Origin of the sequence: Shewanella phaeophyticola (genome assembly GCF_025398315.1) — a bacterium.
Lineage (GTDB): Bacteria > Pseudomonadota > Gammaproteobacteria > Enterobacterales > Shewanellaceae > Shewanella > Shewanella phaeophyticola.
On the sequence record NZ_JAODOQ010000001.1, the window covers coordinates 4,613,711 to 4,729,053 of the forward strand.

At 42.9% G+C, this 115,343-nt stretch carries 90 protein-coding genes, 1 other RNA gene and 20 pseudogenes (2 of these 111 running past the window's edge); 49 read left to right on the forward strand and 62 right to left on the reverse strand.

The features are described 5' to 3' along the window. From N4T56_RS21495 to N4T56_RS21505, 3 genes and pseudogenes are all read right to left on the reverse strand, one after another. Positions 1–274, reverse strand: a pseudogene (locus N4T56_RS21495) (ATP-binding protein) (it extends 1,092 nt beyond the left edge of the window). Further along, on the reverse strand, positions 274–960 hold the full coding sequence (locus tag N4T56_RS21500; RefSeq protein ID WP_261734630.1) for a response regulator: 687 nt from the start codon (positions 958–960) through the stop codon (positions 274–276). Before N4T56_RS21500 ends, N4T56_RS21495 begins: the two are co-directional and overlap by 1 nt. Positions 961–1,070: 110 nt before the next feature. Continuing rightward, positions 1,071–2,507: a thioredoxin family protein gene (locus tag N4T56_RS21505; RefSeq protein ID WP_261734631.1), complete on the reverse strand. Its 1,437-nt coding sequence runs from the start codon at positions 2,505–2,507 to the stop codon at positions 1,071–1,073. Positions 2,508–2,788: 281 nt separating this feature from the next. Here N4T56_RS21505 and N4T56_RS21510 point away from each other — a divergent pair, with 281 nt between their 5' ends. Together N4T56_RS21510 and fieF are read left to right on the forward strand one after the other, a co-directional pair. Then, a complete protein-coding gene (locus N4T56_RS21510; protein WP_261734632.1) occupies positions 2,789–3,295 on the forward strand; it encodes a Spy/CpxP family protein refolding chaperone in 507 nt (168 codons plus the stop codon). Between the two features lie 472 nt (positions 3,296–3,767). Continuing rightward, positions 3,768–4,637 (forward strand): cation efflux pump FieF, encoded by an 870-nt coding sequence (fieF, locus tag N4T56_RS21515; protein ID WP_261734633.1) that lies wholly within the window; start codon positions 3,768–3,770, stop codon positions 4,635–4,637. A 35-nt stretch (positions 4,638–4,672) separates the two neighbouring features. On the opposite strand, the gene N4T56_RS21520 is transcribed toward fieF, so the two are convergent. The 7 genes and pseudogenes from N4T56_RS21520 to typA all read right to left on the reverse strand — a co-directional run bounded on the left by N4T56_RS21520 (position 4,673) and on the right by typA (position 11,710). Beyond that, complete coding sequence (locus N4T56_RS21520) at positions 4,673–4,951, reverse strand: diguanylate cyclase domain-containing protein (RefSeq protein WP_261734634.1); 279 nt, start codon at positions 4,949–4,951, stop codon at positions 4,673–4,675. After that, positions 4,917–5,903 (reverse strand): sensor domain-containing diguanylate cyclase, encoded by a 987-nt coding sequence (locus tag N4T56_RS21525; RefSeq protein WP_261734635.1) that lies wholly within the window; start codon positions 5,901–5,903, stop codon positions 4,917–4,919. Before N4T56_RS21525 ends, N4T56_RS21520 begins: the two co-directional genes overlap by 35 nt. Positions 5,904–6,089: 186 nt before the next feature. Beyond that, positions 6,090–7,502: a nitrogen regulation protein NR(I) gene (gene glnG / locus N4T56_RS21530; RefSeq protein WP_261734636.1), complete on the reverse strand. Its 1,413-nt coding sequence runs from the start codon at positions 7,500–7,502 to the stop codon at positions 6,090–6,092. Positions 7,503–7,537: 35 nt separating this feature from the next. Then, positions 7,538–8,575 (reverse strand): nitrogen regulation protein NR(II), encoded by a 1,038-nt coding sequence (glnL, locus tag N4T56_RS21535; protein WP_261734637.1) that lies wholly within the window; start codon positions 8,573–8,575, stop codon positions 7,538–7,540. Positions 8,576–8,715: 140 nt separating this feature from the next. Next, a complete protein-coding gene (locus N4T56_RS21540) occupies positions 8,716–9,240 on the reverse strand; it encodes a DUF4124 domain-containing protein (RefSeq protein ID WP_261734638.1) in 525 nt (174 codons plus the stop codon). 141 nt (positions 9,241–9,381) lie between these two features. After that, positions 9,382–9,693: a pyrimidine/purine nucleoside phosphorylase gene (gene ppnP, locus N4T56_RS21545; RefSeq protein ID WP_261734639.1), complete on the reverse strand. Its 312-nt coding sequence runs from the start codon at positions 9,691–9,693 to the stop codon at positions 9,382–9,384. 204 nt (positions 9,694–9,897) lie between these two features. After that, a pseudogene (gene typA / locus N4T56_RS21550) lies at positions 9,898–11,710 on the reverse strand (translational GTPase TypA). 576 nt (positions 11,711–12,286) lie between these two features. On the opposite strand from typA, the gene glnA reads away from it, so the two are divergent. The 5 genes from glnA to N4T56_RS21575 all read left to right on the forward strand — a co-directional run bounded on the left by glnA (position 12,287) and on the right by N4T56_RS21575 (position 16,744). After that, on the forward strand, positions 12,287–13,696 hold the full coding sequence (gene glnA / locus N4T56_RS21555) for a glutamate--ammonia ligase (RefSeq protein ID WP_261734640.1): 1,410 nt from the start codon (positions 12,287–12,289) through the stop codon (positions 13,694–13,696). A 208-nt stretch (positions 13,697–13,904) separates the two neighbouring features. Continuing rightward, the gene (locus tag N4T56_RS21560) at positions 13,905–14,858 is read left to right on the forward strand and encodes a PDC sensor domain-containing protein (RefSeq protein WP_261734641.1); all 954 of its coding nucleotides are present in this window, start codon (positions 13,905–13,907) and stop codon (positions 14,856–14,858) included. Between the two features lie 25 nt (positions 14,859–14,883). Further along, positions 14,884–15,489, forward strand: coding sequence for a GGDEF domain-containing protein (locus tag N4T56_RS21565; protein ID WP_261734642.1), 606 nt, complete (start codon positions 14,884–14,886; stop codon positions 15,487–15,489). Positions 15,490–15,518: 29 nt separating this feature from the next. Continuing rightward, complete coding sequence (locus tag N4T56_RS22600; RefSeq protein WP_315903079.1) at positions 15,519–16,055, forward strand: type II secretion system protein; 537 nt, start codon at positions 15,519–15,521, stop codon at positions 16,053–16,055. Positions 16,056–16,228: 173 nt separating this feature from the next. Then, positions 16,229–16,744 carry an Lrp/AsnC family transcriptional regulator gene (locus N4T56_RS21575; RefSeq protein ID WP_261734643.1) on the forward strand — a complete coding sequence of 172 codons (516 nt, stop codon included), beginning with the start codon at positions 16,229–16,231 and terminating at the stop codon, positions 16,742–16,744. Between the two features lie 76 nt (positions 16,745–16,820). On the opposite strand, the gene N4T56_RS21580 is transcribed toward N4T56_RS21575, so the two are convergent. Both N4T56_RS21580 and N4T56_RS21585 read right to left on the reverse strand, forming a co-directional pair. After that, positions 16,821–17,468 (reverse strand): DUF2959 domain-containing protein, encoded by a 648-nt coding sequence (locus tag N4T56_RS21580; RefSeq protein WP_261734644.1) that lies wholly within the window; start codon positions 17,466–17,468, stop codon positions 16,821–16,823. Positions 17,469–17,531: 63 nt separating this feature from the next. Continuing rightward, on the reverse strand, positions 17,532–17,756 hold the full coding sequence (locus N4T56_RS21585) for a hypothetical protein (protein ID WP_261734645.1): 225 nt from the start codon (positions 17,754–17,756) through the stop codon (positions 17,532–17,534). Between the two features lie 105 nt (positions 17,757–17,861). On the opposite strand from N4T56_RS21585, the gene N4T56_RS21590 reads away from it, so the two are divergent. From N4T56_RS21590 to N4T56_RS21605, 4 genes and pseudogenes are all read left to right on the forward strand, one after another. Next, positions 17,862–18,866, forward strand: a complete 1,005-nt coding sequence (locus tag N4T56_RS21590; RefSeq protein ID WP_261734646.1) for a virulence factor BrkB family protein — start codon at positions 17,862–17,864, stop codon at positions 18,864–18,866. 32 nt (positions 18,867–18,898) lie between these two features. Beyond that, entirely contained in the window at positions 18,899–19,336 is a 438-nt protein-coding gene (gene dtd, locus N4T56_RS21595) for a D-aminoacyl-tRNA deacylase (protein WP_261734647.1), read from the forward strand. Between the two features lie 22 nt (positions 19,337–19,358). Next, positions 19,359–19,841 (forward strand): thioesterase domain-containing protein, encoded by a 483-nt coding sequence (locus tag N4T56_RS21600; protein ID WP_261734648.1) that lies wholly within the window; start codon positions 19,359–19,361, stop codon positions 19,839–19,841. Positions 19,842–19,976: 135 nt separating this feature from the next. Continuing rightward, positions 19,977–20,569, forward strand: a pseudogene (locus N4T56_RS21605) (FMN-dependent NADH-azoreductase). 280 nt (positions 20,570–20,849) lie between these two features. On the opposite strand, the gene N4T56_RS21610 reads toward N4T56_RS21605, so the two are convergent. The 31 genes and pseudogenes from N4T56_RS21610 to gmk form a co-directional block, all read right to left on the reverse strand. Continuing rightward, positions 20,850–21,620 (reverse strand): hypothetical protein, encoded by a 771-nt coding sequence (locus tag N4T56_RS21610; RefSeq protein WP_261734649.1) that lies wholly within the window; start codon positions 21,618–21,620, stop codon positions 20,850–20,852. Between the two features lie 24 nt (positions 21,621–21,644). After that, complete coding sequence (locus tag N4T56_RS21615; RefSeq protein ID WP_261734650.1) at positions 21,645–22,871, reverse strand: beta-ketoacyl-ACP synthase; 1,227 nt, start codon at positions 22,869–22,871, stop codon at positions 21,645–21,647. Further along, positions 22,868–23,593 carry a 3-ketoacyl-ACP reductase FabG2 gene (locus tag N4T56_RS21620; RefSeq protein ID WP_261734651.1) on the reverse strand — a complete coding sequence of 242 codons (726 nt, stop codon included), beginning with the start codon at positions 23,591–23,593 and terminating at the stop codon, positions 22,868–22,870. Before N4T56_RS21620 ends, N4T56_RS21615 begins: the two co-directional genes overlap by 4 nt. 38 nt (positions 23,594–23,631) lie before the next feature. Next, complete coding sequence (locus N4T56_RS21625; protein WP_261734652.1) at positions 23,632–24,135, reverse strand: hotdog family protein; 504 nt, start codon at positions 24,133–24,135, stop codon at positions 23,632–23,634. A gap of 4 nt (positions 24,136–24,139) precedes the next feature. Further along, a pseudogene (locus N4T56_RS21630) lies at positions 24,140–25,342 on the reverse strand (beta-ketoacyl-[acyl-carrier-protein] synthase family protein). 20 nt (positions 25,343–25,362) lie between these two features. Then, the gene (locus N4T56_RS21635; protein ID WP_261734653.1) at positions 25,363–25,956 is read right to left on the reverse strand and encodes a DUF3261 domain-containing protein; all 594 of its coding nucleotides are present in this window, start codon (positions 25,954–25,956) and stop codon (positions 25,363–25,365) included. Continuing rightward, positions 25,949–27,213: pseudogene (locus N4T56_RS21640) on the reverse strand (NAD(P)/FAD-dependent oxidoreductase). The gene N4T56_RS21635 and the pseudogene N4T56_RS21640 overlap by 8 nt, the downstream one beginning before the upstream one ends. Continuing rightward, complete coding sequence (locus tag N4T56_RS21645; protein ID WP_261734654.1) at positions 27,214–29,613, reverse strand: MMPL family transporter; 2,400 nt, start codon at positions 29,611–29,613, stop codon at positions 27,214–27,216. It lies immediately after the preceding pseudogene. Continuing rightward, the gene (locus N4T56_RS21650) at positions 29,613–30,347 is read right to left on the reverse strand and encodes an outer membrane lipoprotein carrier protein LolA (RefSeq protein ID WP_261734655.1); all 735 of its coding nucleotides are present in this window, start codon (positions 30,345–30,347) and stop codon (positions 29,613–29,615) included. The genes N4T56_RS21645 and N4T56_RS21650 overlap by 1 nt, the downstream gene beginning before the upstream one ends. Continuing rightward, entirely contained in the window at positions 30,347–30,778 is a 432-nt protein-coding gene (locus tag N4T56_RS21655; RefSeq protein ID WP_261734656.1) for an acyl-CoA thioesterase, read from the reverse strand. The genes N4T56_RS21650 and N4T56_RS21655 overlap by 1 nt, the downstream gene beginning before the upstream one ends. Next, positions 30,779–32,338: pseudogene (locus N4T56_RS21660) on the reverse strand (HAL/PAL/TAL family ammonia-lyase). Positions 32,339–32,342: 4 nt separating this feature from the next. Further along, positions 32,343–34,087, reverse strand: a pseudogene (locus N4T56_RS21665) (glycosyltransferase family 2 protein). Beyond that, positions 34,084–34,458: an ApeI family dehydratase gene (locus tag N4T56_RS21670; protein WP_261734657.1), complete on the reverse strand. Its 375-nt coding sequence runs from the start codon at positions 34,456–34,458 to the stop codon at positions 34,084–34,086. Before N4T56_RS21670 ends, N4T56_RS21665 begins: the two are co-directional and overlap by 4 nt. Then, positions 34,451–35,820: pseudogene (locus N4T56_RS21675) on the reverse strand (AMP-binding protein). Before N4T56_RS21675 ends, N4T56_RS21670 begins: the two are co-directional and overlap by 8 nt. Beyond that, positions 35,813–36,364, reverse strand: coding sequence for a COG4648 family protein (locus N4T56_RS21680; RefSeq protein WP_261734658.1), 552 nt, complete (start codon positions 36,362–36,364; stop codon positions 35,813–35,815). Before N4T56_RS21680 ends, N4T56_RS21675 begins: the two are co-directional and overlap by 8 nt. Further along, a complete protein-coding gene (locus tag N4T56_RS21685; protein WP_261734659.1) occupies positions 36,364–36,612 on the reverse strand; it encodes an acyl carrier protein in 249 nt (82 codons plus the stop codon). The genes N4T56_RS21680 and N4T56_RS21685 overlap by 1 nt, the downstream gene beginning before the upstream one ends. 8 nt (positions 36,613–36,620) lie before the next feature. Then, a complete protein-coding gene (locus tag N4T56_RS21690) occupies positions 36,621–36,875 on the reverse strand; it encodes a phosphopantetheine-binding protein (RefSeq protein ID WP_261734660.1) in 255 nt (84 codons plus the stop codon). Further along, positions 36,875–37,735 (reverse strand): lysophospholipid acyltransferase family protein, encoded by an 861-nt coding sequence (locus tag N4T56_RS21695; RefSeq protein ID WP_261734661.1) that lies wholly within the window; start codon positions 37,733–37,735, stop codon positions 36,875–36,877. The genes N4T56_RS21690 and N4T56_RS21695 overlap by 1 nt, the downstream gene beginning before the upstream one ends. Beyond that, positions 37,728–38,459, reverse strand: a complete 732-nt coding sequence (locus N4T56_RS21700) for a beta-ketoacyl synthase chain length factor (RefSeq protein WP_261734662.1) — start codon at positions 38,457–38,459, stop codon at positions 37,728–37,730. Before N4T56_RS21700 ends, N4T56_RS21695 begins: the two co-directional genes overlap by 8 nt. 235 nt (positions 38,460–38,694) lie before the next feature. Continuing rightward, positions 38,695–39,586 (reverse strand): annotated as a pseudogene (locus N4T56_RS21705) (DUF3014 domain-containing protein). Positions 39,587–39,728: 142 nt separating this feature from the next. Beyond that, complete coding sequence (recG, locus tag N4T56_RS21710; protein WP_261734663.1) at positions 39,729–41,804, reverse strand: ATP-dependent DNA helicase RecG; 2,076 nt, start codon at positions 41,802–41,804, stop codon at positions 39,729–39,731. Between the two features lie 132 nt (positions 41,805–41,936). Then, positions 41,937–42,536, reverse strand: coding sequence for a response regulator transcription factor (locus tag N4T56_RS21715; RefSeq protein WP_261734664.1), 600 nt, complete (start codon positions 42,534–42,536; stop codon positions 41,937–41,939). Next, positions 42,533–42,823 carry a hypothetical protein gene (locus tag N4T56_RS21720; protein WP_261734665.1) on the reverse strand — a complete coding sequence of 97 codons (291 nt, stop codon included), beginning with the start codon at positions 42,821–42,823 and terminating at the stop codon, positions 42,533–42,535. Before N4T56_RS21720 ends, N4T56_RS21715 begins: the two co-directional genes overlap by 4 nt. Beyond that, positions 42,811–43,623, reverse strand: a complete 813-nt coding sequence (locus N4T56_RS21725; protein ID WP_261734666.1) for a histidine kinase — start codon at positions 43,621–43,623, stop codon at positions 42,811–42,813. The genes N4T56_RS21720 and N4T56_RS21725 overlap by 13 nt, the downstream gene beginning before the upstream one ends. Before the next feature lie 65 nt (positions 43,624–43,688). Next, the gene (locus N4T56_RS21730; protein WP_261734667.1) at positions 43,689–44,369 is read right to left on the reverse strand and encodes a tetratricopeptide repeat protein; all 681 of its coding nucleotides are present in this window, start codon (positions 44,367–44,369) and stop codon (positions 43,689–43,691) included. Between the two features lie 169 nt (positions 44,370–44,538). After that, positions 44,539–45,468: a calcium/sodium antiporter gene (locus N4T56_RS21735; RefSeq protein ID WP_261734668.1), complete on the reverse strand. Its 930-nt coding sequence runs from the start codon at positions 45,466–45,468 to the stop codon at positions 44,539–44,541. Positions 45,469–45,608: 140 nt separating this feature from the next. Further along, on the reverse strand, positions 45,609–47,264 hold the full coding sequence (locus tag N4T56_RS21740; RefSeq protein ID WP_261734669.1) for an AMP-binding protein: 1,656 nt from the start codon (positions 47,262–47,264) through the stop codon (positions 45,609–45,611). 245 nt (positions 47,265–47,509) lie between these two features. Beyond that, the gene (locus N4T56_RS21745; protein ID WP_261734670.1) at positions 47,510–47,893 is read right to left on the reverse strand and encodes a RidA family protein; all 384 of its coding nucleotides are present in this window, start codon (positions 47,891–47,893) and stop codon (positions 47,510–47,512) included. A gap of 28 nt (positions 47,894–47,921) precedes the next feature. Next, positions 47,922–50,030, reverse strand: a complete 2,109-nt coding sequence (gene spoT / locus N4T56_RS21750; protein WP_261734671.1) for a bifunctional GTP diphosphokinase/guanosine-3',5'-bis pyrophosphate 3'-pyrophosphohydrolase — start codon at positions 50,028–50,030, stop codon at positions 47,922–47,924. A gap of 13 nt (positions 50,031–50,043) precedes the next feature. Continuing rightward, positions 50,044–50,322, reverse strand: a complete 279-nt coding sequence (rpoZ, locus tag N4T56_RS21755; protein WP_160051914.1) for a DNA-directed RNA polymerase subunit omega — start codon at positions 50,320–50,322, stop codon at positions 50,044–50,046. A gap of 61 nt (positions 50,323–50,383) precedes the next feature. Next, positions 50,384–51,007 (reverse strand): guanylate kinase, encoded by a 624-nt coding sequence (gene gmk, locus N4T56_RS21760; RefSeq protein ID WP_261734672.1) that lies wholly within the window; start codon positions 51,005–51,007, stop codon positions 50,384–50,386. A 390-nt stretch (positions 51,008–51,397) separates the two neighbouring features. On the opposite strand from gmk, the gene N4T56_RS21765 reads away from it, so the two are divergent. The 4 genes and pseudogenes from N4T56_RS21765 to yjjG all read left to right on the forward strand — a co-directional run bounded on the left by N4T56_RS21765 (position 51,398) and on the right by yjjG (position 54,509). After that, positions 51,398–51,787 carry a DUF805 domain-containing protein gene (locus N4T56_RS21765; protein ID WP_261734673.1) on the forward strand — a complete coding sequence of 130 codons (390 nt, stop codon included), beginning with the start codon at positions 51,398–51,400 and terminating at the stop codon, positions 51,785–51,787. Continuing rightward, entirely contained in the window at positions 51,787–52,683 is an 897-nt protein-coding gene (locus N4T56_RS21770) for a hypothetical protein (protein WP_261734674.1), read from the forward strand. Before N4T56_RS21765 ends, N4T56_RS21770 begins: the two co-directional genes overlap by 1 nt. A 24-nt stretch (positions 52,684–52,707) precedes the next feature. Then, entirely contained in the window at positions 52,708–53,775 is a 1,068-nt protein-coding gene (locus N4T56_RS21775) for a phosphotransferase enzyme family protein (RefSeq protein WP_261734675.1), read from the forward strand. A 40-nt stretch (positions 53,776–53,815) separates the two neighbouring features. Further along, positions 53,816–54,509: pseudogene (gene yjjG / locus N4T56_RS21780) on the forward strand (pyrimidine 5'-nucleotidase). Between the two features lie 70 nt (positions 54,510–54,579). On the opposite strand, the pseudogene N4T56_RS21785 reads toward yjjG, so the two are convergent. Further along, positions 54,580–57,175: pseudogene (locus N4T56_RS21785) on the reverse strand (penicillin-binding protein 1A). Positions 57,176–57,360: 185 nt separating this feature from the next. Between N4T56_RS21785 and N4T56_RS21790 the strand changes: the two are divergent. The 9 genes and pseudogenes from N4T56_RS21790 to N4T56_RS21830 all read left to right on the forward strand — a co-directional run bounded on the left by N4T56_RS21790 (position 57,361) and on the right by N4T56_RS21830 (position 66,472). After that, positions 57,361–58,440 carry a pilus assembly protein PilM gene (locus tag N4T56_RS21790; RefSeq protein WP_261734676.1) on the forward strand — a complete coding sequence of 360 codons (1,080 nt, stop codon included), beginning with the start codon at positions 57,361–57,363 and terminating at the stop codon, positions 58,438–58,440. After that, entirely contained in the window at positions 58,428–59,012 is a 585-nt protein-coding gene (locus tag N4T56_RS21795; RefSeq protein ID WP_261734677.1) for a PilN domain-containing protein, read from the forward strand. The genes N4T56_RS21790 and N4T56_RS21795 overlap by 13 nt, the downstream gene beginning before the upstream one ends. After that, complete coding sequence (pilO, locus tag N4T56_RS21800; protein ID WP_261734678.1) at positions 59,009–59,626, forward strand: type IV pilus inner membrane component PilO; 618 nt, start codon at positions 59,009–59,011, stop codon at positions 59,624–59,626. Before N4T56_RS21795 ends, pilO begins: the two co-directional genes overlap by 4 nt. Further along, positions 59,626–60,144: a pilus assembly protein PilP gene (locus N4T56_RS21805; RefSeq protein WP_188925534.1), complete on the forward strand. Its 519-nt coding sequence runs from the start codon at positions 59,626–59,628 to the stop codon at positions 60,142–60,144. The genes pilO and N4T56_RS21805 overlap by 1 nt, the downstream gene beginning before the upstream one ends. A gap of 21 nt (positions 60,145–60,165) precedes the next feature. Then, a pseudogene (locus N4T56_RS21810) lies at positions 60,166–62,215 on the forward strand (type IV pilus secretin PilQ). 275 nt (positions 62,216–62,490) lie between these two features. Continuing rightward, positions 62,491–63,006 carry a shikimate kinase AroK gene (gene aroK / locus N4T56_RS21815; RefSeq protein ID WP_261734679.1) on the forward strand — a complete coding sequence of 172 codons (516 nt, stop codon included), beginning with the start codon at positions 62,491–62,493 and terminating at the stop codon, positions 63,004–63,006. A gap of 9 nt (positions 63,007–63,015) precedes the next feature. Next, positions 63,016–64,092 carry a 3-dehydroquinate synthase gene (gene aroB / locus N4T56_RS21820; RefSeq protein ID WP_261734680.1) on the forward strand — a complete coding sequence of 359 codons (1,077 nt, stop codon included), beginning with the start codon at positions 63,016–63,018 and terminating at the stop codon, positions 64,090–64,092. Positions 64,093–64,110: 18 nt separating this feature from the next. Next, entirely contained in the window at positions 64,111–65,505 is a 1,395-nt protein-coding gene (locus N4T56_RS21825; RefSeq protein ID WP_261734681.1) for an AAA family ATPase, read from the forward strand. Positions 65,506–65,635: 130 nt separating this feature from the next. After that, the gene (locus tag N4T56_RS21830) at positions 65,636–66,472 is read left to right on the forward strand and encodes a Dam family site-specific DNA-(adenine-N6)-methyltransferase (protein ID WP_261734682.1); all 837 of its coding nucleotides are present in this window, start codon (positions 65,636–65,638) and stop codon (positions 66,470–66,472) included. Between the two features lie 551 nt (positions 66,473–67,023). On the opposite strand, the gene N4T56_RS21835 is transcribed toward N4T56_RS21830, so the two are convergent. Together N4T56_RS21835 and N4T56_RS22605 are read right to left on the reverse strand one after the other, a co-directional pair. Further along, complete coding sequence (locus N4T56_RS21835) at positions 67,024–67,203, reverse strand: DUF2970 domain-containing protein (protein WP_261734683.1); 180 nt, start codon at positions 67,201–67,203, stop codon at positions 67,024–67,026. Between the two features lie 70 nt (positions 67,204–67,273). Then, positions 67,274–67,579, reverse strand: a complete 306-nt coding sequence (locus N4T56_RS22605; RefSeq protein WP_315903080.1) for a hypothetical protein — start codon at positions 67,577–67,579, stop codon at positions 67,274–67,276. A gap of 352 nt (positions 67,580–67,931) precedes the next feature. On the opposite strand from N4T56_RS22605, the gene rpe reads away from it, so the two are divergent. From rpe to trpS, 3 genes are read left to right on the forward strand one after another with little or no spacing between them, the layout of a single operon-like run. After that, positions 67,932–68,600: a ribulose-phosphate 3-epimerase gene (gene rpe / locus N4T56_RS21845; protein WP_261734684.1), complete on the forward strand. Its 669-nt coding sequence runs from the start codon at positions 67,932–67,934 to the stop codon at positions 68,598–68,600. Between the two features lie 31 nt (positions 68,601–68,631). Beyond that, entirely contained in the window at positions 68,632–69,321 is a 690-nt protein-coding gene (locus N4T56_RS21850; RefSeq protein WP_261734685.1) for a phosphoglycolate phosphatase, read from the forward strand. Positions 69,322–69,361: 40 nt separating this feature from the next. Continuing rightward, a complete protein-coding gene (gene trpS, locus N4T56_RS21855; protein WP_261734686.1) occupies positions 69,362–70,360 on the forward strand; it encodes a tryptophan--tRNA ligase in 999 nt (332 codons plus the stop codon). A gap of 400 nt (positions 70,361–70,760) precedes the next feature. Here the strand turns inward: trpS and N4T56_RS21860 are convergent, their stop codons facing one another. From N4T56_RS21860 to N4T56_RS21875, 4 genes and pseudogenes are all read right to left on the reverse strand, one after another. Beyond that, the gene (locus N4T56_RS21860) at positions 70,761–71,336 is read right to left on the reverse strand and encodes a BON domain-containing protein (protein WP_261734687.1); all 576 of its coding nucleotides are present in this window, start codon (positions 71,334–71,336) and stop codon (positions 70,761–70,763) included. After that, on the reverse strand, positions 71,333–71,926 hold the full coding sequence (locus N4T56_RS21865) for a phosphoheptose isomerase (protein WP_261734688.1): 594 nt from the start codon (positions 71,924–71,926) through the stop codon (positions 71,333–71,335). The genes N4T56_RS21860 and N4T56_RS21865 overlap by 4 nt, the downstream gene beginning before the upstream one ends. Before the next feature lie 127 nt (positions 71,927–72,053). Then, entirely contained in the window at positions 72,054–72,380 is a 327-nt protein-coding gene (locus N4T56_RS21870; protein WP_261734689.1) for a YraN family protein, read from the reverse strand. After that, a pseudogene (locus N4T56_RS21875) lies at positions 72,377–74,208 on the reverse strand (penicillin-binding protein activator). Before N4T56_RS21875 ends, N4T56_RS21870 begins: the two are co-directional and overlap by 4 nt. Positions 74,209–74,297: 89 nt before the next feature. Here N4T56_RS21875 and rsmI point away from each other — a divergent pair. Together rsmI and rnpB are read left to right on the forward strand one after the other, a co-directional pair. Next, positions 74,298–75,140, forward strand: a complete 843-nt coding sequence (gene rsmI / locus N4T56_RS21880; protein ID WP_261734690.1) for a 16S rRNA (cytidine(1402)-2'-O)-methyltransferase — start codon at positions 74,298–74,300, stop codon at positions 75,138–75,140. A gap of 54 nt (positions 75,141–75,194) precedes the next feature. Beyond that, positions 75,195–75,562, forward strand: an RNA gene (gene rnpB / locus N4T56_RS21885) — RNase P RNA component class A. A 168-nt stretch (positions 75,563–75,730) separates the two neighbouring features. On the opposite strand, the gene N4T56_RS21890 is transcribed toward rnpB, so the two are convergent. Continuing rightward, on the reverse strand, positions 75,731–76,558 hold the full coding sequence (locus N4T56_RS21890; protein WP_261734691.1) for a mechanosensitive ion channel family protein: 828 nt from the start codon (positions 76,556–76,558) through the stop codon (positions 75,731–75,733). Between the two features lie 252 nt (positions 76,559–76,810). Further along, the gene (locus N4T56_RS22895) at positions 76,811–76,915 is read right to left on the reverse strand and encodes a hypothetical protein (RefSeq protein WP_390904139.1); all 105 of its coding nucleotides are present in this window, start codon (positions 76,913–76,915) and stop codon (positions 76,811–76,813) included. Between the two features lie 355 nt (positions 76,916–77,270). On the opposite strand from N4T56_RS22895, the gene N4T56_RS21895 reads away from it, so the two are divergent. Continuing rightward, positions 77,271–79,391 carry a TonB-dependent siderophore receptor gene (locus tag N4T56_RS21895; RefSeq protein ID WP_390904140.1) on the forward strand — a complete coding sequence of 707 codons (2,121 nt, stop codon included), beginning with the start codon at positions 77,271–77,273 and terminating at the stop codon, positions 79,389–79,391. Positions 79,392–79,752: 361 nt separating this feature from the next. Here N4T56_RS21895 and N4T56_RS21905 read toward each other — a convergent pair whose 3' ends face one another. Beyond that, a complete protein-coding gene (locus tag N4T56_RS21905) occupies positions 79,753–81,321 on the reverse strand; it encodes a ShlB/FhaC/HecB family hemolysin secretion/activation protein (protein WP_261734692.1) in 1,569 nt (522 codons plus the stop codon). A gap of 286 nt (positions 81,322–81,607) precedes the next feature. Then, complete coding sequence (locus N4T56_RS21910) at positions 81,608–82,828, reverse strand: threonine/serine exporter family protein (protein ID WP_261734693.1); 1,221 nt, start codon at positions 82,826–82,828, stop codon at positions 81,608–81,610. 174 nt (positions 82,829–83,002) lie between these two features. Between N4T56_RS21910 and N4T56_RS21915 the strand changes: the two genes are divergently transcribed. The 7 genes and pseudogenes from N4T56_RS21915 (at position 83,003) to N4T56_RS21945 (ending at position 91,612) form a co-directional block, all read left to right on the forward strand. Further along, a complete protein-coding gene (locus N4T56_RS21915; protein WP_261734694.1) occupies positions 83,003–83,398 on the forward strand; it encodes an MAPEG family protein in 396 nt (131 codons plus the stop codon). Positions 83,399–83,597: 199 nt separating this feature from the next. Further along, positions 83,598–85,901: pseudogene (locus N4T56_RS21920) on the forward strand (YgiQ family radical SAM protein). Between the two features lie 291 nt (positions 85,902–86,192). Further along, complete coding sequence (locus N4T56_RS21925) at positions 86,193–86,795, forward strand: hypothetical protein (RefSeq protein ID WP_261734695.1); 603 nt, start codon at positions 86,193–86,195, stop codon at positions 86,793–86,795. A gap of 584 nt (positions 86,796–87,379) precedes the next feature. Beyond that, positions 87,380–88,738 carry a biosynthetic peptidoglycan transglycosylase gene (locus N4T56_RS21930; protein ID WP_261734696.1) on the forward strand — a complete coding sequence of 453 codons (1,359 nt, stop codon included), beginning with the start codon at positions 87,380–87,382 and terminating at the stop codon, positions 88,736–88,738. Between the two features lie 110 nt (positions 88,739–88,848). Continuing rightward, positions 88,849–89,097 carry a hypothetical protein gene (locus N4T56_RS21935; protein WP_261734697.1) on the forward strand — a complete coding sequence of 83 codons (249 nt, stop codon included), beginning with the start codon at positions 88,849–88,851 and terminating at the stop codon, positions 89,095–89,097. A 527-nt stretch (positions 89,098–89,624) separates the two neighbouring features. Continuing rightward, positions 89,625–90,602 carry a transposase gene (locus tag N4T56_RS21940; protein ID WP_261734698.1) on the forward strand — a complete coding sequence of 326 codons (978 nt, stop codon included), beginning with the start codon at positions 89,625–89,627 and terminating at the stop codon, positions 90,600–90,602. 410 nt (positions 90,603–91,012) lie between these two features. Continuing rightward, positions 91,013–91,612 (forward strand): pentapeptide repeat-containing protein, encoded by a 600-nt coding sequence (locus N4T56_RS21945; RefSeq protein WP_261734699.1) that lies wholly within the window; start codon positions 91,013–91,015, stop codon positions 91,610–91,612. A 566-nt stretch (positions 91,613–92,178) separates the two neighbouring features. Here the strand turns inward: N4T56_RS21945 and N4T56_RS21950 are convergent. Beyond that, on the reverse strand, positions 92,179–92,721 hold the full coding sequence (locus N4T56_RS21950) for a YSC84-related protein (RefSeq protein ID WP_229780101.1): 543 nt from the start codon (positions 92,719–92,721) through the stop codon (positions 92,179–92,181). Positions 92,722–92,971: 250 nt separating this feature from the next. Further along, positions 92,972–93,365, reverse strand: a pseudogene (locus N4T56_RS21955) (nitrous oxide-stimulated promoter family protein). 345 nt (positions 93,366–93,710) lie between these two features. Here N4T56_RS21955 and N4T56_RS21960 point away from each other — a divergent pair. The 7 genes and pseudogenes from N4T56_RS21960 (at position 93,711) to N4T56_RS21990 (ending at position 99,398) form a co-directional block, all read left to right on the forward strand. After that, positions 93,711–94,475 (forward strand): hypothetical protein, encoded by a 765-nt coding sequence (locus N4T56_RS21960; protein ID WP_261734700.1) that lies wholly within the window; start codon positions 93,711–93,713, stop codon positions 94,473–94,475. Between the two features lie 141 nt (positions 94,476–94,616). Then, positions 94,617–94,958: a hypothetical protein gene (locus N4T56_RS21965; protein ID WP_261734701.1), complete on the forward strand. Its 342-nt coding sequence runs from the start codon at positions 94,617–94,619 to the stop codon at positions 94,956–94,958. Further along, positions 94,948–96,387, forward strand: a pseudogene (locus N4T56_RS21970) (protein adenylyltransferase SelO). Before N4T56_RS21965 ends, N4T56_RS21970 begins: the two are co-directional and overlap by 11 nt. Before the next feature lie 68 nt (positions 96,388–96,455). After that, positions 96,456–96,758, forward strand: coding sequence for a DUF3630 family protein (locus N4T56_RS21975; protein ID WP_261734702.1), 303 nt, complete (start codon positions 96,456–96,458; stop codon positions 96,756–96,758). 59 nt (positions 96,759–96,817) lie between these two features. After that, positions 96,818–97,777: a serine/threonine protein kinase gene (locus N4T56_RS21980; RefSeq protein WP_390904098.1), complete on the forward strand. Its 960-nt coding sequence runs from the start codon at positions 96,818–96,820 to the stop codon at positions 97,775–97,777. A gap of 221 nt (positions 97,778–97,998) precedes the next feature. After that, positions 97,999–98,616 carry a thiol:disulfide interchange protein DsbA/DsbL gene (locus tag N4T56_RS21985; protein ID WP_261734703.1) on the forward strand — a complete coding sequence of 206 codons (618 nt, stop codon included), beginning with the start codon at positions 97,999–98,001 and terminating at the stop codon, positions 98,614–98,616. 569 nt (positions 98,617–99,185) lie between these two features. Continuing rightward, entirely contained in the window at positions 99,186–99,398 is a 213-nt protein-coding gene (locus N4T56_RS21990; protein ID WP_261734704.1) for a DUF1107 domain-containing protein, read from the forward strand. A gap of 7 nt (positions 99,399–99,405) precedes the next feature. On the opposite strand, the gene N4T56_RS21995 is transcribed toward N4T56_RS21990, so the two are convergent. After that, positions 99,406–99,627 (reverse strand): cell division protein ZapB, encoded by a 222-nt coding sequence (locus tag N4T56_RS21995; protein WP_238104488.1) that lies wholly within the window; start codon positions 99,625–99,627, stop codon positions 99,406–99,408. 172 nt (positions 99,628–99,799) lie between these two features. On the opposite strand from N4T56_RS21995, the gene N4T56_RS22000 reads away from it, so the two are divergent. Beyond that, positions 99,800–100,153 (forward strand): RidA family protein, encoded by a 354-nt coding sequence (locus tag N4T56_RS22000; protein WP_261734705.1) that lies wholly within the window; start codon positions 99,800–99,802, stop codon positions 100,151–100,153. Between the two features lie 178 nt (positions 100,154–100,331). Next, positions 100,332–101,422: pseudogene (locus N4T56_RS22005) on the forward strand (branched-chain amino acid aminotransferase). 437 nt (positions 101,423–101,859) lie between these two features. Here the strand turns inward: N4T56_RS22005 and N4T56_RS22610 are convergent. The 4 genes and pseudogenes from N4T56_RS22610 to N4T56_RS22040 form a co-directional block, all read right to left on the reverse strand. Then, positions 101,860–106,318 (reverse strand): annotated as a pseudogene (locus tag N4T56_RS22610) (EAL domain-containing protein). Between the two features lie 265 nt (positions 106,319–106,583). Further along, positions 106,584–107,492, reverse strand: a complete 909-nt coding sequence (locus N4T56_RS22030; protein WP_261734707.1) for an acyltransferase — start codon at positions 107,490–107,492, stop codon at positions 106,584–106,586. Between the two features lie 6 nt (positions 107,493–107,498). Beyond that, positions 107,499–108,395 (reverse strand): acyltransferase, encoded by an 897-nt coding sequence (locus tag N4T56_RS22035; protein ID WP_261734708.1) that lies wholly within the window; start codon positions 108,393–108,395, stop codon positions 107,499–107,501. A 79-nt stretch (positions 108,396–108,474) separates the two neighbouring features. Further along, positions 108,475–109,998 (reverse strand): annotated as a pseudogene (locus N4T56_RS22040) (YifB family Mg chelatase-like AAA ATPase). Between the two features lie 507 nt (positions 109,999–110,505). On the opposite strand from N4T56_RS22040, the gene N4T56_RS22045 reads away from it, so the two are divergent. Then, positions 110,506–111,813, forward strand: coding sequence for a hemolysin family protein (locus tag N4T56_RS22045; protein ID WP_261734709.1), 1,308 nt, complete (start codon positions 110,506–110,508; stop codon positions 111,811–111,813). A 71-nt stretch (positions 111,814–111,884) separates the two neighbouring features. Here N4T56_RS22045 and ilvY read toward each other — a convergent pair whose 3' ends face one another. After that, positions 111,885–112,757, reverse strand: a complete 873-nt coding sequence (ilvY, locus tag N4T56_RS22050) for an HTH-type transcriptional activator IlvY (protein WP_261734710.1) — start codon at positions 112,755–112,757, stop codon at positions 111,885–111,887. Between the two features lie 187 nt (positions 112,758–112,944). Between ilvY and ilvC the strand changes: the two genes are divergently transcribed. Both ilvC and ilvG read left to right on the forward strand, forming a co-directional pair. Then, a complete protein-coding gene (gene ilvC, locus N4T56_RS22055) occupies positions 112,945–114,426 on the forward strand; it encodes a ketol-acid reductoisomerase (RefSeq protein WP_261734711.1) in 1,482 nt (493 codons plus the stop codon). Between the two features lie 841 nt (positions 114,427–115,267). Next, a pseudogene (ilvG, locus tag N4T56_RS22060) lies at positions 115,268–115,343 on the forward strand (acetolactate synthase 2 catalytic subunit); it runs 1,612 nt beyond the window's last position.

A 115,343-nucleotide genomic window follows, 5' to 3' on the forward strand; every position in this document is an offset into this window, starting at 1 on the left:
TCGTCGGTAATATAAATGCGCAATGGACCTAGGCTTGGGTCAGGCCACGGTTTTGACGTTGAAGCGTTTTGTCGGTCAGTAAATCTGGGTGCTGCTGAATGTGTTCAGCCATTTTTTGCAAGATCCGTTCTTGGCTTGGCGGCAAAGGGGAACGATCTTGGTTAAGTTGCAATAAAGGTAACATTGCCACTAAGGCAATAATTAATGAGCTACATAGCCAGAAGCCCAGTAACAATTTAATAAATAGCCGATTGAACGGATTAACCTTCAGCATTATGGGATCCAGATATAACCTTTTCCACGCAGGGTTTTCACCCTAGGGCGACCATCTTGGCGTTCAGGAAGTTTTTTACGTAAGTTAGATAAGTGCATGTCTAAACTGCGGTCAAACGGCATTAATTTTTTGCCTAATACATTTTCACTTAATGATTCTTTGGTGACCAGTTCGCCGCTTTTTTCAATTAAATGAAACAGCAATAAGAACTCGGTACCAGTCAGGATAATCAATTGTTCATTGCAATAGGTTTCTTGGCGAGTTGGATCAAGGCGTAGGTCGCCAAATTGCAGCATGTCGCTAGACTGAGTATCTTGCTGTGTGGTTTGCGCTCGGCGTAAAATAGCGCGAATACGCGCCACTAACTCACGGTCGTTAAATGGCTTTGGCAAGTAGTCATCAGCACCAATTTCTAACCCGACAACACGATCAATTTCATCGCCGCGAGCGGTTAACATTAATACCGGTGTTTGCTTGCGTTGGCGCAGTGCACGCAATACTTCAAACCCATTTAATTTGGGTAGCATGACGTCGAGTAGAATTAAATCGAAATCTTGTTGCTGTGCGAGTGATAACCCTTGTTCACCATCATAGGCTTGGGTTAATGCAAAACCTTCGAGCTCAAGCAATTGGCTGAGCAGGTCGGATAAACCAATATCATCGTCTATCAATAAAATGCGATTCATAACTTTCCTCTAGCACAAAATAAAATCGGTAGGTTAACTTAACATACCGATTTTCAATCAATTAAAGATTATCTCATACTCGAAGCAAATTATATTAACATTGCATAGTTTTACATTTTAGCGTCAGGTTGCTTTTTAATGTAACGAGTGACTTTGACTACGATAAATGTCAATACAATTGCCCCTAATATCAAGCCTACTGAGAACACGGCATTTTGTAATGCTGCAGGGTTAAGAACTAACATGCCTCCTAAGCCAAGCATCATAATGCCAGACATAAGCTTAAGTACTTCGCCTTCTTTTTCAGTGAGTTTGCGTTTACCTAATGTCATCGAGAACACAATAACAATGGCCGCTAAAGGAATGACATACACGATATTGTAGGCTATCAAATACATATAGCGTTGCATGGTATCAACGTCTGACAATGACAACACTGAGGTGTAAATCATTGGAAATCCAGCGGTACACAGTAGCTCGTAGGCATTGGCTAAAATGGCCAAAATTGTTGAGCCTAAAATCATGGTCGGCAATGAGCTGGCTTTAGATAATTTGCCCATGCGTTTAATCAACGAGCCGCGATTTTCAACCGACATCGATAAACTCACATCACCTCGTCCATAGAAGTAGTCTTTAATATTGACCACCGCAGCGACCAATGCCAGCACCCCAGCGCAGGTAATAATGATGCCGCCATCGCCACCACCTAACAGCTGGAATAAGTTGAGCCATGCACTCATAAAGATGAAATAGATAAACCCCGAGAAGAACACAAAAATGCCACCCACTAACAGCATGCGTTTACGGCTACCCGCATTAACCATAATGCTGAGTAAAAACAGCAACACAAAAAAGGCGCAGGGATTAAAGGCATCAACACCGGCCAAAACTAAGGTAAGTACAGGTAATGACATTTGCTCAGGATGAACCGCACCAATTAATGGAATATCAACAGGCTGTACTTGTGGTTTTTGTTCGATTTGGCTAGCGCTGTCAAATGACATGCCGCAGCTGCCTTCTGCTGATGGGTCGTCACTAGTGTCGGCACAGGTTTCAAATAAAGGGGCATCGTTGCTTGGTGCCGTCACAAGGAAGTCATCGAGTGTATTACCAATATCGGCTTGACCACCCTGGCGCTGGTAGCAATCAATGAGTCGCTCTAAAATATAACGTCCGGTGACATCATGGCTATTATAGCCAACCACTGCCTCGCCACAAATGGCAAAGTAAGGCACAGACTTGGGTTCTACCCCAGTGTGTTGCACCATTTGCATCAGTTTATCAACATTGCCGGGTTCACTTATTGCATAATCGTGCAAATCAATCCATTCAAAGCGCTCGCCTAATGCATCGATAAAGGGATGGGCTTCGCGGCAATGAGGGCAGGTTTTAGACCAAAAAAAATGTAGCTTTACTGCTGGCTGTGCACCTTGCTGTTGGCTATACCATAATGAGTTGTCTGCCGACGGGGAGGTGTTAGCTATCGCACTTGGGGTGAGTATTAATACACTTAGAAGTAACAGCAATTGGCCAATCAATCGGTTCATAATCAATTCCATTAAAACGCTAGTAATCTGATTTTATGCCTATTTATGGTTAGTGTAAGGAGTAAGTCCCGATTACGTTAACCAGCTCGCATTACCATCATTTTTATCTGTGAAAATGCTAACTTTGTCATGCATTTTTTTATGCTTCATGGTATGGCGTGTGGATTTACATAGTTTTACTCATAAGTCACCCTACTTGACATTGCATTGGTTAAACTGAGTATCAAATCTGCAAAGGCAGAAGCCAAACACAAGACTCATTTATACCGAGGAACTTAACAATGAAAACATCTTCAATCTTTAAAACAAGTTTAGTTGCCTTAGTGGCGAGCTCAGCATTATTAGCCGGTCAGTTATACGCAGTTGACGACACCGACACCACAGCAAAAACTGAACAAATGGACAGAAATGGCGACAGACAGCAAGGCTCTAGAGGCGGCATGCATAACATGCATAAAATGTTGCGCAAATTAGACCTAACTGACGCCCAAAAAGAGCAAGTGAAAGTGATTGCTGAAAAGTACAAAGCCGATCGCCCTGAGCGCCCAACGAAAGAGCAACGTGAAGCTCACCGTGCTGAGATGTTGGCTCTAGTGACCAGTGCCTCATTTGACGAAGCCAAAGCAACTGAAATGGCTGAAGCGCAACACCAAAAGAGATTGCAAGGTATGTTGTCGCAGCTAAAAATGCAAAACGAAATTTACCAAGTTCTAACGCCTGAACAGCAGCAAGTTTTCCAAGAAGAGTTTGCTAAAGGTAAAGGCAAGGGTCATAAATCTCGTCGTTAATCTCTAGGGTCTGTTGATCTTTGCTGTTTGAATTTTGTTCGAGTTAAAAACGTTTTAATCGAGGCGAATGGATTGATGCCTAGCAATCTAAGCAACTCTTTATTTGCGAAGAATCATTCAACAAAGAGTAAAACGTTTTTAGCCGAACCCTTCGGGCAGCGTTTGTTGGCCATTTTTACTGCGTTATCGACTTTTTATGTAGAATAACTACACCTCAAAGTCTCTGCCTTGTAAAAATGTCCAACAATTCGCTGCAAAAATAACCTTGAAAGATCAACAGACCCTAGCCATGTTAAAGCTATTTAATCAAAGCCGTTACCTTGTGTAGCGGCTTTTTTGTTTATTCAAGTTTGCTAATGGTCACATTTTGATTAAAGGTAGAGTTGAAGTAAGTAAACTTTGTCCTAATGTGCTAGCTAACTTGCTATAGTAATGGTCGGTAAATTCAGCTAATAGAGTCGATAACGTTCTTATGTCCACATCTTCTGATTATGACTTTTGGGTCAAGCTCGCGAGTCGCGCATCGGTAGCAACCGCATTATGCCTTATTGTGATCAAATTATTAGCTTGGCTGTATTCCGGCTCAGCCAGTATGTTGGGGTCGTTAACCGACTCATTTGCTGATGCTTTAGCTTCCATTGTTAACTTTATTGCCATTCGTTATGCCATTGTCCCAGCAGATAAAGATCATCGTTATGGTCATGGCAAAGCTGAACCGTTAGCCTCGTTGGCGCAAGCTGCATTTATTTTAGGTTCAGCCTCACTGTTGCTACTTTATGGTGGTGAAAAGCTGATCAACCCTGTACCTATTGTGAATACTGGCGTGGGTATTGTGGTGTCTATTATTGCCATAGTGATGACATTGGCACTCGTGCTTGTGCAACAACGTGCATTAGAAAACACCAACAGCACCGTGGTTGAGGCAGACTCATTACATTATAAATCTGACTTGCTACTTAATGGTGCAGTATTATTAGCCCTGGTGTTAGCCATGTATGGTTGGTGGTGGGCAGATGGGTTGTTTGCGGTGTTAATTGCACTGTTTATTGGTCATCAAGCGGTTGATTTAGCTTATCGGTCAGTACAAAGTTTACTTGACCGAGAGTTAGATGATGACACTCGCGAGCAAATCAAGACATTGGCTAAACAAGATCATAGAGTTAAAGGTATCCATGATTTACGCACGCGTCAGGCGGGTAAAACCACATTTATTCAATTGCATATGGAACTGCCTGGTGAGTTGTCTCTTGAAGAGGCACACGACATTGCTGACAAGGCTGGCTTAGTCATTAAAGCGGCTTTTGATGATGCTGAAGTGATTATTCACCAGGACCCAGTGTAGTCGTCTCACTATGTTGAAGCCCAGTGAGTTGAGGGTTAAACCATCACCAGTTGATTGGTAGTTTGTGCTCTGGCTAATTCGAGGGCAGAGTCTGCCCGTAAAATTAGGTTTTCAATGGTGTCGTCATTTTGCCATTTTGATATACCAACACTGGCACTAAAGCGAATATGTTTACCGCTTTGTGGGTCAACCAGTTCGCTGTCTTCAATGCTATGGCGGATGCTTTCGGCAATGCTACGTGCAATGTTGCTACTGCCCGCTTTTATTAGGGCAATAAATTCATCGCCACTCCAACGGCTCCAGTAAATCATCATCGGTGAGTTTACTTTGACAATGCTGTGCAAAATTGATCAATGCCTTATCACCCATAACATGACCGTATAAGTGGTTAATTTGTTTGAGTTCATCTAATCCCATCAACACACAATATAGCTGCTGTGTTTGCACTGCTTTCTCGTTGTATTTTGCTTGAGCATAATACAACATTCCTCGTCGATGGAAGATTTGAGTTAAATAATCAAGATGAATTTGCTGTTCAAAATTTTGCTTAAGCAGGTATGACTCTGTAATATCAATGACTGTAACTTGAACTGCGGGCTGTCCTTCCCAATCGATAATGCTTTCTAATAATTTTACCCATACGGTTTTACCACTCAAATGAACGCATTTTATCTCAACCGGATGGGGTTTGATTTTTTGGTCAAATAAAGCAGTGTATGCCTCTTGTCGATGGGTGCGGTAATCAGGAGCAATCACATCGAGTATAGAAGGAAGTGCCAGTATGCTTTGGCTATTGGGATAACCGAGTAAGCTTGCAAAAGCTTGGTTACAAAAGAGTGGACTAAATTTGCGATGTATCAACACACCTTGCAATGAGCTATTCACTAGCTGACGGTAGCGAAACTCGCTTTGTTGAAGGTTTTTGTTGAGGGTAATATTCTCAGTTAAATCAACAATGGTAATTTGTAATGCCGGTCGGCCTTGCCACTCAACAATGTGCTCAATAGAAAGCACATTCATTAACTGACCAAGACGATTGCGATTGATATAACTACGAACTTGCGGTTTTTCGATTCCGCTCATTAGCGCATAATAAGTATGCGCGGCAATATCTTGAGCTTCTGGGTCAATTAACTCTAAGATACTTTTTAAACCGAGAATGTCTTGTGCGCTAGTGTAACCGAAAATTTTAGCGTAGTTATCATCTGCATAGAGAGGAATAAAGTCTTGGTGAATGACCACACCATAATGAGTATCAAATTCCAAAATCAGTCCTTCGCTAAGCGTTAATGCAATTTTTTATCGATTTTTTATTCTAGCATTGATAATCAATTTTGCATGTACTCATATTGGAAATGTTTTATTGCATTATTCAAATGTGTACATGCTCACAAAATATTGACTTAAATTTGCAATGCATTGATTTAAAAGAGTTACATGCTGGAATTATTGTTAATCCATCGCCAATTCTTTGAGTTTACGGGTTAAGGTATTACGGCCCCATCCCAAACGTTTTGCTGCTTCTTGTTTATGTCCTTGAGTATGACGCAGTGCAGTTTCCAGTAAAATTCGTTCAAATTCTGGTTGTACTTCGGTTAATAAATCACTTTCGCCCGCGGCTAGTTTTTCATCTATCCAGTCGGTCAGTGCGGTTTGCCAATCACTTGCGCCAGCTTGTTTTTGCTGACTTGCCACTGGATCTTTTAATAACTCGGGAGGTAAATCTTGCGGCAAAATTTCTTGACCAGATGCCATCACGGTTAACCAGCGACAGGTGTTTTCTAATTGACGTACGTTACCTGGCCAAGGCAGGTTTGCTAGCTTCACGGCCGTTTCTTTGGTGAGGACTTTTGGTTCTACTCCAATTTCTTTGGCCGCTGTGGTTAAGAAGTGGCTAGCTAATTGAGCGATGTCTTCACGGCGTTGTGATAAAGGCGGTAAGTGCACTCGAATCACGTTTAGGCGATGGAATAAATCTTCACGGAAAGTGCCTTTTTGCACTAACACTTCTAGGTTTTGGTGGGTTGCAGCAATAATCCGCACATCCACTTGCACCGCTTGATGACCACCGACGCGGTAAAATTGGCCATCTGCTAATACTCGTAACAATCGAGTTTGTACGTCCAGCGGCATGTCGCCAATTTCATCTAAAAATAAGGTACCACCATTGGCTTGCTCAAAACGACCCTGGCGCACATTAGCTGCACCAGTAAAGGCGCCTTTTTCATGTCCAAATAGTTCTGATTCAATTAAGTCTTTCGGAATGGCCGCCATGTTTAATGCGATAAATGATTTGTCTTTGCGTGGGCTGTGTTTATGCAGCGCACCCGCAACCAGTTCTTTACCGGTACCTGATTGACCGTTAATCAATACACTGATTGATGAACGAGACAGGCGGCCGATGGCTCTAAAGACTTCTTGCATTGCAGGTGCTTCACCGATGATTTCAGGTGTTTTTACTTCTGCATCGCTGACCGGTGGCGGTGTTTGTTCGGTTGCGTGAGTCAAGGCTCGCTCAACAAGACTAATTGCTTCATCGATATCAAAAGGCTTAGGTAAGTATTCAAATGCGCCAGCTTGATAGGCGCTTACTGCGCTGTCTAAATCTGAATGCGCTGTCATGATAATCACTGGGATATGCGGGTAATGCAGTTGTAAGCGATCCAGTAAGGTTAAACCATCAGTACCAGGCATACGAATATCTGACACAATTACCTGTGGCTGTGACGATTCTAGTGCTTGCCACAATGATTCGGCGGCGGCAAAACTAGCAGTAGATAATGAGGCACCTTGAAGTGCTTTTTCTAATACCCATCGGATCGAGCTGTCATCATCGAGGATCCAAACTTGTTCACTTATGTTCATGTTAAAACCTCTTTCTGCCGACAAAGGCATGCTAATTATTGTAATGGCAGGGTGATAATAAATTCGGTGTGTCCAGGTGCAGATACGCAATCAATTCTGCCACCGTGGAGGCGGGCAATGTTATGTGCAATCGATAACCCTAGACCTGAGCCTTCGTCGCGGCCTGTCACCATAGGGTAAAACAAAGTATCAACCAGCTCAGAAGGGATCCCTGGACCGTTATCGATAATCGACAACGCGAGTACCAATTTATAGCGTTGGGTGCCAATGGTGACTTGATGTTGTGTGCGGGTTCTAATCAAAATATCCCCGCCAGCAGGCTCTAATGCTTGGATAGCATTTTGGACAATATTGAGTACAGCTTGCTGCATTTGATCGGGATCCATTTGGGTATCAGGTATTGATGGATCGTAATCACGCTTTAACTCGATATTACTCGGCAATGCCATTTCAACCAGCTTTAATACTTTTTGCACCACTTGATGGATATTGTGCTCAGTATGTTGGGTTGGACGCTGTGACTCTAGAAGTCTATCAACCAAATTACGCAGCCTATCAGCTTGTTCAATGATCAAGCTGGTAAACTCTTTTAAATCTGGAGAGGTTAATTCTCGTGACAGTAATTGCGCCGCGCCTCGTAATCCACCTAATGGATTTTTAATTTCGTGGGCTAAATTACGCACCAAAAACTGTGCAGCCTGTTGCTGAGCATCCATGTTAAGTTGCTGATGAATACGCCGTTGCTGGTCAACTTGGCGTAATTCTAAAATACTTGAGTTGGTTTCGCTCTCAAGGGGCATTAAGGTTATGTCGATTGTATGATGTTGGCCATCAAGGGTAATTAATGCAGCTGTGTTAACCGTTAACCCTTGGCCTGCACGAATAGCATCTCTGAGTAATTGTGGCTCTACTCCCATTAATTGGTATAGGTCTGGCAGGGGCTGCTCTAGCAATTTGCTATTACCAATGCCAAGTAATTGTGCAGCCGCGGCATTGGCATAGCTTGGCTTGAGCTCGGTATCGATTACCAGCACCGCTGTGACTAAATGATTGAGAAGGTTATTTGTGTCCATTAGCCGTCCTAGTAAGGGTTGCACTAACATGGTGCACCAAGTTGGTGCGCGCTGCAACCCGTTTCACACAAACAGCAATAACGACGAAAAATGAGAAATTTATTTTTAAATCATTGAATATATGGGTTTTAAATTTCTAATTAGACTTTCTCGCTTGATCCTAGTACTGATGCTTGGTGAAGAAAAATCTTTCTTGGAGAGCTAGATGCAAGGACTTTGCCGTTTTGTGCCACAGCGTTAACGACAATAGTGTGCTCGCCCCTAAAAATACCTGACAAGGTAAAGATTGCTGAGGTTTGTGGACCTTCGGTAAGTACTCCGTCTACTAATAACGTGAGCATGGAGCCGCGAGGTAATTGCGGGGAAACACTGACATTAACGGTTAAATCACCGTTATTATCGCGGATGGTGGCTTCTTCTTTGGGAGAGGTTATTATAATGGTATATCTGACTGGCGCTTTATCTTCTTTAATCGTTACATGGGCTTTGGGTGGTGTTTTTATACTGATTTCATTCTGTGTATTTTCATTTAATTCAATGGCTTCAGCATTGGCTTTTGGCTCATCTGAATAATGTACTTTGCCATTTTCATCGACCCAACGGTACACAGTTGCGAGGCTATTACAGCTTATTATTAACAAGCTTATGAGTAATATAAGACGCATGACACACTCCTTAAAAACCAATATTTTCATAGAGTAGACGGTTTTAGTTAAAAAATCAGCTTAATCTGTTGTGATGAAGCTGATTAGCGTCAATTATCATGATGAAGCCGCTTGCGCCTTGTGGACGCTGTTATTTTACACTTAGATGTAGTGACAGCAGTATTCTGAGATAATGGTGTTACGAAGGCTAAAGCTCACATTTGGTGCAAGCTCAAATTGACTGCCAGCGCTAAATGTTTTCCATTCAGTTTCACCAGGCAAAAGCACTTCAAATTCGCCAGAGGTCACTTGCATTATCTCGCCTTCAGCGGTGGAAAATTCATATTCTCCAGGTAACACTACACCGAGTGTTTGTCTTGTGCCATCGGCAAAGAAGACGCTCCTGCTGGTGACTTTACCATTAAAATAGACGTTGGCTTGTTTGGCCACGCTTACCTGTTGCAATATGCTCATATCTGCTCCTAAATTAATGTAATACCAATTAACTATTGTGGATGAGTATTACAGACCTTTAATCGAACCACCTAGTAAAATGTTTTCATGTTGTTACAAGCAGGCTTATTAACGCGCCCAGTTTTAGCGAAAAAAGCACAAAAAAACCCAGACATTGTCTGGGCTTAATTTGATCCAACTGCTTGTGCAGTTTAACTGAAAGAATTAACCGCGGCTTGCGCGCTTACGGTCGTTTTCAGTTAAGAATCTCTTACGAACACGAATGTTCTTTGGCGTTACTTCTACTAATTCGTCATCATCGATGAACTCAAGCGCTTGCTCAAGAGACATGTTGATTGGCGGAGTCAGTACTTGCGCTTCATCTGTACCAGATGCACGCATGTTGGTTAGCTGCTTGCCTTTAAGACAGTTAACTGTCAAATCGTTTGAGCGAGCGTGAATACCAACGACTTGACCTTCATAGACTTCGGCCGCATGGCCAATAAACAGGCGACCACGGTCCTGCAAACCAAATAATGCGAATGTTAATGCTTTACCTGTCGCGTTTGAAATCAATACGCCGTTAGCACGTTGACCGATGTCACCGCCTTTATGTGGACCGTAGTGATCAAATGAGTGGTAAATCAAACCAGTACCTGAAGTTGCTGTTAAGAACTCAGTTTGGAAACCGATTAAACCACGGCTTGGGATGATAAAGTCGATACGTACACGGCCTTTACCATCAAGCTGCATGTCTTTCATTTCTGCTTTACGAGTGCCTAATCTTTCGATCACAGTACCTTGATGTTCTTCTTCAACGTCAACCGTTACTGTTTCAAATGGTTCACATAGCTCATCATCGATAGTCTTAAGAATAACTTCTGGACGTGATACCGCTAACTCGTAGCCTTCACGACGCATGTTTTCAATTAAGATTGATAAGTGTAATTCACCACGACCAGATACGCGGAAACGGTCAGGGCTGTCAGTTTCTTCAACACGTAATGCAACGTTATGAACTAATTCAGTTTGTAAACGCTCAAGGATGTTACGTGAAGTAACGTATTTACCTTCTTTACCAGCAAATGGCGACGTGTTTACTTGGAAAGTCATGGTCAATGTTGGTTCATCAACAGACAATGGTGGTAAAGCTTCAACTTCATTAACAGCACAAACGGTGTCAGAAATCTTAAGTTCACCAAGACCAGTAATCGCAACGATGTCACCTGCATTAGCGACTTCAACTTCAGTACGTTCTAGACCCATGTAACCTAATACTTGACCCATTTTACCGTTACGCTTTTTACCGTCAGCACTGATTATAGTCACTTGTTGGCCAGTTTTAACGCTACCACGCTTAATACGGCCTACACCGATTACACCCACATAAGAGTTATAATCTAACTGTGAAATTTGCATTTGGAATGCACCGTCCGCGTCAGCGTCAGGGAAAGAAACTTTCTCTACGATGGTTTGGAATAGTGGTGTCATGTCTTCGCTAGTTTCTTCTGGGTCTAAAGTGGCGAAACCATTTAATGCAGACGCGTAAACGATAGGGAAATCTAACTGTTCGTCAGTTGCACCTAAGTTATCGAATAGGTCGAATACTTGGTCAATAACCCAATCAGGACGTGCGCCTGGACGGTCAATTTTGTTGATTACAACAATAGGCTTTAGGCCTTGAGCAAATGCTTTTTTGGTTACGAAGCGAGTTTGTGGCATTGTAGCCATCAACTGCGTCAACCAATAGTAAAACTGAATCTACCATAGATAGAACACGCTCTACTTCACCACCGAAATCGGCGTGACCAGGGGTGTCTACGATGTTAATACGGTAGTCATTCCACTTGATGGCAGTGTTCTTTGCCAGAATGGTGATCCCACGCTCTTTTTCAAGATCGTTAGAATCCATAACCCGCTCAGTAGCTTCTCCACGAGATGCAAGGGTTCCTGACTGCGCCAACAATTTGTCTACCAAGGTTGTTTTACCATGGTCAACGTGGGCAATAATGGCGATGTTACGTAAATTCTCTAGCACGGATAAACCTCTAAACCATCAATAAAAAAAGGGGGCTTTATAACGACTGTGTAATTATAGACGTCATAAAAAAGCGTGCCATTCTACTTCAGAGCGGCTTTTGTAGATAGGATTATTTTTGAACAAATAGCATTTTTCGTGCTCTTGTGGCCAAAAAACACCTGAAAACGTTTATTTAAATAGAATGTATTGTGCTTTTTTTCACTTTTTGCAGCTGATAAATGCTTTCTATATTAAGTGGTAATATTCATTTTTATTGCCCTACCGCTTTTTAGCGTAACAAGCTTGTCATGCAGAAATGTGACACTAACAAAAACTTTCTTAATTTGCTGGCGCACCATAATGGACTTTTGCACCGCATTGAAACATAGTGGTGCACTGCACTGGTGCAAAATGAGATTTTGTGCAGACTACATTATTTTCAAAACTAGCAAAATCAAAAGGTTAGCTAATTGGCATGATTATCGCTATATTGCAGACAATCGGATAAATGCTAATTCGTTCTCCAGATAAATTGTCTGGCGAATAACCCAATTATTTTAAGGGATAACCCTTTACCCTACCGGAGGCTTGAGAATGTCAGTTGAATCAGTTTTAAAGCAACTTGAAGAGTTAGAAGTTAAGTTTGTTGACTTACGCTTTACCGATACTAAAGGTAAAGAGCAGCACGTTTCTATCCCATCTCACCAAGTAGATGAAGATTTTTTTGAAGACGGCAAAATGTTTGATGGTTCTTCAATTACAGGCTGGAAAGGCATTAATGAATCAGACATGGTGCTAATGCCTGATCCTACAACTTTCATATTAGACCCTTTCACCGAAGAAACCACAGCACTTATTCGTTGTGATATTTTAGAACCTGGCACAATGACAGGTTATGACCGTGACCCACGTTCAATCGCTAAAAAAGCAGAAGAATACTTAAAGTCTACAGGCATTGCTGACACAGTATTAATTGATCCAGAACCAGAATTCTTCATCTTTGATGACGTCCGTTTTGGTACTGACATGTCAGGCACTTTCGTTAAAATTGATGCGAAAGAAGCTGCGTGGAACTCTAGCAAGAGCTACGAAGATGGCAACACTGGTCACCGTCCAATGGTTAAAGGTGGTTACTTCCCAGTAGCACCTGTTGACTCATCACAAGACTTGCGTTCAGCAATGTGCTTAGTGTTAGAAGAAATGGGCAAGGTTGTTGAAGCGCATCACCACGAAGTGGCAACAGCGGGTCAGAACGAAATCGCAACACGTTTTAATACGCTTACTAAGAAAGCGGATGAAATCCAAATTCTTAAGTATGTTGTGCACAACATGGCACATGCATACGGTAAAACAGCGACATTTATGCCAAAACCAATCGTTGGCGACAACGGTAGCGGTATGCACGTTCACCAGTCTTTAGCAAAAGACGGTGTTAACTTGTTTGCAGGTGATAAGTACGCGGGTTTAAGTGAAACTGCACTTTACTACATTGGTGGTATTATCAAGCACGCTCGTGCATTGAACGCATTCACTAACCCAAGCACTAACTCTTACAAGCGTTTAGTGCCTCACTTTGAAGCACCTGTTATGCTAGCTTACTCAGCGCGTAACCGTAGTGCGTCAATTCGTATCCCTGTGGTACCAAGCCCTAAAGGTCGTCGTATTGAAACGCGTTTCCCTGATCCACATGCAAACCCATACTTAGGTTTTGCTGCCTTGTTAATGGCTGGTCTTGACGGTATTCAAAACAAGATCCACCCAGGCGAAGCAATGGACAAAGACTTGTATGACTTGCCTGCTGAAGAAGCGGCTGAGATCCCACAAGTTGCAACTTCTCTAGAAAACGCACTTGAAAACTTACAAGCTGACCATGAGTTCCTATTAAAAGGTGATGTATTCAGCAAAGATTTCATCGAATCTTATATCGCACTTAAATCGGCTGAAGCTGAGCGTGTATCTCGCACAACTCACCCAGTAGAGTTCGAAATGTACTACAGCTTATAATAAGCCGGTCTATACAGACCGCTTAGTAAGACATAAGTATCAACCCCGATAAGCCATTATCGGGGTTTTTTGTTGTACGAAGGTTGTGTAATTGTTGCAAATGTAACTAAATATGTCTAATGTGTTGCCTTTGTCTGTTATGCACGACATTGCCCTATTTCAACCCGCACCAAGGTGTTTGTTTCAAAGTGCGACATATGAGAGTTAAATGAAATTATCATTTCGGTATCTATTGTTAATTGCCATGAGTTTGGTTTCATTAATCCCCATTTGTATTTTAGCGTTATGGAGCAGCCATAACGCACTTGACAATGAATACCGCACGGTTCAAGACAAGCATCTACTTTTAGCTAAAAATCTATCTCAGGCATTAGACCGATATAGTGTTGATGCTTTATCCATTTTTACTCATGCAACTGACTCTGTGGCACAACAAGATATTTCCCCTCATTTAGTTTCACTGCTTCAGGATATTGATGTTGAGTCTATCGGTGAGTATGACGCTCAAGGTCAGTTGGTTAATGTGTTATTTGGTCCTGAAAGTCTTCAGCCCGTTTCACTCACAAAAGGTGTGAACGTATTTGACCTTGCACAAATATCTCAAGCGACATTTACCGATGTGCAAAATCTGGGTGGCGAAACGCCTACTTTGTATATGGTCCGCAAAGACCAACAACAACGTGTTTGGCTAGCAGTAATGAACCCAGAATTTATTGATTTATTACAGTCTGCGGTTCAATTTGGCAAAGAAGGTCACGCCGCAATTGTTGACCGCAAAGGCAATGTGTTGGCTCACCCAAACAAACAGTGGCAAGCCGACAGTAAAAACCTAGCTAAAGTCAATATTGTGCAACAGATGATGGCAGGCAATACCGGTGTGATGGAGTTTTATTCACCAGCAGTACAACAAGATATGATAGCGGCATACACTGTGGTGCCAACAACAGGGTGGGGAGTGATGATCCCGCAACCATTAGTTGAGTTGTATGTGCGAGCCGGATCTGAAATTAACACGATTTTGTGGATAGCCGTGTGGTCATTTGTTGCCTGCCTTTTACTCAGTTGGTGGATGACGGGGTTAATTACTCGACTCCATTGCCGCGCTCACCACGCAAGTGTGCGACCTAGCAGAACAGCAAACACAGTTAAGCCTTTTACCTAAGCAGCGCATTGAGACAAATGAGTTTGTGACCTTGTTTGACAGTTTTCATCAGATGTCTTTGCAAGTGATTAATAGTCAAAAAGATCTGACTAAAAGAGTAAAAGATAAAACGGCGGATTTAGCCAAAGCACAAGCGGCAGCTTTACATTTAGCTAATCATGATCACGTGACAGGATTGGCTAACCGTATGTCGATAAGAAATACCATTCAGCAACGCATTGATGCCAAACAACCATTTTCCCTGTTATTTATCGACTTAGATGGATTTAAACAGATTAATGATACTTATGGTCATGGTGTGGGTGATAGCTTATTAACCCGTATTGGTCAAAACGTATCGTCCAGTCTTGAAATTGGTGATATTTTTGCCCGTTATGGTGGCGATGAATTTGTACTACTTTTACAGCACGATAACCAGTGTGATATTGTTAATCGTAAGGCTAAGCGTGTATTAGAATTAATTAAGCAGTCATATCAAATTAACGGTCACCAGTTAAACGTGAGTGCCTGTATTGGGGTTGCCCAATATGATGGTACAGATAACGATACTGACAGCCTTATCCATCTTGCTGATGTTGCCATGTACCAAGCTAAGAATGCGGGTAAAGATCAGGTGATGCATGCGTGTTAACCAAACGTATTAAGGATGAAGATTTAATAATGACTCGATTAGCTCAAATAACTCACCACACACAGGCTAGACCTAACGGCTTTACCTTAATTGAGTTAGTGGTTGTGATTATTATTTTGGGCGTATTAGCCGTAGTTGCAGCACCTAAATTTATTAGTTTAAAAAGTGATGCGTATGCCAGCTCAATGCAGGGTGTTGCCGCAGCCATTAGTAGTGGTAAAACCATGGTGTATTCCGCCTGTGTGATAAGCACCAGTTGCGATGAAACAGCGCCAGCAGGAGGTGGTAATGGCTCTGGAAACAGTATTACTGTTGAGGGTGAGATTGTTATTTTAGCTTATGGGTACCCGCGCCAAACTGCAACGGGTATTGCTAGAATGATAAACATTGCTGATACCTCTGATGGTGGCGAATTCGAATTAACCACTTACACCTCTTCAGGTCGTACTGGCTTACGTATTCGCCCAGACGCCGACTACGACGCAAACAAGTGTGAAATACGCTACTCACAGCCCTTAGCCGCTGGCGAGGAGCCACTAATCGAAGTGTATATAGATGAATGCTAGTTAATACCTTAAGCTAATACGAATGCCATGAAGATTGTTTCATGGCATTTTTGTTTATAGCAATCATATTTATTGAGAGTTTAGGGGACAGATGACTTTCCCATGTCATTTTTGATGGTTTTCTTGAAATATTTGATTCTAAGTTAAACTAGTAGAGGATTTCACTCAAAAATATGATATTTTCATTGAAAATCACTCAGCAAAAAACGGCCAATGTCATGGATAAGAAAGACCTAAAGCTATTAGAAATATTACAGCGTAATGGCCGCATGGCAGTGTCTGAATTAGCCGACAAGGTTAATATGTCTGACACACCTTGTTTACGCCGTGTAAAAAAGCTGGAACTTGATAAAGTGATTGTAGGCTATGGTGCCCAAGTTGATCCCGCTAAAGTGGGGTTAAGTGTGGTGGTCTATGCGTCGGTGCGTTTGAGTGAGCACTCTGATGCGTCTACCGCATTATTTGAAAGCACTGTGGCACAATTGCCTGAGGTAATGGAGTGTTCAGTGGTGACGGGGGCGCACGATTATTTATTAAAAATCGTCGCTAAAGATCTTGTGACTTACGAACATTTTATTAAACAGTTTTTGGGTAACTTAAAATACGTATCTAATATTGAAACCACAGTGGTATTAAAACAAATATTTAGCCATAACGTATTACCTGTGGATTCGTCACCAATAGAGTAGTTCGCTTAAGTAGTATTGGCTATGCTCAGATAGCCAATACTTAAATCACTTAATCATGATGCCGCAGTTAAAGCGACTAACCTTGCTCCATTGACTCAATAAACTTGTTCGACTCTTCAATCGATTTATTCATTTCATTAATCAAGCTTGAAATGTCAGTTTGTAAGCTGGCAAACTCACCTTTAATGGCGCCAATCGCTTGCGCATTTAGATTATGCTTTAGATAGAGCATGTTATCTTTCATAGCGGTTAAAATCGGCGGCATTTTAGCTTCTGCACGACGCATACTTTTTACGAGCGATGAGTAAGCTCGTTTGGTTTCGTTCAGTTTATTTGTGCTATTGCGACGTAAACTGGCTTTGCTGATTTCAGTGATCTCATCTTGCCATTCGTTAAATAATGCGTCGGCAACATCCTCTACTTTATCAATGCGGCTGGTGACTTCGTCGGCTGCACTTTGCGCAGACTCGTATTCGTCTTTTGCTTTGTTGTAGGCATCTTCTAAGTCGCCGCCATCAAATGCGAGCAGTGCTTGCATTTCTTCTAGGGCTGAACTGAATTGCTCTTGAGCTTCTTCTTGTGACTCTTTGGCGTTTTGAACCCGATTCACCATAATGTCGCGCTTGTGATAGCCGACTTTTTCCATGGCACCGTAATAGGCGCTTTGACAACCGCTCAACAGTAAACTGCTACTTAATAGTGCCAGTGATATCCATTTTTTCATCAATGTGTCTCTTTTTATTGTTTGAGGCGACAGCAATCTATGTGAGATTAGCTATCTGATTATTTAACTGCCTGATTTAAATCTTGCAGCGTCGATAATGCTCCATAAATGGAACAAACCACCAATAATGGCGGGGATCACTAAGACGAAAAAGAAGTAGCACGTGGCAGTGATACAGAAAAACAACAATGCCGCTAAAATACGCCCTTGTAAAAGCTGACCTAGGCCAGGGAAAAATAAACTTGCTACTGCTGCGAGGACATTACCCGCCGAACCTTGTTGAGACATTAATTTGCTCCATTCTTTTAGCGCTAATATGTTATAACATTGTACGAAGTTAGTGGCTTAATACAAATGTTATCTCCACTAACGGACTATGAAATAAGGATTATTATGCCCAAGAAGTTTGATTTCAAACCATTTGTCGAGTTTTTTACTGGTATTGGCCAGTTCTTACTGCACCTTAAGCAACGCCTCGCCGAAGACCAAATTAATATTCGCGCAGGCCATTTAGCCTATGTGACTTTGTTGTCGTTAGTGCCCATGGTTGCTGTGACCATGTCGATGTTATCGGCGTTTCCGGTGTTTAAAGGCATTAGAGGTAAGATTGAAGGGTTTATTTATAACAACTTTATTCCTGCAGCTGGTGATACGGTGCAAGTATATATCAACGAGTTTGTCGCTAACGCTTCTAAAGGCACGTTTGTCGGTATTATCGCGTTAGTATTTGTCGCCATTATGTTGATATCGGCCATCGACAAAGCGTTAAATAATATTTGGCGGATTACAGATAAACGTTCGTATGTAGTGTCTTTCTCAATGTATTGGATGGTGCTCACCCTTGGCTCTGTATTGATTGGTGCAAGCTTAGTGGCGACGTCTTATGTGGTGTCGCTCGAGGTGGTTACAGGCAGCGAATTATCGGGCATTGTGCCGTGGATTGTTGAACGTATTCCACTGTTGTTTTCTGTGGCCTCTATATTGCTGTTATACATGGTGGTGCCAAACAAAAAAGTCCATTTTTTACATGCGCTACTAGGGGCGGTTGTTGCGGCGGTATTGTTTGAAGCGGGTAAAAAAGGTTTTGCTTTTTATGTGACGCAATTTCCTAGTTATGAAGCAATATATGGCGCGTTAGCGGTTATCCCGATTTTATTTGTGTGGGTGTATTTATCGTGGATGATTGTGTTGTTAGGGGCAGAAATTACTGCCGCATTGCCAGAATATTTAGAAGAACTGGCGGTGATAGCAGAAGAGATGAAAGCCGAAATTTTTACTGAAGGTGAAGCATCAAGCGCAACAGATAAAACGCAGAAGATGAATGTGCATGATCCTGTAGTTGCGTCATCACAGTCACATGACAAAGTAGTAAGCAACTCATCAATAGAAAAGTCTTAATGGTTTTTTATATTCAATAATATTAGGTTGTTATGATTGCATTAATTCAACGCGTCAAGCGTGCGTCTGTTACGGTAGATGACGAAGTAGTCGGTAAAATTGATCATGGTTTACTGGTGCTATTAGGTGTTGAGCGTGAAGACAATGCCGAGAAATTAGCTAAACTTGCTACTAAGGTAATGAGCTACCGGGTGTTTAGTGATGACAACGGCAAAATGAACCTCAATTTGTCACAAGTTGGCGGTAAGTTATTAGTCGTGTCGCAATTTACTTTGGCAGCAGATACCGCAAAAGGCTTAAGACCGAGTTTTTCGTGTGCAGCAACACCTGAACAAGCTAAGCAATTGTATCTTGATTTTGTTGCATTTTGTCGCCAGCAAGGGGTTGAAACTGAAACCGGCCTGTTTGGTGCTGATATGCAGGTCGAGCTCATTAATGATGGCTCTGTGACCTTTAATTTACAGGTTTAAGTGCAGGTGATAAGGAGTCGTAATGTCACAAGACAATGTAATGCCAATGGGTAGTGGTTTTAGCGAACTGTTATCTCAATTACAAAATACATGGCATAGCACGATCCCTTTGAGCCAGTTTATGCAGGTTGAGCCGCTCAGCTTTAGTGGTACCGAACTGCAGGTCACCGCGCCATTAACCCCTAATATTAACCTGCATAACACCATGTTTGCCGGCAGTATTTATACCTTAATGACCCTAACCGGCTGGGGGATGCTGTGGTTACAGCAACAAAGATTAAAATTACGAGGTGACATTGTCATCGCTGATGCAAGCGTAAAATACCTCAAACCTATTACCGCAGAGCCCGTTGCTAAAGTCATTTGGCCTAACACAGATATCTCTGGCTTAGCCGAGGGAGTTCGCGCGCAAGTGATGTTAGATGTTGGGCTGTATTGTAACGACTTACTGTGTGCTGCGTTTACTGGCCACTATGTCTCTATTCCTAAAACACCATCAAATTAAACCTTTCTATAAAATCGAACATAATTGCTAAAATATTCCGCTATTTTTCTTTTTTGTCGTTAAATATACTGATTCCATTGGTCGATCATGTAGAGACCTCACTGAATAAACATTACCAAACAGGTGGAATTACCGATGAAAAAAGTACTAATGTTAAAATCGAGCATTTTAGGCGAATACTCACAATCTTCATCACTGGTTGATTATGCAAATCATCAGTGGAGCGAACAAGGCGTTGAAGTGACTGTGCGGGATATTGGCAACAAGCCAGTGCCTATGTTAGATGGCGAGATTGCTGCAGGTTTACGTGGTGGCGACAATTTGTCAGAGCGCCAACAAGCTGCAGTGGCACTGTCGGACGAGTTAGTTGCTGAAATTAAAGCCAATGACATCATTGTGATAGCTGCGCCTATGTACAACTTTAGTATTCCGACCACCTTAAAAAGTTGGATTGATTTTATCGCTCGTGCAGGTGTGACGTTTACTTATACTGACACAGGCCAGTGGGATTAATTGAAGGTAAGCGCGCGATTATTGTCACCACGCGTGGCGGCGCACATAAAGGCGGTACAACCGACCATGTCGTGCCTTATTTAACCACGGTACTGGGGTTTATTGGTATTACTCAGGTTGAAACAGTATACGCTGAAGCGCTGAACATGGTACCTGATGCAGCCGAGGCGGGTATTAGCCAAGCTAAACTGGCTATCGATGCGATTACTCTGTAAATGCTGAATGTTGGCTGATGTAAAATGCCCAAACCTAAACGGTTTGGGCATTTTATTATTAGTAGGTAACCTCAGCTCTGGATAACAAACGCCTTTCAAGCAGTCCTTTGCCTTCCTCACTGCGTTGAATTAACTTGCAATAGGCTAGCTATTGACGCGTTAATTCGCCTTGTTAGCAAAACAAATCACAAGCTTGACAGTGGATTTTAGTCAATCTATTGATTTATATCGTTATCAATACATCTCTTATCCAGAGTTGAGGTTACGTAATAACAAGTCTTTAAAAATAGGTTTTTAAGTACTTTTTGGCATAACGGCGTAGTTTTTTATTGGCTGCATTGATAGCTAAATCTTCAATGACCGGTTTAAACTTATCGTTACCTGAGCTGGCCAGAGCTTTGGCTAGCCAGGCATAGGTATCAATGGCTAAACGGCTGTCGTCAAGCAGACGAGGTTGAGTTAGTTGTTCACTCAGCAGAGTTAACATTACTTCGTTATATTCTCGTTCATACATGACTCGCTTAGCGGCGATGCGGATTAATATTAGGTCATCACTGGCTAAAGCGTTGCTATATGCATTTAACCGTGGTGATAAATCGGCATGTGTCTGCGCGTGTAAAATAGGATTCCAGATAGCGTATTGACTAATATTACTAATACCCTCGTTAGCATATTTACGTAATTTTTTATGATATTCACCCTCGACTATTTGCGTTAACGTAACACGATATTTCTCATTGCCAGAATAGCCTAAACCTTTAGCCAGCCAAGATGAATGATCGATAGCGTGCTTGTCAGTCGCGCTGGCTAAACTCTGTTTAAGCGATGCTTCTATCGCATCATATACTGCTATATCTTGCGGCTCTGAAATAATTAAGGTCTCAATGGCCTGTATTTGTTGAGCATGGCTGTCACTTTGAAAAATCGCCAAGTATTGCTGCTCTTGGACAAGGGGTTCTTGCGCACTGACTAATGAAGTGAATAGTGAACTCAATAATCCTACGGCTATCAGAAATCCATTGATTGCCATGCTTGTTACATTTTTGGTCATGCTACGTCCTTTTAGAATAGTTTCTTAGTTCCAGCGTTTAAAAATCAGTGAGGTATTGATGCCACCAAAGGCAAAGTTATTACTCATAATATATTGCGTTTCAAGCTGGCGAATATCGCCTTTAATGTAATCTAGCTCGCCACATTCTGGGTCGACTTCATCAAGGTTTAAAGTAGGTGCAAACCAGCCTTCATTCATCATTTGGATACTGGTCCATGCTTCAAGTGAGCCGCAGGCACCAAGCGTGTGTCCAGTATAACTTTTGAGAGATGAAATCGGTGTATTTGCACCAAATACACCGTGAGTTGCTGTGGTTTCTGCTATGTCGCCACGGTCTGTCGCTGTACCGTGCGCACTAATGAAACCAATGTCTTGCGGCGACAGCTTAGCGTCTTTTAACGCTAAACGAATGGCGACTTCCATTGTGTGTGCGTTTGGCTGGGTAACGTGCTGGCCATCTGAGTTGGTGCCAAAGCCGACAAGCTCCGCATAGATTGTTGCTCCGCGTGCTTGAGCGTGTTCTAGCTCTTCGAGTATTAACGTACAGGCACCTTCACCAATAACCAAACCATCGCGCTGCTTGTCAAATGGGCGTGGGGTTTGCTCGGGAGTATCATTTTGAGTGCTGGTGGCAAATAAGGTATCAAATACCACGGCTTCTGTGGGACATAACTCTTCACCGCCGCCGGCTAACATTATGGTTTGCATGCCATATTTTATGGCTTCGTAGGCATAACCTATGCCTTGGCTGGCAGAGGTGCAGGCGCTACTTGTTGTATGGATACGGCCTTGTAAGCCAAAAAACACGCCAATATTTACCGCTGTAGTGTAGGTCATCATTCTGATATAGCTGGTGGCAGTAAGCCCTGACATTTCACCAGTTTTGAGCATGTCACCAAAGCCCATAATTGGGTCGGTACTGCCGGTTGATGAACCATAAGCTACTCCAACTTGGCCTGAGCTCAATACAGGGTCGTTTAACAGCCCTGCGTCTTCTAATGCTAGCTCACTGGCGCGGGTTGCCATGAGCGACACCCGGCCCATTGAGCGAATTTTTTTACGCGAGTAATACGAGGGGACTTCAAAATCTTGCACGGGTGCGGCCAGGCGAGTATTTAAGTCTGGGTAGCGATCCCATTCGTCGATGCGGATTACACAATTATGCTTGGCTAATAAACTGGCTTTAATCTGTGGCCAGTCTTGACCCAGAGCAGAAATCCCGCCCATGCCCGTGACAACAACGCGCTTCATATCATGCCTCCATTGACCGAAATAACTTGGCGAGTGATGTAAGCGGCATCATCAGACAGTAAAAAGTTAGCTAGGCCGGCAATTTCATTGGGTTTGCCCATGCGTTTCATCGGCACCATTTGGTTAACTAAATCGGTTGGGAAGTCGCTCACCATGTCGGTTTCGATTAAACCTGGCGCAATGCAATTGACGGTGATTTTGCGTTTAGCGAGCTCAAGCGACAATGCTTTCGTTGCACCAATAATGCCTGCTTTGGAGGCACTGTAATTGACTTGGCCACGATTACCTGCAATGCCCGAAACCGATGCCAGAGTAATAATGCGCCCACCTTTACGTGCTTGCACCATAGGCATGATGGTGGGGTGAATCACATTATAAAAACCGTCTAAATTGGTGTGGATAACACTGTCCCATTCGTTTTCTGTCATCGCGGGGAAGGCCGTGTCGCGGTTGATGCCCGCATTTAAAATTACTCCGTAGTAAGCACCATGCTCAGCAATATCAGCTTCAATGGTCTGTTTTACTGCAGCGCGATCGCCAATATCAAACTGCAATAAACTCACATTAACGCCAAGGTGGGTAAGTGTTTGCTTTACCTCTTCAGCTGCGCTGTGATTGCTGTGAAAATGCAGCGCAATGTCAAAGCCGTTTTCGGCCAATTTAATCGCAATGGCCTTGCCAATCCCTCGGCTTGAGCCGGTAATTAATACTCTTTTAGTCACAAGTCTCTCCATGATGTTGTTGAGCTAGGCGGTTTTAGTTATTTTGAGGCGCTATGCTCGAGTTGATTATCGTTGATATAAGCTTGGGTATCTTGAGGTTGAAACACATTGACGTTTGCCGATGCAACAACCTGGTCTTGATGATAAATATGGCAGTCGAACACGGCTAAGCCAGAGGGTTCTTGATAAAGCCTACTTACCTTTATGTGATAGGTTTGCCCGAGTTCAAAATGGTCAATATGCATTTGTAATTTGCGACTGCCCAGTAAAAAGCCAACGCGCACTTTGTCACCCACTAACTTAGCTTCAACCCCCGCTAGCGCGGCAATGCTTTGTGCCATGTATTCAATGCCCACGTAATTAGGCACGCCACTGATAACACTGTCAAAGTAAGCGCTTGATTGACTAATGTGGATAGCCGTAAGTAGGGTGTCGGGTTGGTGCTCTAGAAGATTATCGATCAAAATCATTGGCGCACGATGCGGTACAAACTCACTGATATCGAGAGCTAATAAGCTGGGTTCTGCAATTAGGCTCGTCATGGTGTTAGGCATCCTTCTTACAAAAAATAATGCTGGCATTGCTGCCACCAAAAGCAAATGAGTTACTCATAATGTAGCTGAGTGTATTGGCTGGCTTTGAAGCGTTGGCGCTTACCAAGGGAATACTTGGATCGTTTTGGTCTGCGTGACCATCCCATATATGCGGCGGTAACAGTGCAAGCTGATTGTGTTGGCTAAGTAACAAGTAACAAAATGCCGCTTCAATGGCGCCTGCTGCACCTAAGGTGTGACCTGTTAATGGTTTAGTTGAGCTACACGCTGGCAGTGTTTGGCCAAATACGGCCGTGATGGCGCGCGATTCCATTGCATCGTTTTTGGGGGTGGCGGTGCCGTGCAAATTTACATAGTCAATTTGTGCAGGCTGGATGTTGGCCGCAGTTAATGCCGCGTGCATGGCAGCTATCGCACCTAAGCCTTCAGGGTGTGGCGCTGAAATATGATGTGCGTCAGCAGACTCACCTACACCAGCCAGCATCACCTCACTTTGGCCACGCTCCAGGGTAAATAAGGCGGCTCCTTCACCAATATTAATGCCGTCGCGATGTAGACTAAATGGATTGCAATGCCCTTTAGCTACAGATTCGAGTGAGTTAAAGCCATTTACGGTTAATTGGCACAAACTGTCTACTCCCCCACGATAACCATGTCACACAGGTTTGCTTGTAATAATCGTTGTGCGCTGGCAAACACTTTGGCACTTGATGAACATGCGGTCGATACTGTGTAGCAAGGACCACTGATCTCAAATAACTGCTTGAGGTAGTCACTCGTGCTGCCCAACTCTTGTTGTGAGTAATGGTAACTCGGTGGAAAGTGGCCGTGTTCGAGTTGGTATGCTAATGCGGCTTCACCTTTGGAAATCCCCGATGTGCTGGTGCCTAAAACTACGCCAATCCTGTCTGCGCCATAACACGCTTTAGCCTCGCTCACTGCCTGTGCGATTTGCATTGCTGCAGTATGGAGTAAGCGGTTATTTCGACAAGCAAACAGCTGCAAGTGCTCTGGAATATCAATCAGGCTGTCATCGTTTACACTACCGACAATGGTTGGTGCCGCTAAACAACAGGTCATCACGGTATTGCATGGCGCTGGTGTCGCCATTTACTAAGCGCTGCAGCACGGTTTCAGGCGTGTTGCCTAGTGGCGTACAAAGTCCGATATGGGAAATGGCGATTCGGTTATTCATATTCTGTACTCAGTCTTTGTCTAGAGTGGCGTAATGTGCAACAAAATGTCGGCTGACTTTATGGTAACGCTAATTTTTGCTTGCCACGGGTTGAGCTCACTATAGTTAATAGTGATTTGCTCGCCATCGGCATCGATTAACTGTTTACATAAGGCATTTTCGCAAGGCGTAACCCTTAGCTGAGCGTCAGTGAGGTGCTGATTTATTTGCTCCGTTGGCCAGTAGATAAGCTGCATGATGGCCATGAGATATTCGGCATTAAATGTCTCGCCTAACAAGCGACTTTGCTCACTTTGTAAGGTGTCGCCATCGTACACCAGGGTAAACAGTGCCTGGCCTAATGGCGCTAGCCCCACTAAGGTCATGCGTTGTGAGCTGAGTTCTAATTGAGTCATTAACTCATGGTTATCCTGCCCATGGCTCATGCTGATCATTTGACTAAGGCTGATGTCACTTTGGGCACTCAATGCATTCACTGTAGGTGCAAGACAATATTGAGCCTGACTGGTTATCGCCATACAGCTTTTTCGGGCAAATTGTTGGCTACAACTTACCAGCGTGCACAGCAACAACAGTGCGCCAATCACTTTGATAACATTAGCACCCTTAAGCAACGTCTAACTCCCGACATAACTCAACAATGGTATTAAGACGACGCTCTGACTCTTTCACAAACGGGTTTTTAGAGTCCCATGCGTAGCCTGCTAAAATTGAGCAAATCATTTGTTTTACATTATTACTCGCTTGCTGATAAAAAATCACATCTTGAAAGCGGCCGTCATACCAGGCTTGAACATAGGTTCTAAAGGTATTAACCCCAAGCATTAACGGATCGGCGTAATCGGTTTGCCAATCGACGGTTTCGCCTTTGAGTTGCTTATTCAAACTTGCGCACGCCATGGCGGCCGACTGCATAGCAATAGTGACCCCAGATGAAAATACCGGGTCAAGAAATTCACCCGCGTTACCCAATAAGGCAAACTTGTTGGTGGCAAGTGTGGTCACATTGGCCGAATAACCCTGGAGCGTTGCACAGGGTTGCACTACCTTGGCATTGTCGAGTAAACGCTTTAAATCAGGCTCCTGCGCAATAATCTCCAGCAGTTGTTGCTCTAGGCTCCCCGTTAAATGGGCTAATAAATGCGGCTCGCCGACCACCCCAATAGAGCAGCGGTTATTGCTAAACGGGATAAGCCAATACCAAATGTCTTTATGTTCGGGATGAACGCTGATGAGGATTTTATTGCGATCAAATTCGCTATCACTAATGTTGTCTTCAATATGGGTGAAAATCGCGCTGCGTGACGGTAAACTTGATTGTAGCTCAAGGTTTAATAGCCTTGGTAAGACTCGGCCAAAACCACTGGCATCGACAATAAACTTGGCATTGATTTGATAGGGCTGGCCTTGCTCGTTTGTCACTTGTAGGGTCGGTTCGCCACTAATATCGACCGAATCAACCTGATGTCCAAAGCGAATGTCGACGCCCTGACTGATGGCTGTGTCAGCCAGTAATTTATCAAATTGGCCACGCTGAACTTGAAACGTGGTGCCAGAGCCTGGCGTGAACTTGTCGGTAAAATCGAATGTGGTATAACGGCCTTGATGACGAAATGCCGCGCCATTTTTAAACTGAAATCCAGCCTGATTCACCGCATCTAGCATGCCGGCTTGCTCAATAAATTGCATACAACACGGCAGCAAACTCTCGCCGATAGAAAATCGCGGGAATTGCTGTTTTTCAACGACCACAACCTTATGACCTTGCTGACGCAATAGGCTTGCTGCAATCGCGCCTGACGGTAGCCGGCACCAATAATGGCGACATCAACGTCCATCTGGCTAACTATGCTTGTTTGACTGCTTAACATTTACAGTGACTTCCTTGTAAAAAATGAGATAAATGGCGCTAATACAAAAGCAAAGCTAATGCCAAATAAAAGCGTCAGGCCGAAAAAGTGAATCGCATGGGTTTGGCTCAGTGCCAATAAACCAAAGGCTAATAGGGTTGAGCAGGCCGACATAAAGATGGCCATCATTACGCCATGACTGGTGTGTTTGGCTTCGGCAAAAAATAAGCTGTAATCAATACCAATACCCAGCACTAAAATAAAGGCTAGTGCATGAAATAAGCTAATGCTTGAGCCAACTAAACCTAAACAAGCCAGAGTCAGCAACACGGCAAACGCTGGCAAGGCAACAATGGCAAGCGCCAGTTTAATGCCATATTTAACGCTAAAGGCAACACTGGCAAGGGCAAATACCCACAGTAACAGTTGAAAGGTTAGCTGGCGATACTGACCCATTAGTGTGGATATGTCGCCTACTTTATCAATCACTTTTACTTGTCCCAAAGCCCCGTTATGGCTGTCGAGTCGCTGGATTAACGACGGCAGAGAATGAATGCCGCCCAGTAATACAATGGCACCAAATTGTTGAGCGTTGTTATTGCTTGCAACATCGCCAAGCCACAAGGTTTTTAAGTCATCATTGGCGTGCTTAAGCACAGTTTGAGGTGTCAGCCATACAGAATTGGCTTGGTTAAGCTCGCTCATTAAACGTGGTTGGATATCGTTATTTAGGCTCATTTGGTCGATTATGTCTGGCAGGTGCTGTTGGTAGAGCTGCTGTTGTAATTGGTAATGATGTTGCTGGCGCGCAATACTTGGCATAAAGCGACTGAGGCTAACCGCTTGAGTGATTTCATTGTTTGCGATGGCGGCATCTAATACTGGGGTGAGTTGCTCAAGTGTTTGCAGTAAGTCTTGTTCATTAGCGCTACTGACTAAAATAAATTGGTTATCTGTGCCGCCGCTGAGTAATTGCCTCAGCTGGTTTTCTTCGCTTGTTATTGCCTTGGGGCTTTGCTGCAATTGCCGAATATCATCGTTGGCGGTGAGTTGCGATAACCCGAAAAACAGTATGACTAACACAGCAACAGGCAGCAACATGAGTACTGCTTTTTGTACCGTTTTTGTTGGGGTAAATACGCGCTGTAACCCGTTTAAATATGCCTGAGCAAACCAAAGCCCTTGAGTGTGCTTTAGTGAATGATTTCCCAAAAGTGGGAACACTAACAACAAGGTGAGATACGCGCCTATTAAGCCCGCAGCGCAAAATACCGCGACTTGTTGCATCCCCGGAAAAGGCGTAAAACCAATGGCGATAAATGCACTGGCGCTGGTGGCTAATGCGAGCGTTAGCGCAGGGAAGATACGTTTGATGGTGTCGCTAGCATTGTCATTGGGATGGGTTTGTTTTTCACAATAAAAATGAAAACTGTAATCAATGGCCACACCAATTAAGCTGGTGCCAAACACCAATGTCAGTAAATGCAATTCACCAAATAGGCTTAGGGTGGCAACAAAAGCAAACACGACTCCAGTGGTTAAGGTCAGTGTTGCAGCCACTAATGGCATTACCGAGCGAAATGCCAACCACACCAGTAATACTATGCCCAGCAATGATATTAGGCCGATTTTGCTGATCTCTTGTTTGGCTGACTCGGTTGCGGCGATAGCGTGAAACAGTGCACCCGCTTTGAGAAAACTGATTTGCGGATACTGTTGGTTTACCTGGCTAAATGCACTTTCTAGCGCCAGTATTTGCTGTTGCTGTGCAGTGGGGCTAAACGCGCTGTCGCGGCCTTTGGCCATGACGATAGCGGCCACGCCATTGTCTGTGTCGGTAAGTAAAACACCCTGCTGGCGACGAAGTTTGCTATTGGGTGATAGCGCCAACAAGTTTGCTGGAAATAATAACAGCGGGTCGCTCGCTAATAGTTGGCTGTTAGCAAAACCAAAAGCACTGTAAAGTTGGTTTTGCGCTGTCGCTAATAACGCTTGCCAGTTATCTGTGTCTAGCGCGTGTGCTTGCTCCTGGGTCAGTAAGCTAAAGCGATGCTCAAAATACACTTTGGCTAACTGTTCTAATTGGTTGTCGGCGCCGCTTCTAATGGCGCGAAACGGCTGTTGTGGCTGGCTTTGTAATGAAGCCATTAACTGCTGAGCAGCATGAATGGCCTGATTGTCATTTTCTGCCATCACGGCAATATACACCTGGTTAGCCAGCTTGTGTTCGACGGTATCTAATGCTGTTTCAGTGAGTTTGTCTTGTTGTAAATGAGGCAGCATGGCCAAAATATCAGTTTGGATCCGCGCGCCTTGCTGCCATTGCCAGGCGCCTCCAATCAACATGACAAGCAGCAATACTAGCCATAGCGCAAAACCGCCTTTGGCTGAAACTATTGTATTTTGCTGGCCGCGGGGCATTACTGGGCTAACTCGCTGTTAAGGTTAAATAATGCAAGCTCGCTGTCGTTAAGCGCGCCTTGTTCTGTGTCGGTAAATTGTATGTAGGTGTAGTCGCTAATATTGGCTTGCTGGCTGCTCATGATGAGTGAGCGAATGTGTGTATCACCACTGAGAGTGATGTTACCCATAGCGGCATGCACTTGTGGGTCTTTTGCCTGTAAGCCGAGTTGCCACACTGAGCCTGTGTTTTCTGTTGGCATAAATAAGGCAAAGTCAGTGCTGAGCGCGTTAATGTCGCCCGCCATGATGGCCTGTAATAACCTCGGCAGTTGCTGCGCAATTGGGTTGCTGCTAGTTGCTGCACTGAGTTGTTGCACTTTCCCCTGACTGTTTTGCTGAATTAACTGCTGATCTTTAAGCACCATTAAGCTATTAAATGGCTTCAGTTGTTGCCAAACTAAACCTTGTATAGGGCTGAAAATAAACCGACCATGACTTTGTAATGGTTTTTTGAGCACAGCTAAATGACGCTGTTGCAGAAACTGTCCGCGGGTATCGGCATGTAAATTCAGTTGCTGAGCTAATGCCTCAAGTGCGGGAGTGCTAGCCGGTTGTTGGTACAAGCTGTTAATTTGTGTCAATTGAGCATCGGTGAGCAAAGCCTGATTAAGTTGAGTATTGGCTTGCGTCGGTGCGCTTAAGCACAGTAAAAGACTAATAAATGTTAGCGGTAGCAACTTAACTGCAAGCATTAGCGTTGGCTCTCATCTAATAGCGGCCTAATTTTTTGCTGAAACACCTCTGGCGTGACAAAGCATAATTCCTGGGTGGCAATCTCTACCGCAGCTTGAATGGTATAGCCTTTGGTAATACGTGCATTGGTTCGAGCATCGATGATTTGATAGTTAATTCGTAACCGGTTTTCCCATTCAACAATGGCGGCAATCACTTTGACTTTTTGATCAAAGGTGCTGCTTTTAACATATTTAATTTGCACGTCGACAATTGGCCAGGCATAACCAGACTCGAGCATGGTGCGATAGTTATAGCCGAGTTTATCGAGCAGTTGACAGCGAACGACTTCAAAGTAACGCAGGTAGTTACCGTGCCAGGTAATGCCCATTGAATCGACATCGTGAAACGGGATCACCATTTCCATTTCAGTAAGCAGTAAACCCTTCATTTAGCACACCTCCCATTGACCGAATTGAATTTTTTCAACCGTTTGGCGCAGTACAGATTCTAAAGGACGATCTTCTGTGAGCAACTCAAAATCGGTGCTCACTTGTTCAAGGGTTTTAGCCAGCGAAGAGGTCAATGACTGCGGATCTAACTCTTGTTGTAGTACCCGTAGTTGGATCCCTTGGCTCATGGTTAACAAGGCCGCTGCTGCAACTTGCTCAGTCAGTTGCAGTACGCGCATGCAATCACGCGCGGCAATGGTACCCATGCTGACTTTGTCTTGGTTATGGCATTCAGTTGAGCGAGAAAACACACTGGCAGGCATGGTGTTTTTTAAGGCTTCTGCGATTCAGGCTGACACGCCAATTTGTACTGCTTTAAAGCCGTGGTTAATGGCACGGCGCTCGCCAGTTGCAGCAGATAGGTTAGCCGGTAAACCGTTATTAAATTTCGGATTCATCACTAATGCCATTTGGCGGTCGATTAAGTCGGCAATATTGGCCACCGCGTTTTTCAGTGCATCCATGGCAAAGGCAATATGCCCACCATAAAAATGACCACCGTGAAGTATGTGTTCGCCCTCAGCATCCACAATCGGGTTATCGTTAGCGCTGTTAAGTTCGGTTTCAATAAACTGGCGCATAAACGGCAGCGCATCTTGTAATACCCCTATAATATGCGGTGCACAGCGTATTGAGTATCGGTCTTGTAAGCGGTCTGAGTTACGCGGATGCGTGTGGTGGTTTAAGTCCTCACGGATCCAGCTGGCGATTTGGTTTTGCCCTGGGTGAGGTTTGGCGGCAAATAAAATATCGTCAAAATGATTGGAGTTACCTTTAAGGGTTAACGAGGCCATTGCCGTGATACGACTCGATAAACGGCTTAAGTATTGCGATCTGTCGTAAGCCAAACATGCCAGTGCTGTCATCACGGCTGTGCCGTTCATTAATGCAAGGCCTTCTTTTGGGCGTAATCTCAGTGGCACTATGCCAAGTTGTAAATACACATCTTTAGTGGCTTGGCGTTTACCTTGATACATCACTTCGCGCTCGCCAACTAACACTGCAGCAAGATAAGACAGTGGCGTTAAATCGCCACTGGCACCCACCGAGCCTTCTTGAGGAATGATAGGCGTGATGTTGTTGTTTAATAGCCATTCAATGCGTTGCAGCAGTTGATAGCTTACGCCAGATTTGCCCACGGCGAGTGAGTTGAGTCGGCACGCCATAATGGCGCGTGATTCCATTGGGCTAAAAATATCGCCTAAGCCACAACCATGAAAACGGGTTAAATGCAGTGGCAATTCGTGGACTAAGTCTAGGCTGACATTGACGGTGCAAGAGTCGCCATAGCCGGTGGTGACACCATACACTACGCCTTCTTCATGTAATAAACTGTCGATGAAGCGTGCGCCTTTTTGAATATATTCAACGTAGTCAGCGGTGTCAGTCAGTTTAACCTTGGCGCCTTTAGCTACCGCAACAACTTGCTCTAGGTTGAGGTACTGTTGACCAAAATACACTGTGTTATCGGTCGTGTCTGCTGAAGATGTGTGACTCATGAGATTATCTGTCCTGACTGGGTAATGGGGCTGCACTTGATTGTGAAGGCTGGTTGTTACGGGTAACCAGCTCGTCCTTGCGCCAAAAATCGAAAAAGTTAAACCATTGCATTGGCGCGAGTTGCGCAAAATGGGCTAAACGCTGGCTATATAGACTCATTGCATCGGCTAGGCGTGCTGTTCTGCCGGTTCGAGTGCCTTTTAGCGTGTCGCTTAAGTGTTCAACATGGACTTGATAACGGCTACCTGTTGGCGAATGCAAAATAGGGAATACACCGGGCAATCTAATAAACTGGCCAAAATAAATGGCTCTTGCGGAAATGCAGCCTCTTGGCCTAAAAAAGGCAAATAGGTCACACGACCTTGGCTGCTTGATGAGGTACGATCTGCTGCAATCACCACAATTTCACCTTGTTCAATCTTTTGTTGCAACAGCATCGCAGTGCTAGGGTTGAGTTCATTGACATGGATTAAATTCAGGCTACTTTGCGGGTTAAGTTGTTGCAGCACTTTATTAAAGTTCTCAGCGTGCTGGGTCAGCACCATCACATTCACCTTGACTTTTTGCTGGTGAATGGAGATAGCGCGACACAATTCCATATTACCTAAATGCGACACAATCAATACTGCGCCGCGTCCACTAGCCACTTGATTGGCTAAAATATGCCGGTCGTTAAAGTCGACTTGAGATAGGTTAATTCTGTCACACCAGGCGTCGATTCTGTCGAGGGCGGCATTACCAAACGCAAAAAAGTGCTTAAGGCTATCACGCCAATTAACTGGGTTATTGAGTTCTGGGTGGTTAGGCTGTTGCTGTTGTACCCGCTGCAAAAAACCGAGCGAGGCATCGCGGGCGGTTTTACCAGTAAGGAAAAAATAACAAATCACCGGATACATGACTGCGCGGCACAACCAATGCCCGCCAAAGCGATAGCATTGAGCTAAAAACTTAATTCCCCAAAAGCTGCCACGTTCACTTATGGCTGACCAATGCTGGGTTGTTTGTAATGATTGAGCGGTTTGATTTTGCTTAGTAATAATGCGTGGCAAACGAGCTAACATGCCAAAAAATAACTTGGTATGCATCCAACTAATACGCACATTGTCTCTTACGCCTTGAAAATGACTGATGCCATCTTCTGGGTAAATTACTTTGGTTGGCACATGCACCACGGCTGTACCTTGCCAGTGCAGTTTAACCATGACTTCAATGTCAAAGTCCATTCGCTCACCCAGCGCCTGTTGGCTAAATAGTTGTTCAGTTGCGGCAAGTGGATACACCCTAAAACCGCACATAGAATCTTGAATATCAAAGCTTAAGGTTTCTATCCACACCCAAAAATGGGTAATATAACGGCCATATAATCGTCCTTTGGGCACCGACTCATCATATTGTGGTTGGCCAGATATCAAGGCAGCAGGGTGCTGCTCGCTGGTGGAGATCATTAAGGGTATGTCGGTTAAATTATGCTGGCCGTCGGCATCAACTTGCAGGGCATGGCTAAAACCATCACGGTAAGCTTGGCGTAAGCCGCTCATAACCGCCGCACCTTTACCGCGATTATAAGGATGCTGAATTAACGTCACCCAGTTAAACTTATCGGCTAGCCCTTGCAGCACGTAACGGGTTTGATCGTCACTGCCGTCGTCGACCAAATAACAATGCAATTGATACTGGGCCAAATCGGTTAAGGTTTTTTCTATCGCGATATGGTGGTTGTAATTAGGGATCACTAACGCCAATGTCATGAGGCACGCTCGTCATTCTTTGCGCCATTGAGCACTATGCGTCCTGACGCAAAGCGTTTGTCACCATCGCTGTAGCTAAATATTAATTTTGACTTTTGTGGCTGATGTTCAATGACTAAATCGACATAGGTATTGGGCAAAATGAGCTGCTGAAATTTAAGTACTTCAAGCGTGGCGACATTGGCACGATAACCAAAAGCATCGCATCCTAGCTTTACCGCCCAATCTAATTGCGTTACACCCGGCAGCACCGCTTGCTCAGGAAAGTGGCCGTCAAAAAAATTTAAATCGCCACTAATAAACAAGCGCCAATGGCACTGTTCGCCTTCGGCGTGTTGATGAATAATTTGCGGTAATACTGATTTAATCATGAATAAATAAAGCTGCTATATCGGCTGAAGTGCGTTTGCCCTGACTGTTAAGTGGCAAGGTTTTAGGGTAGCGCCAACGTTTAGGTAACGTGATGCGTTCAAATTGGCTCAGTAAGTGGTTTTTTAAGGCCGTGTTAATCGCTAACTTACCTTCATCTTTTAGGGTTTGCCTGCCAAGTTCATTTAAACATACGGCCGCGCCGAGCATGGTGCGTGGTTGCTCTAATACCGTGACTGCGGCGTCACTGACAAACGGATGGGTTTGTAGCAAATGCTCTAACTGCGCCAGTGATAAGCGCTTTTCTTCTATTTTGACAATGCGATCTAAGCGGTGCAGTAAACGAAATTGACCATTTTCAAGCAACTCGATTTTGTCATCGCATTTTACCCAGGTGTCAGGGTTGTCTAAGTAAACCGACTGCAACATTAATGCACCATCATGCGGATCGGTATTCACGTTTACCCGTTCAAACGGTTGCCAGGTTTGTTGTTGCTGGTACTGACGGCGATAAGCGATACCGCCGGTTTCGGTACTGCCAAACACCTCTATAGGTAATTGTTTAAAGCACTGTTTAACCGCTTGTGCTGACTCAAAATTTAACGAGTGCACCTGAGCTGAAAATTAAACTTGGAGTACGCTGTTGTGGTTGGTTATCAAGGGCATCGGGTAAACGGGTTAGCTGCGCCGGACTGCTGATTAAACACAGATTTGGCATAATGGCGAGGTAATAGCTTAGGGTTTCTGGAAAGTCGATTTGTTCGCTTAAAAAAGCTCGACTTGCCGCTAACGGCCATAAAATTTTAAACAATAAACCATAAATGTGCTGATGCGATACCGTTGATACCACAGAGCAATGTGGCAAGTGCTGGGCAAAGGTATGTTCTAAAATACTGACTTCAGCATCAAGTTGTGCAAGGGTTTTGGTGATGGCTTTAGGGTGCCCACTACTGCCAGAGGTAAATAAAACCAGTTCACCTAAGGTGTTGGCTTTCGGCCATTTTGCCGCAGGTAGGCTGAGTTCTTTTTTAAGGCTAACAAACTCGCCAGCTTCGCATAACGGTTTGTCGGCAATAATGGCGTCAAACTCATGGTTAAGTTGGCTTAATGTGCCGCGCTGAGTGTTGGCTGGCAGTATCACTTGCTTACCCGCAAGTAATGCAGCGCAAAGACCTGCGGCAAATAAATCACTGTTTTGGGCGGCCAGTAACCAGCGCATGGCATCGCTTTGACTGAGCTGGTTGTGCAAGTGAGTGACATGGGCGCAAAATAACGAACCCGTCATGATGTCATGATGATCAAAGCTAATAAGCTGCTGAGCAGCAGAGCCATGTGGTTAACCAGTTAAGCAAAAGTTTAGTCATGTTTTTTCAGCCAAAACTTGCGATAAATCCATTCACCACTGAGTAGCATGCCTATTAGCACATAAGCTATCAGTCCGTTGTAAAGCGTCCACATTTCAATTGTTGTGGCTATTGCTGTGTAGGCTGCTATGGCGCCATTGACAACAAATAGCCCACACCATAATTTTGTAATGGTGTGCAAATACTCAATTGCTGAGTCTGGTAAATCAGGCTCTTTTATCCGTGCTAAGCGCTCAATCATACTTAGCTCATGCACCAGCGAATAACTGAATAAACTCAATAAGCTGAGGTTGATGACCACCGGATAATACAGTAGCCAGTCATTACGCTTAGCAATAAAACTTGCCCCAGTTAACCCTACCCCAACAATGAGCGGCAATACCATTGCACGCACTTGTTGCTTGGTGACTATCATACGAGTAAGCAGTAACACACATAGCAATAAGGCGATGTAACCGGGCGGTAAATACTGTAATCCAAAATACACTGCTAACGGGTACGCAACAATCACTAACGTGGTAATGATCTGCAAGAATAACCGCATTAGCTTTGCATTAATCCTTCTACAGCGTTAACCACATCATTAACGGTACGCACGGTTTTAAACTCTTCTGGTTGAATCTTTTTACCGGTGATTTGTTGCAACTTAATCACTAAATCCACGGCATCGATGCTGTCTAAATCCAACTCTTCATACAATGATGCATCTAAGCTAATATCTGCTGGTTCTATTTCAAACTCATCGACTAAAATGGTGCTGAGCATGGCAAGAATTTGATCACGATTTTGCATGCTGGCTCCTAAACACGTTGTGATTCAATAAAGCTAGCCAGGCTAGCCACACTGAAAAAGTGTGCTTTGGTTGCGTCTGAATTGGCTTCAATTTTGACGTCGAATTCTTTTTTGATGGCAAGACCCAGTTCTAGCGCATCAATAGAATCTAAACCTAGGCCTTCACCAAATAGTGCGGCATCTGTATCGATATCATCAATGTTGACATCTTCTAGGTCTAAGCTGTCAATGATCAGCTGTTTAATTTGATTGTGTAAGTTCATTATTTTCGTTTCTTATCAGTATGGCTATCAATAGGGATCGATAGGCTGTTTAAATAAAACTGTTGTAAATCTCGGGTGAGTTGCCGAGCCATTTTTGCTTCGTTTCCTTGGGTAATCTCATCGTCATGGTGCAGTACGCTATCGGCAATTTCAACCGACATGTTGATGGTTTGTCGTGGTATTTGGTACCAAGACTCTTGTTTGGTTAAGCCTGTTACATCGGTGCGAAGTATCACAGGTAAAATATCACTTTGGGTACGGATGGCAATATTAGCCGCCCCGCGCGCAAATGGGTTGATGACATTACCAACCAGTGTGCGGGTGCCCTCAGGAAAAATCACTAAGTTTGTGGCGTTATTTAACACTTGCTTACAATCTTGCAGCAATAGGTTGGCGCTGCGATTGGGGATATAGCCCACACTAGATAACACCCCACGAATAAACGGATTACGCCATAAGCTTTGTTTTACAATGCAGCCCGCATTTGGCATTAGGCTTATGAGTACCACGACATCCACCAAGGTTGGGTGGTTAGCAATAACAATATGGCTTCGAGCTTGTTGTAATAAATACAGATTTTTGGTGCTGACATTAATGACTCCCACTGCGGTTAGCATGGCAACAAAACCTTTAAACATTAAACTCACGGTACGTTGGACTCGCGCGGTTCGTGCTTGTTTAGTGCCCGGCCAGTAACGTAATACTGGCAGTATGGTTAATGAACTGAGCAAACCGCCAAGACCAAACACCATGTAACACATTGCGCCACCTATCCACCGCGGAATATACCTAACCCCAGTCAGTTTTGGGGCTAAGCTTTGTTGAGATGTAAAGGGGGCTGACGGCTGCGAATTAATCATGATGCTCAACAGACCAATACCAATGGCATAAACACCCTTGGATGTTTTTACCTGTGGCGATGTGGTGAATTAATTGGCTAAAGCTGATGTTATCAATATTTTGGCCTGAGATTGGGCGGTCGGATACGCTTAAGGTGACTATTGTATTCACATCGCTATTGGCAGGTGCTAGGTACAAACCTAAGGCGATGGGCAGCTCAACTTCGTGGGTAAACTCACTGTAAACAGGCGGAACAGGGTCATCGCCAAACACCATTAATAATGGGCTAGGGTCTTGTGCCAGTTGAGCGTAAGTTTCAATTAATGCTTGGGGGAGGGTTTGCTCTCCTGCAGCGATGGATGTAGACGCGGTTGTGTTATGAGTGACGATGCCGAAAATGCCACTGGCTGTGTTGTGCACTGATTGACTAAAGGCCATCGGCGAAAGCGGCTGTTGTTTGGTGATATCTTTTAGTAACCCAAGAGTACGGGTCAATTCGCCATGTCGTGATGAAAAAATGCTGCGAGTGTGCGGCGCGACCTGGCATTCGTGCGCTGCCGTTAACATCATTTTGGTTAAGCGACTAAAGCGGCGGCGTTGCATTGCTGGGATATGCGCTAGGGCTGGCGTTGCTTGGCTAGCAGACACACTGGTGTTTGGCTGTTGCCAATGTTGCCAGCTTTCAATGGTTTGAAAGTCTGGAGACCATGCGCCCCATGAGAGAAGTTGAAATGTTAAGTGCACTACTTTGCCTCTAGCTATCCTTATTTAAGTGTTAATAAATAATCATGCATTTGCTGAGTATTCGTTAACGGCGCTAATTGTACACCTATCAAGGGTTGTTTAAGAAGTCACGTAAAAGAAAAAAAGTTTTTTAGATTATTTGTTCAACAATACTTATTCAAAACGCCTAGCAAAAAAATAGCACGGACTTTTAGCCGTGCTATTTAGGGTATTTAAGGCAATGTTTGTTAAGTGATTATTGCGCAGGAAAGCTGGCCTGTAATTTTTTGACTGCCGCTTTAATTTTACGAGTGTTTTCAGGTCCCATACGAATTAGCAATTTTTGCGCATTAGGTAAGGCTTCTAAATTAGGATCCGCAAATTGGTAATTGACACTGAAGTAAGACAGTTCAATAGGGTCTTCGATAATCGGTGCATTTGCCACCATAGTAAAGACGGATTGCATGCGTTTATCAAAATCGACATCACTGTAACCTAACTCAGCAAAAGCCTCTGCAAATAGAGGTTTAAGCTCTGTGTAGGTTGTGACTAAATCTTTCTCGTTTAAGCCCGCAACAAAGTCTGCATACAAATCGTAACGATGGTAGCTGTCAGGATTTAAAAAGGTTTTATTGGTTATTTCGCTCACTGAAAATGCAGTTTCAGAGTCCTTTTAACGGACTCGCTTTACGCACTAATTCGCCTTGCGCTAGGTTGTCGACAAACACCACAAATTGACGGGCAATGTCTTTTTTCAAAATCATTGGCGCAATGTTCATTCCGTTAGCGATGGCTAAGGTTTTGGTTTCAACAAAGTCGTCTGATTCTGTTAGCGCGGGTAATGGTTCAACGACAACGGTTTCGTTGTTTGTTTCAAGTTCGCCAGTCGGCACCACATCATCAATGTTCGATTCGATTTGTTGTGGTTCTTCAATTGGAGTTTGTTCAATGGGTGTAGCCGGCAGTGCTTCTGGTAGCTCTACAGGAGTTATGACAACGGGGTCAAATTCTTCGCTGTCATCACTGGTAAAATAGAAATAACTACTTGCAGCTAATAGAGCGATCACCGCGATTGCGATAAAGGCAATGTTAGAACCTGATTTTTCATCAGATTGAGGGCTGATTCTGTCTTCTTCATTAACTTGCATTTCAATTCCTTGGCGTGTTTGCTAGATATCTAGATGGAGTCGAAAAATACTGCATGGTCGTTATACCATTTTGCAATATTCAACAGCGTTGTCTAGTGATAACTGATGATCATCTACAAAAATTCATTTTATGCTCAAGCTTTTAGGCTTGGACATACTGTTGACGGTCTCCTAGCCATCGTTCAATGATAGCGTCGATATTTTGCGGCACCTGCTGGTTGATGTGCACCGCTAATTTTTGAGTCGGTGCAATGAGGTGTTGATCGCGAATTAAGTCGGCAATTTTAAGGTCAGCTAAACCGGTTTGTTTTGTGCCAAGCACTTCACCAGTGCCTCTGATTTCAAGATCTTTTTGCGCAATCACAAAGCCGTCGTTGCTGTCTCTTAATACTCCCAAGCGTTTGGTTGCCGTTTGCGATAGTGGCGCCTTGTAAAGCAACACGCAATGGCTGGCTACGGCGCCACGACCAACTCGACCTCTTAGTTGGTGTAATTGAGCAAGCCCAAGTCGCTCTGGATTCTCAATAATCATTAAACTGGCATTAGGCACATCTACGCCGACTTCTATGACGGTAGTGGCCACCAATAAGTTCAATTCACCTGATTTAAACTGTGCCATGATGGCTTGCTTTTCAGCACTTTTCATCCGGCCATGCACCAAACCGACTTTTAACTCGGGTAGTGCTGCGCTCAGCTCTGCTGCGGTATCTTCTGCCGCTTGGCATTCTAAGACTTCAGATTCTTCGATTAAGGTGCATACCCAATAAGCTTGGCGGTTATCGTTAATGGCGGCATGTCTGACGCGTTCAATGATCTGTTGCCGGCGAGTATCGGCAATCGCAACCGTGGTGACAGGTGTACGCCCTGGTGGCAGCTCATCAATGATGGAGGTGTCAAGATCGGCATAGGCTGTCATGGCGAGTGTGCGCGGTATTGGCGTTGCGGTCATAATCAGCTGATGAGGGTGAAAGCCTTGGCTAATGCCTTTTTCACGCAAGCCTAAGCGTTGATGCACCCCAAAACGATGTTGCTCATCAATAATGATTAATGCCAGTTTATTAAACACAACGGCTTGTTGAAAAATAGCATGGGTGCCAATCACCATTTGTGCTGCACTGCTGGCGATGTCTTCAAGTGATTGCGCTCTGGCTTTGCCTTTCAGCTTGCCGGCTAACCAGCCGACTTTGATGCCTAAAGGTTCAAACCATGTGGCAAAATTAGCCGCGTGTTGTTCTGCTAGTAATTCTGTTGGCGCCATCATCGCGACTTGATAACCATTTTCTATAGCCTGCAAAGCGGCGAGTGCTGCCACTAAGGTTTTACCTGAACCTACATCGCCCTGTACAAGACGCATCATGGGGGTTGGTTGTTGCAAATCCTGGTTGATTTCTGCGACCACGCGTTGTTGTGCCCCAGTTGGCGAAAAGGGCAATTGAGCCAAAAATGGCTGTAATAACTGCCCTGTAGCGGCCATAGCGACTGCCGCGTCTTGATTACTTCGCTGGCGTAGTTGCAACATGCTAAGGTTATGGGTCAGTAGTTCTTCTTGTATTAAGCGTTGCTGAGCAGGATGTTGTCCTTGCTCTAACTCATAAGGCGATACTGAGCTAGATGGGCGGTGCAGGGTATGCAGCGCATCACGCAGGCTAATGTTATTGGGCTGCAAATTGGCTGGGAGTAATTCAGGTAATCCGCCTTGGTCTAGCATAGCCAATGCTTGCTCAGTTAGACGTATCCAACTGGCTTGTTTTAAGCCTTCTGTTGTTGGGTAAATGGGCGTTAGTGTGTCACTTAAGTTGACGGTTTCACCTGGGTGGATGATTTGGTATTCAGGGTGAACGATTTCTTTATGATGGTTGCCGCGCCTTATCTCTCCATATGCTCTGATAATCGCACCGTTTTCCATGGCATTTCGTTGTGCCATCGAAAAGTTAAAAAAGCGCAGGCTCATCATGCCGCTATGGTCGCGGACATGACACACTAACATGCGACGCTTACCCTGCATGATTTGAGTCGATTGAATTTCAGCTTCGATGGTGCCATAACTCGCTGGAGGTAAAGCGGCAATAGGGTAAATTTGTGTGCGGTCTTCGTAGCGCAGCGGCAAATGAAACAACACATCTTGTACTGTTTTGATCCCGAGCTTAGCCAGCTTTTCTGCGACCTTTTTGGCAACGCCTTTAAGGTCTGTGATTGGAACTTGATCCAGTCGTAGCAAATTGCGTGCACCTAAAATTGATAATTAAAAAGTAAAAACAACAGTGATTTCAATTAGCCCCAATAAATCACTGTAATTATATACAGATGTTTAGGTTATCTTAGCAGAGTTTACTCACAAGGCAATATGCTATTACAGCCAGCCCTTCTGCTTGGCTATTCTCGCTGCATCAATACGATTACTGGCACTGAGTTTATTGATGGCTTCTGATAAATAATTACGCACTGTACCTTCGGCGATAAACAATTTGCTGGCAATATCTGCGGTAGACAATCCTTCACTGGCTAGGCGTAATGCTCGGCGTTCTTTATCGTTAAGCGGGTCGATTTCACCGATGGCACTAAATGCTAACTCCGGGTCGATAACCCGTTTGCCTGCCATCACTTGTTTAATGGTGCTGATAAGCTCATCTGATGGAGCATCTTTCAATAAAAAACCACTGACACCGTATTCTAATGCTCGTTTTATGTAACCCGCACGGCCAAACGTGGTGAGGACAATAACCTTGGTTGAACTGGCTTGTTGTTGTAACCATTGGCAGAGCTCTAAACCGGACTTACCGGGCATTTCGATGTCGGTTAATAATAAGTCATAGTGCTGTGATTTGAGCATTTTCAAAGCGCTGTCACCGTCTTCTACTTCGGTAATCTGCATATCATCGTCGGTGAGGCTCAAAAGTGCGGCGAGCGCACCGCGGACCATTGCTTGATCTTCTGCTAATAAAATATTCATGTCGGCTCTGTCAGTGGCAAGGTGATAGTGACAATAAACTGTGGGCTAATCTGGTACTGCACTTCTGCGTGCAATAACGCCGCACGCTCTCTAATACCTTTTAGACCGTTACCCTCAGCTAAGGCTTTTATTGAAGTATTTTCAATATATTGCAGCTGTAATTGGTTATCTATGGTTTGGATTGCCACCTTACAGTGGTTAGTTTTGCTGTGTTTAAGGGTGTTATTCACCAGCTCGGTTAACATAAGACACAATTGTGATTCAGCAAGATTATTCAATTTGGCCATTGACCTTCAATGGTGACTGCAATGGATTTATCTCGCAACATTTGGCTTAGCGTGTGAGTAGTTTGACTTATGCCCTGGTGTTTGTAATCGGTCACGGTATGACGTATTTGACTCAAACAGTCACGTGTTATTTGGCTTACTTGGTTAATTTGCAGTTGTGCTTGTTCGGTTTTACCTGCGCTAATGAGCTTATCTGCAAGTTCTGCTTTTAATGCAATTGAAGCTAAGTGATGGCCCATAACATCATGTAAGTCACGAGCAATACGTTCGCGTTCAAGCGATGTGGCAAGTTGAGTGATTTCGTCATTAGATTGCTGTTGCTGGCGTTTTATTTGTTGGCGCTTTCGTTCAATAACGCCAAATACCCCAACACCTAAACAGATCCCCATGCCATAAAAAGTAAAATAATAGCCAGAGTAACCAACCCAAAGGTTTATGGTTAACAAGAGAATACTGATACCAATAAAGCTCAATATAGCGGTTCTAAGTGAGTAGAAAAAACCGATAAAAAAGCAGCAAAAGCTAAAAAGTGAAATTGCGCCACTGGTTAAGCATCCCGCTGCAATCGCGATTATTAACATGAACAAAATGGGTTTGTAGGCGTGTTCTGTTGAGTTGTTATATGCCCAAAAGTAGCCAACAATAAAAGGGATTAACAACGCCACGGCTAAGGTTATTTTTAACCATTGTCCATCCATAAAAAACAGTGGGATAAAATAAAAACCTAAGTTTATAAGGTAAACCCATGCAGTTTTTTGTTCGTAACTTTTTTCATTATTAGGTGATAAGCAAGATGTCATTGTGCCTCCCAGCGCAGTTAATCATAGAGTAACTGCGCGTTAACTCAAGAAAAAAGCAAAAGGCATTATTGTTTTACAGCCTGTTGGTTTAACAGAAATATAGCCCAAGCGTATTGTGGGTCTATGTCGATTGCAGCTTGCCAGTCATCCATTGCAGCAGTTAAATCACCTTGCTCCTGTTTGACAAGTCCTCGCCATGTATAGGCTTCAGCATGTCCCCAACAAATGGTGTCGCAAGGCAGGTCATAAAGCGTGATCGCCTGACTTGCAAAGGATTGGGCTTTTTCAAGTCCGCCGCCAAATACGCTCGGGGTGTAAAATGCATTGATTGCTTTGACTAAGCTGACTCTTGGGTTGTTGGGCTCTAACTCTGTGGCTTGCTGTAATAGTGTGGCTGTTTTCATACCGTACTCAGCACCTTTGCTGTTATCTAACGCGATTTGCATTCCGTATACCGCTGCCAACAGTGCTTGTGAGTCTGCAGTTGCTTGTGCATCGAGTAAGTTTTCTAGGGTATCTTGGGCTTGGTTTAACGAATCGGCAGCCTGCTTGCGTTGACCACTAATGTTAGCGGTGATGGCTAATCGATAAAATGCGTAAGCTTGCTCATAGTCACTGGTGTTTTGGCTATATTGCGCGAGTTGATTCATGTTCATGGTGTTAGCTGCGTCATCAATATCCTTGATATCAGCAAGACTGTGATGGCTGACTAAACTAAGGCTAGTAATTAATAGTAGTGTTTTCATGGCTATCTCCTTATTGCCCACCCTGTGTGGGAATAACCTTAGTATGGAGAAACACCGATTTGATTATCAGGCACAAAGGTCACCAATAAAGGGTGACAAATGTCATTTTGTAGCCAAAAAAGGCCAACATTGTTGTTGGCCTTATTGGGTTCGCTCAATATTTGATGGATTAAACCACTTGCATAACTAAGTAGCTGGTATAACCCAGGTATCCCGTAAGTAACACGCCGCCTTCACGGCGACCAATGCGTAAGCCACTCCAAGCAAAGGGTAAAACCATAATGGCAAAAATCAGCATGGCGATAAAATCGACTTCATTAAACCCTGCTGCTGACACCGGATGGATTAATGCTGTAGCGCCTAAAATGCCCAGCACATTGAAAATGTTTGAGCCAACAACGTTACCAATGGCGATGTCACTTTGACCTTTTAACGCAGCCATCACCGAGGTGACAAGTTCAGGCATACTGGTGCCAATCGCCACAATCGTTAAGCCGATAATGACTTCGCTTATGCCAAATTGTTTAGCTAAATCAACTGCTCCATCAACAAACAAAATACCGCCACCCACTAACATGGCAATCCCTACCGCAATCAGTAGCACTGACATCAGCGGGTTTTGTGGCGTGGCATCAATGTCTAACTCTTCGGGGGTATTTTTTGAGCTGACATAACTAAAGCCTAGATAAGCGACAAGTAGACTAAATAAAATAGCACCATCAATAAAGCTGACTTCACCATCAAGTAATAAAAACCATACCAAGACCGATGCCGCGATCATGATAGGAATATCGCGTTTAACCATTTGTGATTGCACAGTAATCGGGCGGATAAGTGCGGTTATGGCTAAAATAAGCCCGATGTTAACGATGTTAGACCCCACCACGTTGCCCAGTGCAATCCCTGGGTTACCAGCAAGCGCTGATTTAACGCTTACTGCGAGTTCTGGCGCACTTGTACCAAATGCAACAATGGTTAACCCTATGATGAGCGGGGCAATCCCTAAACGAAGTGCCACAGCGCTTGCACCGCGCACTAATGCTTCTGCACCAAAGGTTAATATGATAAAACCGCCAATAATCGATAACGCAATGAACATGATTGTTTCTGCCTTGTAAAGTTAAGCTGTACCACATTAGTACTGCCTAATTGTGCGCGTATATTGACAGAATATGTCAAAAAAATACACGCTATTTAGCGTGTATTTTTTCGGGTCAGATTAAAAAAATCTATTGCAGATTACAACTCATCTTCCCAGCGAATTTTAGCACCGCGAACACCTTCAACTTTAGCGCTAAAGGCTTTTTCAAGCACGTGGCGTTTAATTTTTAGGGTTGGCGTGAGCACATCATTTTCGATGTTCCAATCTTCATTAACAACGACAATAGCATCAACATGTTCGTGTGACTCTAAATGCGGGTTAACGCTGTCTAGGGTTTCTTTTAATGATGATCTGACTTCTTCGCGTGGTTGCAGTTTAGAGCCTTCAGACAATTGAACCAGTGCAATAGGGTGCGGTAAACCTGATCCAATAACACAAATCAGTTCAACGTGTGAGTCCTGAGCTAATCGACGTTCAATGGGCACTGGTGCAACATATTTACCTTTAGAGGTTTTAAAGTTGTCTTTTACTCGGCCAGTAATTTCAATGTAGCCATCTTCGTCAATTTCACACAAATCACCGGTATAGAAAAAGCCATCTTCTGCAAATGCGGCTTTAGTGGCTTCTTCTTGTAGGTAATAGCCTTGCATTAATCCTGGGCTTTTCACTAACAACTCACCTTGCTCGCTTTTACGTACAAGGCTACCTTCTACAGGGCGACCTACGGTTCCAATCTTATTAGGATTAAATGGGTAGTTGATAATCGAATATGCACTGTTTTCTGTCATACCCCATGCTTCGCAAATATCAATTCCGATAGAGTTGTACCATTGTATTAATGACGGCGGAATAGGCGCCGAACCCGATCCGTTTAAGCGAGACTGGTCTAAACCCAAACCTTTTTTAATTTTGCTTTTAACAATACTGCTAATAATAGGCAGCTTAAGTAAGTTTTTAAGTTTTTTCTCACCAATTTTATTAATAATATTGAGCTGGAATACTGTCCATAAGCGCGGTACAGAGAAAAATACCGTCGGGCGACAGCGTTGAATGTCGTCGACAAATGAATCTAGGCTTTCAACAAAGGCAACGGTAGAACCTGAATAATATGATGAGCCTTCAATGGCAACACGTTCAGTAATGTGAGCAAGCGGTAAATAAGATAACAGGCGGTCGGCTGTATTGGTTTTTAAATCGCGCACTACGGCTTCACATGCCCAGCCATAACTGGCGAAGGTTTGAATGGCACCTTTAGGTTTGCCCGTAGACCCAGAAGTATAAATAAGGGTCATCACTTGGTCTGTGGTTGGAAATGGTGCATCAACTAATGGTTGGCCCAGTGTTAACAACTGTTCCCAGTGATATTGTGCTGGCATGGTATCGTATGGCATAGCTAAACGAAGAATGTCGCCCCCAACAGCGGCCTCTTGTTCTGCCCAATGATCAAGTTTGCCGCTAAAAATAGCTTTAACACCGCTGTGCTCAACCACATACCGAATGGTCTCAGCATTGGCTGTGGGATAGATTGGTACACTAATGTAGCCGCCATACATTAAGGCTAAATCGACAATAAACCACTCGGCGCAGTTTTTAGACAATACGGCAACTTTGTCACCTGGCGCTAGGCCTAAATGGCGAAGAGAACCGGCAATTTGTTGCATTTTTTGTTGGACTTCGCGCCATGTGAAATCCACATATTTGCCGCCAATTGGTTGGCGAAGGTAAACTTTGTCACCTTGAGTTTCTACCCAATGAGACAACATCTCAACGGGAGTTTTAATTAAATTTTCCATCGACGCTTCCATGTTCTTTATTGTTATTGTGGATTTTATAGTTGAGTAAATCACCAACTTAGTATGGCCATTTTTGTGCAGTGGCGCAAACAATTTGCACACTATGCGTGCAAGGTCACGCTTGAGTAAGTTAACAGAATTTGTTGAATAAACAATAAGAGTTGAGCAAATGCTCTATAGAACTGAGGTTGAAAATAATAAAAAAGGCACCCAAGGTGCCTTTATCGAATCTTTAACAGTGGCTGTTAAATTTCCATTATGCCGTCCATTTCAACCAGTGAGCCTTTAGGTAACTCTTTGACACCAATCGCTGCGCGAGCGGGGTAAGGTTGTTGAAAGTAACGACTCATAATGTCGTTTACAGTCGCAAAGTGAGATAAGTCAGTTAAAAAGATATTTAATTTAACGATATCACTCATTGTGCCGCCAGCCGCTTCGCACACTGCGGTTAAGTTTTCGAACACTTGCACTACTTGTTCTGAAAAATCATCGCTTATCATGGTCATTGTTTTTGGATCTAATGGAATTTGACCTGATAGATAAACGGTACTGCCCACTTTAACGGCTTGCGAATAAGTGCCAATTGCTTGTGGGGCTTTGTCGGTTGCGATAATGATCTTTTCAGCCATTTGGGTACTCTCTTATAATTAGCAGTAATTAACGGTTACGCGATGTGCGCAGTACTTCTGGTAACACACGGATCCGGCGCATAACATTGGCTAGATGGACACGATCTTTCACTGAAATACGTAAATTAATCAAATACACACGGCCATCACGTTCTTCGGTACTGAGGTTGTGAATATTCGAACCCGCAGAGGCAATAATTGAAGTGATTTTAGCTAATGCACCATGATGGTTAACAATTTCAACCCGCAAATTCGCTTGGTATTCAACACCCTCTACGTTATCCCAATGCACTGAAATGTACTTGTCTGGCTCACCTTGATAACCTCGAATATTGGCGCAGCTTTCCATGTGAACCACTAGGCCTTTACCTGGGCTCACATGGGCGATCACAGCATCACCAGGGATAGGGCGACAACAGTTAGCGTAAGTCACTAACATGCCTTCAGCACCACGAATTGGCATTTGTGGTTTTTCTTTAGTGTGATCTTGTGAGTCAAACTGTTCGCCAACTAATCGTTGGGCAATCACAATGCTCATGGCGTTGCCTAAGCCAATATCGGCCAGCAATGAGTCGAGCGAAGTGTGTTTGGTTTCTTTAATCACTTTTTCGAGCAATTCTGGTGGAATGGTTTCTAGCTTAGTATCACCTAATGCATGGTTTAATAAGCGCTTACCGAGTGCGATGGCGTTATCACCTTTTAGGCTCTTTAATACCTGGCGAATTTTACCGCGCGCCTTACCTGTAACCACAAAATTGAGCCATGCAGCGTTTGGTCTTGCACCTTTAGCGGTAATAATTTCAACCGTTTGCCCAGAAATAAGCGGCTGGCTTAATGGATATGCTTGACGATTAACGCGTGCACCAACACATGAGTTACCCACATCGGTGTGAACTTCATAGGCAAAGTCGACTGCAGTAGAGTTAACGGGTAGCTCTAAAATGCGACCTTCTGGTGTAAATACGTAGATTTCTTCTGGAAATAGCTCGGTTTTAACATTTTCAACAAACTCAAATGAGCTGCTAGCGCTTTGCTGCAATTCAAGCAGGCTTTGCATCCATTTACGGGCGCGTACCTGGGTGGTGTTTTGTTTTGCAGCGTCGGTGCTATTTTTGTACATCCAATGTGCAGCAACACCTTTGTCTGCCATTTGATCCATTTCTTCGGTGCGGATTTGCACTTCAACAGGCACAGCATGTGGACCAAATAAAGAGGTGTGTAAAGATTGATAACCATTGGCTTTTGGAATGGCAATATAATCTTTAAAACGACTCGGGCGAGGTTTATATAAGCCATGCATCGCACCGAGAACGCGGTAACTGGTGTCTATGGAGTCAACAATAATTCTAAACGCGTAGATGTCCATCACTTCTTGAAACTGAAGCTCTTTGCTGCGCATTTTGCAGTAAATAGAATAGAGGTTTTTTTCACGGCCTTTAACTTTCGCTGGAATGCCAGCTTCTTCAAGGCGAGACTCAATTGCTGATTCAATACTGTTTATTAACTCTTTGCGATTGCCTCGTGCGGCTTTTACAACTTCTCGTATTACTCTATGTCGCATAGGGTAATAAGCTTGAAAACCCAAGTCTTCAAGTTCGATTTTAATATTGTGAATACCTAATCGATTGGCAATTGGCGCATAAATTTCTAAGGTTTCGCGAGCAATACGGCGACGCTTATCTGGGCGAAGTGCCCCAAGTGTACGCATATTGTGAGTGCGGTCAGCCAATTTAATGAGAATCACTCGAATATCTTGAGTCATTGCCATCATCATTTTGCGGAAGTTTTCCGCTTGGGCTTCTTTTTTGTCGCGAAACTTAATTTTATCTAGCTTAGATACACCTTCGACTAATTCCGCAACCGTAATACCAAACAGCTCAGTAAGCTCTTCTTTGGTGACGGGAGTGTCTTCAATGGTGTCATGGAGCAGGGCAGCCATAAGCGACTCGTGATCGAGTCGCATGTCCGCCAAGATGCGGCTTACCGCAACGGGGTGGGTAATGTAAGGCTCGCCACTTGTGCGCATTTGCCCTTCGTGGGCATCACGCGCAACCAAATAGGCCTGCTTGAGTAATTCTACTTGTTCCGGCTCTAAATAGCTGGACGCTGACTCTTTTAGACCTTCAAACAGATACAAGTGGCGCTACTCCTTAAACTACGCGGCCTTCTGCAATAGCTGCAACAGCTGCGATTTCAGCTGCTTCACGTTCACGCACAGTTTGGCGTTCGTCAGCATCTAATGTGTTTGAGGTGACTAACCCAAGCTCGATTTCGCGCAATGCGATAACCGTTGGCTTGTCATTCATCTCCTCAACCATAGGATCTTTGCCTTGCACGGCGATTTGGCGTGCGCGACGCGCTGCAACCAGGATCATATCAAAACGGTTGCCGATTTTGTTTACGGCGTCTTCTACAGTTACGCGAGCCATGTGTTGAAACTCCAGTGTTATCTATGGGAAAAAAATGACGCAAAATTGTACACTATGACAATTAATCTGCCAAGAGATCAATAAGCATACCATTGTGGGTATACTGCTGACTAGCACAGGTTAGCCTTTGGCTACGAATAATTGCGTTTAAGTCGGTCAGGGCGACATCAAAATCATCATTTACAATCACAAATTCATATTGTGCATAATGCGACATTTCAGATACGGCTTGTGCCATACGCGAATCAATGACTTGTTGGCTGTCTTGACCTCGACCAGTTAATCGACGCTCAAGCTCTGCTTTTGATGGAGGTAAAATAAATACTCCAACAGCATATGGCATGAGTTTTTTTACTTGCTCACCACCTTGCCAGTCGATATCTAAAAATACATCGATACCTTTTGCTAGCGTTTGCTCGATTACGGTTTTTGATGTGCCGTAATAATTACCAAATACTTCAGCCCATTCAATAAATGCATCTTGTGCAATTAATGCTTTAAATTGCTCAACATCAACAAAATGATAATGTTGGCCGTCAACTTCACCCGGGCGAGGTTGGCGAGTGGTATGCGATACAGAAACCTGTTTATCGCTGGGTTTATCTTTTAACAGTGCCGAGATAAGAGACGATTTACCTGCGCCGCTAGGGGCTGACACAATAAAAAGATTTCCACGAGTGCTCATAAATTGGGTTTCTCATTGGTTATTCATTAAGAAAGCTTAATATTATACTCGTTAACAGTAAGGTTATGCTAGCGCTATAAGTCGACAAATAAACTGCGACTAAGCTCGTCCAAACGGCTTAATTTGATATGGGGTTTAGGGTATTGTGTTGATAAAAATAATTGCTTAAAACACCCATGGGGTCTGGCTTTATAAGATAAATTCTGTAGGCTTTGCGCTATTGTGTTTAATGGTGTTTTTATGTCATTAATTTTGCGGGTTGAGTGACATCCCTTTCTTAGTGTGTATTTTATTTGTCACAAATTTTAAGTTTACCCATCAGTATCGGATGGTATTGATTAAACCCTGCTAAATAAACCTAGCGTAGTCAATCAACTATAGGAATGTTTGATGTTATTAAAAACCCTGCTGTGCCGCGAAGGTCGTGACACAGGTTTAAGGTTAATGGCCATCGTAATTGCTGCTTTTGCTTTGTTGAGTATTGCTGCTTTGGTGTTTCCTGCAAGCATCATCATTTTAATTGCCACCCTAGTGATGCTACCTGTTGTTGGTTTATCTGCAATGCGCCGTTTACATGATGCAAATAAAACCATCATATATGCGCTAATTTGTTTATTGCCGGTACTTATCTTTGGCGTAGCGGCTTATTTTGAGGCGCCATTCGGTGCGTTAGCTAGTGTGTTTTTATTTGGGTTGGCCTGCGGCGGCTATTTAAGTTTTTTACCGACGAAAAATCATATTCAATATGCTCTAGGGTATTATGAGCTGCACAACGGGTAATGAATAGTGCACAAAGCGCGATGCATCGACGTCAAGACCCGGTGATGCAAGGCCAAGCCGTGAATGTGCCCATGACAGACAATCCACTTGTTAATCAGCAGATTCAGCCACAAACGCTGCGACCTGATGCTGACACCGCTGATGTTGCTTATCACGCCGTTAACACTGATGTTGAATCTATCCAGACCCCAAAGCATGAAGAGCCCTATGTTACTCAGCAGTTTAACGCTGATGGCGAGCACGACACTACGAATAGTGCATTTTCCGCTAAGCGTGAGCGTAACAGCCAACCATTGTATGTTGATCAAGATGCATTACAGTCAGGCTCGATAACCGAGCTTGCCAAGTCTTGGGTTAATGTGGCTAAGCGGCATCAACAAAAATTGTTGTTTACAGGCAAGATTTTGGCGGCAGTGTTTGCGCTTGGATTATTGATTTATCTGGTGATGGCGTTAATTAATGCGTTTTCAAGCTCAGATGATTCAGACGCTGAGGCACAAATGAGTCAGGGTGTGATTGAACCCGTTAGCATGAACAGACAGATGGTTAAATTACCTGATGGCTTTTGGTTAGCCTTAGAGGGTGACGTGCTTATTTTGCGTTGGTTGGGTGATACTGGTGATGCCCAAAACCTATGGCGCCTAGCTAGTGCTGAAGGCGATAAAACCTGTGCCGAGCTTGAGTTTAATGATGGTAGTAAGTTTAGACCCATGACAGTCGATTTACTTGCCGATGGTGCAACCGAGGCCAAGTTTACCCCGCTGGATAAATATGTAATGGTGAACAACATTGCTTTGCGGGGCGATTTTAAATTGTGTGGCTATAAATTTAGCTTAAAAGGCAGCCAGGCAGCGTTAATGAAAAATCCGCAGTTTGAAACATTGTTAAGCAAATAATGCTGGTTTAGATGGAGTGTGTGATTGATTGAATTTATTAAACAAACTGTGTTGCCACAGTTTGGTCTTCATTGCGCTAATGCGTCAATCAGTACTTTGGGTAATGGACATATTAACCAGACATTTTTAGTGTCCGATGACGCTAAGAAAATCGTATTACAACAAATAAATACTCAGATATTTACTCAACCTCATCTGGTGGTTAGCAATGCCGCTCGTATTAGCCAACATTTAAGCGCAAAACAGCAACAGCAAGACTATTCGTTACAAGTTGTAAGGCCTGTGGCTACTGTGGCAGGCGATTTATATGTCGATTTTAAAGAGCAAGGTTTTTGGCGTGCCATTGATTATTTAGAGCATAGCCATACGATTGAGTTGGTCACACAAACAGAGCAAGCTGAAGTTGCCGCTTATGCCTTTGGTCATTTTGCTGCCGCACTCAGCGATATGCCTTCAACAAACATTGATGATGTTATTACCAACTTTTTAAATCTGCCTGAGCGGATGCAACAATTAACAGATGCGGTGAATGATGATGCTTATTCAAGGCTTAACACTTGCCAAGAATGGGCTGCGTTTGCATTGTCACAAACCGCATTGCTCACTCAATTAGCTGAATTTGAACGCTTATTACCACAGCGAATTTGTCATAACGATACTAAAATTAACAATATGCTGTTTGATAAACGCGATATGTCCAGCATGGCAATTATTGATTTAGATACCTGTATGGCGGGTTATTTGATGTATGACTTTGGTGATATGGTTCGAGCTTTTTGTTCGCCAGAGCCCGAAGATTCAATACATTTAACTGAGGTGTATGCTCGTCCAGAAATTATTTCAACAGCGACGATGGCGTATGTTGATGCCCTTGACGGGGTCATTACGCCACTTGAAAAGCAAAGTTTATGGTTAGGTATAAAAGCCATGACGTTAATGCTTGGCGTGCGATTTTTAACAGATTATTTAAAGGGTGATGGTTATTTTGCAATTAAATACCCGTTACATAATCTAGATCGAGCAAAAAATCAGTTAACTATTTATCAAAGTTTACTTAAACAAGAGCCGCAATTAATCAAATTATTTGATTAATAAAAACGGTGTCTAGTTTTAATATTTAAGGTTGTTAGTGATGTCTAATTTAGTCGATAAATATAAATGGATTTTATTTGATGCAGACGAAACATTATTTCATTTTGATGCTTTTGCTGGCTTAAAATTAATGTTTTCGCGTTTTAACGTGGAGTTTAGTCTCGACGATTTTGCAGCTTACCAACAAGTTAATAAACCACTTTGGGTGGATTATCAAAATGGTTTAATCAACGCCGCTCATTTACAACATACGCGTTTTACCCATTGAGGCCAATAAATTATCTGTTACACCTCAACATTTAAACAGTGAGTTTTTAGCGGCAATGGGCGATATTTGTCAACCTCTACCAGGTGCGCGCGCACTCGTAGATTCTTTAAGTGGTAAGGTTAACTTAGGGATCATTACCAATGGTTTTACTGAGCTGCAAAGTATTCGTTTAAGTCGCACGGGGTTTCAAGATGCATTCAGTCCGGTCGTGATTTCAGAACAACTTGGTAAAGCAAAACCTGATGTGGCTATCTTTAATTATGCCTTAAGCTTGATGGGTGAGCCAGAAAAACACCAGGTACTAATGGTCGGCGATAACCTCCACTCTGATATTTTAGGCGGTATTAATGCCGGCATTGATACCTGTTGGTTAAACCATCATGGGGTTGAGGTGAGTGATGATATTTCACCAAGTTATCAGGTGAGTAATTTAGCTGAATTACAACAATTGCTCTTGCCAAGTTAATCAGTTCTATTCGCGTTATCTAATAAAAAAGCCATTCGACGGAATGGCTTTTTATTAGATTCAAATGAGTTTATTGGAATAAGTCTTCGGCAACATTGTCGATAAAGATATCACCACTTTTCTGTGTTTCAGTGACATATTCTTTAGGCTCTGTACCTTCAACAAAATATTCAAATGTGGTTGTATGATCTGTTTTGCGGGTTAATTTCCCCGTTGCTAAATCAATTCGAGCAGATACAATGCCTTGTGGCGGAATAACAGGATGTTCTGGCTTGCCAGCTAATGCTTTATTCATAAAGTCATTCCAACCCGGCTTCAGCCGTTTTGGCGCCCGCTTCAGCCCCTGATATTTGGTCTGGTTCGCCGTTTGCCATCCAGCTAGAGCGACCTAATTGACGACCATGATCATCAAATCCGACCCAAAATGTAGAGGTTAGTGTTGGATTAAAACCACTAAACCAAGTGTCTCGAGACTCGTTTGTGGTACCAGTTTTACCTGCTATGTCATGACGCTTAATGAGTTTAGCTGCACGCCAAGCTGTACCGTTCCAGCCTGTACCTTTGCTCCAATCACCGCCGCCCCAAATTACACTTTTGAGAGCCTCTGTGATAAGAAACGCTGTTTGCTCAGAAATAATTTGCTTAGCAAATCGTGCTTCAGGGTTGCTACAGATATTATCTTCAGCGGTGAGCTGCGTGGTTTGGTGTTCGGCATCATCATTAGGCTCAACGACATCGTCTTGTTCAATGACAGGCTGTGATAGTTCATCTGCCATGGCGGCAAATGGGTCATCAACATCGCTAAATGTCAGTGTTGTATCTTGTGGTTTATTACAAGCAAGAGCAGGGATAGTTTCTTCAATCATATTGTCATAACCGTCAGTCACATGATCGATAAAGTAAGGCTCAACTAAATAACCGCCATTTGCAAAGACGTTAAATGCCGTAGCCACTTGTAACGGTGTTACTGACGGAGAACCTAATGCCAGTGATTCATTGCGTGGTAGATCATTAGGGTCAAAGCCAAATTTAACCAGCTCTTTAATGGTGTTATCTAACCCAGCATGACGCATAGCCCTTACCGACATAACGTTAATCGATTGAGCTAAACCAACACGTAAACGCGTTGAACCACCATAAATATCCGGTGAGTTTTTAGGTCTCCAAGCTGTGCCCTGGCGTGTATCGGGTTTATTGATTGGCGCATTGTTAATTAATGTCGCTAAGGTATAGTCCTTTTCAAGCGCTGCGGCATAAATGAATGGTTTAATGTTAGAGCCTAATTGACGTTTAGCCTGGGTGACACGATTAAACTGGCTTTGACTAAAGCTAAAACCACCGACTAAGGTTCTGATCGCTCCATCATGAGGCTCAAGTGACACGGTTGCACTTGATACTAATGGGATTTGCGATAACTGCCAATATTGACCGTTATCGCGGATCCACACTTGCTGTCCCGCGGTGAGGATGTCGCTTGCTTGTTTTGGTGGCAAGCCTTGACGCTTGTCACTAATAAATTTGCGTGCCCACTTCAGGCCGTTCCATTCCAGTGTAATCAGTTTACCTTCAGCGTCGAGCACCTGAGCTTGCTGCTCGCTCACGCTCATTACCGCAGCAGGGATGATACCTTGCATAGATGAAGTGCGTTTTAATGTTGCGATGATTTCATCACGCGCTAATGGCGTCTCTGTCCATAATTCGGTAACTGGGCCGCGATAACCATGGCGCTGGTCGTAGGCAAATACATTGTCTCGTAAAGACTCTTGAGCCATTAGCTGCAAATCAGATGAAATGGTGGTGTAAACGTTATACCCATTGGTGTACGCCGCTTCTTCACCGTATTTTTGGATCATGTAGTCGCGCGCCATTTCAGAAATATAAGGTGCGTATAAATCGATTTCCGCCCCATGGTATTTGGCAGTAGAAGGGCTGCTGATGGCTTCTTCGTACTCGGCTTGTGTAATGTTACGCTTTTCAAGCATGCGGCTTAATACCCAGTTACGGCGGGCGATAGCGCGTTCTTGGTTACGGATTGGGTTAGCGGCAGAAGGCGCTTGTGGTAAACCGGCAATCATTGCCATTTCTGGTAGAGACAACTGATTCAACTCTTTGCCGTAGTACACTTGCGCGGCAGCGCCGACACCATATGCACGGTTTCCTAAAAACGAACGGTTTAAATACAGTGCTAAGATTTCTTTTTTAGAGAGTGCTTTTTCAATTTTTAATGCTAAAAAGATTTCTTTTACTTTACGAATATAGGTTTTTTCATTTGATAAAAAGAACCCTCGGGCTACCTGCTGAGTAATGGTACTGGCACCTTGGCTTTTTTTACCTGTGGTAATCAATATGGTTGCAGCCCGAATAATACCAATAGGGTCAATGCCTCTGTGTTCAAAGAAGCGTGCATCCTCGGTGTCGAGTACCGCATTAATTAATTGCACTGGTACATCGTCATACTCCACAGGAATACGACGCTTCTCACCAAATTGTGAGATAAGTTTGCCGTCTTGGCTGTAAATGCGCAGCGGGGTTTGCAATTGAACCGTTTTTAATGAATTAACATCAGGTAAGTCGGGCAATACATAAAAGTATGCTGCTGTAATGGCGGCGACACCTAAAAGTGATAGGCTAAAAAAGGCGATTAATAAACGTTTAAACCACTTCACTCGATAATTCCAAAAACAAAAAATAGTGGCGTTAGTATATAAGCCGAAGAGTTTTTGGTGAAGTAAAACATGATTAAGTTAAAATAGTATTTGTAAAATGCAGAAACATTTTATACAAATACTTATAACGAGTTGATTATGTGCTAATCTCTTACAAAATAATAATAGAATTGTGATGACGGACTATGCTTTCTAAACTTTGGAAGCGGCAAGCACCTCAGATGGTTGGGATTGATATCGGGTCTCATGAAATAAAAGCCATTCTGTTGGGCAAGACTGCTGATGGATATAAAATTCAAAATCATGCATCGGTTCCTGTTAAGAAGGGAGCAGTGGTCGATCATGATATTCGAGATTCTGAAGCTGTAATGGAATCATTGCGACAGATCAAACGCATTTTACCTAAATCGGTAAAGTTTGCTGCTGTTGCTGTTTCCGGCTCAGCCGTTATGACCAAAGTCATTTATATGGATGCGGCATTAAACGAAGAAGAGATGGAGGCTCAAATTGAAATCGAAGCTGACAACCTTATTCCTTATTCGTTAGATGAAGTCAGCATCGATTTTGAGCGACTCAGCCCCAATATCACCGACCCGACTAAAGTGGATGTATTACTCAGTGCTTGCCGTAGTGAAAACATTGATTCTCGCGTTGATGCGTTAGATGCTATCGAATTAGATGTAAAAGTCGTTGATGTCGAAGCGTATGCGTTAGGTCGCTCAGCTGAATTGATTTACGGCCAGTTACCTGAAGGCGCTAAAGATAAATCAATTGCCATGGTCGATATTGGTGCGAATATGACCACCTTTTCTGTTGTCGAAAAAGGTGAGACCACCTTTATACGCGAGCAAGCCTTTGGGGGTGAGTTGTTTACTCAATCCATTTTGTCATTTTACGGCATGCCGCATGACGAAGCTGAGCGCGCTAAGGTCACCAATCAACTGCCTCGAAATTATATGTTCGAGGTTTTGTCACCGTTTCAAACTCAATTATTACAACAAATAAAGCGTACTCTCCAAATTTACTGTACTGCAAGTGGTCGTGAAAAAGTTGACTACATCGTTCTTTGCGGCGGGACAGCTAAGCTAGAGGGAATGGCAGAGTTACTCACCAATGAGTTAGGTGCTCATACCATTGTCGCCGATCCTTTCCAAGGCTGTTTACACGCAGATGACACCATGAAAAGCCAACTTCAACCTACTATAAGTAAGTATATGGTGGCATGTGGTCTTGCGTTGAGGAGTTACGCTCAATGGCGAACATAAACCTTTTACCATGGCGTGAAGAGGCCAGAGAAAAACAAAAACGCGACTACATCGGTATACTTGCGCTTGTTTTTTTAGTGACTTCATTACTCGTTTATCTTTTTCTCAGTTTTTTAGAGTTAGTGACAGACGATCAGCGTCAACGTAATGCTTATCTTGATTCAGAAATTGCCTTACTCAATACGCAAATTGCAGAAATTAGAAAAATCACTGAGCGTAAAAAAGACATTGAGCGTCGTACTGAAATTATTCTTAATTTGCAGCAATCACGTAATTTACCTACTCATGTATTGGATGAACTCGTTCGTATCGTGCCCCCAGGGATTTACCTTTCGAGTATTGAAAAGAAGGGCAGTATCTTATGGATTGAAGGGCGTAGCGAATCGAATAACAACGTCGCCAATATGATGAGGAAAGTGAAAACATCGTCTTATTTAAATGATCCTAATATGCAGTCGATTGTGACGCAAAATGAAGAGTTAAGACAATTACAAAGCTTCAAACTGCGTGTGACTATTCGTGATGACTCACAATCAACCGCTGTCGATACCAGCCAAGGAGCGAGAAAATGAATCTCGACCTAGACCAATTTAATGATATCGATTTTGAGAACATCGGCGGCTGGCCTAAGCTGGTTAAAATTGTGTTTGCCGCGTTTTTGTCTTTATGTGTTATTGGCGCCAGTTATTATTTGTTTATTTCAGATACCATTGATGTAATGGAAGCTGAGCAGCAAAAAGAGATACAATTACGTGAAGATTTTGAAAATAAATATCGCTTAGCTGCAAACTTAAAACTTTACCGTGAACAATTGGTGGTAATGGAAGCACAGTTTGCTGAATTATTAAAAATGTTACCGTCTGAAAATGAAATGCCAGGCCTGTTAGATGACTTAACATTTGTCGCAACGGATGCTGGACTTCGTATTAATAGCCTAGATTGGGACGACGAAATTGAACGAGATTTTTATATTGAGTTTCCAATCAAAATGGCTGTTCAAGGTGATTACCATAAAATTGGTAATATGGTAAGCGGTGTTGCAAAGTTACCTCGAATAGTAAGCTTGCATGATTTTGTGATTAAGCGAAATGATACTGGCGGATTATCAATGGATATTCTTGCGAAAACGTATCGCTTTAAAGAAGGTGCAGAGTTACCACCACAGACAAATAAGGGGCAGAAATAATGAAATTACTTCCTCTTTTTGTGATTATGTCGTTTTTATTAACGGGTTGTATTGGCGATCGTAGTGATTTAGAGCTATTTGTTACTACTACTAAGGCGCAACATGTTGCACGTATACCGCCTTTAAAAGAAACACCTAAGTTCGAGCATTTTGCATATCAAGCAGAACTTATGCGCAGTCCTTTTGTTCCGCCTTCAAGGGAGTTAACAGAAGAAGTCATCGATACATCAAAGGACTGTTTACAACCAGACTTAAAACGTCGTAAGGGTCGCTTAGAGACTTATGCGCTCGACAATTTAAGAATGCGTGGAACACTGAGTGAAGACGGTACTATTTGGGCGTTAGTCGAATCAACTGATGCTAATGTGTATCGTTTAGGTGTGGGTGAATATTTAGGGCTTTATCATGGCCGAATTGCAAAAGTTACGCCGCAATTTATCGAAATTATTGAATTAATCCCTGATGGTTCAGGTTGCTGGGCAGAAAGATCTAGCAACTTAGAATTATCAGGAAAATAACGTGCGAAGGATGAGGGAATAATGGAATCTTCTGCCGCGATGAAAAAAGCAATAACAAACTCATCATTGTGTAAAGCGCTTATAAGTGCAGTGTTGTTCGTGGCTATTGTGCCAAGTGCATTCGCAGCTAATCGCCTTATGGATGTAAAATATCATTCTATTGTTGATCACCAATTAGAAGTCGAATTTGTATTTGAGTCAGCAGTGACATCACCTACGGTGGATTTGTCAGCTGATCCTGCAGAGATCATGCTTAACTTTGCCGATACAATTTCAAACTTAAATAAAGGTGTGATACCGGTAGACCAGGTCGGTGTAGAGCAACTAAGTGCTCAACAACAAGGTGGCGATTTGCAAATAGTTGTTGCCTTAAGCCAGGTTAAGCCTTACCAAGGTAAAATTGTGGGTAACAGTTATCGCTTAACTATTAACGATGATGTAGCAGTACTCTGACCAAGCTAGTAACCCGTTTGTTAATGGGATTAAAAGTATCGACTTTCGCCGAAATAAAACTGGCGGTGGTGAGATATTATTTAATTTAAATAACCGCTCTGTTGCTGCAAACGTTGAACAAGTGGGTTCAAAGCTCGAAATCAAATTATATAATACTGACATTGGTAATGATTTATTGTACGTGATGGACGTACAAGATTTTGCGACCCCAGTTAATAGCTTTGAAACCTTTAAAGATGACTTAACAGCACGCATTATGGTTGATGTAGATGGCAACTATGATTACAACTACCGTCAAGACGGCGACGTATTTAAAGTCAGTGTTGATAAAGTTGAACGAGTGTCTGTGGCTAAAGAAGCTAAAAAATATAATGGTCGCTCACTATCTTTAAACTTCCAAAATATTTCAGTGCGTACCGTTTTACAGATTATCGCTGATTATAATAATTTTAACCTAGTCACAAGTGACACTGTTGAAGGTGATATTACCTTACGTTTAGACGATGTACCTTGGGATCAAGCATTAGATTTAATCTTACAAACAAAAGGTCTTGATAAGCGTATTGAAGGTAATATTTTAATGGTGGCGCCAAGTGAAGAGCTGGCTATCCGAGAAAGTAATGACCTTAAAAATAAACAAGAAGTAAAAGAGTTAGCACCGCTATATTCTGAGTATTTACAAATTAACTATGCAAAAGCCCTAGATATAGCCGAGTTATTGAAAACACCAGAATCAACCTTATTATCTAATCGTGGTAGCGTTGCCGTTGATGAACGTACTAACACATTATTAGTTAAAGATACGGCTGACATTTTAGAAAACGTGCATCGTTTAATTGAAGTGCTCGATATCCCAATCAAGCAAGTATTAATCGAAGCTCGTATGGTGACAGTAAAAGATGATGTCAGTGAAGACTTAGGTGTACGCTGGGGTATTACTGACCAGCAAGGTTCAGATGGCACATCTGGTACGCTTGAAGGCGCAAGTGACATTGCCGGTGGTACGATTCCAAGTCTAGATGACCGATTAAATGTTAATTTACCGGCATCAGCGACCTCTGCTACCAGTATTGCTTTCCATGTAGCTAAGTTAGCTGATGGTACTGTACTTGATTTTGAATTAAGTGCATTAGAGCAAGAAAACAAAGGTGAGATCATTGCCAGCCCGCGTATTACCACTTCAAACCAGAAGTCGGCATACATTGAGCAGGGTGTTGAAATTCCTTATGTAGAATCAGCCTCTAGTGGTGCAACAACCGTAACCTTTAAGAAAGCAGTGTTATCACTGCGCGTAACCCCACAAATTACTCCTGATGACCGCGTTATCCTTGATCTTGAGATTACTCAAGATTCACAAGGTACAACCGTTGCAACAGCCACGGGTGAAGCGGTAGCGATTGATACGCAGCGTATTGGTACTCAGGTGTTAGTGAATAATGGTGAAACGATTGTGCTGGGTGGTATTTATCAGCAAAACCTTATCAGTAGCGTAAGTAAAGTGCCTGTTTTGGGTGATATTCCATTGGTTGGCTTCTTATTTAGAAACACATCTGACACTAATGAGCGTCAAGAGCTGTTGATATTCGTAACACCTAAAATCGTAACTGAAAAACTATAATGTAGACAACGACATCAGTTAAGGTTAACCATAAAAAGCCAGCATCAAAAGCTGGCTTTTTATTGTGGGTTATTCAGTTTTTTAAGCCCTTTTCACATGGCATAATCTGTCGAAAATTAATTAAATCAGTATAAATCGCTGCGATGACTTGCAAGCGATGGCTCTAAACTGAGATAATCCTTCGTCAAGTCTCATTAGAGCAAGGTTAAATTATAGGTCGGCTTGAGTTTAAGTCGATAAGGCATTCTTCCATATAAGATTCAGACGTATACGAAATGGCTGAAAAACGTAATATTTTTCTGGTAGGCTCTATGGGCGCAGGTAAAAGCACAATTGGTCGCCATCTGGCACAAATGCTGCATTTAGATTTCCACGATTCAGATCACGAGATTGAACAACGTACCGGTGCAGATATTGCCTGGGTGTTTGATGTTGAAGGTGAAGAAGGCTTCCGTCGTCGTGAAGCCCAAGTCATCGCTGATCTTTCAGAAAGGCAAGGTATCGTTCTCGCAACAGGTGGTGGTTCTGTTCAGAGTAAAGATATCCGCAACTATCTTTCTGCTCGAGGTATAGTAGTTTACTTAGAAACAACTATCGACAAACAAGTCGCGCGTACACAGCGTGATAAACGTCGTCCGTTGTTACAAGTAGATGATCCACGCGAAGTTCTTGAAAGCTTAGCTGAAATCCGTAATCCTTTATATGAAGAGATTGCTGATGTCATTGTTAAGACTGATGAACAAAGCGCAAAGATCGTCGCAAACCAAATTATCGAGCAACTAGGCTTTTAGGTAGAATTCATGCAACAAATTCAGGTTCAATTAGGTGATAGAAGTTACCCCATTTACATTGGCCAGAATTTGATGAATGACAGCGAGGTTTTTACTCGCTATCTACAGCATAAAAAAGCCTTAATTGTTTCAAATGACACCATTGCTCCGTTGTACCTTGAACAGGTACAACAGGCGATGAGTGCCTGCACATCTATTGAAACAGTTATTTTGCCTGACGGCGAAAAATACAAAGACTTACAACACCTCGATAAGATCTTTACCGGTTTACTTGAGCATAATTTCGCTCGAGACTCTGTGCTAGTTGCTCTTGGCGGAGGTGTGGTTGGTGATATGACTGGCTTTGCCGCAGCATGTTATCAGCGAGGGGTTGAGTTTATTCAAGTGCCGACAACCTTGCTCTCTCAAGTTGACTCATCTGTAGGTGGCAAAACCGCAGTGAATCATCCGCTGGGCAAGAATATGATTGGCGCATTTTATCAACCAAAGTCGGTGATTATCGATACTTTATGCTTACAGACATTACCCGCAAATGAATTTGCTGCAGGGATGGCTGAAGTGATCAAATATGGCATTATTTGGGATGGCGACTTTTTTCACTGGCTTGAGCAGAATGTAAAAGCATTAAAAGCGCTTGATACCGATGCGCTAACCTATGCCATAGCAAAGTGCTGTCAAATTAAAGCCGATGTCGTTGAGCAAGATGAAACCGAGCAAGGTGTGCGCGCGTTGCTTAATCTTGGTCATACTTTTGGTCATGCAATTGAAGCTGAAATGGGCTATGGCGTTTGGCTACATGGTGAGGCTGTTGCAGCTGGAACCATACTAGCGGCGCAAACAGCATACAAAATGAAGCTGTTAGATGAGGTTAGTGTTGAACGTATTACCTTGTTAATGCAAGCATTTGACCTGCCGGTAACAGCCCCTGACTCTATGGTTTTTGATAGCTTTATCAAGCATATGCGTCGAGATAAAAAAGTACTAGGCGGTAAAATTCGTTTAGTGTTACCAACCCAAATTGGCCGGGCTGATGTGTTTAGTGAAGTAAGTGAAGACTTACTTAATCAGGTTATCAGTCGCGCGTAAATAAAGTGTGGTGACGTTTTGACAACTTCAGGTCTATTGTTACTTCCCACTCAAGAAGCGCTAGTACAGCGTTTACAACATATCACCAGCTACAGTGAACAACTACTGGTACTATGTGGTGACAAAGGCGCCGGTAAATCAACGCTTAGTGCAGCACTTGCAAGTGAGCTTGATGATTACAATTCTGCACTTATTATCTGTCCGCTACATGCTGATAGTGCTGAAATTCGCCGAAAAATTTTAGTCCAGTTAATCTCCGCTCCCATTTTTGATGATGAACGCCCCTTGATGGACACCGTCCTTCTAGTTCAATCAAGCCTCAAGAAACCATTGCACATTATTATTGATGATGCTGATTATTTGCCTAAAGATATTTGGGCAGAATGCATTTTATTAAGCCAAATTCAATGCGCAGGCAAATCGGTTGCGGTAACCATGACGGTTGAGCCGCATTTTTGGCGTACGCTTATGGCCGATCTTACTGATGACACTCGGACGTTGTTATTACAAGTTAATATTGAGCCACTGCCAAGTGCAGAACGTGATGGCCTTTATCAAAGCTTGTTATTACGCAGTCAAAAAACACCGTTTATTCCTCGAGAAATTATTCATAAGCAACTCGAAAAACAACAGGGCACACCTAAAGAAGTGGTCGAGTTGTTAACCCTAGCGTTAGAAGCACCAGCCGTTGATCCACAAAATAAGTCGTTAACCGCTAAAGTGGCAGCATATTTTGCTGTTGCCACCATTGCGTTAAGTGTCATATGGATTATTTATCACTATACCTTGCCGACAGATACGCCTGTCTCAGCTCCTGAGCTTACTGTAGAACAGGCGGTACAACGGCAAAATGCAAACCAATTTTTATTCAATTACGGTAAACAGAATTTAGCTGAGTATTTTGAACAGCGACAATGGCTTGTAACAAAAAATACTGCCAAACAACAAGCTAATGCGCTCATACAGCAACAAGTGGAAGCCGATTTAGCTGTTGAGGCTGAAGTCGTAGAGTTAGATGTTGTGCCTGCCGATAATCATACCGATGTCGAGGTTATCTCTTCTTTAGATGGGTTGTCATTTCAGGGGAAGCTTCCAAAAGCACAGGCTCAAGCGGTATCTCAACCTAGCAAGATTATTGAAAGAGATAACACCCCCGCTAAAATAAAGGGCTTTACCTTACAGCTTGTTAGTGTCAATGATAAATCATCTTTATCGCCTATTTTGGCTAAGCTAGCGCAAGAGAAGCAAGTGTATGTGATGAGTCACCAACAACGATTTGTGATTTTCCTAGGTGATTTTAATACTGCACCAGAAGCTTCGACTAAAGCAAAGCAGATCCAAACCGAATATGGCTTAGCTGCCCCCTGGGTAAGAAAGTGGGCAGACTTAACCGAATATAAGCGACTCGAATAACCTGTTAACGGTGTGACGCTCAGGTGAAAAATATCAATATTCAAAACAATAAATCTTTTTTAGCCGATGATAAATAGCATTAAACAGAGTACAATCATCAGCTTTAATTTTGCTGGCATAGTTCCTATTCATGATAAAAAAGCATAGAGCCTTTCTAAAGTGGGCAGGCGGAAAATATAAACTCGTTGATGAGCTAGCAAAGCACCTCCCAGATGGAAACCGTCTTATTGAGCCTTTTGTCGGTGCCGGTTCCGTGTTTCTTAATACCAACTATAAGCAATACTTACTGTGTGATATTAATCAAGATTTGATTAATCTTTACCAAATTGTCAAACAACAGCCTGAAGCTTACATCAAAGCCGCAAAAGCAATGTTTGTCGATGAGATGAACAATAAAGACGTGTATTATCGTGTGCGTGCAGAATTTAATTTATCACGCGATCCTTTTACTCGTTCAGTGTACTTTTTATATATGAACCGTCATGGTTTTAATGGCTTGTGTCGTTACAATCGAAAAGGTGGATTTAATGTCCCTTTTGGCTCGTATAAAAAACCTTATTTTCCTGAAGCTGAAATCCGCTATTTTTCACTCAAGGCGCAACAGGCCACATTTAAATGTGTCAGTTACGAGCAAGCGTTCGGCCTCGCTAAAACCGGTGATGTGATTTATTGCGATCCGCCTTATGCACCTTTATCGACAACGGCAAGCTTCACCACTTATGCCTACTCTGGTTTTAGCCTTGATGATCAAGCATTACTAGCACGTCACTCAAGACATATTGCCCACGAGCGAGATATTCCGGTACTGATCAGTAACCACGATATTCCCCTTACGCGTGAGTTATATCGCGGCGCCGCTTTTTCAACGATTTCAGTGCAACGTAATATCAGCCAAAAAGGCAGTTCACGTAACAAAGTCGATGAGATTATGGCCTTGTATGATCATCACTATCGCCATGACGATTAAGGTGCGTTGAACTGAGTCTGTCATTTTGCTCATGATATTAAAGTGTTGAGCGGGGAGAGACTTCCAGCCTGCTGTACTTCCAAAATTCTTTCTACATGAACACTGCCATAGATGTAATACCAATTCTAGCAATTATCTGGTCATTCAGCGGGAGTTCTGTGTCTTCTAGGCAAGTAATAGGATTGTAGGCATAGTTGCTCTCGGCAACTGCTCCTGCGTTGCTCTACCTCCTGCATCCATGAGCAGCATAGAAGGCACAGAAACCCGCCTTGCAGGAGACGCTCAGACAGTCCATTTCTTTGTTGCATTGCCTTAAAAGGGAATAACCATTCTTTCAACAATGCGCCTCAAACTGAACAGTCTGAGTGACTCTGATTGGTCACATAATTAATGGAAATGGTATAAATCGCCAATACCGCCACTTAGACCATGTTTTAACATTATCTTCATTGTTTTGAGCACCACTATACCCAAAGCTTCGGCCTCAGTGCCGACGCTCTGCAATCATCGTTCACACTTTTTCAAGTTAAAAAATAGATGGTGTTTTATTGCTAGCTAAGAACCTGGTTTACTATCAATATTAAGGAAATGACTAAGCCAATGGCTAAGATAATGCCCATAATGATAAAAGGGAGAGGTGATTGAGATTGGAAATCTTTTTGACGATTTTGCTCCGTTTGCACCCCAAAGAAGGCTGCAATCGTGCTACTCAATATGCGCCAAAATGACATGGTAATTATATTTTTTCAGCACTATTGGAGGTGGGCATATCTGGCAGAGGTTTATCTTTGTGACCGTGGATCAATTCGAGTAAATCGATAAAATGAAATTGGCTAGAGCGGCTATTGCCTGTGACCCAATTACCCCAGCTGACATTATTTGATTGTTCTGCACAGCGGTTAGCTGGGTGACTACTTGGCAGGCTGTTGTTGTAACTTTTGGTGTTATCGCAAACACAAGCTTTAGTTTGAGCTGTTTCGACCTCATAGCCATCATGGCTTGGCTCAACAATAAAGCGCAGGCAGATGTTGCAAATACAGCATAAACCGGTGCTGGTAAAAATTTACCATCACGACCAGAAATCTTGCTCAATAATTGCTTAACCATAAGGTTTGCCCTATCCGTGGTTTATGCCTAATACCTAACATTGTGTCACCGCATTAATATAGCAATGACAGCGTAAAAGTGCCAATGTTGTCGCGGTTATCAACTTAGGGTTATAACAGAGTTGGTATTAAACAGTTGTTAAAATGTAACTCTAAATTTTATAACGCGATCATTATAGCAAAATAGCTTAGTTATTGAACACTGCTTTATTGGCCAAAAGCAACAAATCCGACTTCTGGTCTATTTTTTGATAAATATCCTTAATAGAAAGGCTTTTTTGTCATTAGAGCCTAGAGGCTTGAGGCCGCAAAGGGTAAAATGTCGTCACTTTGATCTGCCTATAGAGAAGATTATGCGCCCATTTTTAATTGCACCATCAATTTTATCTGCCGACTTCGCCCGTTTAGGTGATGATGTACAAGCGGTATTAGACGCCGGTTCTGACGTGGTTCACTTTGATGTGATGGACAATCATTACGTTCCTAACCTTACCATTGATCCTATGGTTTGTAGTGCATTACGCGACTATGGGATTACCGCCGATATCGACGTTCATTTAATGGTTAAGCCTGTCGATCGTATTATCCCTGATTTTGCGAAAGCTGGGGCTTCAATCATTACCTTTCATCCAGAAGCGTCTGAACATGTTGACCGCACGCTGCAGTTAATTAAAGAATCTGGCTGTAAAGCGGGTTTAGTGTTTAACCCTGCTACCCCTTTGCATTATCTTGATCATGTTATGGATAAATTAGATGTGATTTTGTTAATGTCAGTAAACCCTGGCTTTGGTGGTCAATCATTTATTCCGGGTACCTTAGATAAATTACGTCAGGTTCGTGAGCGCATCAACGCCAGTGGTTTTGATATTCGTCTCGAAGTGGACGGCGGCGTTAAAGTTGACAATATTGCAGAAATTGCCGCGGCGGGTGCCGATATGTTTGTTGCTGGCTCTGCAATATTTAATCAACCAGACTATAAAGTTGTGGTTGATCAAATGCGTGCTGAATTGGCCAAAGTTTAATCTTAATTCTGAAATTTTTACGAGGTATCCGATGAGCCAATGGGCAAATATTAAAGCAATTGCGTTTGATTTAGACGGTACGCTCATTGATAGTGTGCCTGATTTAACTGCGGCGACCAACGCCACTTTGGCCGAGTGTCATTTGCCCGAAGTGTCAGATGCGTTAGTGCGCAGTTGGGTGGGTAATGGTGCTCAAGTATTAATGCAAAGAGCTTTGAGTTATGCGTCTTCAATGGCAGAGGACAGCACTGAACTGCAAGTGCAACTAGAGCAAGTTATGCCGCGTTTTATGCATCATTATGGTGAACATTTACAACAGCACAGCTTGTTGTATCCACATGTTCGAGAGACGTTGCAGCAGTTAACGCAAGCCGGCTACAAGCTTGCGATAGTGACCAATAAACCGTACCGTTTCACCGTGCCGTTGTTAACTGCTTTTGGTCTTGATGAGTTATTTTCTGAGGTATTAGGGGGTGACTCACTGGCTAAAATGAAGCCAGACCCAATGCCGCTGCAACATTTATTGCAACAATGGCAGCTGGACACCACGCAATTACTGATGGTGGGCGACTCAAAGAATGATATTTTGGCCGCTAAAGCTGCAAATGTCATGTCGATTGGCTTGACCTACGGCTACAACTACGGCGAAGATATTGGCCTTAGTGAACCTGACGCAGTATGTGAACATTTTGCTGACATCGGCAAATATTTACAGTCATAATAATTTGAATTTTATAAGATAATCTGGAGCAATAAAACACATGACCAAACCCATAGTTCTCAGCGGTGCACAGCCATCAGGCGAATTGACCATAGGTAATTATATGGGCGCACTACGTCAATGGGTTGCCATGCAAGATAGCCATGATTGCTTATATTGCGTTGTTGATTTGCATGCCATTACGGTTCGCCAAGACCCGCAAAAACTGCGAGAGGCTTGCTTAGACACCCTCGCGCTATACCTTGCATGTGGTGTCGACCCGAAAAAAAGCACCGTGTTTATTCAATCACAAGTGCCGCAGCACACTCAGTTAGGTTGGGCATTAAATTGTTACACCCAAATGGGCGAGCTAAACCGGATGACCCAGTTTAAAGATAAGTCGCAAAAGCATGCCAATAACATTAACGTTGGCTTGTATGGTTACCCAGTATTAATGGCTGCTGACATTTTACTTTATCAAGCGAATGAAATCCCTGTGGGACAAGACCAAAAGCAACATCTTGAGTTAACGCGCGATATCGCAACGCGTTTTAACAATGCCTATGGCGATACTTTTACCATTCCTGAGCCGTTTATTCCTGAACACGGTGCCAAGGTGATGTCGCTGCAAGACCCGATGAAAAAAATGTCTAAGTCGGATGATAACCGCAATAACGTCATTGGTTTACTTGAAGATCCTAAAACGATTTTGAAGAAAGTGAAAAAAGCCATGACCGACAGCGAAGAGCCGCCTGTCGTGCGTTTCGATATCGAGCAAAAGCCAGGTGTATCTAACTTGCTTAGCTTAATGTCTGGTTGTACTGGACAGTCTATTGCGTCGTTAGAAGCTGAGTTTGAAGGCAAAATGTATGGTCATTTGAAAGTGGCGACCGGTGAGGCTGTTGTTGGCATGCTTGAACCGCTACAAGCTCGCTTTAAAGAATACCGTGCTGATGATGCATTTTTAAGACAAGTCATGGCTGACGGTGCTGAAAAAGCCCAAGCGCGTGCAGAAGTAACCATTAAAAAGGTCTACGACAAAATCGGCTTAATTGTATAATACCATTTCCATTAATTATGTGAACAATCAGAGTCGCTCAGACTGTTCAGTTTGAGGCGCATTGTTGAAATAATGGTTATTCCCTTCTAAGGCAATGCAACAAAGAAATGGACAGTCGGAGCGCCTCCTGCAAGGCGGGTTTCTGTGCCTTCTATGCTGCTTAATAGTATTTTGACGTACGACTGCATGGATGCAGGAGGTAGAGCAACGCAGGAGCAGTTGCCGAGAGCAACTATGCCTACAATCCTATTACTTGACTAGAAGGCACAGAATTACCGCTGAATGACCAGATAATTAGTGGAATTGGTATAACGTAAATCGATAACCACTTAAAGCCAGTGATTTACTCATAAAAAAGCCATCGTTGATCGATGGCTTTTTTAATCACGCTATCACAGGGTTAAGTTTCAGGTTCAATATACTCAAACACTTTAACTACTTTACGAACGCCTGCAGTATTACGGGCAATTTCAACCGCTAAGTCAGCTTGTTTGCGATCAATTAACCCCAACAAGAACACTTCGCCGTTTTCAGTGACCACTTTAATACGGGTAATATCCAGAGACTTTTCATTTAACATGCGTCCTTTGACTTTGGTTGTAACCCAAGTGTCATTGCTACGTGTGGTAAATGAGGTTGGGGTGCCAATACGTATCTGGTTATGGATCTTGCCGCCAATCTCTAACTCTTGTACCACTCTAATTGCTTTGTCACGTAGCATTGAATTAGGCGCCTGGCCTATCAGCAATACATTGCTATTCATTACTACTGCAGCAATATTGGTTTGATTATTTAAGTCATCGTGTTTTGACAAGGCACTGGCAATCGTAAAATCAGCATTAGTGTCGCTAATTTGCGTGCTCATGCTGCGCTCGTCATTGGCCATTTTGGCGCCACCCACAGCACCAACCATAACCGCACCAGCACAACCTTGAAGCAATGCCAGTATCGAGATGATTAATAATCTAGTGATCATGCCGGCTCATCCTGCGGGAATAAAGTGCGGTCAATGTTGTCGCACAAGCAGTGAATCACCAATAAGTGAACTTCTTGAATACGTGCAGTGACATTAGAAGGCACGCGGATTTCAACATCACCCGCACTCATTAGGCCTGCCATTGCTCCGCCATCTTTACCCGTTAAAGCTACGATAGTCATATCACGGCTTAACGCCGCTTCCATCGCCTTAATGATGTTACCCGAGTTACCGCTGGTCGAAATAGCCAGTAAAATATCACCCGGTTGCCCAAGGGCTAAAATCTGCTTAGAGAAAATTTCATCATAGCTGTAATCGTTAGCAATAGCGGTAATCGTTGAGGTATCACAGCTTAATGCAATTGCTGGTAATGGCGGGCGTTCAATTTCATAACGGTTAAGTAGCTCTGCAGAAAAATGTTGTGCATCGCCTGCGCTACCACCGTTACCACATGATAGGATTTTATTACCGCCAAGTAGACATTGCACCATCATCTCTGCCGCTTTTTCAATTGACTCAGGTAGTGCTTCTGCTGCATCAATTTTGGTCTGAATCGATTCGGTGAAACTATCTTTAATACGTTCTAACATGTAACAATCCTTACGCTAATTTATGTCTATCTATGCCGAAGGTAAATAGACTATTGGCTAATCGAGCTGCATCGGTAATTTGGCCGATATGATGCCATAAAACCAAGTATTGGTAATCAGTTACGGCTTAAAAACAGCCTTGTAGCCAGTTTATTTCATCATTATTCATCGCGATGACATCAAAGCGACAAGGTGGATTCAATTTCTGTCGTTGTAAATAGTGAGCCGCAGCTAAGCGGATCCGAGTAATTTGCTTTTGAGTCAGTGCATTTAATGCGCCACCAAATTGATTTGAGGCTCGATATTTCACTTCTACAAATACCCATTCTTTTTGTTGGCGCATGATTAAATCAATTTCACCGAACGGGTAACGCACATTAGCGGCTACAAACGTCAGACCTTGTTGTTCAAGATAAGTTCGCGCTCGTTGCTCAGCTAATTGGCCGCGATTCATAGTGGTTTTAATTGTCCTTTGGTGTACTGCCCCCAAGATAATTGACGGTCAATTACGCCATTTGGTTTCACTGACAGTGCACCGCTACGACCCATAAATTGGTAACCAGGAAACGCGCGCATTTGTGCAAGGCGGTTAACCAACTCTAATGAATCAAAGCCCATAACATAAAGCCTTTTTTGGCTGTTACTCCAGGTACTCCACAGTTCAGACACCATTTGGGTTTCGTTACTTGGGCGCATTAACCAAGGAATATCACTGATCATCAATTGGTTAAGGTCTTGCGCTGCCTGGGTAGACTCATTCTCTAATCGGCTACGGCTTGTGGTGTATAGCGCCACAGGCTCTGAAAACACACTAAAGTTAACGTCTAAAAAGGGTTTTAGTAGCGCTAAGTCTTGCGAGCCGGAGATCATATAAATGGCATCAATATCCTGGCGAGATCGGAAATCAGATTCTAAACGACTACCCAGTAAGTCACGCATTCTGCTAATACGTGCCTGGCTGTCTTTTACGCCTAATGCCTCTTGCACGGTAAGTTTCATTTGGTCGCCAGCGTCATAATAATGAACTTCGGCATTATTGCTGGTCAATGTTAGCCAGGTTTGTTTGAAACTGTCGGCCATACGCTTGCCAATGGGGTCATTGCTGGCAAGTAACAAGGGTAATTTAACGCCATCATTAAACAATTTATACGCCGCATCGCTAGCCTCTTGTGCTGGCGATAACGAAAAATAAAACTGGTTTGGTTGTGGGGTAAAATGCTCAGTTTGGTTTAAGTATAATTGCGGTACCGTATTGGTCAGCTTGTCATTCACTTTTTGAAGTTCTTCAACTTCATTTGGTAGTAACGGACCAATAATAAACTCAGCACCTTGGGTTACGGCTTCATTGTAAGCGGTGGTAGCGCCTGGCTGCGTATCATAAAAATGAATGGCCACATTGTTGTCGTATTCAGACAAGTAGCTGGCAATAATACCTTGACGAATCGGCTCTGCCACAACTGCGCGCGGCCAGTAAGAGGTAATAAAACGGCAATGTTTTGCGGGCGATAAGGCTTAGCGTTTAAGGCTTTTTCTAAATCGCCTGGTAATTTAATGGCCGCAGGGTGATAAGGATTATTGCGTTGCCATTCACCTAAGTAACGTACAAGTTGGGTCGGTTCTACAGCATAATGTTTAGCAATAAAGGTCAGTTGTAACCAACCAGCAAAAATAGGGTTTGACGGATCGCGCATAAAAGACTGCACGGTTTCTTCTTGTAGCGGTTGCAATAAAGACCAAATGACATCGTTAACCGCAGTTGTTTCAGACTTAGGTAAGTAGTTACTCAACAGACTAAGCTGCTTAGCTTGCTCAATCGGCTGCTGAGTATTTTTAAATAATTTTGCTTTAAATTGATGGTAACTTGCCATCTGCCAGCGAGGTAGCTGCCAATGCGGTGGATACTGCAATAAGTTTAATGCGGCTTCACTGCCATTGGTTTTCTCAACAATGCGTGCACGCAAATAAATATGTTCAGCCTGAAGCGTCGGCACATTAACCATCGACTTTTGCATTGAGGTTAAAATGTTGGTCGCTGAGTTCACATTGCCGTTATTAATGTAGGCATGTGCTGCGAGTAATAAATAACGGTCACGCTTTTCTGGTAAACTGCTATTTTTGGCTTCGGTTAAGTAGATTTTAGCCGGATGTTCGGCGGCAACCAATGATGTGCTTATTTCAACATATTCTCTTTGCTTTCGTTGTTGCTCGGTAGCACAACCTACCAATAAGACAGAGAAAATTATCGCACACACAAATTTTGTCGTATTCAGTCTTTTTAACACTTGGCTTCACTCTGTTAAGATACTGGCACTAGTTTAACCTGCTCTTACGCTGGGCGAAAGTATCAGGTAGATTCATTATCGAGGTAATTATGGATCAAATGGTCGCGCTGTATATTGTTCCCACCCCTATTGGCAATTTAGGCGACATCAGCGCTCGTGCATTGGAGGTGTTGCAGCAAGTCGATTTAATTGCTTGTGAAGACACTAGGCACAGCGGAAAACTGCTGAGTCACTTTGGTATTGAAACCCGTAAAACGGCATTACATGACCACAATGAACGAGACCGGGCTCAATGGATTGTTGAGCAGCTTAATCAAGGCAAATCGATAGCATTGATTTCAGATGCGGGCACACCATTGATTTCAGACCCAGGTTATCACCTCGTTAATCATGTTCGTCAAGCGGGTCACCGCGTGGTGCCGTTACCCGGCGCATGTGCTGCTATTACGGCGCTAAGTGCATCTGGCTTACCATCAGATCGCTTTAGTTTTGAAGGTTTTTTACCCTCAAAAGAAAAAGCCCGCATCGACAAACTTGAAATGCTCAAAGAAGATCCTCGAACCTTAATCTTTTACGAGTCTCCACATCGAATTGTATATAGTTTACGCGCGATAGCACAAGTGCTTGGAGACGATAGGCAAGTGGTTATGGCACGCGAAGTGACCAAAACCTTTGAAACCTTTTTAACCGGAACCGCTGCAGAAGTGCTCGCTATGGTTGAAGCTGATGACAATCAGCAGAAAGGTGAAATTGTGTTAATGTGTCACGGTTTTGCTTTATCAGATGAAGAAGGCATCCCTGCTGTTGCCGTGGCCACATTAAAACTGTTAAGTGAAGAATTACCGCTTAAAAAAGCGGCCGCTATCGCAGCGCAGATCCATGGTTTAAAGAAAAACGCCTTATATAAATACGGACTAGAGTTGGATTTATAACCGTGAATGCTTTTTAGCATTGGTTTGTCGGCGTGCTTACGCTATAATCCGCGCCGAGTTGGCCAGACAGTTGCCGCGTACTTAGGTGCGGGGAGGAAAGTCCGGGCTTCAAAGAGCAGGGTACCAGGTAACGCCTGGGCGGTGTGAACCGACGACAAGTGCAACAGAGAGGAGACCGCCATTTTAGCTTTGGCTAAAGTGGTAAGGGTGAAAGGGTGCGGTAAGAGCGCACCGTGCGGCTAGCAATAGTCCGTAGCAAGGTAAACTCTACCCGAAGCAAGACCAAATAGGGTTCCATTACTTTAAATAGTATATGCGCTGCTCGCGTAGGAACCGGGTAGGTTGCTTGAGCCTGTGAGCGATTGCAGGCCTAGATGAATAACTGTCCACGACAGGACCCGGCTTATCGGCCAACTCAACCTCTTTAGTATGAAAGGCCTCGCAGTGATGCGAGGCCTTTTGTTTTTTTATGGTGTTAAATCAAGATTTCATAATAATGGGTGCTAGCTAATACAGGCGCGATTTATAGGCTAATAAAAACGAGCAAGGCTCTAAGGCACTTGCTCGTTGTTGTCATCAAAACTTAGCGATTATTGCTCTTTTTCAATGATTAGCTTTCTGTGTGGGAAAGGAATTTCAATACCGGCTTCATCCAGTGCTTTTTTGATTTGCTCAGGGATTGAGTACAGGATGCCGAAGTAATGTTCACCATGACAAAAAGGACGGATCAAGAAATCCACTGAACTATCATTTAAGGTTTCAACTTCAACAAATGGCGCAGGGTCTTTTAAAATATGTGGATGTGCAGCCAATACCGCATCAATCACTTTGCGTACTTCATCGGTATTTTCTTTGTAAGCCACACCAAAGTGCATATCTACGCCACGAACATCATGGAAGGAATGGTTAACGATTTGAGCGCCCCAAATTTGACTGTTCGGCACAATAATATGCTGATTATCAAAAGTTTTAAGGATTGTGGTGAATAAATCGATTTCTTGAACATTACCGAATCGATCAGCAGCGCTAATAAAGTCACCCACTTTATAAGGACGGAATAGTAATAACATTACGCCAGCAGCAAGGTTTGATAATGTTCCTTGTAATGCTAAACCAACAGCTAAACCCGCAGCACCTAATAATGCCACAATAGAGGCTGTTTGCACGCCAAAACGATTTAACACCGCAATAGCAACAAAAGCGAGAATGATGTACTTCGCTACACTGCCTAAAAAACGGAATAGTGTGTTATCGAGCTTATCGTAACGTTCACCAATTTTATTGATGATTGAGCTCACTTTATTAGCAATATAAAGACCAACAATTAAAATTAGCGCAGCTAATAATACATTGATCCCTACATCAATTATTAACGGTAGGTATTGATTAATATCGATTTGTTCTACGTAGTCTTGCATTTAATGCCTCCAGCATAAAAGAAATACTTGCCTTATGTTTTACGGGTAACTTGTATTCGATCTTACATTTGATTAGATATCAACTTGGTGTGTTAAATTTTGTGGTGCAATGTAACATTGTTGTTGCCGGTACTAAGCTTAACACAATCATGGGGTAATGTGATGAAGATCACCTTAAGGGGAGCTGTAAAGAATTTGTTTTTGCTGGGTATCTTAACTTCGAAACAGAAATTAACAGTAAGCTTACGTCTATTAAATAAATAGAACGTTAATTGAATAAATAATATGGCAATATATAAAATTGCAATATATAAAATTGCAATATATAAAATTGCAATATATAAAATTGCAATATATAAAATTGCAATAATACCAACCATAATTTTAGCATTATAAAATGGGTAGTGTAATCATTTATGTTTATTTAACATTATGAATATATTGGCTATTGTAGACAAGCCTGCTAAATACTTGATTGAAAATCGATGAAAAGGACTCCTTGAGAAAGTAGGCGTTAAATATAACTTAATGCTGCAAAAATAACCTTGAAAGATCAGCAGACACTATAAACATATGCTCCGCTGCTCTAATTGAGGGTGTAACATATCTTGCACAAATGTAAATTATCAAATGAGAATGGTTGTTATTAATGTTTGGTGCTATATTGCCGCCAAATTTTAGTGTTGTCGTTGAGAGTGTTATGCAATTGAAAATGGTTAATCTTGGGTTGTTCAGCCTATTGTTACCTGTAATGAGTGTCAGTGCTAATGAGCCTGCTACTACAGAGGCGACAGAGTCAATCGAAAAAATCACTGTTATGGGTCGAGCGCAAACCTTTTATCGTGAGTCTTCAAGCTCTGTTGGTACCAAAGTTGAAACCGATATGATGGATTTACCGCAATCGGTACAAGTACTAAATGAACAACTTATTGTTGACCAGGCCGCACGCGAAATTACCGATTTATACCGTTCTATCGCAGGCGTAAGTGCGTATAGTTACTCTGGTGTGACCTTTCGTGGTTTTCGTGATGACAGCAATGTGTTTTATGACGGTGTACGTGGTGACCCTTTTTCGGGTTTTGGGGTACCGCAGTTATTCAACGTTGAGCGTGTCGAAGTATTAAAAGGCCCTGCAGCAGCACTTTATGGCGGTGGAGAGCCAGGTGGGATGATTAACTATGTCACCAAAAAACCGAGTTTTGAACAAGACACCGAAGTGACATTTACTGTTGGCGACGATGACAGAGTCGGAGGTTCGATTGATTCTAAAGGCGGGTTAACCGAAAACATAGCATATCGTGTCGGGGCTTTTTATGAGCAAAAAGATAGTTTTCGTAACAATGCCGACTCTGAAAATACTGAGTTAACGGCAGGGTTGTTATTTCAACTTGATGATGACACAAGATTAACCACAACCATTGACTACATTAAGCAAGATTTAGGCGGCAGTCGTTTACGCGGTGTACCCGTAGACGATGATGGTAATTTTTTAGTCGACCCAAGCTATAACGCCAATGAAGCATCTGATTATCAAAATCTAGAAGCCACAGTACTACAAGCACAACTGCAGCACTTTTTTAGTGATAACTTAAGCGTTGATACCACGGTGCGGTTTGTTGATAACGAGCGTGTTCAAGGTTATCACGAGTCGCAAGGCTGGGTTGATGTTAATGGTGACGGTGAAGCCAACGTTGATGATGAAACCATTAAACGTGAATACCGCAAGCAATACCGTGCTAATCAAGAAGTAAGTGTCACCTCAGATTTTGTTTATCACCTAGATAGCACAATTGAACAAACAATATTATTTGGTGCAGATTACCACCATGTTGATAGCGAGTATGATTACTGGCGTGCACGATACGAAGCCGATGGTGTTGCAAATTTAAATATATTTGAATTGAACTATGGCGAAAGCGATCCAGCCAATTACACCTTAACGGATCAAAATCGCGATGGTGAAAAAATTGAACGTATGGGTTTTTATGCTCAAGACCAAATCACCTTAACCGATAAATGGTTATTGTTAGTCGGTCTACGTTATGATCATTTTAATGATTATGACAAAGAGAGCGGTTTTGAATTCAGCGACGATCATATTTCGCCGCGCGCGGGTGTGGTTTATAAATACTCGCCAGACACTTCATTTTATGCGAACTACTCTGAAAGCTTTAACCCAACGTCTATCGGCGACCAAGAAGAGGCTGATGCCGACGGTGGTTTAGATCCAGAAATTGGTGAGCAAGTTGAGATAGGGGTTAAAAACCAGTGGTTTGACGGCAGCGTAATGACCACATTAGCAGCGTATCAAATCACTAAAAAAGATGTCGCCATGAGCAATCCTGACGACACCGGCACTGACGATGGTATTGCGGCACTCGTCAGCTTAGGCGAGGTTGAAAGTAAAGGACTTGAGTTTACCTTAGTGGGCGACATTACTGCCGACTGGACCATTATGGCCAATTACGCCTATAACGATGCTCGTGTAACTCAAGGAGATGTTGGAGACACTTACGCTGACGGCAGTAAATTTGTCAATGCGCCGCGACATCAAGCGGGTTTATGGACCCGTTATGATATCGACAGTTTACAGTCGGCAATTGCTTTTGGTGCTGATTACGTCAGCGAGCAGGTTAGTGCTGACGATCAAATCGTCAAACCTTACACTGTGTTCGACATGAGCTGGACCACCACATGGCAACAAACCCAGTTTCAGCTGAATGTGAAAAATCTATTCGATAAAGAGTATGCTATCAGTGGATTTTCAGAGCGTAATGGCCATTTCCCCGGCTCACCGAGAGAAGTGGTCATGCAGGTATCGCATCACTTTTAAGCCAATTTATATCTAGGGGCTGTTGAGCTTTGCTGGTTGAATTTTGTTCGAGTTAAAAACGTTTTAATCGAGACGAATGGATTGATGCCTAGTCATCTAAGCAACTCTTTATTTACAAAGAATCATTCAACAAAGAGTAAAACGTTTTTAGCCGAGCCCTTTGGGCAGCGTTTGTTGGCCATTTTTACTGCGTTATCGACTTTTTATGTAGAATAACTACACTTCAAAGTCTCTGCCGCGCACTTGTATATGAGTAATGGCCAACAATTCGCTGCAAAAACAACCTTGAAAGATCAACAGACCCTAATAATAACCCCATTCGTTAAACTGAACTCAGTTGTCGGGTGGGGCTTTTTTATGCTTAAAAATGCTCTTTCACTTGGAATCGAAATTCCCATTCATTCGTGTCCTCACCCGATGTCATTGGCATGGCGATATCAATATGGGCAACATTGCCATAACTCGACTTTGATGAATATAACCTCGCGCCAATGCCGACGCTGCCAATGGGGCCGCTCACTTCATTTAACTCATCTGTGCCGCCAAAGGCATGGCCTACATCGGCAAACAGTGCCCAGCCTAATTCTGCCAATTGATACAAATTGATATTGGGGTAATAGCGAATTTCGCTAGTGAGTAACCATTGATTATCACCGTGTTGATAGTCATTTGGATAACCTCGTATGCCAGTTTCATCGCCTAAGGCAAAGGTTTGGTCGAGATAGTTATTGTGTGATGTGGCAATTTTGGCTTTAGAGTATGCGGTCCATTTGGGGTTCATTTCATGAAAGTACTCAGCAGCTATACCCACATTATAAAAATCTTGTTGGCCAGTTTTTATATCAGCCTTACCTGATAAACTCATTAACAATAACTGATTTTCTTGCTGCCAGCCTCGAGTGGTTGAAAATGTTAAGTGGTAACCTAGCGCAGAGTTGTCGGCAACATCGTTTGTTTCTAATCCAAATGTGACTACGTGACGCCAGCCTAGATTAAAGTCTTCATTGTTATTGATTAAATGGATATTGTTTAACACTTTATATTGGTCTTGCAAGTATTCATAACTTATCCATGGGTAGGTAAAGTCGCGAGTATTGGGCAATGTTGAATCAGGGTAGCTATCAATATTATTAAACGCGTGTTGCTCTTGCCTAAGGCCTACACTGACACGATGTAAATGGTCATCATTTTTGTCGACTAACCAACCAAAGCCAACATTGGCGTAATCGATAATATGTTCAAACTCATTAATGTCATCACCATTTTGCCTGATGGTGTCGATACGGGTATCAGTAGACCAGGCAACGCCATACATGTCCTTTGTATCGAGGGAATAAAAGGGTTTGTTAAATGCTAATGCGGAGGCTTGGCCGTCGCTATTATCATAAAAATCGACGGCAATACTGCCATGTTTTACCCACCTAATGGGCGCATCAAATGCAAACTTATATCCTGTTCTGTCGGCACTTGATTGGTATTTTATTTTGGTTTGTACGCCTAAACCCATTAAGTTATCTTCTTTAATCCCAAACGAATATTTAGTATCACCGCCGTTTGTACTGAGACTCATTGTGGGCAGTAATGACCAGTTATCCCAGGTCTCAACCAGTACCACGTCTTCTGCATCGTCTTCGGCGAGAGGGTCTTTATGAGCAATATTGATTTCGGCATCGCGAATGTAGGGTTCATAACGCAGTAAACGCTGGGCTTCTTCCAGATCTTTTTTGCTAATTTTATCGCCTTTTTCAAAGCTTAAACTGTTGAGGATGGTAGATTCAGTGGTGTTGATGTGTAGATAGTTTGCCCAACGATGCAAAAAGATAGTATCGGGGTCTGATTCATCAAAAATGGGGTAACTGACAACGACGATATTAGCGACCTTGTCGACATCATGTTTATTCACTGTCGATACTGCTGGTGACTTGTTCACCGGCTCATCTTTAGCGCTGGCGCTGGTGTGAGAAAGCAAGATGACGAAAAAAAGGCTGCCAGTATGACTCTTGGCATAAATTCGTCCTTATGTTTTTTGTTATATTTTTAAGGAAACGCCAAACGTTAGATTAGTGTAATAAAAATGAAGCGGTTGCGTTATCGCTTGCCTTAATAACACACTTGTATTGACGAATAGTCAAGTGTTTAAAGGTTTTAGCGTGACTTGCACCATAGGAACAAAGCGCTGCTTAGTCGGCAGCGCTTTTGCTGGGAGAATGGAACGACTACAGCGAACGACGCGGCGGAACCACAACGTTGGCGAAAATAAGCCCTGCGATGAGAGACATAAAAATCAAAAATATTTGCGAGCCTAAATGTGCTTGGTTAAGCATTGTTTCACCCGATATCAGTGCGTTTAAACCAATATAGGTTTTACTGCCGGGCACCAAAATAACAATGCCCTGCAATAACGCTATCGACACTGGGGCTTTCATCCAGCGGGCATAGAGATTTGAGTATATGCCAACCGCCAATGCACCAACAAAAATGCCAATCGACTCACCTAAGTAAATACCACCAAGCATGGCCGAGAAAAAGGCCACAATCCCGGCAAACACGCCCCAAGGCGAGTCTTTAAGGCGCGCTTTAAAGATAATCACTAACGACATCGACAATAATGGCACTGCCGACCATATTGCCCAACGAGGTAAGGGGATTGGGTCTATATAGGTAACGTCGCCAAATATGGCTTTACCTATGGTCATGCCGAGCACAGCGCCAAAATACAGTTTAAATAACTGCATTACCGCATCCATAATACGTGCGGTACCAGAAATTAAATCGCGCGCGGCAAGTTCTGCTAAACCTAACGTGAGTGCAAGACCGGGCACAAAGATAATAATCCCCGATAAAATGGTCACTGGTAAATTAATACTGGGGTCAAACTGAGAAATAGCCGTTGCTAAAATTGCGCACACTACCGCCGCCATAGGCTCGAGCATTTCAGCAATGCGTTTAGAACGCTCAGCCCAAAACACCAAGCTGTAAACTAATAAACCTAGCATGGCTGACCAAAAAACATCATGCCAACCCGTGCCCATTAGCATGGCAAACGCCCCAGCACTTGTGCCAAAAGCAAGCAATGTTAACTTGTGGCCATAGGGATTAGGTTTATTGGCGATGTCTTCTAAGCGTTCTAGTGCTTCTTGTAAGGTGCGCTGGCCTGAACTGAGCTCTTCAACTAACTCAAATGTACGTGCTAATGAGCCTAAATCAAGGTCGCCAGGTTTAACACGCGCCACATGGTTATATTCTTGTTCGGTGTCGTGTTGCAGCACAAATGTCATCGAGGTGGGCGATATTAAAAAATAACCTTCAATACCAAGCGTGCTACATACCGTTTGCAAGTGGGATTCTAAGCGATACGCAGGCGTACCAAACTTATGTAGGGCTTTACCTAATTTTATGATAAATCTACGTTTTTCTAGAAAATCCTGATTATCCACTGGGCGATAGTCACTCTTGTTAAGGTATAGGGCTTAATTTGGCGCGAATACTAACCGATTAGAACGTGTGTTTATAGACAAACTGATTCAAAATGTTGTTTTAACATCACAATAGCATTGTGGTATTAATCGAAGATGTCAAAATAATAATATAATCAACTAAAGGAATAACTGATGACATTGATGGTAACGGGTTTATATGCAGGTTTAACGGCGCTGCTGGTTTTAGCATTATCTTATAAAGTGGTTAAATTTCGTCGGGCAAATAAAATAGGCATCGGCGATGGTGGTCACCAAGGACTGTCTATTGCCATAAGAGCGCATGGCAATTTAATTGAAAACGCACCTATTGTGCTTATTTTGTTAGCATTGGCAGAGTTGAATGGCATGCCAGTTTACTTAATACACAGTATCGGTACGGTTTGGATTGTGGCGCGTTTATTACATGCAATTGGGCTAAACCAAGGGCAAGGTGGTTATCACTTTGGTCGCTTTTGGGGAGTGTTGGTCACTTGGATTGTGTTTTTGGTTTTAGCAGTAGCTAATATTGGCTTCTTTCTAGGATTATAAGTGCTTTGGCTGTGGTGATATTGGCTTATCACCACTTTTTATAGGGTTAATTGCCAATAAAAATATTTCACTTTTGCTGCTTTTTTAGTCACACTTAGTGTCTCCGTGCTGCTATACTCCGCGTCCGTTAATTCGGCCGCACGCTATTATTGCTACCGGACTCGGTACACGCTTCTCTCCATTCATTTAGGTTATATACATGCAAGTTGAGTCAACGTTATTTAATTATCCCAAGTTTTGGGCAGAATGCTACGGAACAGCTCCTTTTTTACCTATGTCCCGCAAGGAAATGGATAAACTAGGCTGGGATAGTTGCGATATTATTATCGTGACTGGCGATGCATATGTAGACCATCCAAGCTTTGGTATGGCGGTGATTGGGCGCATGCTTGAGGCTCAAGGTTACCGGGTGGGGATTATTTCGCAGCCAAATTGATCCAGCAAAGAAGACTTTATGCAATTAGGTCGACCAAACCTGTTTTTTGGGGTTACGGCTGGCAACATGGACTCTATGATTAACCGTTATACCGCAGACCGTAAACTGCGTCATGACGACGCTTATACTGCTGGTGATATTGGCGGTAAACGCCCAGATCGTGCTGTAACGGTATACACTCAGCGGTGTAAAGAAGCCTTTAAAGAAGTGCCAGTTGTCATCGGGGGTATTGAAGCCAGTTTACGCCGTATTGCCCATTACGATTACTGGTCAGATAAAGTGCGTCGCAGTGTTATTTTTGATGCCAAAGCCGACATCTTAATTTACGGTAATGCCGAACGCCCGCTTATGGAAGTCGCGCGACGTATTGCTGCAGGCGAAGCCATTAGTGATATTGATGACGTGCGCGGCACTGCGGTAATGCGTAAAGATCCCATGCCGGGCTGGCGCGGTATGGACTCGCGTAAAATTGACCAATTACACAAAATTGATCCTATTCCTAATCCTTATGGTGCAGACGACGTTGGCTGTGAAAAGTTATCAGGATCCAAGCGATAAGAAAATTTTTGATAACGATGCGCCGAAGCCAATTAGCATTCAACCTCCTCGTCCAAAGCCATGGGAAAAAACCTATGTGCTTTTACCTGCTTTTAGTAAAGTCAGCGAAGACAAATATTTGTATGCCCATGCCTCGCGTATTTTACACCAAGAGCAAAACCCTGGCTGTGCTCGCGCGCTATTTCAGCCACACGACGCTAACCGTGGCGTATGGGTTAACCCACCTGCTTGGCCACTGAACACAGATGAGATGGACGCCGTATTCGACTTGCCGTATCAGCGTGTGCCACACCCGGTTTATGGCAAAGAGAAAATTCCTGCTTACGACATGATCAAAACCTCAATCAACATTATGCGCGGTTGTTTTGGTGGTTGTTCATTCTGTTCAATCACCGAGCACGAAGGGCGCATTATTCAAAGCCGTTCGCAAGAGTCGATTGTTAAAGAAATTAAAGACATTCAAGAAAAGGTGCCGGGCTTTACCGGGGTGATATCTGACTTAGGTGGCCCAACAGCCAACATGTATCGTTTAGGCTGTACCAGCGAAAAGGCCGAAAAAACCTGTCGCCGTTTGTCGTGTGTGTACCCATCTATTTGTGGCCACTTAGGCACAGATCATAAACACACCATCGATTTATACCGTGCGGCTCGCGATGTGCCAGGTATTAAAAAGGTACTCATTGCTTCGGGTGTGCGTTACGACTTAGCCATTGAAGACCCTGACTACATCAAAGAGTTGGCTAAGCATCATGTGGGCGGCTATTTAAAAATTGCCCCAGAGCACACCGAAGAAGGCTCTCTCAGTAAAATGATGAAGCCAGGCATGGGCACTTACGACAAGTTTAAAGAACTGTTTGATAAGTTTTCAAAAGAAGCCGGTAAAGAGCAGTTCTTAATCCCATACTTTATCTCTGCGCATCCTGGCACTACCGATGATGACATGATTAACCTTGCGTTGTGGCTAAAAGGGCAAAAGTTTAAACTTGATCAAGTACAAAACTTTTATCCATCGCCTATGGCTAATGCTACAACCATTTACCATACCGAGCTTAACTCGTTGAAAAACGTTAAACACGACAGTGAGCAGGTGAGCGTGCCTAAAAAAGGTCGCCAACGTAAATTGCATAAGTTTTTATTACGTTATCACGACCCAGCAGGCTGGCCGATGATCCGTGAAGCCTTAGTTGCTATGGGTAAAGAGTATTTAATTGGTAATGGTCCACAACATTTGGTACCGCCAGAAACCCGTAACGAGCAAAATCGAGTGAAATGGGCCAAAAGCCAGCGGCTAAAGGCAAAAATCAAGGTGGCCAAAAAGCCATGACCCGTTTTTCTGCTGACCAATTTGAAGACCGTAAAGGCGCATCAAAAGCTGATAAATCCAAAGCTAAGCCTGCGGGGCAAAAGCCAAAAGCAACGGCAAAAAACAGCGGTCAGCCAGCTAAAGCAACTGGGGCTAAACGACCCGCTAAAACCGGTTGGACTACCAAGTCTAAATACGCTAAGTAGTCAGTTAACTATATATCGCGTTAACCACTAAACCCGCATTTATGCGGGTTTAGTTTATCTGTAGCCTCATACCAATCAGCACAAGAATGTGATCATTCTTATTGGTTAAAACCACTTATAACGTCGTTAGACATTTTGAAGTTAGAACAACTCGCTCGCTGCAATTTCTGCCTTATTCTAAGCGATTTTTCCTACGCAATCTCTGAACACTTATTTATCCTGATTGGTATCACTTCGCAAAGCATGTACTCTGTGTGCAATAAAAATATCAATAAGCAAGGGATCAGCAATATGACTAGAACGAGTACATTACGTGGTTACTTCATTAGCGCATTAGTCTGTAGCGCAGCATTAATCTCCGCCCCAAGTAACGCCGCGAACTCAGTGCAACATCAACAATTTTTTGAGTCGATAGCCAAGCTTTGCGGCCAGGCGTTTGCTGGTAAAATCACTGCTGGTGGCAGTGAAGATGATGGATTTAGTGGTAAAGCACTGATTATGCATGTACGCGAATGCAGCGACACTCAATTAAAAGTACCATTTCATGTCGGTGACGATCACTCACGCACCTGGGTTATCACCCAAACTGACACAGGCTTACGCTTAAAACACGATCATCGCCACAAAGACGGCTCTGAAGATAAAGTTACCATGTACGGTGGCGACACCCGCGATGTGGGTACCGCCAACATGCAATCGTTTCCAGTTGATGATGAATCCATCGTTAACTTTAAACAAAATGGCCTAGATCAGTCGGTTACCAATGTGTGGCAGATGATGATTGAAGCGCATACTTTTACGTATCGCTTAACACGTGAGAATCGCGATTTTAAGGTGGAGTTTGATTTAACCAAACCAGTTGCATTACCACCTGTGCCATGGGGGCATGAGTAATTTGTCGCTGAACCCATACTCTGCTTCCAGCGACATAATTGATTTAAGCATACTTTGCTTGCAGCGACAGTAACCACCATTAGATATGTTTTCCCGGCAATGCTTTTGAGCCGGGATCCAGGTGTTTGCTTTGTACTTTTGTACCTATGGCCTGCGGCCACTAACGTCGTGGCGCCTCGCTCATTTTTACACTTTAATCAGTAACTGGCTTACAAATGTCGGATAAATATCCAGTTTCTGCCATCATTTTCCCCTTTATGTTACCTATACTGTGTTTATATACAGTTATAATGGGTTTTGACGTGTTTTCAAGCTAAATCGGCTAATAAGTAAACTAAAGTCGTACGACAAATAGTTTGTTTATTTCGTAGTGCATTGAAATAAATGTGCTTTTAATCTTTGACGAATATTAAGTCCACTTTTAACGTGCAAGCTCGCTTTTATGTGTCAGTGGCGTTAAATAAAACTGCTTTACAACAATAAGATAGTAAATGTAGGATGTTAATAATCAATAACTTAAAGGGCGACTTTAATTTTCATTTGCCCTTCAATAAGCTGTTAAGCAATAGAATGGAAACCGTGCATTGATCGAAGAAGATTACAAAAATGGTTGGAGACAGCATTTTCCAACATACAACTTTCATGATCGAGACATCGCTCTAGAAGAGTATAAGGTTGCCGCTAAAAATCTTGAATCTGAAGAGAGGGTCTTTCTTAATGCCTCCAATGTGACGTTAGTCGCGTCTGCCGCTTTAGGTTCTTTGCTGGTTGGATCGTCAAACCAACTTATCTCAGTCTTCAACGATATTATTCCTCCTTATATAATATCTCTTATTCTTTTATCTATAATCATTGGGTTTTCTTTTATAAGCCTTAAATATTTTGCAGACAGACAAAGAGCTATAGTTTTTGCTGGTCGAAAAGTAATTATTTTGAGAAGAATGCTAGGTCTAAGTTATGGGCAAGTACAGCTACTTCTGCCTAACTGGAGAGTTGAAGGCGCTGATCAACCGCTTGCTTTAAAACTATTTCCAGGGTGGCTTACATATGCAGCTTATCCTTTCTGGATTATCTCAATTATATCTAGCTCAGTTGTTTTGTTTTTATGCGCATATTTTGTAAAACAAAATCCAGATGTAATGCCTCATGAATTATACCTCTCATCTATTTTATCCATGGGACTAGCTTGGTTTGTTGCTTCAATGTTGATTTTTAGAGTTTCTCTGCTCGATACTCATGAGACATCAAGGCTTATTTTCTACAAACAATTATCAAGAATTATTGGCTTACCATTAACACAAAATATTGAGTATATTATTTATCGTGCAAAACTAGCCTGTTATGAAACTGATAGGATCAAAGTAACGACAAGAAATATAAAGAAATTTCTAGTTTTTATTGAAGATAAAGACTTTTATTCTCATTCCGGTATTAGTTACAAGTCCCTAGCAAGAATTATATTAGGTTTAATGAAAATCAAACCTAAATCTGGCGGATCGACGATAGTACAACAGTTAACTCGAACTCTTTTTATTCAAGATTTGAGTAAAACAAAGAGGCGGAAATTAATCGAGCTTGCGCTAGCTCCATGGATTACAAGTATTTTTCCAAAGGAAACAATTTTGGAAATCTACATTTCATCAGTACGCTTTGAGCGTGGGTGCTTTGGTGTGGTTGAAGCTATGGAGTATTTTTGGAAAGAGCCAGTAAAGAATGCAACCAATGCACAGGCTTTTTTCCTTATTGAGCGGGTTAGTAATATAAGATCAAGGCTGCTTGTTAATAAAATAATAGAAACTGCAAGATCAGCAAGAGATCAAGGGATAATGGATCGCAGTGATTTAAAGTCACTAATCAATCTGTATACAGAAGCTGTTCAAAATAAAAAAATAATTGCTACTGAAGCAGATTTACTAAAGTTGGTAAAGGGAATAAATGCTTAACAAACAGCAGCAGTGGACTCGTCAAACTGTCACTCGTTTTGCAAAAATCAGCAAAACAAGCACCAGCTTAACTCGCCTCTGTGCTGGGCGTTATATGCCAAGGAGAAGTCGTGGTCGGCGATAAAGGTCAAATCCAAACAACTAAAGCTTTAGCAAAATTTTGCGCTGAACATCATTGTCCGCCCGGTTGGGTTTCTCGTTTAAATGAAATTGCTGAGTTGCTTGAGCGAGACGATAAGAAAATAGTTTTATCTCGTCTAAAAATGTTTAAAGGTGGCGGTATGGGCTCATTTCTCGATATTTGGCCTGAGGTTGCATTTGAACATGAAACTCCAGAGTATATTGAAGTTATTTGGTGAGCCTTAATCGGTCACTGGCGAAGCCAAATGGATCGTCTGTAAAGGCATATAACAAATAAGGATAGGCCGCGCGAAGCCGCGTCCTTATCCCAAGTGTTGAACAAGCCCGAATACGTGAGATGTGACTCTTTATTATGTAATTAACAGCTCGAGAAAACGCGCTGTTTGATGTGATTGTTAGCTAGCTACTTTTCAGTAGACAGCCTGTTCCCTTAGCCTCCTTGCTAATTAGTTAACTCGCTATATTTCAGTATCTTAAATTAACCCTCCACGGTATTCAGTTAAACCATTATCCTTATTATCATTTTCAACTTAAGTTCAGGGTATTAAGTTTGTCGGTCGTTTCACTATGCCCATAAAGCGCATTGGTTGCTGACAACAGGGGCAACGGCGCGTTGCTAATCTGCGCTTTATCTCGAATATTTACATGGCCACCCATCGAATATTTACATGGCCACCCATAATAGTTGGCGAAATAATGAACGCTGAACTACGCTTTATTTACCCTTTCCAAACGGTAATTAAAGATGGCCAGACCAAGACAGACAATCGTTAGCCTGGAAGATACACCTTACTACCACTGCTGTTCTCGTGTGGTGCGTAAGGCATTCTTGTGCGGCATTGATAATTCGACAGGTGAGAACTTTGAGCATCGGCGCGAGTGGGTCGACTCCCGGATTCTAGAATTAGCAACTATTTTTGCCATTGATATCTGTGCTTATGCCGTGATGAGCAATCATTTACATGTGGTTATAAAAGTTGATGCTGACAAAGCAAAAAAGTGGTCAGATAAAGAAGTGCTCATTCAATGGCACAAGGGCTTTAAAGGTACGTTACTCACGCACAAGTTCCTAAAAGAGGAAGACCTTAACCAGTTTGAACTTCAAACGGTTAATGAATGCATTACCGAATACCGTAAGCGCTTAATTGATATCAGTTGGTTCATGCGCTCACTTAGTGAGCCCATCGCCAGAATGGCCAACAAAGAAGATAAGTGCACAGGTCGCTTTTGGGAAGGACGCTTTAAGTCTCAAGCATTGCTTGATGAAGCCGCGGTATTAGCCTGTATGGCTTATGTGGATTTAAACCCAGTCAGAGCCAAAATGGCAACAACTCCAGAAACCTCATATTACACCAGTATTCAAAGACGTATCAATTCAGCGATGAAAGGCGAGCAACCACCAGAGCTATTACCGTTTGTGGGTAATGAGCGACTCAATTTGCCTAACGGGCTTATGTTCAGCGTGAAAGACTACATAGTATTGGTTGAAGATACCGGTCGTATCATTCGAGAAGATAAGCGCGGCGCCATTAGCTCAAGCAGCCAGGACATACTGAATAGACTCAACATCCCCGCGGAAAATTGGCTTAAAATCACCACTGAATTTGGTGCATTATTTAAAGGTGCTGTAGGTGCACTACCTGCCTTAACTGAATACTGTGAGCATTTAGACCGAAAACGACGACAAGGCGCTGCAAATTGTCAGCGCTGGTTGTGCGCTTAAGTCATCATCCCCAATCAAATTACAATTCTTCTAACACTTGATAGCTATCAAGTTTTTCTGCTATGCCGAATTTCTTAGATGACCATAAATCACTCATTTAACGATAATGTTTTAGCCATATCGATAAAAATTGATGAGTTGATCACATAGATCGTAACCCTCGCCAAAGTCATAAAAAAGAGTTAAGTTACTTTTATAAATCATGGGTGGCTTCTTTTTCTTCTATTTATAAATCATGGGTGGCTTCTTTTTCTTCTATTTATAAATCATGGGTGGCTTCTTTTTCTTCTACGAGTAAAGAATAAAAATATTAACGCTTCAAATGGGGTGTTCATTCCATCACATTGACTATCTTGTTTACTCGATCTACCTGATGTACTGTCTAGAAAAGTGTTGGTGGATGGGAAATCATGAAAGTGTTAGTTGATGGTGAGAGTTATCTAGATATTTTGTTTGAAAAACATCTTGGCTCGCATAAACACTTTAATCATATCGAATTTGAGGACTGTCAGTTTGTAGACTGTAATTTCTCCGAAACTCAGTTCAAAAATTGTAAATTCCTTAATTGTATATTTGAACGATGTAATTTCAGCTTGGTTGACCTTTCTAATTCAAAGCTGTTTGAAGTTAGGTTTCAAGATAGCAAATTAATCGGTGTTGATTGGGCGAAAGCTGAATGGGCTATATACCACTTAGATTTTGAACTTAACTTTACGCGTTGTATTTTGAATGACTCATCATTTTTTGGGCTTAAATTGCACGAGTTAGTTTTGGATGAATGTAAGTTACATGATGTTGACTTTCGCGAGGGTGACTTTACAAATTCATCAATGACTTATTGTAACTTTAGGCATAGTTTATTTATGAGAACAAATTTACAAGGGGTCGATTTCAGTGACTCAGAAGAATACGTTATTGACGTGTTTGAAAATAATGTGAAAAAGGCACGATTTTCAAGGAGCGAAGCACTGAGTCTATTGGAAAGTTTAGGTGTTGAACTCGTTGACTGAAAGTCTGACTGACGTTTAAGACGAGTTTCGAATGCTTAGTGGAATTAATATGTCCATCCAGCCCTACAAGGTTGAATAGTCAATACTTTACTAGGTGTACGCCTCTAGTATTAGAGGTGCTTCTTATTTTGAATCATGTTGTTTAAATCTTTATGGGATTTTACCCCCTGACACGCAAGAGGTTACATCGAAGAGAGATAATGACAGGTGTAGATGAGTCAGCGAGTGTCCAAAACAGGGATGTTTTGGTTAAGCCACATGGATGTGCTTGCGGCGTCTCGCTTAATCATCTGCACGGAGCCTGCGGCAGGCAATAAGTACCAATGAATTTGGGGTTTTAAATAAGTAACCCAATACCAATCAGGTTAGAGTGATCTAGTATGTAAACTGTTTTTTACAAACAAATTAGCAATATGAATCAACTCACCCAAAACAATTCAGGCTGCCAATGGCAGCCTGAATGATCTATACCCAAACAACCTGAAGATGCTCTGAAACACGTATCTTCAAGTTGATTGAGTATATAAGCTACGAGTAAAACTCGAACTCATTTAAACGCATTTGAATTACTTAGCATCAAACGTAAACGACTGTCCTGCTAAGGCGGCTTCAAACATCAAGCCGCCTTTGGCTGCGGTGAAAATTGCCATGCCATTAATGTAAGCCGCTGCAGCATTATGATTACTGCCTGCTTGGCCAGCGCCTGCAGAATTACCCGTGGTGCCGACTTGGGCGTTGGCGCCTAAGTTAATCGCCACGGCTGACGCTTGGGCGCTAAACTCAAAACTGCCGCTGGTAAACTCATTATAGGCTTTGGCGTCTTTAAAAAAGATAATCTCACTGTAAGCCTGGCCGCCGAGCTGAAATCCTATCGACAACTGGGTTAAGCTTGAATCACCCATGTGTGTGCCGCCTTGGTAAACACGGCCATTACCATAAGCAGCACCAATCCCGATACCGCCTTTTGCAACGGTGGGAAATATGGCATAACCATAAGCAGAATTAAAAAAGTCTCGGGTCTCGCTGGCTTTCTTGAAGTTTGTGACGGCTTCGCTATAAGCATTATCGTTAGCAAAAGTTGGCGCAGAAAACGCGACACTAAACAACATAACTAAGCTTGTAAAAAATAGGCTGGTTGAACGTTGCATAAATCACCTCATTGACGAACCCATTGACATCATTGTCATTGTATATCGCTATAGAGTACCAATACCGCTTAAACGGTGCGAGTTAATTAACGTTTATACTTGTACAGAGGTTAGCTTAAGGTAAATGGTGTCAACACCACGAAGTATGATTGAACAAATAGTTGCACCAGTGATTGCGCGATGTCAGGTATTTATGCTCCCAATAACATGTCTACGACATTTGCCGCTTACGCTCATGACGATTCGACACACCTTCTGGTGGTAAGCCTGGGGCGGGTTTACGCTCAGCCAATAAATGCTTAATGGCCATAATTGGATGGGGAAGTAACATTCTTGTACTCTGCATAAATCATAATCTCACGGGCTTTTTGTTTCATATGAGGCTTATAGCAGTGCACCGGGCATTTATTGCAGGTTGGCTTATCTTGACCATAAGGGCAGCGGTCGAGGCGGGTGTTGGCGTAACTTAAAAATTCACGACACTGCTCGCATACATCATGTGACGGTTTCATTGGATGATGCGCTTTGCAGTAAATATTGACCATGGCTTTGATGGTACGAAATTCAAACAGTAACTGACCTGTGAGTAACTCAGTTTCGCTCATGGTTAATACCTTAGTAAATTAGTCTGGTATTATGAGTTTATGTGGCAAAATAGCTGCTGACAAATTCGCATTCGCTAATTATGAATTCAAACACAAAACCATGGTTGAATGTGCCATTGATCGCAAAAATCACTTAAATCCACCGCAATAGTGCCTTATTCGATAGCTTGTTACAGTTTAAAGTGGATAAATACTTGATTTTATAGCGCACGTTGAAATAATAATGACTAGTGCTTAAAAAACAGCGCACTATTATTAATGACGTAAATGACTCACTGTTAATTGATACGTGAGTAATAACGAATCTATGTGTTTAAGACGCATAATCAGTAAGGTGGACGCCTAATGCTAATGAAGGTCATTTTATTTGTCGTATTGGTTGTAATAGCCCTGTATTTATACCGACGTACTCAGGCTGTTGCAAAACAAGAACTCGACAAAAAAGCACCCAACCCAGAACAAACTCAATCGCCTGTGGACACGCCTAGCGAATCAAATATCGCTCAAAAAGACCAAGCCGTTGAGCCAACGGATGCCGCGTCGTCAGAGCCTGAGGTTATCCCTGATCCCGTTACAACGGTGGATGTTGAATCTGAACCTGAGCTTGAATCACAGGCAGAAGAGATTATTGCTGCAGAACCAGAACCAGAATCTGAGCCAAGTGATGTTGCATCAAGCGAGAATGACGACAAGTCTGTCTGTTTGGCGCCGGTTGAAGGTGAGTGGGCCAGCGACAGTTTTAAGCAATTAGTTGAGGCAGCAAACAATGCTGGCGAACCACAAGCTCAGCATGATGCTGTAGCAGATGTGGTCAGTCACTGTTATAAAATGCGTAAACAAGCCGATTATTGCCAATATGGCGCTGCACTTAAGGCACTATATTTAGATTTATTCCGTGTGTTCTATCAACAGCATGATTCAAGCGGCAGTGATGAGATTAAAGCGCCGGCGTTTATGCAGTTATCCACTCTACTTAACGATACAGGCGAGTTTGACCAAGCCATTAGTGTTTGCCAGCTGGCACTTGAGTATCAATTAACGGATGGCACAGTCACTGGATTTGAAGGTCGCATCAGTCGAATTGAAAAAGCGAAAGCTAAGGCAAGCTAACTCAGTTAATACAGCGTGAAGGATATCGGGTATGATATCCACAAAGGAAAGCAGACCTCGGTCCGCTTTTTTGTATTTGGCATCTGTGGCTGAGCTGATAGATGCTGGTGGTTAATATAATCAAGGATTTTGGTGGCATTGATGACTTCTACGATAAGCAAATTACTGCTGGCTGCAATTGGGTTAAGTGTGGCAGTGGGATGCACGCGTACCCCTGAGTGGACGCTGTTTTACGTTGCAGATAATCCTGAGCATGCCGAAAGGGCGATAGCATCAGCCAACATGGTGCAAACCGATTTTATTTTAGGTTATTTCGATACGCTCGAGCAATGTCAGGCAAAAGGAACTGGGATGTTACGTTTGCAAGGTTCATCAATGCCGGCAGCGCAAGCCTTTGTGTGTGCTCAACAATGCCAAGTGGATGATAATGAACAATTGCATTGTCAACGCCAAGTGTTGGGAGGCGCGATGGATGCGCTTTAAGCAAGACTTTTTTGAGCAATTAGACGGCTTTTATTCGCAAGTCTATCCGCAGGGAATCAGCAATCCACATTGGCTCGGCTGGAGTGATGATGCCGCTAAACTGATTGGTTTAGATAAGCCAAACGATGCGTTATTGATGCAGTTATCTGCCAATGCAGCAGCGCCAGGAGCGAGTTATTATGCTCAAGTTTACAGTGGTCATCAATTTGGTGGGTATACCCCGAGGTTGGGAGATGGCCGATCAATAATATTAGGTGAGGCTATTGGCCTCTAATGGCGCGTGGGATGTGGCCTTAAAAGGTGGCGGCTTCAACACCTTACTCTCGCCATGGTGATGGCCGGGCGGTGATGCGCTCTGCGGTGCGAGAGTTTTTAGTGTCAGAAGCGTTGGCGGCACTGTCTGTACCGACAAGCCGTGCTTTAGCGGTAATAGGGTCTGATCTCCCTGTGTGGCGTGAAAGCCAAGAAACCGCAGCAATAACGGTCCGTTTAGCGAAAAGCCATATTCGTTTTGGCCACTTTGAGTATTTTTGCTATAGCGAAAAAGGTGCACCAGATAAACTCACCCAATTGCTTAACTTTACCCTTGCTCAGCATTTTCCACATTTAACCGCCGACGCTGCAGGCTACAAACAATGGTTTGTTGAAGTGGTGCAATCAACGGCTAAAATGATTGCCCACTGGCAAGCCGTCGGTTTTGCTCATGGCGTAATGAACACCGACAATATGTCGATTTTAGGCGATACCTTTGATTTTGGAGCCGTTTGCATTTTTAGACACCTTTAAAGAAGGTTTTATCTGTAATCACTCTGATCATGACGGCCGTTATGCTTTTGGCCAGCAACCCGGTATCGGCTTATGGAATCTAAAACGCCTCGCGCAAGCGCTTACTCCGATCATTCCGTCAGACGATTTAATTGCCGCACTTAATACCTATCAACCCAGTTTGGTGAACCATTATGTTAGCTTAATGCGGGAAAAATTAGGCTTAAGTACCGACAGCGATTTAGATAACGCCGCGCAAGCAGCGCAAGAAAAACAAGATTTAGCGTTAATTAGCCAATTTACCGTCATGCTTGAAAACAGCCAGCTTGATTACAACAACAGCTTGCGCAAAATGAGCCAGATAGACATTAGCAGCCAGTACAGTCCACTACGTGATGATATATTGAATGTGAGCGAATTTGATAACTGGTATCAAGCTTACCAAGCCCGAGTGGGTGATGTGGTCGATGTTGCTGCATGGCAACAGCAGCGTAATCAGCATAACCCTAAGTATATTTTACGTAATTACCTTGCCCAGGAAGCCATAATCGACATTGAGGAAAAAGCTGACAATAGCAAGCTTTTACAATTACAGCAGTTATTAACTCGTCCTTATGATGAGCAACCCGATATGGACCATTTTGCCAAGCGGCCACCCGATTAAAGCCAAGGGCTGGTTATGTCTTGCAGTAGTTAACCCTGTTTAATCGCCATTTTTTATTGAGTGATGTTATGAAATTATTATCTGCTAAATTTGATCCTGAAGCGAAGAGCATTGTTATTCAAGCTGAAGTTGATTTTGAGCAATTTGAACGGTTTGCCGAACCGTTAGCGGCGGCATTAGATTGTGAAATCCGTGAACGCCAATGGGGCGCAGATCGGCATCAATGGTTGCTGAATTTTGAAGGTAGCCCAGTGTGGTTGCATTATGAGTTTTATGGTGATGTTTGTTGGTTGTCAGTGGACAGTGCAAAAGATGTTGATGTGTTGCACTTTTTATCTGGCTTGCTTAAATCCTATATTCACACAACGTAAGAAGGCTTAAATGGATAATAATAGCGCAGAATTTCATTTTCAGTGCTCTAACGCCTGATTTGATTTTAGATGCAATTGAAAGCATTGGCGTATTTCCTGAAACCGGTTTATTAGCTTTAAACAGTTATGAAAACCGCGTGTATCAGTTCCGCTGTGACCAAGGCTTACGTTATGTGGTTAAGTTTTATCGACCACAACGTTGGAGTGAAGCGCAAATACAAGAAGAGCATGACTATGCGTTGGCGTTAGCCGCTGAAGACATTCCTATTGCTGTGCCCGTCATCATTGACAATAAAACCTTGTTTGAGTTTAAAGGCTACCGATTTGCGTTATTTCCATCGATAGGTGGCCGCGCTTTTGAAGTGGATAACCTTGAGCAATTAGAGTCAGTGGGGCGCTTTATTGGCCGTATTCATCAATATGCCAGTAAGCAGCCTTTTGTATATCGTGAGCCGTTAACTCCTGAGATTTTAGGCGATGATGCTTATCGTTATTTACAAGACAGCGGTATTGTCGCCGAAGGTATGCGCAGCGCCTTTTTTACTGTGGTAGAGCAGGTGCTTACAAAAGCGAAACAGATTTGGCAACAACACAGCTTTGACACGATTCGTCTGCACGGCGATTTGCACCCTGGAAATATTTTATGGACTCCAGACGATGGCTCAGGGTTTGTTGATTTAGATGACGCAAGGCAAGGCTCTGCAGTGCAAGACATTTGGATGATGTTGACAGGCGATAGGGCACAGCAATTATTGCAGCTCGATATTTTAATTGATGCCTATCAAGAGTTTTGTGATTTTGACACCAAGCAATTGGCACTAATTGAGCCGTTAAGAGCGTTTAGAATGATCCATTACAATGCATGGCTAGCAAAACGTTGGCAAGACCCGGCATTTCCGATGAACTTTCCCTGGTTTGCTGACATTAAATATTGGGAGCAACAAACCTTAGCGTTTAAAGAGCAGCTTGCCGCGTTGAATGAAGCACCATTGAGTTTAACCAGCTTTAATCAAGGTTAATAAGTGATGGTAAAGATGCCAAACCTAATTTTGCGTTGAAAAGTTGAGCCACTCTGCACGTTTTTGATTTTTAACGGGCTGGGTATTAACATTTTTTAATAATAACTACCGGGATGTATTTAGTTACAAATACAATCAACTAACGATTGAGTTTCAGGCTGACGCTAGACTATGATAGATACAGCGTTTTTATAATTAGTTTGCCTATTAAAGGAAGTAAGATGAAAAAAGCATTATTGATGGCCGTAGCATTGCTACTCGCGCCAATGGCGGCGATGGCTGCAGATTACAAAGAAGGTGTTCATTACACGGTAATTAATGATGGCTCTGGTTCTGCTAAGCCTGAAATTATGGAGTTTTTCTCTTTCTATTGCCCACACTGCTACAACTTTGCTAAAACTGTTGTACCAAAAATTGAAGCCAATATTCCAGAAGGCGTTAGCTTCAGCCAGGCGCATGTCGATTTTATTGGTCGTGAAATGGGCGTAGAAATGTCACGTGCATTTGCGGTAGCAAAACAACTTAACGTTGAAAAGAAAATCGAAGCAGCATTGTTTAGTGCTATCCATGATAAGCGCCAGCAATTTACTCGCGCTGATGATGTTAGAGCACTTTTTATTGCCAATGGTGTAGACGCTAAAGATTTTGATGCAGCAGCCAATTCATTTATGGTGAGTGCACAAATGTCTAAAATGAAGCGCGATACTGAAAACGCCAAAATTTCAGGTGTACCTTCATTAGTGGTTAACGGTAAATACCGTGTTGAAACTAGCTCTATTAAGTCTTATGACGAGTTACTAGACATTGCATTTTACTTAACAACAATGAACAAAAAGTAACGACGTTATTGCCGGTTTAGCGCTTAATTTGCGCAAACGGGAAAGACTAAAAAAGGAGCCTAGGCTCCTTTTTTGTTGTCTAAATTTTATGGCTTATGACTGATTGAGTCAGTGCGATCCGCTTAAATGTATCCATAAGGCTCAGCTGGGTGATTGTTGTTTTAGCTATGGCCGCATCTTTTGCTAAACCAGCCTGGAGAATCACAGCTTAGGAGGGCAGGCAAAAAAACCGTATGTCTATAAAAGACGATACGGTGATGAGTCAAATGACTCTTTTTTACCCTGAGTAACGAAAAGAATAGTAGCATAGCGTCAAAATATTGGCAAGCGACATTATATTGTCAATAAGTGGGTGTGTAGCACTGCTTTAGGCGAAGAGAGAAAATTTTGTAAAGGATGAAACTCTTATTCCTGCGTGAGGTCAAATTTTGAGATAAGAAAAACCTTGTTGAATATGAAACGTGAAGCAAGGTAAATATTTTTTTGCCCGTCACATTATTATAGTCAACATCGTTTATGGTATTGCACGTTTCGCGTGGCCGTACGTATTTGCTCTAGGAGAAAACCATATGAGAACGTTCCCTGTATATGCGCCCAAGTTAATTGTTAAGCATGTTCGGATCTTTCTAAGTGGCGCTATTTGGGTAAAAGATTTAGGTTTACTTGAATTTGATAAAGGACGTTTTTTACACAATCAAAAAAGCCTGCCAAAAGTAAAGCAGGCTGTCAGCGAACTCAATGCGCTGATTGAGGCACAATCTGCGCCACAGCAATCAACGTAAAACCAAATTACATTTCGCTATTCAATAAACCAACAAGGCCGTTGACCTTATCACTCCATGAGTTGAGGTCTTGCTGCAATTGTTGGTTTTTTTGTGTCAGTTCTTGTTGCTGCTTTACTAAATCTTCATTCTTTTGCTTCTCTTCTTCAAGCTCCATTTTTAGTAGCTCAATATTTTCAAGAGTCGCCTGGATTTTGGTTTCCAGTTGGGACAATAATTCAAGGCTCATGGGGAGTCCTATACGTTTCTGGATGGAACCCCGATTCTAGCAGTGACAAGGCCTATAGGAATAGCCTTTAAAACTAAGTGGCTAAAATATATTCAATAAATCGCTGGTTATTGTGCTTTATCTGAGATCGCGCTATTTTCATCGGCTAACCTACTCAACAAAAGCCTTTTTTATGACAATTACCCGACTCGATGTAAGCACCCGAATGAGCAGTATTGTGATCCACAATAATACGGTGTACCTCTGCGGCCAGGTTGCTAAAGACAAATTTAGTGATATTAAAACGCAAACTGCCACCATGTTAGACGAAGTGGATGCCTTATTAGCTCAAGCGGGCTCGAACCGTGAGCATATTTTGTCGGCGACTATTTACCTTAAAGACATGGGCGATTACGATGCTATGAACCAAGTATGGGATCAATGGTTACCACAGGGACATGCTCCGGCAAGAGCTTGCGTGCAAGCCGCCATTGCTGAGCCAGAATACTTGGTCGAAATATCGGTAATTGCTGCTCTGGTAAGTTAAGCGCAGTAGCCAAGCTAAATAGAGTGATGCAATGACTGTTTGTCAGTTGCAGTATGAATAAATATATTGATGCTTGTTACGTTCAATTGACGTATTTTGATTTAGGATCTACGGCTGCGGCTTGACATTATTCTCTAGCCTAAATAGTCTGCAAGCTCAGTTTTTAAGGTGGTATGCAATGGACATAAAATATAATTTAAAATCTGCGTCAGAGCGCCGTACAGAACCATTTATGCCTGAAGGCGACGTGGGTTTCGGTAAGCTTCGAACTGACCACATGTTTTTAATGGATTACCGTGATGGTCAATGGTGCGATCCGCGTATCGTGCCTTATGGTCCATTTGAAATGGCGCCAGGTGCAATGTCATTGCATTACGGCCAATCGATTTTTGAAGGCGCGAAAGCCTTTATGCATGAAGACGGCGAAATTTATACTTTCCGTTTAAATAAAAATGCTGAACGCATGAACCGTTCTGCCGATATTGTGTGTATTCCAAATATCGATGAAGCCATGCAAGTCAAAGCGATTAATGCTTTGATTGATGTCGACCGTTTATGGTTTCCACAGCAAGAAGGTGCGTGTTTATATATTCGTCCGTTTATTTTTGCCACTGAAGACCGTTTATCGGTAAGCCCAAGCCAAAAGTACACTTTTTGTGTGATGTTAAGCCCGTCAGGCGCTTATTATGCTTCAGGGGTTAATAATGGTATTCGGTTATTAATTAGCACTCAATTTCATCGTGCTGTGTCTGGCGGTACTGGTGCGTCTAAAGCCGCTGGCAACTACGCAGCTTCTCTACGTGCGGGTAAAGCTGCAGTTGAGTATGGTGCATCGCAGGTGTTGTATTTAGACTCTACAAATACCCAAATTGAAGAAGCGGGTGCGATGAACCACTTCCATATTTTGAAAGATGGCACTTTGATCATCCCAACATTCACTGACACGATTTTAAAATCGATTACCTCGCAATCAATCATGGAACTCAGTGAGATGCTGGGGTGTGAAGTGAGACAAGAAACTGTGATGTTAGATCAGTTTATTGCTGACATTGAATCAGGTGAAATTATTGAAGCGGGCGGTTTTGGCACTGCTGCAGTGGTATCGCCTGTAAGCTCGTACATCTTTGAAGATGGCCGAGTTATTACTGTGGGTGATGGCAAAGTGGACCTAATATTCAGCGCATTTATAAGCTGTTTACTGAGTTGCAAAAAGGTCATGTGGCCGCACCGCAAGGCTGGGTTAAACGAGTTGAACGTGTTGCGCCTTAGTTTAAGTTAAGCTGCAGACAAAATAAAAGCTCCCAAGGGAGCTTTTATTTTGTCTGTCATATTGTAGAAGCAATCCTTATACCAATTCCACTAATTATCTGGTCATTCAGCGGGAATTCTGTACCTTCTAGGCAAGTAATAGGATTGTAGGCACAGTTGCCGACGACTGCATGGATGCAGGAGGTAGAGCAACGCAGGAGCAGTTGCCGACGACTGCATGGATGCAGGAGATAGAGCAACGCAGGAGCAGTTGCCGACGACTGCATGGATGCAGGAGATAGAGCAACGCAGGAGCAGTTGCCGACGACTGCATGGATGCAGGAGATAGAGCAACGCAGGAGCAGTTGCCGAGAACGACTATGTCTTCAAAAGGCCGCCTCGAATACCTCACTGAACATTTTCGCTAAAAGAGCAAATTCTAATGCGGATTGGTATAGTTAACTGTTTTTTTCTTGGTTAAGTAACGCTAAACAATTGATGGCGGTGAGCGGTTTGCTTAATAAAAAGCCCTGTACTTGATCGCATCCACCGTCGCGCAAGAAATTAAGCTGTTCTTGAGTTTCAACCCCTTCGGCAACCACATTAAGCTCTAAACTGTGGGCTAAGGTGATAATTGCGCTGGTGATCGCGGCATCATCAGGGTCTTCGGTAATATCGCGCACAAACTCCTGATCAATTTTTAAGGTATCTATTGGGAACCGTTTTAAATAGCTTAAGCTTGAATAGCCGGTACCAAAGTCATCAATGGCAATCGTTAAGCCTAGGGCTTTGAGTTGAGACAGTACTGCGACAGAATCTTGTGGATTGCCCATAATCATTGATTCCGTTAGCTCAAGTTCAAGTGCGTGAGCTGGCAGACCTGACACGGCAAGAGCCACTTCGATGGTGGAAATAATGTCTGCTTTGAGCTGTCTGGCAGATAGGTTTACCGCCACTGAAATATGCTCAAATCCTTGGCCGTGCCATAAAGCCAGTTGGCAGCATGCTTGGTTAATGCTACCAATTGCCAATTTGATTAATCATCCCAGTTTCTTCCGCAAGCGGGATAAACTCTACCGGAGAAATAATGCCAAGTTCTTGGCTTTCCCAGCGAAGCAGCGCTTCTAAGCCGACGATTTGTTGTGTTTCAACATTGTATTTAGGCTGATAAACCAAGTGAAACTCATTGTCTTGTAAGGCTTTTTTAAGTCCAGCCTCAAGCTGGACATGGCGAGTGGCGTATTGATTGAGTTTTTCGGTGTAAAACTGGTAGTTATTGCGCCCAAGCGACTTGGCATGATACATGGCAGTATCGGCATATTTAATTAACGAAGTCGTATCGCTCGCATCGTCTGGGTATAAACTGATGCCTATCGACGGTGAAATGGTTAACACTTTGTCGTCGAGCAAGAACGGCGTTTGGAACGCTTTTAAGACTTTTTCGGCAATAATGGTCGCGGCTTTTGTTTTAGCCACCCCTTCTAAAATAATGGTAAATTCGTCTCCGCCTAAACGGGCGACGGTATCGCCATCACGTACTGAATTTTGTAGACGGCTAGCAACGGCTTTAAGCAGTAAATCGCCGATGTGATGTCCCATAGAGTCATTAATATGTTTAAAGCGGTCTAAGTCTAAAAACAATAACGCAACCATGCTTTCTGCTCGGATAGCTTTGGTTAATGCATGGTTGAGCCTGTCTTGAAATAAGGTACGGTTTGGTAGACCGGTTAAGGGATCAAAGTTAGCTAATACCCGTAAATCTTCTTCTGCTTTTTTACGCGCCGTAATATCAGTAAACACCGCGACAAAGTGGCTGGTTTCGCCTTTGTTGTCGATCACTTGGTTGATTTCGAGCCAGGCTAGAATGCCACGACGATCTCGGGTTCTAATGTTGATTTCCCCCGCCCAATGCTTATGCCTGAGTAGCTGAGTTTCTACTGAGTTATAAAAATCGCGTGATTGTTTACCCATGGTTAAAAACAAGAAGTGTTTACCAACGACATCACGATGCTTAAAGCCGGTAATACGACTAAATGCAGGATTTACTGAGCGGACTTTGTAGTCTAACTCACCTACTACAACAGCTTCATTCATACTAAATAGCACTTGCGATGATAGCTTGAGTTCGTTTTCGGTCAACTTACGGCTGGTGATGTCTTTGTGGGTACCGGCCATCCGTATTGGTGTGTTTTGACTATCACGCTCAACTACTTGGCCACGGTCTAATAGCCAGGACCATTGTCCGGGTTTAGTTTCAACCCGATACTCTGCTTCAAAAAATTCAGTGTCACCATTTAGGTGGTCGTCAAGCAGTTGTTCAACTCTGGGTTTGTCTTCTGGGTGAACATTATTGGTTAGCAATTGGTCTTTTAAAGATACATTGGTCGGTTCAACCATATTGGTTCGATATACTTTGTCATCTTTAATATTCCAGTCCCACATGCCATCACCAGATGCCCATAATGCAAGTTTAAGGCGTTCTTCTGAGGCGCGAATATTCGAGTCAAACTCGCGCTGCTTAGCGAGTTTCTTTTGTCTTGATAGCAATAACCACAACACCATTAATAACCCTATGGTGCCGTATAATACATAAGCCCAAACGGTCATATAAACCGGTGGTATTACCGAGACTTTGACATTAAGTGTATATTGACTGAATTGGTTGGTACCCAGTGCATGGCGAACCATTAAAGTGTATTCACCAGGTGATAAGTTTGTGTAAGTAATGTGGTTACCTTGGCTAAGGTTACGCCACTCGTTATCAAGACCGTCTAATTTATAGCTGAATCGACTTAAACCAGGGTAGTTAAAGTTGAGCGAACCTATCTCGAAGGTGATGACTTGTTTCTCGTAGGGCATATCAATTTTAGGCGCGTGACTCAGGTCGAGAATAGGGTATGAGGTTTCACCAATGGTGTACTTAGTGAGTGCGAGTTTGTTTTCTGGGCGCTGACTCGGCACTTTATCAGGACTAAAATGGTTTAAACCTTTAATCCCGCCAAACCATAATGAGCCGTCTTTTTCTTTAAATTTTGCAGCGCCATTAAATTCGTTGGCTTGCAGCCCTTCAAACACGTTGTAGGCAATAAAGCTTTTTTTACTTGGGTTAAAGCGCGATATTCCCGAGTTGGTACTTAACCATAAATTATGCTTATTATCTTCTAAAATGGCATAAATCGTATTGCTGCTGTTGTCGGCATTGACATCCATTCGTTCAAATTTAAAGCTACCATATTCAACGGTTAGCTTGTCGATACCGCCATGGGTGGCCACCCAAAAATCGCCATTTTCAGTTAATAAAAAGTCTCTTACTCGGTTATCGCTTAAGCTATAAGCATTGTCAGGATCGTGGGTTAAAAAATTGAGTTGTTGTTTTTCTGGATCAAGCCTAACAACGCCGCCCATGGTACCTAGCCAGAGAAAATCTTGACTAAAATGCAGGGTAATAATTTGATGTTTATATGGCGAGTACTCAGATTGAAAACCAAAGTTATAGGCCATCATGCGGCCGGTGTGTTCTGAAATAAAGTACAAGCCTTGGGATGTGGCAATCCATAAGCGATCTTTGTTATCGAACACTAGACTACGAATTTGCGTGTCGGCGCGAAATTGCTCGTTGGCCGGTTGTACTTGCTCTAAGTTATTATTGCTGTCTAAAGTAAATAACCCTAGGTTGGTGGCAAACCACAATAAACCTTGCTTGTCTTGCACAATGTCGTGCACAGTTAATGCAAGGTGCTCAATAGGGAGTGAGAGCTTATTGGCAAAGAGCTCATTGATATAATAGTAATTGGCATCGTGCTGCTTTAAATATTTTACACCGACCCCATCGGTACCAATCCACAAGCGCTGCTGTTTGTCACGAAATACCGAGCGGATCATGTTCGCCATTCCGGGTGAGCCTGTTTGATAGTCGTAATAATGGCTAAAAAATTGTTGGTTAAGATTGAGTTTGTCTATGCCTGAATAACCTGTACCTATCCATAAGGTGCCGTTGGGATCGAGCATTAATGTTTGCAGAGTATTGGCACTAATGCTGCTCAGTGCTTGTGGGTTGTGTTTGTATACAGAACTCACCCATTTTCCATCAATATTATCGAGTTTGAATAAGCCGGTATTTTGCCCTATCGCAAAAATTTGATTGGCATTGACTACGGTAAAATCGGTAATACGACGATTTTCAGTGTAGTTATTTCCGCGTGACCATATTAGCTCTCTTTCATGAGTGTCGAGGTTATAGCGCCAAATTTGATTGTCTATAGCCAACCATACCGAGTAAAGCGAACTGGATTTTATTTGGTTGACGCTCATGTTGGTGGGGATGTCGAGGCGGATAATGGTGTTACTGTCAATCGCAAATGTGCCGTGTGTTTCAGTGCCTACCACAATGTACTTGTTATCAACATTGGCAAGACTGGTGATATCCGCAATAATATTGCCACCTAAGTTTACCGGGGTAATTTTTCCGGTTTTTAGCGGTAATAAGTAAAGCCCTGCATGCGTTCCTATCCATAAGGTATCGCCAATCATGGATAAATGAGTGATTTGCAGGTCTGCTAAGCCCTGTTCTTGCTTATATTGGGTAAACTTTCCGGTGGTGAGGTTGAGTTTGTTTAGGCCGTCGTTATAGGTACCGACCCATAAATCGCCGTCGGGAGATTGCAAAATATCGGTAATGAAGTTGCCCGATATACTGTTGCTGTTATTTGACTTTTTTAAATACAGATTGAAGTCGACGCCGTTATAACTATGAAGGCCGTCTTGAGTGCCAATCCATAACATACCAGCGCTGTCCATCAATAGGCGGGTGATCGAGTTTTGGTTAAGGCCACCTTCAGTATTAAAGTGCTCAAATTTTACTTCGGCGAGACTATCATTCGCATTTGCTTTTTGCGCTGAAACCGACAATGAAAACATCAATGTCAGTAACATTAACCACTGTGTTAAATGCTTAAATGCACGAAAATTCAAATCTCACCTTTATACATTTCAATTAGAAAGACAACATACATATTAACGGTATATTAACAGGAAAACTGTTGATTAAAGCCCTTAAATTCAATTACTCACAATTTACCAAGTGATTGCGTTCAATAAGGTTAATATTTATGCATAAAAACTGACAGCTTTATATGCGATACGCAATCGAAATATGCATTTTTACATGATTTTGATGGGGATATTATTTTTGCTGTTGATGTTGTTGAATAATATCTTCAATGAGTTGGTCTTTGTCTAACCACAATTTATTAAGCCAACGTTGAAACTCGACTCGTGTCTCTGGCTCATTAAAGTAAGTATTGGCATCAACATGGGGAACCGGTAATACGTCTACTCGCATAACAACTTTACTGGTTTTACCATGCATCACATTACTTAACACACGCTCTGAGGTTTCTGGATAGACTAGGGTGATGTTGAGTAAATTGGTAAATTGTTCGCCCATGGCTGATAACGTAAAGGCAATACCACTGGCTTTGGGACGTAATAAATGTTGATAAGGTGAGTTTTGGCGTTGGCGTTTTTCTTCAGTAAAGCGACTGCCTTCAACATAGTTGATGATTGATGTTGGCGTATGCTTGAATCGCTCGCAAGCTTTGCGGGTTGTTTGTAGATCTTTGCCTTTTAGTTTTGGATTTTTTTTGAGTTTCGCCGGGCTGGTGCGGTTCATAAATGGCATGTCTAATGCCCAACAGCCTAGGCCTAAAATCGGCACGTATAACAGCTCTTTTTTCAGAAAAAACTTTAACATCGGAATATGGTTACGCAGCAAGTAGGTTTGCGCGGCAATATCAAAACCACTGATATGGTTACTGATTAATAAGTACCAGCCGTTTGGATCGAGCTTATCTAACCCGCTGACATCCCATTCAATATTTGAAATTAAATATAAAATCCCGCCATTACACGTCGCCCATGCCCACATAAAGCGGTTCATGACTTTTGTTAGCACTCTGCGTACCGCGATAAATGGCAACAGTAACTTAATGATACCGCCAATCGTTATCAGTGAACCCCATAAACTGGTATTAATGATCAGCAGGGTTGAACTGATAATAAACAGCAACAGACCGGGTAAAAACGTTAGCATGACAGGTTATACCTTGTGGTTAACTTTGTCGGCAAGCGTTTGTAACTGCTTGTCTTTGTTTAACCAAATCTGATTTAGCTGCTCTTGAAAGCTAATTTTGAACTCGCGATCTGTTAAGTAATCTCCGCGCATTGCTTGCGGAATGTCACTGATACTCACATGCACATGAACGTCGTTTAATGCGCCGCAAATGTATTGCCAATAACTGGGTACATCTTCGGGGTAATAAATAGTGACATCGACTAATTTATGGATGTGTTCGCCCATGGCTGATAATGCGAAAGCCATGCCGCCCGCTTTGGGTTTTAATAGGTGTTTAAATGTCGACTGTTGTTTGTCGTGTTTGGCCTGGGTAAAACGCGTCCCTTCAACAAAGTTCATGATACTGACAGGCTTGGTTTTAAATTTTTCGCAGGCCTTACGAGTGATGTCGATATCTTTTCCTTTTAATTTTGGATTTTTACGCAGTTCAGCTGAGCTGTAACGGCGCATAAAAGGAAAGTCTAGCGCCCACCAAGCTAATCCCAGTACAGGCACATAAATCAATTCTTGTTTAAGGAAAAACTTTAAAAATGGAATTTTACGATTGAACACCCGCTGTAAAATCAGAATGTCGACCCAAGACTGGTGATTGGCGATAACCATGTACCATTCTTGCTCAGAAAACTGCTGATCGCCTGTGATGTGAATGCGCATAGGGTGGAAAATAGCTTCGACTATGTTGTTGACGCTGATCCATGCTGTTGCACAGTTATCAAGAATGTAGCTACAGCTTTTTTGAAAAATGCTAATTGGGATAAGCTTAAAGACACTAAACACCAAAATGGGAATAGTCCAAAAAACAGTATTCAATACATAAAAAATGAAAGCTAAACAGCCTTTAATTTTTGAAAACAGCGACATTTTTCTCTCCTATTAAACGGAGAGCCATGTTACTCGTAGTCGAGGTATTGCTCAATAAATACAATAATTAAAATCGACTTTATTGCTGATTTAGTTTGGCCAGTAAGCGATCCATTGCTCGATAACCAAGTGCTTGGGCAATATGTCCACGCTCAGTTGTAGTTGATTGTTGTAGGTCTGCAATGGTACGCGCAACCCTTTGTATACGGTGAAAACTGCGTACCGATAAACCTAAACTCACCACACTTTGTTCTAAAAACTCTAAGTCTTGTTGACTAATATTACTGTCTTGTTTTAACTGTTTCGGAGTTAATTCGCTGTTGAGTACGCCCGCGCGGGCTAATTGACACTCTCGTGCATGTTTAACACGCTTGGCGATATCGACACTGGTTTCACCGGGTTGATGTTTTTGGGTTAGGGTACCCGAGGGCAATTTGGGTACATCAACCGTTAAATCAAATCGGTCTAAAAACGGCACCTGACAATCGTGATAAATAACGTTGAATTTGATCTGGGGTTGAACGGGCACGCTCAGTATCACCGCAGGGGCTAGGATTCATGGCTGCAATCAGTTGAAACCGGCTTGAAAAAGTCAATTTAGCTGCTGCGCGCGAGATTTCAACTTGGCCGGTTTCAAGAGGCTCACGTAAACAGTCGAGTACTTTACGAGGAAACTCAGCGATTTCATCTAAAAATAATATCCCCCGGTAGGCCAATGAAATCTCTCCCGGTTTGGGGTGGCTGCCACCACCAATTAAGGCAATAGATGAACAAGTATGGTGTGGTGAGCGAAAAGGGCGATTAAGGAAGTTATGCGGTTTGATGTGTAAGCCTGCTACCGAGTGAATGGCGGCTACTTCAATGGCTTCATCGTACGTCAATGCCGGCAGCAGCGGGATAATTCGGTTAGCTAACATGCTTTTTCCGGTGCCTGGTGGTCAAGAAAAAGTAGGTTGTGATTTCCGGCTGCGGCAATTTCTAATCCCTGTTTTGCTTGATATTGGCCAATCACATCACTCATGCATAATAAGTTGTCAGCGACTGGCGATTCGTCTATCCACTCTGGCTGGGTGTCGAGTAATGGCAGTTGCGCTTGACCATGTAAAAATGCGGCCAGATTTTGTAAGTGCGCCACAAAGTAACTGTGGTGATAACCCACAAGTTCAGCCTCGTGGCGATTGTCGATAGGCATAAAAAAATGGTGTTGATCATTACGCGCCGCAATAATGGCAGGTAACAAACCTGTGCAAGGCCTAACTTGTCCAGATAAGGCTAACTCACCCACAAATTCACATTGGTGTAAGGCTTTGGTTGGCACTTGATTGGATGCGGCTAAAATACCAATGGCGATGGGCAAGTCGTAACGGCCACCTTGTTTAGGCAAATCGGCTGGCGCAAGGTTAACGGTAATGCGCCGCTGAGGAAATTCAAAACCGGCATTGATTAATGCTGATCTGACGCGCTCTTTGGCTTCTTTAACTGAAGCTTCGGGTAACCCCACTAAATTAAATGCGGGTAAACCATTACTTAAATGCACTTCAACGGTCACTTTAGGGGCTTCTACACCACAACTTGCTCGAGTAAACACACAGGCTATCGCCATTAACAAAATCCTTTTGTTTGAATAATATACAAATGAAGGGATGCATACAGTCTAGCAGTGGTGACTTTTTTTGCAGATTTTATGGTTTTAACGTCGGTATAATAAGACAAAATATAAACAATATTGTTAACTAATCCTTGGTTATCTTCCCGCTATTTGAGTAGAATACGCGCGCTATTTGAAGTGGCAGCAGCGCAGGTGGTGTGTGTAAACCACCAAGATTATAAGTGGCGGTCACAAAACATGCTCAAATAGTCGCTCGCTTTTCACTTAAACACGCTACTTTTATCCTGGCGTGATTAGCCTGTAATGATTGTATTAAGCTTATACGGCGCGCCCTGCATTGTATGACTTTTACAGCAGTGACCAGCAATGTACCGCAATCATGTTAACCATGGCCTTAAACCGAATTACTGTTCTTTGTTGCGAAACAAAGTTAACTGCTTTACTAGCGATAAACGCTAGCCATTATTCCTGAGTGCTTTTAGCCTTAGGTGAAGAGAATGTATGACTATTACTGATAGTTTTTTAATTATTTTGTGCCTCATTGGCATTAGCTGTTTTTTTTCGATGTCAGAAATTGCCCTGGCAGCATCTCGTAAAATCCGCCTGCAAACCATGGCAGATGAAGGTGATTTACGCGCCACTAAAGTGTTGAAGCTGCAAGCTCATCCAGGCAGTTTTTTTACCGTGGTGCAAATTGGTTTAAATGCGGTGGCCATTATGGGGGGGATTGTCGGTGAGTCGGCCTTTCGGCCTTACTTTGAAGACATACTATTACCGCTATTAGGCAGTGAATGGGGCTTACAACTGAGCTTTGTGTTTTCATTCGTCACGGTCACGTCGTTATTTATTTTGTTTGCTGATTTAATGCCAAAACGCATTGCGATGGTGATCCCTGAACAAGTGGCAGTTACCTTTGTGATGCCCATTGTGCTCTGTATTACCGTTTTAAAACCCTTTGTTTGGGTTTTTAATGGTTTGGCTAATGCAATTTTTAAACTATTACAGGTGCCAACGGCACGAAATGATCAAGTTACCCACGATGATATTTACGCCATGATGACTGCCGGAACAGAGGCGGGTGTGATGGACAAAGGTGAGCAACAAATGATGGAAAACGTGTTTGAAATGCAGTCGGTGTCAGTGACATCGGCCATGACAGCACGTGAAAGTCTAGTGTATTTTTTACTGCAAGACACCGAAGAAGACATTAAGCAAAAGATTGCCAATAATCCCCATAATAAGTTTTTGGTGTGTGATGGTCAGTTAGATATGATCAAAGGCTTTGTGGATGCAAAAGAGTTGCTTATACGAGTCATTAATGGTGAAAAGATTACCCTTAAAGGCAGTACATTAGTGCACAACTGTTTGATTATTCCCGACACCTTAACCTTGTCGGAATCGATGGAGTATTTTAAAAATAATCGTGCTGATTTTGCAGTGGTAATGAATGAATACGCCTTAGTGGTTGGCATTGTCACCACCAATGATTTGCAAAGTGCAGTAATGGGTGCCTGGTCACTGCATGAAAGCGAAGAGCAAATTGTGGCTCGTGATGGTAACTCTTGGTTAGTTGACGGGGTAACACCGATTACCGATGTGATGCGGGCATTTCAAATTGAAGCATTTCCACAAAATCAAAACTACGAAACCATTGCCGGTTTTATGATGTATATGCTGCGTAAAATTCCAAAGCGTACCGATTTTGTAAACTATGCAGGGTTTAAATTTGAAGTGGTCGACATTGACTCTTATAAAGTTGACCAATTACTTGTAACGCGTATTGATACTGATTTACCGCCATTGCCTTAAGGCGCTTAAGAACCAAAATAGAGATTAAGGTTAAGCCGCTGTGTCTCTTGAAAACGGCTTTGTTAACCTGGCTAAATAATCTCTAGAAACGCGCTAATGATTGGATCGTTAGCGCGTTTTTCTTTGCAACAGCAGCCTAATTCAAAGGCCGGGATGTCAACTGGTGAAACCAATGTCTGGATCCGCTCACGTACCGGACTGTTATGGATCACCGCATCTGGGCTTATGCCCACACCACAGCCTAGCGCCACCATCGACACGATAGCTTCTTGACCAGAAACTTGAGCGTAAATATTGGGCTTTATGCCCATTTGCTTAAACCATTGATCGATTCGTTTTCGGCCTGACTCATGGTCGGGGACAATATAGGGCAATTTTGCCCAATCAATATGACTTTGACTTACCCATTGTTGTACTTGGCATTGCATTAATGGGGCGATGACGGAAATAGGCACCTTGTCTATGGGCGTAAAGTGCAGAGTATTTGGGAACACCTCAGGTAAAGCAATAATGGCGATATCGGTACGATTTTTTTGGATCTGGCTCACGGCGTTAGCAGGGTCGCCAGTGGTGAGATGAATATCGACATGTGGATGGTCGCGTCTAAAGCGGTCGAGCAACGCTGGCAAATGGCTGTATGCCGCGGTGACCGAGCAATATAAATTCAGGTTGCCGCGTAAATATTGCTGACTCGGGTCAATTCGGCTGCGCAGTTGGCTCCAGTCTGCCAATGTTTGTTCGGCAAAGCGCTTAAACTCTAATCCGGCATGAGTCATGGTAACGCTGCGGTTGTCGCGTTCAAACAACTTACTGCCGACTTCATCTTCTAAACGTTGTAACGCCCGGCTGAGTGTTGATGGGCTGACATGAGATTGTTCAGCTGTTTTGGCAAAATGCAGGCTATCACATAAGTGCAAATACAATTTTAGAGAACGAATATCCATAATTAGCGTTTCCATAAAGAGGATTAACTCATCAAAATAGCGATGTTGCGTTTTATGCAACATTACATGCCGAATATATCATTTTAAGCAATGAGATGGATAGGCTATAGTCAACTCAATCGCAAAGTTTGAGTGTGTGTCAAACATAAATTGCGTCCCAAATTTTATATTTTTAAGGTGGTATCAGATGGCTAACTATTTTAACTCTCTGAATTTACGTCAACAATTAGCTCAATTAGCACAATGCCGCTTCATGGACCGCACTGAGTTCAGTGACGGCTGCGAATACATCAAAGATTGGAACATTGTTATTTTAGGTTGTGGTGCACAAGGCCTTAACCAAGGTTTGAACATGCGAGACTCAGGCCTAAACATCTCTTTTGCGTTACGCCCAGCAGCGATCACTGAAAAGCGTGCATCTTGGCAAAAAGCCACTGATAACGGCTTTAAAGTCGGTACATTTGAAGAGCTTGTGCCAGCCGCAGACTTAGTGCTTAACCTTACGCCAGACAAGCAACACACCAATGTTGTTAATGCCGTTATGCCATTAATGAAGCAAGGTTCTACGCTAGCGTATTCACACGGTTTCAACATTGTTGAAGAAGGCATGCAAGTGCGTTCAGACATTACTGTCATCATGGTTGCACCTAAGTGTCCAGCAACAGAAGTACGTGAAGAATATAAGCGTGGATTTGGCGTACCAACACTGATTGCTGTTCACCCAGAAAACGATCCAAACGGTGATGGCTTAGCAATAGCTAAAGCCTATGCAAGTGCAACCGGTGGTGACCGTGCTGGTGTATTGATGTCATCTTTTGTTGCTGAAGTTAAGTCAGATTTGATGGGCGAGCAAACCATTTTATGCGGTATGTTACAAACCGGTGCCATTTTAGGTTATGAGAAAATGGTTGCTGATGGTGTTGAGCCTGGTTATGCCGGCAAGCTTATTCAGCAAGGTTGGGAAACGGTTACCGAAGCACTTAAGCACGGCGGCATCACTAACATGATGGATCGTTTATCAAACCCTGCAAAAATTAAAGCGTTTGATATGGCTGAAGAGCTAAAAGAAATCCTTAAGCCGCTATTTGAAAAGCACATGGATGACATTATCAGCGGTGAGTTTTCTCGCACTATGATGGAAGACTGGGCTAATGATGACGCTAACTTGTTACGTTGGAGAGCAGAAACCAACGAAACCGCGTTTGAAAATGCACCAACAACGTCTGAGCATATTGATGAGCAAACGTATTTCGACAAAGGCATCTTCTTGGTTGCGATGATCAAAGCCGGTGTTGAACTAGCATTCGATACCATGGTTGCTGCAGGTATTGTTGAAGAGTCGGCTTATTACGAGTCATTACATGAAACACCATTAATTGCTAACACGATTGCGCGTAAGCGTTTATATGAAATGAACGTGGTTATTTCGGACACAGCTGAATACGGTTGTTACTTATTCAACCACGCAGCGGTACCCATGTTACGTGACTACGTGAACGCTATGTCTTCAGAGTTTTTAGGTGCTGGTCTTGCTGAAGCGTCAAACGGTGTTGATAACCAACGTTTAATTGAAGTAAATGAGCAAATTCGTCATACAGACGTTGAGTTTATCGGTGCTGAATTACGCGGTTACATGACAGACATGAAGCGCATTGTTGAAGCGGGCTAAGCGTTAAAAAACGGATGTAGTACCTGTTCAGAGATTGGTTGTAAAAAATGTGTAGTCGGACAGGCATCAATGAAGCGACCCAATACACCATATTGGGTCGTGGAAAAACAAATTGTTAGATTGGGTTCAATGTTATTTTGAGCGAACTCATAAGTTAAGTTTTTGTTGTTGTTTGCATTGTCTCGGCAGGGAAGCTGAATTTTTTTTACAAAGGCGATTTTTTAGTTGTGTTTGATAAAACTTTTATGGTACTAGTTAGTCATACCGTAACGTTTATTGAACATAAGCGAACGAAAAAATATTAAAAACTTAGGATACAGTCTAAAAACATGTTAAACCGCGCAGCCATGCTCATTCTCGTGATTATTACCGTAGTGATTATCAAGTCACAGCGGGGGTGGCGTTTGACAACTAGACTGACCTAAGAGTCACAAAGATTGCAAAAAACCCCCGCTCCGAAAGCGACCGGGGGTTTTTAGTTTCTAGGGTCTGTTGATCTTTGCTGTTTGAATTTTGTTCGAGTTAAAAACGTTTTAATCGAGGCGAATGGATTGATGCCTAGCAATCTAAGCAACTCTTTATTCGCAAAGAGTCATTCAACAAAGAGTAAAACGTTTTTAGCCGAACCCTTCGGGCAGCGTTTGTTGGCCATTTTTACTGCGTTATCGACTTTTTATGTAGAATAACTACACCTCAAAGTCTCTGCCTTGTAGAAATGGCCAACAATTCGCTGCAAAAATAACCTTGAAAGATCAACAGACCCTAGGCTTAAGTAAAAAATCAGCACCCAGATATCACATCAGTAGAGCAAGCAAAACATTGACGAAGTAGAGATAAAAATATGGAAGCAGGACAGAAAATGCGCGGCGCAGATGCAGTCATCAAAGTACTAGCAGCACATGGTGTTACCACGGTGT

Bases quoted from the DNA above. Each gene is read 5' to 3' on its own strand.
- N4T56_RS21500 (WP_261734630.1), bottom strand. From the start codon at position 960: ATGAATCGCATTTTATTGATAGACGATGATATTGGTTTATCCGACCTG.
- N4T56_RS21505 (WP_261734631.1), bottom strand. From the start codon at position 2,507: ATGAACCGATTGATTGGCCAATTGCTGTTACTTCTAAGTGTATTAATA.
- N4T56_RS21510 (WP_261734632.1), top strand. From the start codon at position 2,789: ATGAAAACATCTTCAATCTTTAAAACAAGTTTAGTTGCCTTAGTGGCG.
- fieF (WP_261734633.1), top strand. From the start codon at position 3,768: ATGTCCACATCTTCTGATTATGACTTTTGGGTCAAGCTCGCGAGTCGC.
- N4T56_RS21520 (WP_261734634.1), bottom strand. From the start codon at position 4,951: ATGATGATTTACTGGAGCCGTTGGAGTGGCGATGAATTTATTGCCCTA.
- glnG (WP_261734636.1), bottom strand. From the start codon at position 7,502: ATGAACATAAGTGAACAAGTTTGGATCCTCGATGATGACAGCTCGATC.
- glnL (WP_261734637.1), bottom strand. From the start codon at position 8,575: ATGGACACAAATAACCTTCTCAATCATTTAGTCACAGCGGTGCTGGTA.
- N4T56_RS21540 (WP_261734638.1), bottom strand. From the start codon at position 9,240: ATGCGTCTTATATTACTCATAAGCTTGTTAATAATAAGCTGTAATAGC.
- ppnP (WP_261734639.1), bottom strand. From the start codon at position 9,693: ATGAGCATATTGCAACAGGTAAGCGTGGCCAAACAAGCCAACGTCTAT.
- glnA (WP_261734640.1), top strand. From the start codon at position 12,287: ATGTCAGTTGAATCAGTTTTAAAGCAACTTGAAGAGTTAGAAGTTAAG.
- N4T56_RS21560 (WP_261734641.1), top strand. From the start codon at position 13,905: ATGAAATTATCATTTCGGTATCTATTGTTAATTGCCATGAGTTTGGTT.
- N4T56_RS22600 (WP_315903079.1), top strand. From the start codon at position 15,519: ATGACTCGATTAGCTCAAATAACTCACCACACACAGGCTAGACCTAAC.
- N4T56_RS21575 (WP_261734643.1), top strand. From the start codon at position 16,229: ATGATATTTTCATTGAAAATCACTCAGCAAAAAACGGCCAATGTCATG.
- N4T56_RS21580 (WP_261734644.1), bottom strand. From the start codon at position 17,468: ATGAAAAAATGGATATCACTGGCACTATTAAGTAGCAGTTTACTGTTG.
- N4T56_RS21585 (WP_261734645.1), bottom strand. From the start codon at position 17,756: ATGTCTCAACAAGGTTCGGCGGGTAATGTCCTCGCAGCAGTAGCAAGT.
- N4T56_RS21590 (WP_261734646.1), top strand. From the start codon at position 17,862: ATGCCCAAGAAGTTTGATTTCAAACCATTTGTCGAGTTTTTTACTGGT.
- dtd (WP_261734647.1), top strand. From the start codon at position 18,899: ATGATTGCATTAATTCAACGCGTCAAGCGTGCGTCTGTTACGGTAGAT.
- N4T56_RS21600 (WP_261734648.1), top strand. From the start codon at position 19,359: ATGTCACAAGACAATGTAATGCCAATGGGTAGTGGTTTTAGCGAACTG.
- N4T56_RS21610 (WP_261734649.1), bottom strand. From the start codon at position 21,620: ATGACCAAAAATGTAACAAGCATGGCAATCAATGGATTTCTGATAGCC.
- N4T56_RS21615 (WP_261734650.1), bottom strand. From the start codon at position 22,871: ATGAAGCGCGTTGTTGTCACGGGCATGGGCGGGATTTCTGCTCTGGGT.
- N4T56_RS21625 (WP_261734652.1), bottom strand. From the start codon at position 24,135: ATGACGAGCCTAATTGCAGAACCCAGCTTATTAGCTCTCGATATCAGT.
- N4T56_RS21645 (WP_261734654.1), bottom strand. From the start codon at position 29,613: ATGCCCCGCGGCCAGCAAAATACAATAGTTTCAGCCAAAGGCGGTTTT.
- N4T56_RS21650 (WP_261734655.1), bottom strand. From the start codon at position 30,347: ATGCTTGCAGTTAAGTTGCTACCGCTAACATTTATTAGTCTTTTACTG.
- N4T56_RS21655 (WP_261734656.1), bottom strand. From the start codon at position 30,778: ATGAAGGGTTTACTGCTTACTGAAATGGAAATGGTGATCCCGTTTCAC.
- N4T56_RS21670 (WP_261734657.1), bottom strand. From the start codon at position 34,458: ATGATTAAATCAGTATTACCGCAAATTATTCATCAACACGCCGAAGGC.
- N4T56_RS21680 (WP_261734658.1), bottom strand. From the start codon at position 36,364: ATGCGGTTATTCTTGCAGATCATTACCACGTTAGTGATTGTTGCGTAC.
- N4T56_RS21685 (WP_261734659.1), bottom strand. From the start codon at position 36,612: ATGCAAAATCGTGATCAAATTCTTGCCATGCTCAGCACCATTTTAGTC.
- N4T56_RS21690 (WP_261734660.1), bottom strand. From the start codon at position 36,875: ATGAACTTACACAATCAAATTAAACAGCTGATCATTGACAGCTTAGAC.
- N4T56_RS21695 (WP_261734661.1), bottom strand. From the start codon at position 37,735: ATGATTAATTCGCAGCCGTCAGCCCCCTTTACATCTCAACAAAGCTTA.
- N4T56_RS21715 (WP_261734664.1), bottom strand. From the start codon at position 42,536: ATGAATATTTTATTAGCAGAAGATCAAGCAATGGTCCGCGGTGCGCTC.
- N4T56_RS21720 (WP_261734665.1), bottom strand. From the start codon at position 42,823: ATGGCCAAATTGAATAATCTTGCTGAATCACAATTGTGTCTTATGTTA.
- N4T56_RS21725 (WP_261734666.1), bottom strand. From the start codon at position 43,623: ATGACATCTTGCTTATCACCTAATAATGAAAAAAGTTACGAACAAAAA.
- N4T56_RS21730 (WP_261734667.1), bottom strand. From the start codon at position 44,369: ATGAAAACACTACTATTAATTACTAGCCTTAGTTTAGTCAGCCATCAC.
- N4T56_RS21735 (WP_261734668.1), bottom strand. From the start codon at position 45,468: ATGTTCATTGCGTTATCGATTATTGGCGGTTTTATCATATTAACCTTT.
- N4T56_RS21740 (WP_261734669.1), bottom strand. From the start codon at position 47,264: ATGGAAAATTTAATTAAAACTCCCGTTGAGATGTTGTCTCATTGGGTA.
- N4T56_RS21745 (WP_261734670.1), bottom strand. From the start codon at position 47,893: ATGGCTGAAAAGATCATTATCGCAACCGACAAAGCCCCACAAGCAATT.
- rpoZ (WP_160051914.1), bottom strand. From the start codon at position 50,322: ATGGCTCGCGTAACTGTAGAAGACGCCGTAAACAAAATCGGCAACCGT.
- gmk (WP_261734672.1), bottom strand. From the start codon at position 51,007: ATGAGCACTCGTGGAAATCTTTTTATTGTGTCAGCCCCTAGCGGCGCA.
- N4T56_RS21765 (WP_261734673.1), top strand. From the start codon at position 51,398: ATGTTATTAAAAACCCTGCTGTGCCGCGAAGGTCGTGACACAGGTTTA.
- N4T56_RS21770 (WP_261734674.1), top strand. From the start codon at position 51,787: ATGAATAGTGCACAAAGCGCGATGCATCGACGTCAAGACCCGGTGATG.
- N4T56_RS21790 (WP_261734676.1), top strand. From the start codon at position 57,361: ATGCTTTCTAAACTTTGGAAGCGGCAAGCACCTCAGATGGTTGGGATT.
- N4T56_RS21795 (WP_261734677.1), top strand. From the start codon at position 58,428: ATGGCGAACATAAACCTTTTACCATGGCGTGAAGAGGCCAGAGAAAAA.
- pilO (WP_261734678.1), top strand. From the start codon at position 59,009: ATGAATCTCGACCTAGACCAATTTAATGATATCGATTTTGAGAACATC.
- N4T56_RS21805 (WP_188925534.1), top strand. From the start codon at position 59,626: ATGAAATTACTTCCTCTTTTTGTGATTATGTCGTTTTTATTAACGGGT.
- aroK (WP_261734679.1), top strand. From the start codon at position 62,491: ATGGCTGAAAAACGTAATATTTTTCTGGTAGGCTCTATGGGCGCAGGT.
- aroB (WP_261734680.1), top strand. From the start codon at position 63,016: ATGCAACAAATTCAGGTTCAATTAGGTGATAGAAGTTACCCCATTTAC.
- N4T56_RS21830 (WP_261734682.1), top strand. From the start codon at position 65,636: ATGATAAAAAAGCATAGAGCCTTTCTAAAGTGGGCAGGCGGAAAATAT.
- N4T56_RS21835 (WP_261734683.1), bottom strand. From the start codon at position 67,203: ATGTCATTTTGGCGCATATTGAGTAGCACGATTGCAGCCTTCTTTGGG.
- N4T56_RS22605 (WP_315903080.1), bottom strand. From the start codon at position 67,579: ATGGTTAAGCAATTATTGAGCAAGATTTCTGGTCGTGATGGTAAATTT.
- rpe (WP_261734684.1), top strand. From the start codon at position 67,932: ATGCGCCCATTTTTAATTGCACCATCAATTTTATCTGCCGACTTCGCC.
- N4T56_RS21850 (WP_261734685.1), top strand. From the start codon at position 68,632: ATGAGCCAATGGGCAAATATTAAAGCAATTGCGTTTGATTTAGACGGT.
- trpS (WP_261734686.1), top strand. From the start codon at position 69,362: ATGACCAAACCCATAGTTCTCAGCGGTGCACAGCCATCAGGCGAATTG.
- N4T56_RS21860 (WP_261734687.1), bottom strand. From the start codon at position 71,336: ATGATCACTAGATTATTAATCATCTCGATACTGGCATTGCTTCAAGGT.
- N4T56_RS21865 (WP_261734688.1), bottom strand. From the start codon at position 71,926: ATGTTAGAACGTATTAAAGATAGTTTCACCGAATCGATTCAGACCAAA.
- N4T56_RS21870 (WP_261734689.1), bottom strand. From the start codon at position 72,380: ATGAATCGCGGCCAATTAGCTGAGCAACGAGCGCGAACTTATCTTGAA.
- rsmI (WP_261734690.1), top strand. From the start codon at position 74,298: ATGGATCAAATGGTCGCGCTGTATATTGTTCCCACCCCTATTGGCAAT.
- N4T56_RS21890 (WP_261734691.1), bottom strand. From the start codon at position 76,558: ATGCAAGACTACGTAGAACAAATCGATATTAATCAATACCTACCGTTA.
- N4T56_RS21895 (WP_390904140.1), top strand. From the start codon at position 77,271: ATGGTTAATCTTGGGTTGTTCAGCCTATTGTTACCTGTAATGAGTGTC.
- N4T56_RS21915 (WP_261734694.1), top strand. From the start codon at position 83,003: ATGACATTGATGGTAACGGGTTTATATGCAGGTTTAACGGCGCTGCTG.
- N4T56_RS21925 (WP_261734695.1), top strand. From the start codon at position 86,193: ATGACTAGAACGAGTACATTACGTGGTTACTTCATTAGCGCATTAGTC.
- N4T56_RS21940 (WP_261734698.1), top strand. From the start codon at position 89,625: ATGGCCAGACCAAGACAGACAATCGTTAGCCTGGAAGATACACCTTAC.
- N4T56_RS21945 (WP_261734699.1), top strand. From the start codon at position 91,013: ATGAAAGTGTTAGTTGATGGTGAGAGTTATCTAGATATTTTGTTTGAA.
- N4T56_RS21950 (WP_229780101.1), bottom strand. From the start codon at position 92,721: ATGTTGTTTAGTGTCGCGTTTTCTGCGCCAACTTTTGCTAACGATAAT.
- N4T56_RS21960 (WP_261734700.1), top strand. From the start codon at position 93,711: ATGCTAATGAAGGTCATTTTATTTGTCGTATTGGTTGTAATAGCCCTG.
- N4T56_RS21965 (WP_261734701.1), top strand. From the start codon at position 94,617: ATGACTTCTACGATAAGCAAATTACTGCTGGCTGCAATTGGGTTAAGT.
- N4T56_RS21975 (WP_261734702.1), top strand. From the start codon at position 96,456: ATGAAATTATTATCTGCTAAATTTGATCCTGAAGCGAAGAGCATTGTT.
- N4T56_RS21985 (WP_261734703.1), top strand. From the start codon at position 97,999: ATGAAAAAAGCATTATTGATGGCCGTAGCATTGCTACTCGCGCCAATG.
- N4T56_RS21990 (WP_261734704.1), top strand. From the start codon at position 99,186: ATGAGAACGTTCCCTGTATATGCGCCCAAGTTAATTGTTAAGCATGTT.
- N4T56_RS21995 (WP_238104488.1), bottom strand. From the start codon at position 99,627: ATGAGCCTTGAATTATTGTCCCAACTGGAAACCAAAATCCAGGCGACT.
- N4T56_RS22000 (WP_261734705.1), top strand. From the start codon at position 99,800: ATGACAATTACCCGACTCGATGTAAGCACCCGAATGAGCAGTATTGTG.
- N4T56_RS22030 (WP_261734707.1), bottom strand. From the start codon at position 107,492: ATGCTAACGTTTTTACCCGGTCTGTTGCTGTTTATTATCAGTTCAACC.
- N4T56_RS22035 (WP_261734708.1), bottom strand. From the start codon at position 108,395: ATGTCGCTGTTTTCAAAAATTAAAGGCTGTTTAGCTTTCATTTTTTAT.
- N4T56_RS22045 (WP_261734709.1), top strand. From the start codon at position 110,506: ATGACTATTACTGATAGTTTTTTAATTATTTTGTGCCTCATTGGCATT.
- ilvY (WP_261734710.1), bottom strand. From the start codon at position 112,757: ATGGATATTCGTTCTCTAAAATTGTATTTGCACTTATGTGATAGCCTG.
- ilvC (WP_261734711.1), top strand. From the start codon at position 112,945: ATGGCTAACTATTTTAACTCTCTGAATTTACGTCAACAATTAGCTCAA.